Consider the following 115,343-nt stretch of genomic DNA (forward strand, 5'->3'; position numbering starts at 1 on the left):
TCTATTAGCTTGGCTAAAAAGTGAAATTCCAAATACAGAAGCCACACCTACAGGGGTAAGTAGGCATACTAATGGCGCTGATTATTACAATTATATGTTAAAAGTTAGTACAACTACAGATTTAAATGCAGAAGACATTCATAAGAAAGGATTAGAAGAAGTTGCTCGAATAAGAAAAGAAATGTTAGCAATTAAAGACCAAGTGGGTTTTGAAGGTGATTTAAAAGCGTTTTTTAAATTTGTAGATAGCGATCCACAGTTTTATTTCCCTAATACAGATGAAGGGCGACAAGCCTATATCGATGAAACTAAGAAGTATTTAGATACTATAACCAACCTATTACCTAATTATTTTGGAATTCTACCTAAGGCTAAATTAATTGTAAAACGAGTAGAAGCCTTTAGAGAGCAAGATGGTGCGCCACAACATTATCATGCAGGAACTCCAGATGGTTCACGTCCAGGAGTGTATTATGTTCATCTTTCAGATATGACTTCTATGGATAAAACCACCATGGAAGGTGTAGCTTATCATGAAGGAAATCCGGGGCATCATATGCAAATTTCAATAATGCAAGAGTTGGAATCTGTCCCTAAGTTTAGAACGCAATTGTGGTTTACAGCCTATACTGAAGGTTGGGCCTTATATGCCGAAGCTTTAGCTAAAGAAATGGGTGGTTACAAAAATCCGTATTATGATTTTGGTCGTTTGGTTAATGAAATATGGAGAGCCATAAGATTAGTAGTAGATACCGGATTACATTCAAAAGGTTGGACGGAAGCCGATGCTTTTAAATATTTTAAAGAAAACTCTTCGGTTTCTGAGGGGGCAATTACTGCAGAAGTACAACGTTATATGGTGATTCCCGGCCAGGCTACAGCTTATAAAATAGGTATGTTAAAAATTCAAGAATTAAGACAAAAGGCAGAATCAGAATTAGGAAGTAAATTCGATATTAAAGCTTTTCATGATACCGTTCTTGGAGGTGGGGCGTTACCTTTAGATCTATTAGAACGAAGAGTTGATAATTGGATAGCATCACAAAAGTCAAGTAATTTATAAAGGCCTAGTGTATGTCATACTCAATGTACGCTAGGCATTTTTTATTAGGCAAAATTTCGCATTAAAACGATACATCCCACTGCAATCTAAAACGAGCACCATCGGCAAAACCATCGCCTTGATGTTCGAAATCAAAATAGGTGAGTTCTGCTGTTAATTTATTTCTGTGACCGCCTTTAAAAAACCAATTACAGGCAATTACAAATTCTTCTTCGCCTGCATTAATATTTTCGATGTTTGGCTTATAATAGGAATATCTCCCGGCGATTTCCAAGGGTTTAGGAAACTTTTTCCAAATGCTGTGAAAAAAGTATCCTGCCTGAAAATAAGCACCCTTTAGTTTCGTAGTTTGTTGGTTAACATGGTCGAAAATTTCTTTAGCATGAAATTCGTTCTGCCAAGATAAACCACGATACATAAAGGCGGTTTCTATAAGTTGTTGGTTAACGCGATATTGTCCGTCTACGCCCTCTTCGAATCCATAAAGTTGACCACCACCAGCTTGAGAGAATCGGGTGTAAGGACTTCGGTTTGTAGCGGCAGCAACAGCAATAATTCCTGTAAATTCATCGTGATTATCAAGATCTGATCCCGAAAAACCTAATTCTCGTCCAAACAAATTATATTGTAATCGCCCTACATACATTAAATGATCGTCGTCGTTTTGGGTAGCCCCTCGGCCCATTCCTGTTAGCACGGAAAAATTATAAGTAAAATCTGCATATTTGTGCAGAGGTAGTCTTCCAAAAAACTCAACCCCTTGTTGTCTGTCTATAGTAAAGGGACGTGTTAATATAGAACGATCTACTGTTTGTTGTTTCCCAGAAGAAATAACACGTTCTCTGTTGTAATAGGTTTTCCATTGTCCCGCTTTAATCTTGAAGAATGAATATTTTTCAAGCATTATTCTAAAATCCAATAAATTACCTTGAGCCAATTCATATTCCCAATAGTATTTTAACCACGATTTATAAGCGTGTCCTCCAACCTTTAAACGGGCTCGGTTTATTTTAAAAACGGTTTCGTTTTCATCGTAAACCTCATCGTAAGTCACCGGACTTTGATCGCTAGGCGTGGCAAATCGGAATTGAAATCGGGATTCAATATGTATTAAATAATTATTATCTGCGGTGCTAAAAGCAAATCCTTTATCGGTATATTTTATATTGACTTTAAGCCCTTTAACAGAATCTGCATTTTTAGTTGAAATGGTGTCTTGTTGTGCATAACCAAAAGAGGTCGACAAAAGCGAACATAAAAAAGCCAGAAATAATAGGTGGTTGGTTTGTTGTTTCATAAATGGACGAATAGACAACACGAATTTACGTAACTCTTTTTTATTTGAAAGTATTTATGTTTTTGAAATTAAAAAGTAACCTAATATTAATTTAGAAATCAAATACAAAAAACAATTTTACAAGCTTGTTAAGGCTATATTATTGGTATTGGTTTATAGGTGTAAGTTGTTGTAGATAATGATATTAGACTGAATTAATGAAAATCAATAGTTTAAATTTTTATTTTTCAGAAAACTTTAATCTTAAGGCTTTGTTATGCGCCGTTTTGTACCAAATAAAGAACACATTAGCACTCAAGGTACAACCAAACATGGCTATGGCAATTGGCATTAAATCGTTGGTATGAAATAGAGCGATTAAGGTACCTAACGCAAATCCTAATAAAAATCTAGTGATACCAATAGCAGCATTGGCAGAACCACTTAACTCTGGACGTAAACCTAAAATTAGTGCTGCTCCGTTACCGAAAATTAAACCAAGACTACCTATAAACAATACTATAAGTACAAACACATTCCAAAGGTTTGCCATATTAAACTGCACGATAAGGTATAGCAAGAATCCTGCAATACATTGAATAATTAAACCTGTTTGTAAAAGTGTTTGTGCGTGGTATCTTTTCAATAAAAACGTATTGGAAAAAGAAAAGATGATATTAAGGACAATATTTGCTCCAAAAAAGATGGAGAAATAGGATGCTTTTACCTTAAAATATTCCAAATAAATAAATGAGGCACTGGTTATAAATACGAATAAACCAGAAAAAGATAAGCTAACAGCCAATAATAATAAAACAGAAGTTTTATCTAAAAAGAATAATTTATACTTTTCAAAAAATTGATTTAAGGTAATTTTTTTCGTGATATATTCGGGTTTACGCGACTCTGGTATGCATAAACTAAAACTTGTAAAAAGCACCAGTGCAAACAGGGCCATAAAATAAAATACTGTGGTCCAATTCCCGTAATGTATTAATACCGAACCTAAAATAGGAGCAATTAAAGGTGCTAACATGGTAATCATAGAAGTAATGGTAATTAGTCGTGCCACTTGTTCTTCTTTATACCAGTCTTTAATAAACAAGTTAGAAGTTACAGTTGCAAATCCACCACCAAAAGCTTGTGTAAATCGCAATAACAAAATTAAATCTATAGAGGAACAAAACGGAATACTTAAAGCCGATAGGCCATATAATACAACTCCTAACATGGCGATATATTTTCTACCAAAGGCATCAGATAAAGGTCCTCCAAAAAAGTTCCCAACAGCAAACCCTAAAAAGTATAGCGTTACGGTGAGTTCGACCACGTGGATACTGATTCCAAAATAAGTAGCCATATCGGGCATGGCAGCCAAATAAGAATCTGTGGCAAAAGGGGATAAGGTGCTTAATGCAGCCAAAAATAAACTAACAATACCTATTTTATTAATATTGACGTGAAGCGTCTTCATATTCTTTTTTGTGCAAAGGTAGGAGAGGCAAACGGACATTTAACAATTAAAAATAAAGTAAAAATGATACTTTTTAAGGTTGTTTTCTGTAGGCTAGAGGGGTTTGGTTTTCGTTATTTTTAAAGAATTTTATAAAATTAGTGGCTTCATCAAATCCCATTTGATGCGCAATGGCTTCGACAGATAACGAAGTTTGAATTAATAGGGATTTAGCTCTCAGCATTTGATAATTCGAAAGTATTTTTTTAGCCGTTAAACCAGTAGCACGCTTTACGCATTCCGATAAATATATGGGGCTAATATTTAATTGATTAGCGTATTCTGAAATAGAATTATACCCCTCGTCTTCTTGAAGAATTAACTCTTCAAATCTAATCGTGATTTCTTCGTAACGCTTTAATCTTAAATTGGCTGAATTGTCTTTTAAAATCCGTTTCAGATAATTTAAAAGAATGATGAGATAGCCTTGAATAATTTCGAAACTTTGTGCGTCGTGATGTTCATGTTCCGTATAAATATGTTCTAAAATAGACTTTACATAAGCCTGCTCATTGACATTTAATTTATAGGCAGGTTGAGACTTTAACTTAAAAAATGAAAATTCGTGCTGTATGTTATACTGATGTTTTTGAGGCGAAAAAAAATTGGAATCAAACAGAATAGATACACCTATGGGCTGAGTTTTCCTATTTATGGAAAGCGATTGCATTGGCGATGTAAAGGTTATTGTATTATTTAAATCCTGTATAGTAGTATGTCCAATTTGAACTTTATTGCTATTTTCTTCAAAGAACGAGATTTCGAAAAACCGTTTAAAATGAGGAAAAGTAGCTTGGTGTATTCCGTAATTAATCTCGTCGAATTTGAATATAAAAAAGTCAGGGAAGACCATTTTACGCGATATCTTTAAAGCCGCTAAAAGTTCTTCTATAGAATTAAATACATTCATTTAAGCATGTGTATTACAAATGTTTAATCGCTGTCGATAACGCTTAAGGCTAGCCGGATTTTAAAATAATCTAACTGCTCGTCAAAATACTCATAAAAGGCTTTTAAGGAGGTAGATCCTTCAATTTGTTTTTTGGCTTGTTTAACGTCTTCAACTTCGCGTTTAGATACAAAATCGTAAATATTTATATCTTTTCCGTCACTGTAAAGCTTGGCTATATGCGAGTAAATAGTCGTGTCGCGAAGTTTTCTTTGCATAGATATTTCTTCTACAGACAAGCCTTTTTTATACAAATCGTAAGTCACTAAATGGGTAGCGCGTTTTTTCTCCTTTTTTAGTTTGGCACCTAAGAAATTTAAAATTTCTTCAATAAACTCATCGCCATACGTTTCTGCTTTATGTTGTCCTACACCGCTAACATCCATCATTTCCATAATGCTCATAGGTCGTACACGTTCCATTTCAATTAATGTTTTATCACTAAAAATTAAATACGCCGGAATGTTCTCTTCTTTAGATATTTTATAACGTAATTGGCGCAAGCGTTCAAATAAACTATCGGGAGTAGCTTTGGTTTTTCCGCGTTTCGTTTTGGTTCGTTTTGGTTTCTCAACCGTTTTAGGCTCGGCAATATGTACGGGTCGTGTTAAAGATACTTTAGCACCCTTAAACAACACGTTGTTAGAAAATTCGGTAAGTTGTAGGGCGTTGTTTTTATGAAAAGCAATCTCGCAATACCCTTGATTAATAAGTTGAATTACAAAATGCTGCCAATCTTTCCAGGCAATATCTTTACCAATACCAAAGGTTTTTAGTTTATCGTAACCTTTTTCTAAGACATTGGCATTATGAGAACCTCGAAGCACATCTAAAATGGTACCTATAGCTTCTTGTTCTTTTAAGCGATATACCGCCGATAGTATTTTTTGGGCAATAATTGTCCCATCGAAAATTTGTGGCGGATTTTTACACACATCGCAATTCCCACAATTTTCTTCTAAAAGTTCACCAAAATAGCTCAATAGAATTTTACGGCGACAAGTTGTTGCTTCACTAAATTGTTTCATACGCTCCAATTTAGCAATCTGAACTTCTTCATTTGACGCTCCAGAAGCAAACCGGCGTAATTGAATAACATCTGCATAACTGTGAAACAGTAGGGCATGGGCTTGTAATCCATCACGACCACCACGACCAATTTCTTGATAGTAGCCCTCAATATTTTTTGGCATGTTATGGTGAATCACCCAACGTACATTCGACTTGTCAATACCCATTCCAAAGGCCACAGTAGCACAAACCACTTGCGTAGTATCGTACACAAAATCTTCTTGAACTTTATTGCGCTCATTAAAATTTAATCCCGCATGATACGCCGTTGCGGGTACGCCATTGCTATTTAATTTCTTAGCTAGCTCTTCTGTATTTTTTCTACTTAAACAATAAATAATTCCAGATTGGTTAGGGCGTTTTTTAACAAAGCTGATGATTTGCTTCACTTTCTCTGTTCCCGAACGCACTTCTAAAGAAATGTTCTGTCTGTCGAAAGACGAAATAAATTGTTGGGCATACGGAATTTCTAACTGATCTAGAATATCTTGACGTGTGGCTTTATCGGCTGTTGCTGTTAAAGCTATAATAGGAATACTTGGCAACGATTTTTTTAAAAACCCGAGTTGCTGATATGAGGGTCTAAAATCGTGACCCCAAGACGAAATGCAATGAGCTTCATCTATAGCGATACAACTAATATATCGCGCATTTAGGATGTTAGATAAGCCCGATAGACTTTCGGGTGCCACGTAAAGCAATTTCAATTTATGGTTAACTACTTGTTCTAAAATAGCGGTTTGCTCTTCGCTAGACTGACTACTATTAAAAAAATGAGCAGGAATACCATTTGCTCGTAACCCATCTACCTGATCTTTCATTAAAGCAATTAAGGGCGAAACTACTAGAGTAACGCCTTCAAAAATTAAAGCAGGAATCTGAAAACAAATCGATTTACCTCCTCCGGTTGGCATAATCACTAAAGCATCATTACCATTTAAAACATGAGTTATAATATCGTGTTGTTGGGCACGAAATCCGTCATAACCAAAGTGTCTTTTTAATGCAGGAAGTAATTTATCTTTAAAATCGGGTAGTGGCATGCTTTAATTTTATGAAGCTGCAAAATTAAGGGAAAGCATTTATAAAATGGCATTTCTTTATTTTAATTTCTTTTTAAGATCATGATGTTATTCTATAAAAATTATTATAAGTTTGTAATAATTAAAATAAACTTTAGGAGTAACTACATTGTAGTTTGAGAAATATCCTTTGAACCTGACGCTGTTCATACAGCCGGAGGAAAAAGTTAAGTCTTTTCAAAATTATCTCAAATAATCGTTAATTATCTTTAGCGGTTAGTCCCTTAAAAGTTTATGGTAAAATATCTAAAATTATGATATCTATACGCGTAAACGATTCTGAACAACAACTTGCCAAACACAGCAGTTTAGCAACACTAATGCATCACATTAATCCGACAGCCTCAGGCATGGCTGTAGCGGTAAATAATCAAGTCGTTCCAAAAACAAATTGGGAGCAAACCGAATTGTTTGAAAACGATGCGGTGCTTATTATTACAGCTACACAAGGCGGATAAATCAGAATATTACACTTATAGACTCTAATTGAAGGAATCCATTAACCTTGGCAAAGTCGCTATGATTTTGTCGAACAAACTGATGTAATACAATGAAAAAGAAAGACACAGCCCCACAGCAAGGCGTTACCCGACAACCATTTCCAAATTCAAAAAAAGTGTATGTACAAGGGTCGTTATTTCCAGAACTAAAAGTGGCTATGCGTGAAATTGCGCTTAGTGATACGGTAGATTCTATGACGAAACAAAAAACACCAAACCCACCTGTTACGGTGTATGATACTTCTGGGCCATATTCCGATTTAGACATAGACATTAACGTACATAAAGGTATAGAACGCATTCGGGAGCCTTGGGTGTTAAAACGTGGTGATGTTGAACAATTAGATGCCTTTTCGTCGCAATATTGTAACGAACGTTTAGCCGATAAGAGCTTAGACCATTTGAGATTCTCTGAACTTAAAAAACCTTTACGCGCTAAACCTGGTAAAAATGTATCTCAAATGCATTATGCCAGACAAGGTATTATTACTCCAGAAATGGAATATGTAGCCATTCGTGAAAACCAAAAAATAGACGAAGCTATTCGTTTGTCCGAACAACATAAAGGTCAGGATTTTGGGGCGTCTATTCCTCAAAAAATTACAGCAGAATTCGTGCGCGAAGAAATTGCTCGTGGCCGCGCGGTGTTGCCTTCAAACATCAATCATCCAGAAAGCGAACCCATGATTATTGGACGTAATTTTCTAGTAAAAATTAATGCAAACATCGGGAATTCTGCAACCACGTCTAGCATAGAAGAAGAAGTAGAAAAAGCCGTGTGGGCATGCCGTTGGGGTGCCGATAATATTATGGATTTATCTACCGGTGAAAATATTCATGAAACTCGCGAGTGGATTATCAGAAACTCACCAGTACCTATCGGAACTGTACCAATCTATCAAGCGTTAGAAAAGGTAAACGGTAAAGCCGAAGACTTAACTTGGGAGATTTTCCGTGATACATTAATCGAGCAAGCCGAGCAAGGTGTCGATTATTTTACCATTCATGCCGGAGTACGTTTACGCTATGTGCCTATGACGGCAAAACGCATTACAGGAATTGTATCTCGTGGTGGCTCGATTATGGCAAAATGGTGTTTAGCACATCATAAAGAGAGTTTTTTATATACCCATTTTGAAGAGATTTGCGAGATTATGAAAACCTACGATGTGGCCTTCTCTTTAGGCGATGGGTTACGTCCAGGTTGTATTGCCGATGCGAATGACGAAGCTCAATTTGCAGAATTAGAAACGCTTGGTGAACTTACAAAAATAGCTTGGAAACACGATGTGCAAACCTTTATTGAAGGCCCTGGACACGTACCAATGCATATGATAAAAGCTAATATGGACAAGCAATTAGAAGCTTGCGAAGAAGCACCATTTTACACCTTAGGCCCATTAACCACCGATATTGCACCGGGTTACGACCACATTACCTCGGGCATTGGAGCCGCTATGATTGGTTGGTTTGGTTGCGCCATGTTGTGCTACGTAACACCTAAGGAACATTTAGGTTTACCTAATAAAGACGATGTGCGTACCGGCGTAGTCACCTATAAATTAGCAGCACATGCGGCCGATTTAGCTAAAGGACATCCAGGCGCTCAGCACCGCGACGACGCCTTAAGTAAAGCACGATTTGAATTCCGTTGGGAAGACCAATTTAATTTGGCTTTAGACCCAGAATTAGCACGCGAATATCACGATGAAACATTGCCTGCCGAAGGCGCTAAAATTGCTCATTTCTGTTCGATGTGCGGACCAAAATTCTGCTCGATGAAAATTTCTCAAGAAGTTCGTGATTTTGCTGCCGTAAACGAAATTAAAGACGACGAAGTTTTTGCCAAAGGCATGCAAGAAAAATCAGAAGAATTTAAAAATAAAGGTAGCGAAGTATATCTTTAAAACAGGATTTTGGGGGTTACCGCGCTAACAAGCGCGGTCGGGCCTTCCGCTATATCTTTTGCAAAAAAGCAAAAGGATGCCGCTGCAGTCCCTAACCCAGAATTCTGTTTAATTGTACAGAAGTAATTTCAAACAAAAACATCTAACATTACTAAAGATAGCCTTATATGATTGTTCTAATAGCCCCTGAAACTGACATCCCACAAGAAATTGAAATTTTACATCAGTTGTTTAATGCAGGCTTACAGTATTATCATTTAAGAAAACCAGAAAAGAGCTTCGATGCACATGCCGAGTATCTTAATCAAATCGATACCGCATTTCATAATAGAATTGTGGTGCATGATCATCATGACTTAATAAATAGCTATAATTTAAAAGGCATTCATTTTCAAGAACAAAAGCGCAAAGACCACATTGAAAATCCCGGACAATACTTTAAAACCCTTAATATGTTTGGAAAAACGATAAGTTCTTCTTTTCACGAACCAGAAGACTTGGCTGCTTGTTATTTTGAATTTGATTATCATTTATTAAGTCCAGTGTTTTCATCCATTTCTAAACAAGGTTATGAAGGTCGGGGTTTTGATGTTAACCATATCGATAAAACCATAATTGGTATGGGTGGTGTAACAGCAGATAATATAGACCGTTTTAAAGCTTTAGGATACAAAGGTGTAGGTGTTTTAGGAGGTATTTGGAATAGTGAAAATCCGGTGGAGGTGTTTATAGAAATGCAGAAACAGTTTTGAAATTAAATTCCAAAATAATGAGACCCTGAACAAATTTCAGGGTGACGGTAAATTCAACTTTTAGAAATAGATAGATGTTTGTTACGTCATGCTGAACTAGTTTCAGCATCACATTACAAGTATAAATATGGTTAGGATTATAATTAAATCGTGGAAATAAATGATGAGTCCCTGAACTAAATTTAGGGTGACGATATATTGAACTTTTAGAAATAGAGAGATGTTGGTCACGTCATGCTGAACCCGTTTCAGCATCACATTACAATATGGTTAGGACTAAAAATAAATCGTGGAAATAAATAATGAGACCCTGAACTAAATTCAGGGTGATGATATATTGAACTTTTAGAAATAGAGAGATGTTGGTTACGTCATGCTGAACTGGTTTCAGCATCACAAAGCGAGAATACATATGATTTAAGAAATACAAAATGAGCACCAAAACACACATACTTACCATTGCCGGATTGGACCCCTCAAGTGGCGCAGGAATCACTTCAGATATTAAAACGTTTGAGGCACACGGTCTCTATGGGTTGTCGGTTTGTACTGCGGTAACTGTTCAAAACGATATCGATTTTAAAGATTGTATTTGGATAGAAGAATCTGTAATCATTAATCAAATTAAAATCTTATTTGAGCGTTTTACTATTTCTGTGGTAAAAATTGGAATTATAGAATCCTGGGACGTCTTGTTAAAGGTTACCAATGCTCTTTTACAATTAAACCCAAACATTAAAATTATTTTAGATCCTATTTTAAAAGCGAGTAGTGGCTATGATTTTCATGATAAAATGAACATGGAATTATTCGATTCAGTTTTAAAGAATTGTTATTTTATCACACCAAATTATGATGAAATTCAAGCCTTTTTTTCCAATAAAACCATTTCGGAAACCATAGAATATATTTCAAGCAAAACTAATATCTATTTAAAAGGAGGTCATCGTAACGACAAAAAAGGTTGGGATGAAATTTATTACAGTGGCATTGTGCAAGTTAATTTACAGCCAGGTTTAGACCACATACATGAAAAACATGGAAGCGGTTGTGTATTAGCTTCAGCCTTAGCATCTAATATTTCAAAAAACATGGAATTAGAAGATGCGTGCCGACTGGCAAAACAATATACGGAACACTTTTTAAATTCGAATGAATCTTTATTAGGAACACATACTAGAATTCAGAATGAAGAATTTAAGACATTAGAAAACCAATAAAATTCTTATCAATTATGAACATAAGCAAACTACATTATATAACACAAGGTGAAACACCAGAACAACATTTAGACTATATCCAGAAAGCCTGTACTTCGGGATCTGATTGGATACAGTTGCGAATGAAAAATGTCGATGAAGCCATTGTGTTAAAAACGGCCGAAAAAGCCAGAGAAATTACATCGCATTTTCAAACCCGATTAATTATAAACGATTATTATAAAATTGCAAAAACTGTAAATGCCGATGGTGTGCATTTAGGAAAATCTGATGCTTGTCCGTTAGAAGTTCGGGAGTATTTAGGAAAATGGTATAGCATAGGAGGAACAGCCAATACTTTAGAAGATTGTAAAAATCTATTAGAAAAAAAAGTCGATTATATTGGCCTAGGACCTTTTCGCTTTACAACGACCAAATCTAATTTAAGTCCGATTCTGGGTCTAGATGGCTATAAAAACATTATTACAGCCTTGCAAACAACATGTCCGATAATAGCTATTGGGGGTATTACTTTAGAGGATCTACCAGAATTAATGGATACCGGAATTTACGGCGTAGCATTATCGGGGGCCATTACCCAAAATTTTAATAGTATTAATACGGTAAACAAATTACTTAAAACCCCTGCCACACAGGAGCAAAAGTATACGTTTGATAAAGACTAAAAACTTATGACCGATATTTTAAACATAGCAGATAAATCATTTTCAAGTAGACTTTTTACAGGAACAGGAAAGTTTAGTTCGTCTACTATAATGAAGGATGCCATTTTAGCTTCAGAAAGTGAATTGGTAACCGTTGCCTTGAAACGTGTAGATGTACATAATGAACACGACGATTTATTAACGCATTTAAATCATGACAGCATTCATTTGTTACCTAATACGTCTGGGGTAAGAACGGCGGAAGAAGCAGTGTTCGCTGCTCAATTATCGCGTGAAGCACTTCAAACCAATTGGGTGAAATTAGAAATTCATCCCGACCCAAAATATTTATTACCAGATCCTATAGAAACACTTAAAGCAGCCGAAATACTAGTTAAAGCGGGTTTTGTGGTGATGCCTTATATTCATGCAGACCCCGTTTTATGCAAGCGTTTAGAAGATGTTGGTGTACAATGTGTGATGCCTTTAGGAGCGCCTATTGGAAGTAATAAAGGTTTAAAAACCTTAGAATTTTTAGAAATTATTATAGCTCAAAGTACCGTTCCTGTTATTGTAGATGCAGGTATTGGAAGTCCGTCGCATGCGGCTCATGCCATGGAATTAGGAGCAGATGCGGTTTTGGTAAATACAGCTATTGCGGTGTCTCAAAATCCAGTTGCCATGGGGCGTGCATTTAAGTTAGCCGTAGAAGCAGGGCGTATGGCGTATCTGGCTAAATTGGCTTCTGTAAAACCTATAGCCGAAGCTAGTAGTCCATTAACCAGTTTTTTAAATCTTTAAAATATGAGTCATTTTAAAACGGTTTTAGATACTTATAATTGGGACGACACGCTTCAAAGTATTTACAATAAAACAGCAGATGATGTTGTACAGGCATTGGGTAAAGATAAGCGCGATTTAGAGGATTTTAAAGCGTTAATTTCCCCTGCAGCATCTTCTTATTTAGAAGAAATGGCACAACTGAGTCAGCAGCTTACTAAAAAGCGTTTTGGGAACACCATACAAATGTATGCCCCAATGTATTTAAGTAACGAGTGCCAAAATATTTGTACCTATTGTGGTTTTAGTATGACTAATAAAATTCCGCGTAGAACCTTAACCGATGCCGAAATTTTAAAAGAAACGGCCTATTTAAAATCGAAAGGTTACGACCATATTTTATTGGTTACTGGAGAAGCCAATAAAACCGTAGGCGTACAGTATCTTAAACATGCCATAGAGCTTATTCGTTCTCAATTTTCAAACATCACGATAGAAGTACAGCCATTAGACCAAGACGAATACGAGCTTCTTATCGAGCAAGGTTTGTATGCTGTTTTAGTGTATCAGGAAACGTATCATCGCGATGAGTATAAAAAGCATCACCCAAAAGGAAAAAAATCTAATTTCGATTACCGATTAGATACTCCAGACCGCCTAGGTAAAGCGGGCATTCATAAAATAGGTTTAGGAAGTTTATACGGCTTAGAGGACTGGCGTGCCGATAGTTTTTTTACAGCACTTCATTTTAAATATCTTCAAAAAACCTATTGGAAAACAAAATATTCCATGTCTTTTCCACGATTACGACCATTTTCTGGAGGGTTAGAACCCAAAGTAGAAATGACCGATCGCGATTTGGTACAGCTTATTTGTGCCTATAGATTGTTGGATGAAGATTTAGAATTATCGATGTCCACAAGAGAAAGTGAAATCTTTCGCGATCATATCGTTAACCTAGGAATTACCTCTATAAGTGCAGAATCGAAAACTAATCCTGGAGGCTACGTCGTAGAAAAACAATCTTTAGAACAATTTGAAATATCCGATGAACGCCCAACAGAAGTGATTGCAGACATGCTAAAATCGAAAGGTCTAGAAGTTGTTTGGAAAGATTGGGAAAACAATTGGCAATAATTTGTATTTTTATAGCATGCTAAATAAGGAAGAACTTTTACAATATAGACGCCATTTGACTTTGGAAGACATTGGCGATAAAGGACAAAATAAATTAAAAAGCGCTAAAGTTTTAGTGGTTGGTGCTGGCGGTTTAGGTTGCCCAATTTTACAATATTTAACAGCAGCGGGGGTAGGAACTATCGGTATTATCGATCATGATACTGTAGATCAGTCTAACCTGCAACGTCAAATTTTATATAGTTTTGATGATATTGGCAAATTTAAGGTATCGTGTGCTATTTCAAAATTAGAACGTCTTAATAGGTTTGTGAAATTTAAGGCCTATATAGAGCGTTTAACTAAAGCAAACGCTTTAAAAATTTTTAAGTCTTATGATATTATTGTAGACGGGACCGATAATTTTAATACCCGTTATTTGGTAAACGATGCTGCGGTTTTAAGCGAAAAACCAGTGGTTTTCGGGTCGATTTTTAAATTCGAAGGGCAGGTTTCTGTTTACAATTATAAAAATGGACCCACTTATAGATGTTTATTTCCTAAGCCACCAGAAGATGCTTTAAATTGTGAAGAAGCTGGTGTACTAGGTGTATTACCGGGAATTATTGGTTGTTTACAAGCAAATGAAGTTATTAAAATGATTTGTGAGATAGGAGAGGTGCTATCTGGTAAATTGTTAGTGCTTAATACCCTAACCATGAATCAAAATATTTTAGCTTACGATAAAACAGTACATGCACATGTTACCTATATTGCCGATGTAAATGAAGCTTGTGACATTAATGAACCTTTAAAATATTTAACTTTCGATGAGTATTTGAAACATAAAGAAGATTTCTTTTTGTTAGATGTACGCACCTTGAAAGAGCACAATATGTTTCATTTATCTCACGATTATCATATTCCGCTTAAGGAGTTACACGAGCGATATTTTGAATTAAAAACAGAAAAGCCAATTTTGGTATATTGCCAATCGGGCAGACGTAGCGCTCAAGCAATTAAATTATTAAAAAAATTAAACGTAAATAATAAGTTGTATAATTTAAAGAACGGACTGCAACATCCTATAGCTTAAGTCCACCATACTACAAAACATTTTTTAGTAATACCATTGGGGTATTTAATCCAGCATAAAGGAGCTATTTGTTTTGCAATGAGAGGCTCTAAACGTAATAAAAAATTAGAAAAGCTTAGCCAAGGTATTTGTGTTTCTATGTCGCATAACCAATTGACTTTTTTGGGTATAAAAAATTTACAAGTGCTTAAAAGATGCACCTCAGAATAAGAAATATAAAACCCTGTAACACAATCAGGGTTTAGCTCTTTAAAAACATCTTTTAAAGCCGTAAGTGGTAAAAATAATTGAGCTTTAAACAAAACGCGTTGTTGAAGTTGTTTAGTTGAAATTCCTAAGGCTTCTAATTGATTTTGGGTTTCCTGTTTGTAGAGAAGTGGTAATTGCTTGTGTTTTAGTTTGTTAATTTTTTCAATAAAGCTGTCTTTTCTATTGGGACCAATCCAATGCTCAAACTCAGTTTGTCCAACTTTTGGATCGTATAAATAAAACTTATAAACTATTTCTATATGGTAAAGGGTGTTGTGGTGCCTTAAAATACAATCTATTTCACCTAAAGTTGTTTTATCTTTCTGAATTTGAAGGTTTTCGGCTAAAAAGTCGATGTTTTTACACTGGTTTAATTCGAAAAACACAAATTGTTCTACAAGTTTACCTAAACGAAGGCCTTCTTCAACCCGAATATTTAGATTTGAAAAGTTAGAATTAGGTATTTTAAATTGCTCTAATTCTAAACTGTTTTTCCCCGTCCATAGCAGTGGTGTATTGAAATACCCGTGATATTGTTTTTCATTTTCTGTCATGGATTTGTCCGTTTTAAAACAGGCTAAAAGGTCGTAAAAATAATTTCCTTAGATACATTCTAAATTCTTACAAAAGTGTTAAATTTTCATAATTTTTCTTTATTTTTACATAAGCAAAAACAATAGTATTTTGGCAAATCACTTTCTTCCGGATAAAAATTCTAAATGGCTACCAATATCCATCGTAATTTTAGGTAGTATTGTTGGGCTTGGATTGTTTCTAGCTAAAGAATCGGAAATTGTCTCTTACATGACAGACGACCCTAAAGCTTGTGTTAATTGCCACGTTATGACTTCTGAATATAATAGTTGGATGCATAGTTCGCATAGAGAGATGGCATCATGTAACGATTGCCATGTCCCTCACGATAATATTGCAAATACCTACTATTTTAAAGCGAAAGATGGTTTGTATCATGCCTCGGTGTTTACCATGCGTATGGAGCCTCAAGTCATTACAATGAAAGAAGCTTCGGCAGAGGTGGTTCAACAAAATTGTGTACGCTGCCACGAACAACAAATTACAGACCCTAAATTATCGAGTTGGGTTGAATCTCATAAGACCAACAGAACAGAGCGCCAATGTTGGAGCTGTCATCAAGAAGTTCCACACGGAAAAGTTCACGGATTAAATAGTACAAGATATACCATAGCACCTATTCCAACCGATCAAGAGAAAGATGTTGTTCCTGAATGGTTGAAAAAAGAAATTAAAAATAATTAAATTGTAATCACATGAAAAATTGGATCTTATTTGTCATAACCGCAATAGTAGTTTTTCTACTAGGTATGCTAGCTTCAAGTGTAATTAACAGGAAGAGTGAGGCTAAATTTGCTTATGTTCCACAGGTTAAAATTTCGGAAAATGAACCTAGGAATGAAATTTGGGGTAAAAATTTCCCAAAAGAATACCAGTCTTACATTCAAACTTTAGATACGTCTTTTGCTTCGTTTCAAGGAGGAAGTAAAACGATCGATATGTTAGAGGAAGATCCTAGATTAGTGGTGTTATGGGCTGGTTACGCATTCTCTAAAGATTACAACCAAGGTCGGGGGCACTACTATGCTGTTGATGATGTAAGAAATATTTTAAGAACCGGTGCACCTAAAGGGGAAGGCGATGGCCCTATGCCTGCAACGTGTTGGACTTGTAAAAGTCCAGATGTACCGCGTTTAATGAACGAAAAAGGTGTTGCCGAATTTTATAGCGGAAAATGGGCCGATAAAGGTAGTGAAATTGTAAACCCTATTGGTTGTGCCGATTGTCATGACTCTAAAGATATGAGCTTACAGATTACAAGACCGGCTTTAGTTGAAGCTTTCGAGAGTATGGGGAAAGACATCAACCAAGCCACTCATAACGAAATGCGTTCTTTGGTTTGTGCGCAATGTCACGTAGAGTATTACTTCAATAAAAATTTACCAGGAAAAGAAGGTGTACCCTATTTAGTATTTCCATGGAAAAATGGAATGTCAGCTGAAAATATGGAAGAATATTACGACGAAATAGAATTTAGCGATTGGACACACGAACTAAGTAAAGCACCAATGTTAAAGGCACAACACCCTGGTTACGAAACGTATTTAACAGGTGTACATGCCGACAGAGGAGTGTCTTGTGCGGATTGCCATATGCCATATAAAACAGAAGGAGGTCAAAAATTTACAGATCACCATATCCAATCACCTTTAAATAATGTAGCCAATTCGTGCCAAGTGTGTCACCGTCAGGAAGCAGATAAGTTAATCGAGAATGTTTATTCTAGACAAACTAAATCTATGGAGTCGCGTTTAAAACTTGAAGATGCTTTAGTAAAAGCGCATCTAGAAGCTAAAAAAGCGTGGGATTTAGGTGCTACCGAAGAGCAAATGAAACCTATCTTAATGGATATTCGCCATGCACAATGGCGTTGGGATTATGCAGCAGCATCTCATGGTGCATCATTCCATGCCCCTGTAGAAATAGGGCGTGTTATTACTTCAGGATTAAATGTCGCTGCAGATGCGCGTATTAAATTGGCTAGGCTGTTAGCTTCTTTAGGTTTCGAAGGAGAGTTTGATTACCCAGATATTTCTACTAAGCATAAAGCACAACAATTTATTGGTATCGATTTAGAGAAATTAAAAGCTGAAAAAGAAGAATTCAAGAAAAATGTCATTCCAGTTTGGTTAGAAACCGCTAAAGAACGCGAAGCTAAAATGGGCGTTGAACAAGTGACAATGAATCATTAAAATACACAAGTTACTACTACTAAACCTCATGACGATTTGATATTTTCATGAGGTTTCTCATATATACAAACTATGAATAAATTACTCCGAATTCTTTTTTCACCTGCAATAGCCTTAGTTTTATTACTCATTTTTGCTGTTTCCATGGCAGCAGCTACATTTATAGAAAACGATTTTAGCACGCAAACCGCAAGAACATTAATTTATAATGCTTGGTGGTTCGAAATGGTCATGCTGTTACTATCTCTAAATTTTATTGCAAATATTTTCAAATATAAATTATACCGTAAAGGTAAAATTCCGGTATTACTATTTCATATCGCTTTTGTTATTATCATTATTGGTGCAGCAATTACCCGTTTTACTGCTTACGAGGGGATCATGAGGATTAGAGAAGGAGCAACATCTAACACCATTGTTTCCGATAGAAATTTTATTCAATTGCATGCAAGCACAGATAGTACAGTCGCATTAAATGCCAAAAAAGAAATCTATTTTTCGCCGTTAAAGGATAATAGTTTCACGCTTGAAGAAAGTCTTCAAGACCATGACATTGAAGTGTCGTTTAAAGATTTTATTGCCGATGCTAAATTAGATTTAAAAGAAGTTGAAACCGGTGGTGAAAATATTTTACAAATTGTAGTCTCTGAAGGTGAAGGTAGAGAAAATCGTTTACTAAAGAAAGGGGATGTTACACGAGTAGGGATGCACCGTCATGAAATTACATTTGATAATGAATTACCTGAAGCCTTAAACATTAGGGAAGGTGTAAATGGCTTAGAAATTAAAGCACCTCACGACTTAAGCTTTTTTATTATGGCCGAAGAGAAAGCTGGAAGTTTAACTCCAAACGTTTGGCATCCTATGACGCTAAGAACGCTTTATCGTATGGGAGATATAGCTGTTGTTCCTATGGTGCATCATAAAAGTGCTGCTATGGGTTGGGTAACAGGTTCTGAAAAACCAAAAGATAATAAGGATAATATTGATGACATTGTTGTGCTAGATGTAACGGTCGATGGGAAAACCGAAGAAATGGAATTGTTATATCGCCATGGTTTTCTACCCATTGCAGAAACAAAAACTATTAATGGAGTTAACGTTACTGTGTCTTACGGTGCAACTCCAATCCTAACGCCTTTTACCATAAAGTTAGATGATTTTGAATTAGAACGTTATCCAGGTTCTACCAGTCCGTCATCATATTCCAGTGATATTACAGTTGAAAACAAAGCTAAAAACGAAGCCTTTTCGTATAAAATTTATATGAATAACGTTTTAGATTATGGTGGTTACAGGTTTTTTCAAGCGTCTTATGATACCGATGAGAAAGGAACTGTTTTAGCTGTAAATCATGATATGCCAGGTACTATAGTAACGTATATCGGTTATTTTTTAATGAGTCTTGGGATGCTTTGGACATTATTCGGAAAAGGGTCGCGTTTTGCCTTAATTCAGCGAAAATTGAAGAAATTGAAAAAACAAAAGGTAATAACAGCCTTGCTTTTATTGTGTACATTAAGTGTAATGCAAGCTAATAATATCGATAAAAAAACAGATAGTCTTGCAAAAACACAAATTATAGATAAACACCATGCCTCGTTATTTGGTCGATTAATGGTACAGGATTTAGACGGACGGATAAAGCCTATTAATTCTTTAGCTTCAGAATTTTTAAGAAAAATTTCACGACGCCCGTATTATAAATCAGAAAGTGTACGATTAGATGCCAATCAAACATTCTTAGCTTTACATGCTAATCCCGAGGTTTGGTCACTAATTCCATTAATAAAAATAGACCCAGAAAAGGGTGGGACGATCTATAAAGATCTGGAACAAACTTCCGATCATTTAGTGGCTTTTAGTCAGTTTATTAAAAATGATGGCGACTATTTATTAGAACAAGCTGTTGCCGAAGCGAATACTAAAAAACCAGCCGAGCGCAGTGAATTCGATAAAGAAATGCTTAAAGTAGACGAGCGATTCAATATTTTATACAATGTGTTTTCTGGTAACTATTTAAAAATTTTTCCGCTTAAAGACGATCCTACAAAAACATGGTATAGTTATTCGCACGATTTTAAAAATTTCTCTGCTGAAGATGCCGATTTTGCAAAAGGCATTTTACCGATATATTTTAGAGATATTTATAATGCGAAATCAAGTGGAGATTGGGTACCTGCAGAAAACGATTTAGCTTATATCAAGAAATATCAAGAAGTGCTTGCCCCAGAAATAATGCCAAGTAGTCAACACCTAGAAGCAGAATTATGGTATAACGAGCTAAATGCTTATTTCTGGTTGTTTCAAGCCTATTGGACTCTTGGATTTGTTTTACTTGTAATAGCCATTTCTCGAATTTTTTCAACAAAAAAATACATCAATACCATATTTAATGTGTTGGTTGTTATTACGCTGGTCGCCTTTATTATACATACCGGAAACTTGGCTTTACGTTGGTATGTGGCCCAACATGCGCCTTGGAGTAACGGTTACGAAATGATTACGTTTGTGGCGTGGTCCATTATGTTATTTGGTATTATTTTTTATAAAAAATCTGATTTTGCTTTACCCTTAGCTACACTATTTGCGGGAACCTTATTATTTGTAAGTTATTTAGATTGGCTTAGTCCAGAAATCACCAATTTAATGCCTGTACTTAAATCGTATTGGTTAAAAATTCATGTAGCCACAATTATTAGTAGTTATGCGCCTTTAGCATTATCGGCCTTATTAGGATTTATGGCCATGTTACTTATAATTTTTAAAACTAAAAAGAATGCAGAACAAATAGATATTAGAATAAAAGAATTGACTTATATCAATGAGCTTTCCATGACCATAGGATTATTTGTTTTATCTATAGGAACCTTTTTAGGAGGTGTTTGGGCAAATGAATCTTGGGGACGCTATTGGGCTTGGGATCCAAAGGAAACTTGGGCGTTAATAAGTATAATCGTGTATGCCATCGTTTTACACTTACATTTTGTTCCAAAACTTAATAACCGCTATGTTTTAAATATGGTGAGTGTTTTTGCCTTTTTCTCGATTATAATGACCTCATTTGGAGTAAATTATTATTTATCGGGTTTACATTCTTATGCGACCGGAGATCCTGTACCAATTCCAAAATTTGTATATGTTTTAGTAGCCATAGTTTGTATTATTAGTGTTGTGGCTTATTTTAAATACAATAGTTTTAGAGCCAAATCTAAAAGTAAAAACTAGTCTGAAACTTAAAATATAAATAAGTTAGAACGCTCATAATTAGCAAGTTATTTTTGCTGATTAGGTTTGTATAAAAATGATTTTCAACCAATTAAAGGTCTAATTAAATCTATTCTGATAATTTATTAGGAAATATGCACAAAAACCCTAGAAAAGGCCTTATTTTTGCATTCCTTAAATGTTATTATCAATGTCAGTTACAGCTACAGAATTAGCAGAAAGAAACGCCGGAAAAGATTTATATAGTTACCAACGTGGAGCCATAAACAAAATATTTAAATGTTTTGAAGAAGCACCAGAAGACTATCATTTATTATATCAATTACCAACCGGAGGTGGGAAAACTGTAATCTTTTCTGAAATTGTTAGACAATACCTAAAACATCATAATAAAAAGGTGCTTGTAATGACGCACCGTATCGAATTATGTAAACAAACTTCGGGAATGTTAACCGAGTTTGGAGTGTCTAATAAAGTGATTCACAGTAAAGCAAACCTCGACGACCAAGCCGATTACAGTTGCTTTGTTGCCATGGTTGAAACCTTAAATAACAGGTTAAATGATGACAAACTAGATATTTCTGATATCGGTTTAGTTATTATTGATGAGGCCCACTATAACTCCTTTACTAAACTGTTTAAATTTTTTGAAAAATCATTCATTTTAGGGGTTACAGCGACGCCTTTAAGTTCGAATATTAAATTACCAATGAATGATAACTACAACGAATTAATCGTTGGAGAATCTATTCAATCCTTAATAGAAAACGAATTTTTGGCACGCGCAGAAGTTTACTCTTACAATGTAGGGTTAACCTCTTTAGTTGTTGGAGCCAATGGTGATTATACCGTAAAATCGTCTGAAGATTTATATACCAATAGCGATATGCTTGGTAAATTAATTCAGGCTTACGAAGAGCGTTCAAAAGGTAAGAAAACCTTAATCTTTAATAATGGTATTAATACCTCGCTTCATGTGTACGATACCTTTAGGGCGGCAGGATATCCTGTGGCACACCTGGACAATACAAATACCAAAAAAGAGCGTAAAAAAATATTAAAATGGTTTAAAGAAACTCCAGATGCGATCCTTACTTCTGTAAGTATTTTAACGACAGGTTTCGATGAGCCAACGGTAGATTCTATTATTCTTAACCGTGCCACAAAATCACTAACATTATATTACCAAATGATTGGTCGTGGATCTCGTATTTTAAAAAATAAATCGACATTTAATGTAATTGATTTAGGAAATAACTTCCATCGTTTTGGCCCTTGGGGAGCAGATTTAGATTGGCAAAAAATATTTAGATCTCCAAACTTCTATTTGGATGGTATTTTAAGTGATGACGAATTAGAAGAGAATTTTAGATATGAAATGCCTGACGATTTACGTGCAGAATTTAAAAAATCTAATTCGGTGTACTTCGATGTTAAAAAGACCTATATAGATTCTATAAGAAAAGGAGAATCGTCAAAAGTGGTTTTAGAACGTTCTATCCGTCATCATGCTTATATCTGTACAGAAAATAGTGAAGATATGTATGATGCCTTGGCATTGGCGAAATTATTGGGCGATGATATAGATTACAGAATTCAACGTTATACCAAATGCATAAGTAAAAGTACATTCAATTTTGTAGAATGGTTACGCGACGATTACCGAAAAAAATTAAGAGCTTATATTCGTGAGAATTTTGATGAGTTGTTTGAAGAAATTAACGGATTTCCACCAGAAGATTAGAATTAGATTTTAGATTGTTGCGCTCTTTTAAGATAACTATTAGATTTCTTATAATGTGCACAATGTTACTCTGAATTTATTCCCGAATGATGCGAAATTTAAAACATAAAAAAAAACGGCTATTCAATTTAAAACTGAATAGCCGTTTTTAGTTACTTCCTTTTTTTTATTCTGTAGCTTCAGGGAACGTCCAAGCCAAAATTCTACTCTTTTTATTTCCTTGCTCCATAGATATTGTTTTATGGGTCGCTTTTAGCTTATCTAGTTGCTTCTTTAGTTTACTTAGATTTTCTTGTTTAGACACTAAAGTTGTAAACCATTTCACCTGACCTTTAAAAGCAACACTTTGCTTAATCATACGTTTTATAAATAAAGCTTCACCACCGTTACACCACAATTCATGTGCTTGACCGCTAAAATTTAATTCTACAGGCCCCGCTTTTTTAAGGTTCTTTAATTTTGTTTTGGTTGTACGTGTCGCTTCTTCTTCCGAAGCAAAAAATGGAGGATTACACATGGTAAATGTAAACTGCTCATCAGGTTTGATTATACCTTCAAAAATATTTGCAGGTGTAGACTGATGTCTTATATCTATTTTTTTAAGCAATTCAGGAGTTAAACTCACATTGTGTTTAGCACTTTCCACAGCATCTTTACTAGTATCGCAACCCACCATGTTCCAATCGTAAATTTGTACTCCTAAAATAGGGTAGATGGTATTAGCACCCACACCAACATCTAATCCTTTAACCTGTTCGGAAAGGTTTTCAACATGCAATATATCATGAATATGATGAATATAATCGGCACGACCAGGAATAGGAGGACACAAATAGCCTTTAGGAATTCTCCAATCGCGTAGCCCATAATCGGCTAAAAAAATAGCTTTATTAAGATGAAAAACAGATTCACTTTTAGCAAAGTCGATGGTTCTTTTTTGTGTCAACGGACTAGTAAAAACGAAAGAATTTAACTTTGGATGAGCAAGAATTAACGCATCAAAATCGTACGATTTTTTATGCTTATTTTTAGAATGCATAGTTTTTATTTGTCGCAAAGATAGACTAAAATACAGCAACAATTCAGAAAACCATTTTTGTGTTAAAACACGCTTTAAATACTTTACCTTTGCAAGCAGAAATATATATTATGGCAACATTTAAACATTTAGGCGTTAAGCCCGAATTTGTAAAGTCTTTAAAGGAATTAAACATTAAATTCCCTACAGAAATTCAAGAAAAAGCAATTCCTGTTTTATTACAATCTCAAACCGATTTTATCGGATTGGCACAAACAGGTACTGGAAAAACCGCAGCTTTTGGATTGCCAATGCTTCAAAACATAAAGTCAGATTCAAATCATGTTCAAGCTTTAATTTTAGCGCCAACTCGAGAGTTAGTACAACAAATAAAAAAGCAACTCTTTAAATTCACAAAGTATTGCGACAATAAGATTTTTGTTGAAGGTGTTTATGGTGGCGAAAAAATAGATATTCAAATTAAGAACTTAAAGCGTACAACTCATGTTATAGTAGCAACTCCTGGGCGATTAAACGATTTGTTAGACAGAAAAGTCATTGATATCCGTAAGGTGAACACCGTAATTTTAGATGAGGCCGACGAAATGTTAAGCATGGGGTTTAAAGATGCCTTAACCAAAATTCTTACACATACACCAGGGTCTAAGCAAACTTGGCTGTTTTCTGCAACCATCCCTTCGGGAATTCAACAAATTATAGAGCAATACATGTCGCCAAAAGCGGTTCGTGTTGTGGTAAATAAAAATGAATTGGTGAATGCGAACATTTCACATAGCTATATTACGACGACTATAGAACAAAAGCAAAATGCCATTGAGAGTATTTTGGAAGCTAGACCAGACGATCGAGGGATTATTTTTTGCAGAACAAAAGCAGGAACACAAAGTTTAACAGAAGCTTTAAAAGACGAAGGTTTTTCGGTGGAAGCTCTAGAAGGGGATATGCAACAACGCGATCGTGAAAAGGTAATGCGTGCTTTTAAGAAAGGAAATTTACAAGTTTTAATTTCTACCGATGTTTCTGCCCGAGGTATAGATGTTAACGATTTAGCCTTTGTTATACATCATCAGTTACCAGAACATTTAGAATATTATACCCATAGAAGCGGAAGAACAGCACGTGCAGGAAAAACAGGTCAATCTATAGCTTTAATTCTGGGGGGTGAGTTAAAACGCATTCATGAAATAAACAAAGCCTTAGGTATTAAATTTAAAGAGATTTCAATTTAATACACTAATTATAATAAATAAAGTGGCCGACTAGCATGTGTTAAACGTATTATTTTAACTTTCTAGTGGGCCACTTTTTTGGTTATATTTTATATTTAAAACTACCTATTAATTTAAAAGACTTAGTAATTTTTTGGCTGCCAATTCTGACGAGGCAGGATTTTGTCCGGTAATTAAATTTCCATCGGTAACCACATATTCAGACCAGTCTTCGCCTTTACTATACGTACCACCATTGCTTTTTAGCATATCTTCCACAAGAAACGGAACTACCTTTGTTAACTGAACAGCTTCTTCCTCAGAATTTGAAAATCCAGTTACTCGTTTTCCAGAAACTATAGCCGTACCATCGGTATTTTCAACTTCTTTTAATACGGCTGGAGCATGACAAACAAATCCGATAGGTTTATTAGCGGCGTTAAAATCCTCTATCAATTCAATAGAGTCGTTATCGTTAGCTAAATCCCAAAGCGGACCGTGACCACCTGGATAAAATACGGCATCAAAATCGTTCGAATTAATATGAGACAAAACCTCTGTATTGTTAATTTTATCTTGGGTAATTTTATCGGTTTTAAAACGCTCAGTAGCTTCTGTACTAGCGTCTGGTGTATCGCTACTTGGGTCTATTGGCGCTTTTCCTCCTTTAGGCGTAGCGATGGTAATAGTCGCCCCTTTATCTAATAACGTGTAATACGGACTGGCAAATTCTTCGATCCAAAATCCCGTTTTTTTACCTGTATTTCCTAAAGTATCATGCGATGTTAATACAAATAATATATTCATAATCTTAATTTTTAATGTTGGTAATAAATGATAGCTTAATAAGCCATTTGCACAATATGTTCTACGTCTTCGGGTTTTAGACTTTGATGTTCGCCTAAACCTACCCAACCACGTTCTGTAAATCGTTTTGAAATTACTTCTGCAGTACCGTCAAAATTTTCTGTGTATTTCGATAATTTGGTATCTATACCCATTTGGTTGAAAAATTGCTCAGTTCGTTCAATAGCATCATAGGCTTTATCTTCAAGCGACCCTTCGGTTATATTCCAAATGCGTTCAGCATATTGGGCTAATTTTTCCTTTTTAGTGTCAAAATTATATTGATAATGACTTGGAGCAATTATGGCTAAAGTTCGGGCGTGATCGATACCGTACAAAGCGGTTAATTCGTGGCCCATAGCGTGAACAGCCCAATCTGTTGGTACACCTTTTTGGATTAATCCATTTAATGCCATGGTACAGCTCCACATGAAATTTGAAGCCGCTTCATAATCTGTAGGGTCTTTTAATATTTTTGGAGCCACTTCGATCAGGGTTTGCATAATGCTTTCAGCAAAACGATCTTGAAGTAAAGCACCTGCAGGATACGTCATATATTGTTCTAAAACATGTGTAAAGGCATCTGTAATACCGTTTACCAACTGACGCTTAGGGATCGATTTTATAACTTGCGGGTCTAATATAGAAAACTGAGGAAATAAACCAGCCCCGCCCATACCTAACTTTTCTTTGGTTTCTGCACGCGTAATTACAGCTCCAGAATTCATCTCAGATCCTGTAGCAGGCAAGGTTAATACCGTCCCAAAAGGCATGCCTTTTAAAGTCGGTTTTCTATTGGATAATATATCCCAAGGGGTATCGCCTTCAAATAAAGCAGCGGCCGATAAAAATTTTGTACCATCGATAACAGAACCACCACCAACAGCTAATAAATAGCTTATATTTTCATTTTTAATAACTTGAAGCGCTTCTAATAAAACGGTATATTCTGGATTGGCAGGGATACCGCCAAACTCTACATAATCTATATCTTTTAAAGCGGATTGAACTTGCTCATAAATTCCATTTTTTTTGATGCTTCCACCACCATAAAGGACTAACACTTTAGCATCTGTTGGAATTTCTTTAGCGAGTTTCGCTATAGTATCTTTTCCGAAAATTATTTTTGTTGGATTTTTAAACTCAAAATTGTTCATAATCTTTATATATTTATGCTACTTCGTTTTTGTTGTGTGATGCTTAATTATACGTTAAAACAGCTTCTTTAAGGCTTCAATAATATCGCTAGGTTCAGCACGTGTTCTATAATCTACATCTACATATCTCCATTTTACTATACCATCGCGACCTAATACAAAGGTTGCAGGTATAGGTAACATACTAGCATTACCATTATTGATTTGTTCTAAATCTAACCCGCGATCTACGCGCATATGTTCAGTTAAAAATTCTGGTACTTCCCAAGCCACGCCATATTGAAAAGCGACTTTTGCATCCTGGTCTGACAATACACCGAAATCCATTTTACTAATTTCATCTTCTGTTAAACTACCATCTGGTACTTGAGGACTAATAGCAACTAAGTTTGCACCCAACGCATTAATCTCGCTTAAATGCTCTTTTAATGCTCTAAGTTGTAAGTTACAATACGGACACCAATCCCCGCGATAAAATGTAATGACTACGGGACCATTTTCTAGTAAATTGTCTAAGGACACATTTTTACCTCTAGCGTTAGGTAACTTAAATGCTGGTGCTTTTTCCCCAACTCTAATGGCATTATCTCCTTGTTCAAAGCTCTTCGCTTCTGCAATAGCCGCATCGACACCTTTCATAAAATCAGGATTTTTTAATCGGCCTTCTGCTATTTTAGCTTCAGTTTGTTCTTTTAAAGTTTTCATTTTTAATAGGTCGGTATTAGATTTTTACGATCATTTTTCCTTTATTTTTTCCACTGAATAAATCCAGGAAAGCTTGAGGTGTATTTTCGAATCCTTCTACGATCGTTTCTGTATATGTTAATTGGTCTTTACTTAACCATTGCGAAAGTTGTTTGATAGCTTCCGGAAATTTTTCAGCATAATTAGAAACAATAAAGCCTTGCATTAGGGCACTATTTTTTACTAAAAACGGTTGTACACTTAATCCGGTAGGTAATTCGGTTTTGTTATATACCGAAATAGCTCCGCAAATAATGATACGTGCAAACCGGTTTATACTGAATAAAGCTGCATCAGAAATGGGGCCGCCTACATTATCGAAATACACATCTACACCGTCTGGGCAAGTGTCTTGTATTGCTTTGGCCATATCTGGAGTTGTGTTATAATTTATAACCTCGTCGAATCCAAAATCATTCTTTAAGAGTGCGACTTTTTCATCTGTTCCGGCAATACCAACTACGCGAAGCCCTAATATTTTACCAAGCTGTCCAACAACACTTCCTACGGCTCCGGCAGCACCAGATACCAATAAGGTTTCGCCTGCTTTAGGTTTTCCTATTTCTTGAAGGCCTAAAAATGCAGTTAATCCTGTCATTCCTAAAACCCCCAAATAGGCACTAAGAGGAGCTAAATCTGCACTAACTTTTGTTAATCCTTGACCGTTAGAAATTTGTTCAGTTTTCCAGTTTAATAATCCGGATACGAAATCACCCTCTTTAAAATCGTTGTTTTTAGAGGCTTTTACTTGAGCAACAATTCCAGATGAAATAGGCTCGTTTAAATTAAAAGGAGGTACATACGATTTGGCATCGCTCATGCGTCCTCTTAAGTATGGATCTACCGAGATATATTTTGTTTCTAAAAGAATTTCACCGTCTGTTATTTCTAAATTTTCAGCCTCTTTTTGAAACTCGAAATCTGATAATTGAGGTGTTCCTTGTGGTCTACTTTTTAATAAAATGGTCTGATTCATAATTCAAAATTTAGTCTAAAACGGTTATTAAATCTTCTGTACTTTTTCTTACTTTAACTTGGTTTATTAACCAATCACTCTCTTGGTCTCTGTAGCCTAGAGGTAATAAAATGGCACTACGTAAACCTTTTTCTTTTAAACCTAAAATGTTATCTACCGCATCCGGATCGAAACCTTCCATTGGCGTAGCATCTACACCTTCGTAGGCCGCGGCTGCAATAGCTAATCCAAAAGCAATGTAAGCTTGTTTAGCAGCGTGTGTAAAATTCTCGTCTGCATCTTTTTGTGGATAGGTGTTCAATAACATTTGTCTGTATGCTTCAAAACCTTCATTTTCGTAACCACGAATTTTATTTGTCATATCGAACACTTTATTAATTCGATCTGCTGTATAAGTATCCCAAGCAGCAAAAACTAATAAATGAGAACAGTCTGTTACTACAGATTGGTTCCAAGCCACGGGCTTAATTTGTTCTTTTAATTCTTTATTTGTCACTACAATAATTTCAAAAGGTTGCAATCCGCTAGAAGTTGGCGCTAATCGCGCAGCTTCTAAAATACGGTCTATTTTGTCTTGAGATACAGTTTCGCCATTCATAGCTTTGGTTGCATATCTCCAGTTTAATTTATCTAATAATTCCATGTAACTAATATTTTTGATGTTATTATATTGTTGTTATTTTTTTATACTATCCCAAGCCGCTTGGTAAGCATGATTTAAATGATCTTTTGTGATTTTGAAATCGCCTCTTTTTTGAGCGTTTAATAAAAAGGCTAACGGATAAATACTATACGCATAAAGCACATAATGCGATAAATCTTTAATGCTATTTTCGGTGATTCCTCGATTCCATAAATCGAGTAGGGGAGCCAAGTTTTTTATGCCTTCCTGTCTGCTTGCTTCATCAATCATTGGGGTATTTTCACATTGCGAAAGGAAAAAGCCCTTCTCGATATCCTTTAATTTATAGTCGGCCATACGTCTCCAAACCATTTCAAAACCAGATTCTACCGATAAATCATCGGTGTAAGTTTCAAAGGCATACACCATATATTCTTGTTTCACTTCTTTGTAAACTTGGTTTATAAGATCTTGTTTATTTTCGAAATACAAATAAATGGTAGCAGGCGATACATTAGCCAGTTTAGCTATTTTAGCCATAGGAGCGGCATGAAACCCTTGATTGTTCACCAAATAAATGGTGGCTTTTACAAGTGCTGCACGCTTAATTTCACTCTTTTTTAAACCTGTCATAACGTTCTATTTAGAGTACAAAGGTATAAAAAAAGAATAAACGTTCATTTTTTTTAGTATAACTTTAACCTTACTAAAAAAAGGGCCAGATTCAGTATTGAAAAACAATAGAATTGTGTAACCTTACATTTGTAGATTTGCATCATGATACTAACCTTAATTTAATAATGCCTGCATGAAAACAGTAACTGATTTATATAATATTAAAATTAATAGTTTAAAGGGGACACCTATAGATTTAGAAGAATTTAGAGGTAAACGGCTATTGTTTGTAAATACCGCTTCGAAATGTGGTTTTACCAAGCAGTACGACCATTTACAAACTTTAGCAGACACTTATAAGGATACGTTGCAGGTAATTGGTGTGCCATGCAATCAGTTTGGAGGTCAAGAACCAGGAACAGCTCTAGAAATTGAATCGTTTTGTGAAGTGAATTATGGCGTAACATTTGTCATCACCGAAAAGGTACATGTAAAAGGGGAGCAACAACATCCGTTATATGCATGGCTTACTAAAAAAGAGCTTAATGGCGTTAAAAATTCGAGTGTAAAATGGAATTTTCAGAAGTATTTAATTGATGAAAAAGGTGAATTAATTGATTATTTCTATTCGATTACCAAACCTTTAAGTTCCCGTATTACAAAACATTTAAAATGAAATCCGATTAAAATGTAACCGTATTAGTTCGTAAACAGATAAATCTTGGGTAACAACACTTGGCTCATGGTAAGTTTTATATCACATAAAAAAAGCTGTCTAAAACTTAAAAGGTCTTCAGCTTGAATCTATTTCAAAATCTCATAGGGATTGGTTTACAATGTAATGAGATTCTAAAAAAGCAATCAAAATAGACAACTTTTAAATACTTTTAAACAGCCTTTTATATTTTTAAAAACGTAATATTACGCTTGAATATCTACAACTTCAATATCGAATACCACATCTTTTCCTGCTAGTGGATGATTGGCATCAAGTACAATACTGTCGTCTTTTACCGCTACAATAGTTAAATTGTGTTCTGTACCATCTGGAGCTTTAGAAATAAGTCCCATTCCAACTTCTGGTTGAATTTCTGGTGGTAATTGCGATTTTTGTACCTCTTGAATTAGTTCTGGATTGGCTTCTCCAAAAGCTTCATCTTTAGATAATGAAATGGTTTTTTTCTCATTTAATTTCATGTCGATTAGCCCTTTTTCAAAACCTGGAATCATTTGTCCTTGTCCTAAAGTAAACTCTAAAGGTTCACGTCCTTCTGAACTATCAAATACCTGACCATCTGATAATTTTCCAGTGTAATGTACCTTTACTGTGTTATTCTCTTTAACTTGACTCATAAATTATTTTTTAATATTTATAAAATAGCTACTTCATAACTTTTATGATTAATCTATTTTATTTTTTCAAGTATGCCGCGAAAACCAAGCCAAAGCCGTAAATCGGTAATAATGGCAGAAAACAAGACTATACTACCGATTTTTAAAGGTAGTATTCATTTTTTATTGGTTGAAAAAGAACACGCCAATTAAATACGGTCGTTTTAATTGGCGTGCAAAGGTTTCAAAAGGGTATATTATTTTTTATTCTAATCCGTTTATAACCCGTAATAAATTCGTTTTACTTGTAAATAAATTATACTCGGTATCAATTTTTTTAAGCTGATTTTCTATAAGTTTTACCTCGCGATAGTTTACCAAAAAGATGGAACCTTCACCTAAAGAAAACTTACGTTCCTCGCTATAAACCAATGCTTTGTAATCTTTTACAAGTTGAAATAAAATCTCATCTTGAGTACCATAAGATTCAATTTCTTTTAAGGTACTTTCAACTTTGTTTTTTAACGTAACTGTAGTTGCCGAAATATCAAAATCGATATCTTGTAATTTAATTTTAGCTAGCCTTAGGTCTGCACGTTCTTTTCGTAAAAATAGTGGCATACTAATGTTTAATCCGCTTTTATAATTAGAGGTACTAAAGGAATTTATATGCTTATAATCTGAGGACAAGAAATTATATTGTAAATCGATTTTTGGCAGTAAATTGTTTAAGGCTAATTTCTTTTCAATATCCAGACTTTCTCGTTTAAATTGTAATTCCTGAATTTTAGGATGATTTTGTAACGATTCTTCGGTTACATTTAAAATAGAACTATTTAAAACGGCATCGACATTAAATTTGGTTTCTAGGTCTGGTACAATCCCAGACTCTAATTCTAGAGGTAAATTTTCGCTTAACCATAAGAAATTCGACAACTCTAATTTTGATTTGATATAACCAATCTTAGCCTTTTCAAGGTCTAAAAACCGACTTTTTAAATTTATACTCGCTTCTAAAGTATCTATCGCGGGTTTATCGCCACCATAAAAACTAGTTTTTACATTATCTAACCGCGTTTGGGCATTTAAAACGTAATCTTTATAAACCGTTTCGGTTTGATAGTTTTTTAACCAATTAAAATAGGTTGTAATGGCTTGGTATAAAATCTCATTAATCAAAATTCTTTGTTTAGCCTCTGCCTGTTGCGCATATAATTTAGCTTGTTTTAACGTGGCCATACGGTCGTTAATCAATAAGCCTTTTGCAAGCGACATCGATACACCGGCACTATATAATCCGTCCTCGGGAGTAGTGCCTTCAGGGTTTAAATAATAACCATCGTTATTTTCGTAATTTGCTTTTAGCTCAATACCATACCAAGTGGGTATTTTAAAAGCTGAATTTAGCTTATCGTAATAGGTGGTATTCTCAAACTTTTTTCTGTTATAATTAACCTCTAATTTAGGATCGAATGCACCTCGCGATTTTAATAACTTGGCTTCACCTTCGCTAGTTGTAAGCTGTGCTTGTTTTACTATAGGATGGTACTTTTTTACAAAACCTAAATATTCTTCTAGTGTTAATATAGAATCTTTTTCTTGTGAAAATCCCGTAAAAAAAGTTAAAACACATCCAATAAGGATTAGTTTTTTCATCATAATTATTTCTTTTTTGAATCGGTTGATTTAGATGATGGCTGATAAAAATTAGGAGGGAAGCTGTTAATCTGTCTCCAAATCTCGAAGTAAATCGGAACATTATCTAATAAGGCAATGGTTCTTGCTCCCGATCCTACACGAATAGCATCTGGCCATTTTACATCATCTTTATCTGGTGCTAATAACACGCGGTACATCCCATTATCGCTAATAAAGTTTTCTATAGCAACTACTTTTGCGCCATAAGTTCCGTAAGACACGTTAGGCCATCCACTAAATACTATAGCCGGCCACCCATCGAATTGTGCACGAACATTTTCTCCGATATGAATTAATGGTAAATCTATTGGGCGTACATACATTTCTATAGCCAACTCATAATTAGACGGCATAATGCTTACCAATTGCTCACCTTCTTTAAAAGTTTCTCCAATCCCCGATTTTATGGCTTTATTGATATAACCATTCTGTGGGGCAGTAACAAACATTAAACTGTTACGCTTTTTATAATTGGCTAAACTGGTTTCTAATTTTGAAACTTGGGCTTGCGTATCGAAACCACTAGATTGCGCCGTATATAAATCGCTTTGGGCTTTTGCTAGCTTATCGTTATACGTGGCGGTGATGGTAGAAATGGCAAGCTCACTATTAAGCAATTCGTTTTTGGTACTTAATAATTTGTTTTCCTGAGAAATTAATTTCGCTGAAACTTCTTGAAGTTTAGACTGCTTTTCCTCAATATCTTTTACCGCTTTTATACCTTCTTTCTCCAAAGCTACAGTACGTTCATACTGTGTTTTGGCAATATCGGCATGAATTTTAACTGCTTCTAAATCGATACTATCGCTAGTAACTTTAAAGTGGGCTTGTTTTAATTTATTTCTAGCCTGTTCTAGTTTAAGATCACGCTCTTGTTTTAAGGCTTGAATTTGATTTTCTAAAGCCAATCCCTTGTTTTTATAAGCTTCTACCGATGAGGCTTTGGCATGAATTTGATCGTCTGTTCTCTGGGTTAATTGCTCGTCAAAATACTCACTTTTCACTTCCGAAATTCGTAAAATGGTATCGCCTTTCTTTACGAAATCCCCTTCTTGTACAAACCATTCTTCTATTCGACCTGGGATTTGAGACTGTAAGGTTTGCGGACGCTGATTTGGTTTTAATGTGGTAACCTGGCCATTACTGGTAATGTTCTGAGTCCACGGTAAAAACATGATGATTAAAAGTAGAATAGAGAATATCAATAAAAACTTTTTAAACCCTTTATGATATTCTTTATTAAATATATGTTTTCCAGATTTAAATGACTTTATGTCAATATACTCTGAAACTTTATTGCTCGAAATATTTAACATCTTTAGTGATTATTAAGTTTAACAATACTTCCATTTTTTATCTGAATGTGCTTATTACAGCGCTCTATCCAACGCTCTCTGTTACTCACAACAACCACACTCCAAGGTTGTGCTTCATCGGTTAAATAATCGATAATCTGAGTAGATTCATCAACATGAAACTGATCTAATGGATTCTCAAGTATTAATACCTTTGGTTGTTTTAATAAAGCTCTAGCCAATACAATTTTTTTAGCAATGGTATAGGCAATTTGCTTTCCTTCGGGTTTTAAAATGGTATTTAAACCGTTAGGTTGTTGCTTTAAGAATTCTGTTAATCTTATATGTTCAAAAATCTCATAAATAGAATCGTCGGATATGTCTTTATTACCAAAAGTTACATTCTCGCGAATACTACCTTCAAAAGGAGTTTCTTCAGATAAAGACAGCCCTAAATGAGCACGATATTCATTAATAAATAAACTTTGTATAGATAAATCGTTTATAAATAAGTACCCCGAAGTTGGCATAATAACACCGGCAATAAGTTGTAATAAACTCGATTTTCCCGCACCACTTTCTCCTTTAACTAGCACACGATCTTTGGGTTCTATTTTAAAAGAGACCCCACTTAAAATAGGAAGATGCCGTTCTTTAACTTCGTAAGCCAAATCTTTTAATTCTATAGTAATCGGTTTATTAGGGGACAAAGTTTCTCCATGTTGTGCTTCGATAGGTTTATCGACCACTTGTCCTAATTTTTCTATAGAAGTTAATACATCGTAGAAAGACTCTAAGGCAAGGATTAGTTTTTCTACCGAATTTATAATCAATAAAATGATGATTTCAGCAGCTACAAACTGTCCGATATTCATACGCTGATCTAAAACTAAGAATCCACCAATGGTTAATAATCCCGCAGTGACTAAGACTTTAAACCCAATCATTTGAATAAACTGAAGCATTAAAACTTTAAAATGGCGTTCTCTAGATATTAAATAATCGTCTACCAAGTCGTCACTTTTTTGTAAGGCTAATTTGGTTCTACCAGACAATTTAAAACTAATAACGGCTCTAGAAATTTCTTGTAACCAGTGGGCCACTTTATACTTATTTTTCGATTCGGTAAGACTCGTTTCTAATCCTTTTTCTGCTGTATATTTAAAAATAACATATATAAGTAAAAGCAGAAGTAAACCGAATATTATAAAAAACGGATGGTAAAAAGACAGTAGAATTAAAGCAAATATAATTTGAAGCAGGGCAGAAGGGGCATCGATTAATATTTTCGATAATCCCTTTTGAATCGTTAAAGTATCAAAAAATCGATTGGCTAATTCTGGAAGGTAATAATTCCTTAATTCGCTCATCTTAATTTTTGGCAGTCTATAGCTTAATTCTATTGAAGCCCGTGTAAAAATACGTTGTTGAATGGTTTCAATAATACGAATTTGCATGAGTTTTAAAATCCCGGCAAAGGCCACCCCAAGGGTAACTAAAATAATTAAAACGATCCAAGAGGCAGAAATTTCGGCACCTTGTAATAAATTTATAATCGCTTGAATTCCTAGCGGCAAAGACAAGGCGACCAAACCCTCGAAAATGGCATAATACCCAATTTGAAAAATATCTTTACGTTCTAGTTGTAATAATCCCATAAATCGTTTCCATGGGGTTAATGTTTTATCTGGCATATGATAGTGTTTTTAAGGTAACATCAGTAAAAAAGTCTGATGGCGTGGTATTAGCGTTACAATTGGTAATCGATTTAAAATGAATTTTTATAAACTGTTGGTGCAATCCACCTTCTATAATCGTACTCGATAAACTTAAGGCATAGCTGTAAGATGCATTGTATTCCGAAATCATTTCGGCTAAACGGTAAACCACACGTTTATAAGCGATAAAATAACCGTCTTCATTCTCTATATCCACATCTTTTGTGAGGTACGATTTAGAGTTTTCATTTATTACAATTCTGTTAAGCATCACTTCGTTAATGTGACTAAAAGTGGTGTCTTCCTTCGTGGTTCGTGTAACAACTTTTATGGCCTTCTTTAGTTTTTCTTCTGGCTGAGTAATACTATAGGTTTCTAAAACCAACTGATATTCAATCCATCCCCAATACCAAGAGGTAAGATAAATGAGTAATTTGTGTTTGCTCTCAAAATATCTGTAGATGGAACTTTCATTAGAGCCTAATGCTAAACCTAATTTTTTAAAATTAAAATTTTCGAAACCTTGGGCTTCAATAAGCTGAATACTTTGCGTTATAATACGCTTTCCTAGAGTAGAAGACTCCGGATTCTTTATATAAATCCCAGGTGGAACCTCAATTTTTATGTTTGAAAGTAAATTTTTCATAATTAATATTAAAGAGCCCAAAAGTAATAGTAATACTATTATTTTGTAATAGCTCCAGTGTTAAATTAATGTAAAGTTTCGTAAAATTATAATCTCCAGCAAGTTAAATCAATAGAAGATAATTAGGTCTTAAATTGATAAAATTTAGAAACTGCGATATATAGAATTTCAGTGTTAATTTTTATGCTTATTTTATATTATTAATAACAATAGTATTGCATAATAAACATTACTTTTATGTTTTGAAACCATTAAGTAAGTTGATTTTTATGAGTAAAATAGTAACTTTTGGTGAAGTTTTAATGAGACTTTCTCCTTTAGGAAATAAAAAATTTAAGCAAACCAATGTATTAGAATATTATTTTGGAGGTACAGAAGTTAATGTGTCGATATCCTTAGCCAATTTTGGGCATAAGGTAAAGCACATTTCTTGTATATCAGACGATTTTATAGGAGATACTGCCATTGCATATTTAAGAAGTTACAATGTAGATACCAGAAATATATATAGATCGCACAGACCATTAGGTTTATATTATTTAGAAGTAGGAGCAGTAATGCGCCCAAGCACCATATCTTATAACCGTTCAAGCTCTGCATTTTCTGGAGTTACACCAGAAAAAGTAGACTGGGAAAGTGCTTTAAAAGGTTGTAATTGGATGCATTGGACCGGAATTACACCGGGATTATCTCAAGGGGCTTACGACACACTTAAAGAAGGATTAATACAAGCTAAAGCTAAAGGAATTACAATTTCTTCGGACCCAACTTATCGTGGCGGATTATGGAAATATGGTGTTGAACCTCAAGATGCCATTCGGGATTTAATGCAATATGTTACCATTTTTATGGGTGGAATTGATGAGATTAATGAAATCTTAGGAACTGATTATGGGTATGGGAATGAGGATTTTATTACGGCTAGTAAACAATTAATTGAAGCTTATCCGAATGTTGAAAAGGTATTCGATAAAATTAGAATTGCTATTAACGCATCTTGGCAAAAGATTAAAGGAAGAATGTGGAATGGCATAGAGTTTAAAGAAACTGAAGCTATAGAAATTACTCATATTGTAGATCGTATTGGTACTGGTGATGCTTTTGCTGCAGGACTTATTTACGGACTTTTAAACTACGACGATTTTAAAGCTATGGAATTTGCCAGTGCAGCTTGTGCCTTAAAGCATACATTTCCTGGAGATATAAATTATGCCACAGTTACAGATGTGGAGCATTTATTATCTGGAAACACAGGAGGCCGTGTGTTAAGATAACAAAAGAGTGCGAGAGCATTCTTAATTTTCTATTTTACATAATATAAATTATAGTGCAATTATAACAATTAACGTAATAGCGCATTTCAGCGCTATTTGACATAATTTCAGATATAACAACACCTAAGTGTTTTATATCGTTAGAAATTATGTACAAGTTAATTGTGGTTTCGTAATTGTATTTATTATTTAGAACTAAAAAATAAACATTCTATCTGCTGTCTGTATCTGTAATCAGCCGTTATATAAAATAGCCACATGCCAATGCGCTCGATTGTTTTGTAACACAAATGCGAAGTATTCAAGAGCTACAAAATATTATATTTAAATAACGCGAGTAATTATCCAACCGCTTTGCTTGCGCCAAAATAAATGTACGTCATAAAAAATTTTAGACGATTCTCGTAAGCTTGCCACAAGAGTATAAAATTACTCTGCTAGATAATTTCTATGCACTTGTTATATGTAGAATTTCAATTAACTCTTTTTTCTTGTTTCATTATCTTTTGTCTTGAAACAAAAGAAACAAAAATTCAAGGCTGCATATAATTTTGGAAACAATTAACGGCTCATTCGCTATATTTTAGGAAACATTCGAACTCGTTAACAATGCTTTGAAATCCGTTGTATAATTAAATCTCTTAAGAAACTGTAATACTAAACCCCTAAAATATGGACGCTCATTTCTCCTATTGTTTTGACCAAAATTTTATAAGGCCAAGAGAAACATCTAGATTCTATTTTACATAATAACTTCCAGGAAGTTCTATTATAGTCTTCAAAACAAAAATTCTTAATCAGCTGCAACTTCTTTAATTATGCTCTTAGATTCTCTGTTAGTGGTAATAATGTCAAATCAATACTGCTTGCATTCAAATCATATAACAGGCTGTAACTTAAACCACTTACTGATAGTAATTAGGTCAAGCAAATAGTAGTTTCGATAAACAAATTTAGTTGTATCTTAATTTATTTGAATATGGCATTAACTGTAGTACCAACTCTACGATTTGGACCGTATAATGTAATCGTTTTTTCTGCTTTAGGTTTTCCAAAATAAGAAGGAAATAAATATCCATAATCTAAGGTAACGGTTAACTTTGTTTTTTCATTATTTACAGTTAGGTCATAATTGTTAGAGTTCTGAATAATAAAAACAGACCCATTTGAGGGAATAGAAATTGTACTGGGTAAATTCTCGCCAGTGATAATTAATATATCATTTTTAACGTATAGTTCTTGATTTAATGACGTAATAACAGGCACATTATCTGCTAGAACATCAATATTAAAGGTTGATACGGTTTTTACTTCTCCATCTATCAAATATTTAAGTTTGTAATTTGTAGCTGTAGCTATGTTATCTGGAAAACTAAAACTAAAAGCATTAAAAGGCATTCCGTCTGTATAAATATCATTGCTCATAATATTTGTATCTTGTAGCGTATAAGAATTTTGTTCATTCTCTAACACAACAGATGAATTTGGTACCGACAGATCAATACCTGTTCCTGATGTAATTGCGGTTGCATTGCTATAAAATACCTTATAATTATAATCGAAAAATTTAAATGCTTTGGCAGTAAGTGTGTATGTAACGGTTGTACCATTTTCTGCAGTTACTATATATTCAACCGGTAAATAGAAGTTTTGTGGACCTTCTTTAACCGGGACAATTGACGCCCCCTCAGGTAAAGAAAATACGATATCAGCCATATCTAATGTATTATCGGTTTCGACATATAACGTTTTAGAATCATTATCTACTGCACCTTCATAACTTTTGGTATCAATTAATAATTGAAAACTGAGAATATCTTTGTTGGAACTTACATTGTTTACAACAACTCGATATATACTAGATTCTCCGTTCTCTGCTATAACCGTATATGCAACCTCATTGTTAAAATTTTGAACCTCGTTTACTGCAGGAGATATGGTTGATTTTTCAGAATACTCTATTTTCGGAACTAGTGAATTTAAATTGGCATCTTCCGTATCTAATGTAATAAGTTTTTCATTCTGATCTATTGTGCCAACAACAGATACGCCTTCAATAGTTAATTCAAAAGATGTAATTTCATGTTTATCACTTAAAACAACAGGAGGTGTTTCTTCAGCATCGTCTTTATCACAGGAAGTGAAAATTCCACAAAATAACACCAGAATAAAAATCGTATTTTTCATTGTCATAATTTAATTTTTCAATCCGCTAACACTTGGGTAAATGATATTTTTTCCCGCTCCAACAACAATTGTCGGGGATTTAAATATTACTTCTTCAGTTTTTATTTTCCAATTAAGCTGTCCTGTTTCAGCATTTACAGCATACATATTTTTGTTCCAATCTCCTATGTAAACAATATCCTCAAATACTATGGGAGAAGATGTTGTGTTGTTTTCTAAGGCATAACTCCAAATTACAGATCCATTACTTGCATTTAGGCATAATAATTCACCACTTCCATTCTTTGATATTCCAATGTATACCTTGTCGTTATAGATAAACGGAGATGTTTTTATTGTACCACCGGTTGGCACATATTGCCATATAATGGCACCCGAATTTAAATTATAAGCATAGAGCGTACTATACGTACCCGTAATAACTGATTCGTTAAATTGTGTTGGGGAAGAATAAAATGAATTAAATCGACCAGCGTCAACACTCCAGTTTTTAGTTCCTGTATTTTTATTAAAAGAATAAAACCTGCCAATATTATCACCAAAAAAAATATCATTATTAACTATCAACGGATTCGTTTCTATTTTCGGGGCAGCACCTGTACTATTACTCAGTTCATAGCTCCAATCTGCCACGCCTGTTACTTTATTAATGGCATATAAATGATCATCATTCCTACTACTCACAAATATTCTATCTGAATCTATAGCCAAGGGAGCGTAATTATCAAGAAAGCTTCGTTGCCATAACTTTCCTCCAGTAACTTTATCTATACAATACAAAGAAGAATTAGAACCAAAGGCATAGATATGAGTTTCGTCTAAAATGATGTTTCTATAATCGCCATTACTGTTAGTATTCGGTGTGCTCGTCCATTTAATTTCTCCTGAAAGAATATCTAAACCATTAACACCCCCTAAACCCGAATAAATAAGGCTATCGGATATCATATGGCTTTCGATAAATGAAGTTTTAGCATTCCACATCGGCGTTGATGTATAAAGATCTAATGCATGAAGAGTATTAAAACCATCTAAATATAATAGTAGTTTACTATCAGAACTTGAAAACTCAAAACTGACCTCAGTAGTACCACCCTTTTTATCTGTACCAATTATTCTTCCAGAATAATTTTCATTATATGCTAAAGTTGTAGAACTTATTGATTCCGTAGTTTCTGAAATAAGTATTGAATTTATATATAATTTATAAAATATTTGATCCCCGTCTTTATCTATTGCATCACTCCAGTCAATAGTAATTGTTGGGCCATCTAAAATAATATCATCAATTCTTATAGATTCTGGTTCAGAGTTGGGTGTAGCAGTAGAATTATCATCATCAGACGAACAAGATAAACATACTATAAGTAGTATCACTAAAGTGATGTATTTCATTAAAATTATTTTAATATAAACGAAATTTAAACAATATTATTTACAGCTTTTCATTAAAAATGATAGTACGCTAATATAGCAAATTTGGCAAAGGTATTTGTAATAAAAACTAGTAAAAGCAGGAGCTATATTTAATTTATATCAATCCACACACATTACACTTCCCTCCTCCTACTTGATCGTGTAAAAAGTGTTCCTTTAGGAGTGATAAATTAATGTATTAGAAGAATTTTTTTCAAAGAAAATTGAGTTTTACAAAAAAAAGGAATAGTGCATTTCATGCTATTTGACATAATTTCCGATATTAAGGCTACCAGACTTATATGGATAGTAAAAAACAGATTGTTGGATACCTGTTATAAAATGAGATTAATAATACAATCTAAAGTCTAATAATTTGCATATGGCGTAATATCTTTGGTGTAGTTCTTCAACCACATCAACCAAATTATCATCTTCATTAAATAAATTAAAAAAGGCTTTATCTAAATTTGTACTGGAAATACCATTATATGTATTTCCATAGCCAGAGATCGCTTTAGCTCCGGTAATATCTAAAAAATATTGTGCTTCTTCCTCGTCTAAATCTAAGATTTTAGCATTTGAAAAGTGTAGAATCTTTCCAATTAATCGGCCTTCAAAACGTTCGGCAATCTCTTGTAAACTATAGTAATAATCGTTTAAACAAATACTGTTAGCTTCACCGGGCATAACCAGATAAATAATTTCATAATCCTTAAAATTATGGTCGTCTAATACCAAACTATTTAAACAGTCTTCCAACCCTTCAATCGTATCGCAGGTGTTATAGATACTTGCAATACCAAAATTTAAAACCAAATGTTCCAAACTTTCTTGGGTTTCGGTAATGATATTGGTTTCTACGTCCTGAACAGCTTCTAAGCAATAAATGAAATATTCAGAATCCGTTAATTGATTTTGGGGATATTGCGATTGTTTTTCTAACAAGATTTTTAGTTTAATTTATTAGACAAATGTAATTAGAGTTTCTTTAATGAATTGAGTTGTTGTAGTAAAATTTTTTAATCTTTTGATTAGAGTAACCGCATTGTTTCTTAATTTTAAATTATAGTAATAAGTTCTCGACAAACTTTAACTGCTTCCTTCGTCAGAAGTTTACTATTCTTTCTCACTAATGCTAGAAGACTATTAGTATAATATTTCGTTCTATATGGTGTTCGAGCAGCAGTACTGAGCGAAGTATAAGTATAGTTGAGATCAATTATACCTTCTAAATATTTTCAAAAGGGCAATTATTTATACCAAAAAAAAGCCTACCTAACGGTAAGCTTTTTAATGTTTTAGTGTATGAAAATTTATTCGTCCTCGTCTATTAATAAGTTTAAAGTCACTGTAATATTATCGCGAGTCGCTTTACTAAACGGACACATTTCATGAGCTTTTTCTATTAAGTCTTCTCCCGTTTTTAAATCTACTCCGGGAATATACGAATCTAAAGTTGCTTCAAGGAAAAAGCCTTCTTTATCTTTACAGAACCCAATAATGGCAGTTACACTTAAAGCCTCTTCATCTATGTCGATACCTTCACTTTTTGCAACAGCTTGAAGTGCTCCTCCAAAACAAGCAGCATATGCGGCACCAAATAATTGTTCTGGGTTCGCTCCTGCTCCACCGTCGCCTCCCATAGATTCTGGCACTGATAAATTAAAATCTATCGGACTATCCTCAGATACGACATGACCTTTTCTTCCTCCTGTTGCAACCGTAGTTGCTTCATATAATGTTTTCATTGTTTACGTTATTATGGTTTATAGTTTTAAAGATAATATCATATTCATATATAATAAAGAGAATTACCTTAAAATTGTATTAAATATATAAGACTAAGAATATTCTGTGCAATTCATTTTTGTTGTTTCCTCGATAGTTTTTTAAAACTTAAGTTGTTCTCATAATTTTAGTATACTGTACTAGGATTCAAAAAAAATTAAATACGCGATTCTCAGCGAGGTTGATTTTTCTGAAAAATTACGTGATAAGCAAAATCATTTTTAATTTTCCATCAAGGCTTTTACGCGATTTATATTTTCTTTACTGGCTAAATTTGTTCCTCCAGTCATAGTGGTAGCGACTCCGCAAATAACGCCCCATTTTAAAATGTCTTCTGATGATAATCCGTGTTGGATACCATAAACCAATCCTGCGACCATACTATCACCCGCCCCAATGGTACTCTTTACTTTTACCGAAGGTGTGTTTCTGTAAAATATACCTTCCGTTGATGCTAAAAATGCACCTCGTGCTCCTAAAGACACTACAACATATTGTGCTCTTCCGGTGTTTACAAGCTCCATGGCAAAATGTTCTTGTTCATCTTTAGATAGAAAAGATTTTCCTGCTAATTGAGCCAATTCTTTCTGATTGGGTTTCATTAAAAAAACAGGTTCGCTAAGGGTCACTTCAAGTGCTTTTCCCGAGGTATCTACAATTATCTTTACTTGCTTATCGGCTAAAAGATGCATCAATTGTACATATAAATCGGTTGGCATATGTTCCGATAAACTTCCACTCATTATAAAAATAGAGTTGTCTGTTACTTGGGTTGAAATAATAGTTTTTATGTGTTCTATTTCTTCTGCAGTTAAACGAGTTCCAGGCATACCAAAACGATATTGTTGCTCCGTTTTTTCATCTACAACAGCTAAATTTTCTCTGGTCCAAGCTTCGGTTTCTACTGGAATAACAGCTATATCTTCTTCATTTAAAAGAAGTTTTAACGATAAACCAGTATCTCCTCCTGCAGTAAACACACATTTGTTTTGCACTTCTAGCGTATGTAAAACGCGCGAAATATTAATACCTCCGCCACCAGCTTGATATTCTATATCGGTACAATTTAATTTTTGCTCAGGCATGAGCTGATCTATTTTTGCACTTTTATCTAAGGCCGGGTTAACGGTTAATGTAATGATATTCATGTGAATTGTAGTTTTTGTGTCTTAAAGATTTAAAACAGTAATTTATGTAAAATTTTATTGTGAACTAAGACTCTTTAAAAGAAATTTAGAATTCCTTTTCACGCGTTAAAAGCCAAAAATATTAGGCTGTTTGATTTCAATAAAACCATATTACATTTAAAGACACATGTTTTTGTGAGTTTTAACTCGTGTTAACGACCAAAGTTTAAGTTTAACAAAAATTATAAATCGTATATGAAAATTTACTCCGCTCTTTTAATTGGTATCACTACAATAACCCTCATTAGCTGTAATCAAAAAAAGAGCATACTAGCGTTTCCAAATCGTCCGACCAAGACCTGATATCGGAAGAAAAGTCACCATCAAAAGCAGAATCACTTTTGAATAATACGATTGCTGCACATGGTGGCGATTTGTATGATACCGCACATTATTCGTTTATATTTAGAGGAAAAACCTATCAGTTTAAAAATGATGGCTACAATTATGAATACACGAAAACATTTCAAAAACAGGATTCTTTAATTATAGATCGCCTTAAAAATGGAACCTTTACTAGAACCGTAAATGGCGATGCGATTTCGCTATCTCCAAAAGCTATCGCCAGTGGTTTTGGAGCCATCAATTCTGTGATTTATTTTGCCACCTTACCGCATAAACTAAAAGATAAAGCAGTTATTAAATCCGATTTGGGCAATACGAGTGTTAACGGTGAAAACTACGCTGTTTTAGGAGTTACATTTCAACAAGAAGGTGGTGGTGAAGATCATGATGATGCCTACGTTTATTGGATTAATACAACAAGCAATAAAATAGATTACCTAGCCTATAATTACCATGTAAATAAGGGAGGTGTGCGATTTAGAAGTGCATATAACAGTCGGGTAATAGACGGTATAACCTTTCAGAATTATGTGAATTACGAAGCTGAAGTTGGAACACCTTTAACAGATTTACCAGCGTTATACGAAGCAGGTAAGCTTAAAGAATTATCTAAGATTGAAACCGAAAATGTAATGCATATTGTCGATTAAACTAAGCTAGTTAATCAACTTAAATAACCGAAAATTTGCAACCAAACACCTCCTGAAAATTCCATTTTTAACCATAGCGATTTCTTGTGTTTAATAAGGGTTTTATGCAATACTTTTCAAATCTTCTTTTTAAAAGCATCAATAGTTTAATGGTTTAAGTCAATATTCAGCTACGCTAATAGCTAACTTTGAAATACCTAAAAACAAGAACGATGTCATTACTCACAATAATTTTAAGCATTTTATTACCACCACTAGCTGTATTTTTAGAACACGGCATAGGAACCGCCTTATTAATAAGCATATTATTGACGCTTTTAGGATGGTTGCCCGGGGTAATACACGCCTTTTATGTAAACAGTAAAAACTAAATATTATGAAAAAAGAAGATAAAAACACAAAATATAATCCAGAAATTACAGAAGAAGATAAAAAGATTCTTGGTGATAAATCTGGTAATTTAAGAAACGATTATGGCGATGACCAATTGATTAAAAAACGTAAAAACGAACCCGATTTTGCGGCAGAAAATTTAGATATTCCAGGGGCTAGCCCAGCTAGACCTTTATCGAATGGAAAACCTAAAACTAAAGATGAAGAAAACGAACATCACAGTTTAGGGAGCGATCATAATGAAAATCTAGAAAACAATATTAGATATAGAAATGATAATTAGACGATTGTAGTCTATTTTAATTATTAATAGAGAGGCTGTCTAGAAAGAATTACAATCGGTTATACTAAATTCAGAATCCTGTTATGGCGATTATTCATCGCTATAAGTATAGGATTCACAATACTACCAAAAGGTAGAAATTTAGGACATCGGTAATTTTAGGTCTAAACAGCCTCTTTTACTTGTGTACAATTCTAATTTTTTGCCTTCAGAATAAAATAGTTTTTGAGCGTCTTTCTTTCTGAAAGATTCTTAGCTCACCTCTTCACTATTCTTTTAATACGTACTACCTTTTTTAAAAATTTATAAAATCTTATGTTTTATTTAGTGGCTTTTGGGTAATCTGTATATCCCTTTTTTCCTGGAGTATAAAAGGTGTCTTCATCCCATTCCGCTAAGTTTACATCCTGCTCGAACCGTTCTACTAAATCTGGATTCGAGATATACAACTTGGCGTAAGCTACTAAATCGGCATCGCCATCCTCTAAAATTTTATTTCCTTTTTCCTGATCGAAACCCCCATTAATAATCAACGTTCCATTATATAACTGACGGAAATGTTTGGCGATATTGGTTACAGCAAAAGGTACGTTTGTAACATCTGTAAATGGTTCAGATAAATGGATATATGCCAAATTGTAATCATTTAATTTTTTTACGATATATTCAAATGTAGGAATTGTGCTTTCATCTAGCGTTATTCCGAATAAACCATTTAAAGACGGATTAAAGCGAGCCCCAATACGTTCTTCAGGAATGACTTCTTTAATGGCATCTAAAACTTCAAAAAAGAAACGGGTTCTATTTTCTATAGAGCCACCATAATCATCGGTTCTTGTATTTGAACACGCATTAAAAAACTGTTGAAATAAATACCCGTTAGACGAATGAATTTCTACGCCGTCAAAGCCTGCTTTTACAGCATTGGCAGCCGCTTTTTGAAAATCTTTAACGGTAGATTTAATTTCTGAAACCGTCATTTCCTTAGGAGTTACGGTGTCTTTAAATCCTTCGGGAGTAAACGATTTGGCATTAGGGTTTATAGCAGAAGCAGAAACCGGTAGTGCACCATCATGAAAATCGGGATGAGAAATGCGGCCCACATGCCACAATTGTATAAAGATAGTTCCGCCTTGTTCGTGCACCCGTTGTGTGACTTTTTTCCAACCTTCAACTTGCGCATCTGTATGGATTCCGGGAGTGTTAATATATCCTACGGCTTGTTCAGAAACTTGAGAGCCTTCAGTAATTATTAAACCTGCCGATGCTCTTTGTTCGTAATACAAACCATGCAAGTCATCTGTTGGCACTTTTTCTTGGTTATTAGCGCGACTTCGTGTCATAGGCGCCATAACAATTCTATTTCTTAGTTTTATATTTTTGTTATACGGTGTTAATAAAGGTTGCTGACTCATAAAAATTGGATTTAAAATTAGGCTTTACTCAAATTTACAAAACCATAGTTATAATGTCGAATCCCCTTATGACTTTAAAATAGATTTAACTTTGTTGTTTATTTGTCAACTAAAAACAACCGTTTCAGTTAAAATAATTCCAGATAAAGCACGTCTAATAAATCAGTTTAAGTATAACGCCTTATAATGTCTTTTTCTTGGTTTTCATGTCTTGAAATAATGTTTTAAACAAGCCACGAGCAATTAATAATTTCATGATTTCATTGGTTCCAGCATAAATTCGTGCGACCCTATTATCGGCGTACATTTTTGCAATAGGATAATCCCACATATAACCATACCCACCAAATAATTGCAAACATTCGTCCACTACTTTTCCATGCATTTCTGTAGCCGAATATTTTGCTATTGAAGCACTTTCGGTGGTGAGTTTATCATTAGCTAACAGTACGGTACAGCGGTCTAAAAAGGCTTGATGTATTTGTAATTGTGCTGCGCATTCGGCGAGTTTAAATTGGGTATTTTGAAACCCAGCAATGGGTTTTTTAAATGCGGTTCTGGTAGATGTATAAGCTATGGTTTGTTCAATGGCTCCTTCTGCTCCACCTATCGCATTTAATGCTACAGTTATTCGCTCTCTGGCTAATTCGGTCATCATGATTTTGAATCCCATACCTTCTTCACCTAACCTATTTTCTTTAGGAATTTTTACATTATCAAAAAACAATTCGCAAGTATCTTGAGATTTCATTCCAATTTTTTTAAAAGGAATGCCTTTCTCAAAACCATCTGTAGAAGCTTCAATGAGTAATAAAGATATACCTTCATTCGCTGTGCCGACTTGTGTTTTTACGGCAACAATCGACAAATCACACATATATCCATTAGTGATAAATGTTTTCTGGCCGTTAACAAGATAATAGTCACCTTTATCTTCGGCATGCGTGGTTATAGCTTTTAAGTCACTTCCGCAATTGGGTTCGGTCATTCCTAAGGAGGTGATGAGTTCCCCGGAAGCCATTTTAGGAAGGTAGTTTTGCTTCTGCGCTTCGGTACCATATTTTAAAAGATATGGCGCGACAATATCTGAATGCAAAGAGAATCCCGGTCCAGAAATTCCTTGTTTTCCTAATTCTTCAATAAAAAGGGCATTAAAACTAAAATCTAATCCGCTTCCTCCATATTTTTCAGGCATATCCATACAAAGCAAACCTAAATCCCCTGCCCGCTTCCATATATCTCGGCTAACCATACCATTTTGCTCCCATTCATCAAGATGATCTATGATATCGTTTTTAATAAAATCTTGAATCATGTGTTGCATCATCTTATGCTCTTCCGATGCGTATATATCACGCTCTAATAAAACATCTTGTAACATAATACGGAGGTTTTTATTTAAATTAAACTTTAGACAACAATACTTGGACACTCGAAATAATGACAATAATAGACGAACTACCCTGAAATTCTTAAGTTAAATATGAAAACAGTACAATCCAGTTATAAAATGGTTTACCTACTCATTATCCCTATGCTTAGTCTTTTTCCAATAGAAATACAATACAACAGCTACTATAGGTAAAATGATAAATACTATAATATTAAAAGGATCGGAAAAGTCTATAGGCGAATTATTATCGGGACTAGGTGTACCAATTGGTAATTGCATTAATAATATGTTAATCGTGTTTTTCATAGCTAAAATTATCTTGTTATAAGTTACAACTTTAAAAATGTTTATACTAATTCCCATCAATTTACTGTAAAAAAAGGAAACATACTACCCTTTAAAGCATCTGCGTTAACATCTTTAATATTAGAGCAAATAGTAGGCACTCCTCTGGTTTACCTTTACAAGACGAAGCAGTAAAACACTGCTAAATACTTTTAAAAATAATTGCACTATGGAAACGAAAACATCAAATAATACATTTAAAACATTAAACCCTACCAATACGAAATCCTTGTCTACATACACCTATATGAGTGATGATGACGTCAATTCTAAGATTGAAAAGGCGCATCAAGCTTTTCTTAAATGGCGATTAAAGCCAATTAAAGAACGGGCTAAAGTGATAACAGCTATTGGTGAAGAATTACAGAATTATAAATCGGAATTAGCAGAACTTATGACCGATGAAATGGGAAAACTTTTAACCCACAGTTTGCAGGAAATCGATACATGTACGGCCATTTGTAACTTTAGTGCCGAGCATGCCGCTCAAGTTTTAAAGAATGAAGAACGCCAATTATCTAATGGCGGAAAAGGAATAATTACCTATTCGCCTATCGGAATTATATACGGGATTCAACCTTGGAATTATCCAGCGTATCAAGTCATTCGTTATGCTATTGCTAATTTAATGGCTGGAAATAGTGTGCTATTAAAACATGCCTCGAATGTTACGGGAACTGCCCTGTTGTTAGAATCTATATTTAAAGCCGCTGGATTAGAGGACGGATTATTTACAGCTTTAGTAATTAATCACGATCAATCTGATGCTATAATTAAACACAAATTGGTACGAGGTGTTACTCTAACCGGAAGTCCGGAAGCAGGAAAAGATATCGGTGCAAAGGCTGCAGCCGAATTAAAAAAATCGGTTTTAGAATTGGGAAGTAACGACGCTTATTTAGTACTTCATGATGCCGATATTGAAAACGCGGTAGAACAATCTGTTATTGGTAGAATTTATAATAATGGTGAAACCTGTATTGCGGCAAAACGATTTATTGTGGTAGAATCTGTTTACGACACCTTTAAAGAGGCTTTTGTAAAAGCCATGTCTGAATTAAAGTTAGGCGATCCAAAAGATAAGGATACAGATTTAGGGCCGATGGCAAGAAAAGATTTAAGAGAAAAATTACACGAGCAAGTTACCGAAAGTATAAACAAAGGTGCCAAACTACTTTGTGGTGGTGAGCTAAAATCGGGTAACGGATTTTATTATCCAGCAACAGTATTAGATGATGTAAAACTAGGACAGCCGGCCTACGATGACGAGTTATTTGGTCCGGTAGCTGCATTAATAAAAGCGAAAGATGAAACCGATGCCATGCGCATTGCTAACGATAGCCGTTTCGGACTTGGAGGTGGTATTTTTTCTAAAGATATAGATCGCGCAATCTCCTTAGCAGAAACCCATTTCGATACGGGGATGGTGTTTATAAATTCATTTGGCTTAGCCGATCCGCAAATGCCGTTCGGAGGTGTTAAAAACTCTGGATTTGGCAGAGAACACGGTGGTTTCGGGATGAAAGCATTTGTAAATGCAAAATCGATAATACTTAATAAATAAAAGGAAATAGGTTAAATTTATTTTTTCTTTTAAAATGCTTCTTAGCGCTTAGTTAAGAAGCATTTTTCCGTTTATATAATCTATAAAACATCGCAATTAAAACATGAATGTTATAATATAAAGTCGATTTAAGTTTTTGAATAATTTACAACTTAGAATTTTTTCAAATTTAATTATAAAAACTAAGTATATTGAAGCATGATTTTCTTTCAATTATAAACAAAGACATTCCAATTTTTTAAAAACTAATAAAAACATAAGGTCTAGTTATGGCAACTTTAATACAGAAAACTGAAATTAATATGAAATTGGTGCTTGTTGGCCTCATTGGATTTTTTAGTATGATTACTTTTGTAGACCTACAACCAGGGCAGCCAGAAGTTACCTATACCGCAGCCATTGCGGTGTTAATGGCGTTTTGGTGGGTAACCGAAGCTTTGCCGATTGGGGTAACCTCGTTTCTTCCTATTATTTTATTTCCCGTATTGGGTGTTTTAGACGGAAAATCGATTTCTGATGCCTATATCAATTATGTGATTTTTCTCTTTATAGGCGGATTTATTATGGCTTTGGCCATGGAAAAATGGGACCTTCATAAACGAATTGCTTTAAAAATATTAGCGCTTATTGGAGGTAGCCCGTTCTTAATTATGCTTGGGTTTATGTTGGCAGCTTCATTTTTATCTATGTGGATGTCGAATACTGCGACTGCCATGATGATGCTACCCATTGCCTTCTCTGTAACCACTGCTTTAGAAGATGTTTACGGTATAAATAACATGCGATCGTTTGCAGCGGGTTTACTTCTTTGTATTGCGCACGCTTGTTCTATTGGCGGAATAGCAACCTTAGTGGGGACTCCTCCAAATTTATCTTTTTTAAGAATTTTTGAAATTATTTATCCTAATGCCCCAAACATTTCATTTGGACAATGGATAGCGTTTGCCTTTCCTATTACCGTGATTATTTTTATAGCGTCATTAGTTATTATTTACTTTGGATTTAAGCCTAAAGTTCCCATAGAAAATTTAGATAAATCATTCTTTAAATCGAAATACGAAGCACTAGGAAAGGTGACAATAGAGCAAAAACGAGTCTTTATATTATTCGTTTTTTTAGCCCTATTATGGGTGTTTAGAGCCGAATTACGCTTAGGGTTTATAACACTTCAAGGATGGAGTTCTGTTTTTAAACAACCAAAATTTTTAAATGATGGTACGGTAGCCATGTTTATAGCCTTTTTATTATTTGTGATTCCTTCTTCAAAGAAAAAAGAAAGTTTAGTAAGTTGGAACATTATGAACAAAATTCCGTGGCATATTGTTTTCCTTTTTGGTGGCGGATTTGCCCTAGCTAAAGGCTTTATCGATTCTGGATTGTCTACTTATATTGGTAGTCTATTAAGCGGAACTAAAGATATGTCTGCAGTAATGCTAGTAACAACGTTAACTGCTTTAATGTCTACTTTAACCGAATTCACATCGAACACCGCGACCACCGAAATGATTTTACCCATCATGTCTGGCTTAGCTTCAGAAATAAGAGTTAATCCTTTATTAATCATGATTCCGGTAACTTTAGCGGCTTCTATGGCATTTATGCTTCCTATAGCAACACCTCCAAATGCCATTGTGTTTGGAACCGGGAAATTAAAAATGATACAATTGGTAAAAACAGGATTTATTGTTAATGTTATTGCAATCGTTATTATTGTTGCTGTAACCCTACTTTGGGGAACTATTATTTTTGATATAAATCCGACAGAATTCCCCGATTGGGCAGAAATCGGTTCAAAACCTGTAAAGCATTAATTAGGTATTAAAAAAGAACCAAACAAATCAAGTATTTTAAAAAATAGTCCGATTTTTAGTTTTTAGCTAAGGTCATTTCAGAATCCGAATTTTTAATGGTATTTGGTAGTGTTTTTGGCTGGTTCTTGTTGTAATAAAACCAAATAGCACCTATGGCTAGTACTTGGGCAATCACCGAGAAAATAGAACCTTCGAAACCAAAATCTCCTCCGTTAATCATATTATTATCCGTGATTTTAAATTCAATTAATGAATAAAAGTCTTGTCCGCTAACATTAAATCCGAATAACGTTTGAAACAAATTCCAGCTAAAATGCAGAGCTATCGGGAACCATAAATTCTTGGTGTAAGTATACGTTATCCCTAATAAAATTCCAGCTAAAAATAAATTTAAGAAACTAAACCAATCCATGTTGGGATTTGCAATATGCATAATAGCAAATAAAAAGACGATACGATAAGTGAAATAAACGGATTAAATTCGGCCAAAAGATTACGCAACACATACCCTCTAAACAGCATTTCTTCGGAGACGGAAACTAAGAAAAACACCAAAATAGCATAGAAAATATCTGTAATATTAAATGAGATATTTGAATACTGAATTTCATTTAAACCCCATAAAACAAGGTAACCCAAGCCCATAATTACAAGGCCGAGTAACACACCTACATTAATATCTTTAGCACGGTTTTTCAGTTGAAAACCTAAATTTACAAAGCGTTCTTTATCGATATATTTCATAAATATCCAAAGCACTACTGCTGTCCCTATACAGGTGAACAGCATAATAATAAATTCCTGTTTTGAAGTTTTTATGGCATCCAAATCCATATAATCTACTCCACAAATGGCCATACCAGTTAACTGAAAAATTCCAACAATTATAAAATATGGTATAATGAGTAATAAAATTCGTCCTATGGCATTCATATTTATAGTTTTAAGGAATGACTTAATGCTTTCGTAGAATTTTAAAAGTATTAAAAGTTAGTTACATACCAAAGTGAAAAAATATAAAACAAAACAGCACTTAAAACAAAATTGTTCTAAGTGCTGTTTTTTATATGAAACTGAAGTAAGACCTAAAATTTTCTAGGCTTCACCACGTGCTGGGTAATCTTTATCTAAAACAAACTTGATAGATTTTAGTAAGGCTACGATTTCTGGTCTTGCAAACGGCATGGTCTGGATAGATGATGCATAAAGTGTTATATCCGGACGAATTAAAAATACGCCAGGTTCTATAAATTGTTCTGGTTCATCTTTAATCCCTTTAGAAATATAAAGGCCCCAATTTCTAGCTTCTTCAATAGGAAACTCATAACCTACCGGAACATCAGAAATATCCCAATCCTTAAACGTAGCTTCCGCAACCTCTTTAGTGTCTGAACTAATGGCTACAATATTTACACCGATGTCTTTAAAATCTTTAAGATGTTCTTGAATAGTTTCTAAATATTTTTTACACACTGGGCAGTGTTTTCCTCTGTAAACCACAACCATATTAAAATGTTCTGGTTTTTCTTCACTTAGGGTCCATGTGTTTCCGTCTAATAATTTTATGGATAAATCCGGTGTTTTTGTTCTTGGCTTAATATGATTCATAATACTCTGTTTTTAAAATTTAACTTTAATTTTTACTATATAAATATGTCCTACGACATAGATTTGAATGCTTCTGGAATAGCCGTGTCTCCTTCTAAAATTTCAAAAGTGCTGGTGTTAGATTGTTCATTATCTAAGGCATACACCAACGTTTTTGCAACATCATCTCGACTAATTTCTCCTGAATTTGAAAGGGATTTTCCTAATTGAATATGCCCTTGCCCAGGATGATTATTTAATCGGCCTGGTCGTACAATCGTATAATTCAAATGAGAAGACGTTAGGTATTGATCAGCTTTTTGTTTGGCTGTAAGATAATCTTGAAGCCTCTCGCTTTGCTCTGGCTTATCGGCTCCCATAGAACTCAGCATCACAAATTTCTTAATGTTAGCATCTTCAGAGGCTTTTATCATTTTAATAGCACCATCTCGATCTACAGCTTCTACCTTTTTTCCGCCAGATCCTGCAGCAAAAATCACCTTATCTGCACCAGTAACGGTTTTAGAAACATCCTGCTCTAAATCGCCAAAAACAGTTTTAATATTTTTGGTTTTAAATTCAGATTCCTGTGCTTCGTTTCTTACCATTGCTATGGGTTCGAAAAGCTCTGATGATTTTAAAAGTTCAACTATTTTATGTCCCGTGGTACCCGTTGCACCAACTACTAGTATTTTTTCCATGTCTTTTATTTAAAGACGAAGTTCCGAATTTCTTATAGGTCGCACTGCCGTAAATGCTTGAATTATTGACGTAAATACATTCTCAGGGTAATCTCAAGGTTGCTTGTAGTTAAACACCGTATATTCTACTTTATAATTTATATTTTTACGATAAGAAAAAACAACTCTAAAATGTCCATGAAAAAATACTACGTCCTTTTATTTTTTATGGTTTTGTTTAGCAGTATCGCCTTTGCAAATCCGTTTATTCGTTTAGATTCTTTGGAATTGCTGCAAACAAAACAAAAGCTTAAAAACGGAACAGCATCACCAGAAACGCTTGCGGCCTATCAAAAATTAATTAAAGATGCTAATAAGACACTGACATTAGAAAATCCATCTGTAATGGATAAAACCTTACTTCCACCTTCAAAAAATAAGCATGACTATTTAAGTTTAAGTCGATATTGGTGGCCTAATCCAGAATCAGCCGATGGTTTACCTTGGATTCGTCACGATGGAAAAACCAATCCAGACTCTCAAACCGATGCCGTAGACAGAAAGCGTTTAGCTTTATTGGGACGAAGTGTTTGGAACCTAAGTTTAGCTTATTATTTTACACAAGATGAAACCTATTCAAAGAAGGCCATTAGCATGATTGAAACCTGGTTTATTAATCCAGAAACCTTTATGCATCCACATTTAAAATATGGACAAAGTATACCGGGATATCCTAATACTCGACCTTTTGGAATTTTAGATGGGCGCTCTATAGTCGAGTTTATACCCGATGCTGTAACTCTATTGACGCCTTCTAAGTATTGGGATGCTACACACCAAGTAAAAATGAATACTTGGTTTTCTGACTATTTACAGTGGTTAACAACAAGTCCTTTAGGTATGCAAGCAAGTAAATTAGAAAATAATCACGGTTCTTGGTATACTTTTCAGGTTGCTGGATTGGCATTGTATTTAGGAGACACCGCTTTGGTACAACAGATGGTAAAACATGCCGAGCAAAACTTGGAAACTATGCTAAATGAAGACGGCGGACAAATTCATGAATTGGAGCGTTCTAGATCCTTTTTTTACAGTTGTTTTAATTTAGATGCATTAACAGAATTAGCAAATTTGGGAGATAAGGTTCATGAGAATATGTGGGATTACGAGTCTGAAAACAAAAAAGGTTTAGGTTTAGCCTTGCACTATTTAACAGCGGTTGTCGACGGAAAAGTATGGCCACACGACACGCTAAAAGCTATTAATTTCTCTTATTTGATACCGATACTTTCTAAATTTTATAAAAAATATGACGATAAAATTTACAAAGATTTCTTGGTTAAAATCCTTAACGACATCGATTCAAATTCGCAACATAATAGAACGCTTCAAGAATTTTGGTTGTTTCCTCCAGATCAATTTTAAAACATAAAGTAGCATAAAAACAAAGAAGCTGTCTTTAAAGTTGAGAATTCGTCAATCTGAAAGGATACAGATTAACGGATTTTAAAACTTTTTTGGACAGCTTCTTTTATAAATGGGTATTGTAATTTACAAAACCTAAATAGCTTAATTCACTTTTAAAAGTGATATATCGAACAATACCACAGCGCCGCTAGGAATATCGTTACTTCCGTATTTTCCATAGGCTAAAGACGACGGAATTATTAGTATGCCTTTACCTCCTTCTTTAAAAAGAGGTAAACCTATTTGCCAACCTTTAATTAAATTTTTTAAATCAAATGTAGCACCGGCATCACTACTTTGGTCAAATACTTTACCATCGGTTAAATAACCGGTATAAGCCACAGTTACGTTAGAATTTACTGTAGGGTTTTCGCCTGTACCTTCTTCTTCCATAACATAATACAAACCAGATTCCGTAGCCATAGCATTTAATCCATTTGCAGCGATATAATCAAGAATTTCTGCCTTATTTTCTGCTTCGTGATCTATAATTTCAATTTCGAAAATTAAAACCGATCCCCCTTTTATACCATTATAATCGTTACTTCCGTAGGCTAAATGGGCAGGAATTAATAACATTCCACTTCCCCCTTCGTTAAAAAACTTTAGGCCTTCTTGCCAACCAGAAATAACGGTACTAAGGTTAAAAACAGCACCCGTTTCGTTACTTTCTCCAAATACTTTACCATCTGTTGTATAGCCTTTATAATGAACAGCAATATCCGATTTTGAAGTAATTTCACTTCCAGCTCCTACTTCATCAATAACATAATATAAACCCGATTCTGTGCGCGTGGCATCTAAATTATTGGCTTCTACATAAGCAGCAATTTCTTGCTCATTTTCTAAAGAATAATCTTTATTAGAGAAATTATCGTCTGAAGTACAAGAGACGAAAAGAATAACACATAAAGCGATACAAACTGATTTCATTTTCTATTTTTTTAATTAGGACTGCAAAAATAGACAAATACCCGTTGAAGGAGCCCGAAAACCTGTTAAAATACAAGGTGAATTTAAAGGAAAACAGCTGTTAAATTTTGAATAATTATCAATAAAATAAAAGGAAAACAGAGGTTTTTAAAGTCCAACAAGCTTTAATCCTTTATATCTTCAAAAATCCAAACCATTCTGTCCAAAAACCACATTTTTGCCATGTACACTAAAATGGCTCCAAGACAAGTGAGTTTTAGGTCTAAATGCCATAACCCATAGCCTAAAATGATAACCCCAATAATTTGTAAGATTGTAAGAATTTGGATTGGTAAGTGATGATGTTTAGGCACAGGATTAGATTTACGTTCGGCCCAATATTTTTCTCCTAGAACAGATTTAGAACCCCAAGACTTAAAATGTTTTGGTTTTTTAAATAAAGTGGGATTAATTTTTAACCAAACAACAAGTAATAGAATAGGAATTACACAATACCAACCTATCCAAACTCGCGACCAAATGGCTAAAATTATAAATGGTAAGGTAGCAAATCGTGTCCAAATAGACCAAGGATTTGCGTGTTTCATCCATGTATCACCATCCAGATTAAAAGATTTTGCAATTTGTTTTTCGATTGACATTCTATTTTGGTTTGAGCAAGATAAAATTACAAAAACTAATTTTTAAGCGGTGATAAAATGTAGGATATGTATCAAGGAATGGTTGTAATCATCCTTTCAAATAAAATTAAAAATTTATTCACATAAAACAAAAGCTTAACATTTTCTAAAAAACTATATTTGCCGCCATGTGGATGTATTTGGGCCTGCTATCGGCTTTATTTTTAGGATTACATAATTTATGTAAAAAACATGCGGTACAAGGAAATGAAGTTTTTCCGGTACTTTTAGGAACCATTTCTTCGGGATTTTTGTTGTTACTTCCCTTTTATTTAGGCTCTCATTTTGCGCCAGAATATACCAAATCTTTAGGCTTTTTTGTTGAAGGTATTCCGTGGCAAAAACACGGTTTTATTTTTATAAAATCTGCAATTATGGCTGCTTCTTGGGTATTAGCTTATCAGGCATTAAAGCATTTACCTATTACCATTGTTACGCCTATTAGGTCTGCTGGACCATTTTTTACATTTATAGGAGCCATTTTTATTTATCAAGAACGTCCAAATGCTTTACAGTGGATTGGTTTCTTTTTAATTATTGGATCTGTGATTTTATATTCAAAAATAGGAAAAAAAGAAGGCATACATTTTAAACGAAACAAATGGATTTTTGCCATAGTTGCAGCCACCTTTTTAGGGGCTTCAAGTGGTTTATACGATAAGTTTTTAATTCAGAATTTAGAATTGAATCCCCAAACGCTTCAATTCTGGTTTTGTTGGTATACCGTACTAATTTTACTTGTTATTCTTGCTATTACTTGGTTTCCTAAGGCCGAAAAGAGACGGGCGTTTACATGGCGTTGGTCTATTCCGGCTGTTGGTATTTTATTACAGACCGCCGATTACTTTTACTTTAGAGCTTTGCAAGATCCGGAAGCTTTGATAATGATACTTTCTGCTATAAAACGGAGCCAGATTATAATTGCCGTAGTTATTGGTGGACTTATTTTTAAAGAACAAAATAAACGAAAAAAATTAGTGCCTCTAGCGGGAATTATGTTGGGTGTGTTTTTAATTTTGTATTCCTAAATCGTATGATAATTGTATAATTTGATTGATTTTACAATTGAATTTGTACACCATTCAAATACAACTAATTCCCTTTTATCCGCTCCCAAAGATCCCGCATGAGGCGTTTAGCATCAACCGCTTCTTTGGGCAATTCTTTAAATGATATTTCGCCATTTCCATCCTTCATAATTTCATACTGAAATACAAAATTTTGGGCATTTGGTTGCATGCTTAAGGTCCCGAAACGAAGATCGTTAAAATATAAATCGTCCTCTTTTTGTGAAATGGTGTACCAACCTTTTGAAATATGAATCATACGCTTCATTTTTTCGTTAGCTTTTAATTCGGCTATCAATTCATGTTGCTTAGGATACCTGGTAAATGAGATGGGTTGCGTATCGAAAAAAGAATAATTCCCTACCAAATAGGCATCTTTAGTATCTACATTCGCTGTCCATAAAATTGTGTTTAAAGGTGCTGGTCGTGTATCTAAATCGGAATACGCGATATTTTGATACTTTAATGCAGCCTCAAATTTCGTAAAGGCTATTCCTTTTAAAATTAAACTCAACACCAAATACGAAGAACTTAAAATAAGTCCGATATTATTATACTTCCGGCGTTTTCGAGAGCTTCGGTTCTGAAACATCGCCAAAATTAAAAACACCAAAAACGGCAGCGTATAAAGCGGATCGATGACAAAAATATTTTTGTAAGCCAATCTTAAATCTAACGGCCAAAGTAATTGCGTGCCCCAAGTGGTGTGCGCATCTAATAGCGGATGGGTAATAAATGCCAAAAAAAATAACCAAGACCAATCTTTAATATTTTTATAAGACTCGTACCGTGTAACAATCCAAGCGCAGACGGGTGCAAATACTACAGAAAACACTATGGAATGCGTGAATCCTCTATGGATTTCGAGAGCAGTAACCGTGTCGGTAACATGAGAGGCCAATACATCTAAATCTGGAATAGTACCAGCAATAGCACCGTAAAGCATGGCTTTATTACCAATTTTCCGGCCTAAAATAGCCTCGCCAACAGCGGCTCCTAAAACGATTTGTGTGAGTGAATCCATATGTGTATACAAACATAATAGATGTTTTGCATATCACCTCAAGGAATTCAATGAAAACAGCTTACATATGCGCTTCAAACCAAAAGTCGATGCCCTGAGGTGCTTTTTCCGAATCTCCACCTGGTCTTTGTCCGCCACCACGAGACCCTTCTCTTCCACCTCCTCGACCTCCAGGGCCGCCACCTTGTGGTCTATTACCTCCTCCAGGTCGCATATCGCTTTCCATACCTTCTGGACGATCTTCCTTAGCCGATTTATCTGGTTTAGCTGTTTGTACACCAATCAGTAATTTAGAAAGGTCATTTTTAGCTTTAGCTTTAATTTTTTCTTTCGGAATTGTAAGCTTATAAGTTAATAGATTATCGTTTTCATTGTAAGCATATTGCGCAGAAACTCCTATACTGTTTAGCAGTACATTAAATTGTTGTTTGGAATCGTGAAACTGAAATAATGCCTCTTCCGGAAAATCTTGGGTTACCAAAGTATTTATATCAGATTTTACTTGATTCATTTCAGCCTCTGATTGAAACTGATCTTCCCTGCTAGCTCCTCGCTCACCCTCCATTCTCATGGGCATTCTAATCGGTGCTATGGGGTAGATTATTGCAACATCTTCTTTCTCTTTTCCCTTTAAATCGAACCAAATGGTTACGCCTCGGCGCAGCATAGACATTATGGTTTTAGTGTCTTTAGAGCTTAATTGTATGATAATATTAGCATTATTTTGTGTGACTTTATAATCGACAAGTTCGTGAGAACCAGAAATGGTATCTGTTTTTGTTAGACCATTTTCGGTATGGGCTGCTACAGAAAAGGTATAAAAACCTAGGACAAATAAGCATATAAGCGATTTCATAGTATTAAAATTTAAGATTGAAAAGTATAAAAGTATAGGGATTCCTGCGTGTGTTAAAATACAATAGACAAACCTTGTAAATCTACCTACGAATGTGGTGAATGTAATGATGAAACTCTACTTAAATACGACCTTTTAGAAACATATTAATGTAATTCTTTCTCTAAACTGTTAATGAGTAATTTTGTTTTACCACGTAATTCCTTGGCATTTTCTAGCTGAATTCTTGTTTGAAGCAACCGATCTATTAAACTATTTTGATAATCTCTATCCGCTAAAAGTGCACCGTAATTAGATGTTTTTCCATAGGTTTTTATTTGTGAGAATTGTGCAGGTAACTTATCAATTAAAGAAATATGCGATTCTAAAACTGGCTTTAATTTGTGCTCTATAATCAATTTAATCTTTTCATCTTGTTCTTTAAATTTTTCAATCTTATTAGGAAACATTATAATAAGATCTTTTAAACTCGCATTTTCCATAAACTCGAATTTATTCGTATTTACTATAGAATTTATAACACCGTCTAACAGACTTACCTTCTTATCTGCCAGATTAATAATCGTGTCTTTTGCCCCAACGGTAAGAGTTTTTGGGTCTTGGCCAACATATTTTAATGTGCTTTCTAAATAGGAAATGGTTTGTGGATATTCGTCGATTACACCACACAAAATACCATAATTTGTATGTAATTCTTCGTTTAAATTCGCATATATTTTATGCTCGGAAATGCTATTTTTTCTTATGTCATTTAATTCGTTAATTTTCCAGGCAATAGAAATACCAATAACTATAAGTACAATTTCTCCTAAGGCATAAATGAGATAAGATTTTATTTTTCCAGAGGCCACTAATTGCTGTCTTAACTTTCGGAATAATTTCATATTCTAAATTTTTAATCTTGTTAATTTTAAATATGAATGAAATGTAAGGCTCTTTAAATTAGATAAGAAAATAGATATACCAAACCGGTTATCCTATCTACAATTACACAGATTATAAGGATTCGAATTGAAGAAAATTATGAGAATTACAAAGAATTAGAATTGATAAACTCCAAAAATTTGGGCTTATATTGTTCGGAAACCGTGATGCGCTGATTGTTGATAATAATTTGGCTACGCTCTACCACATCTATATTTTTTAACGACACAATAAAAGAGCGATGCACACGCATAAAATCTGATTTTGGTAATTCTTCCTCTAAAGATTTTAAACTCATTAGGGTTAAAATGGCTTTGGGGTTGTCCTTTAACCAAATTTTTATATAATCTTTTAAGCCTTCAAAATACAAGACATCGGCTAATTTTATACGTACTTGTTTATACTCCGATTTTACAAAAAGAAATTCCTTTTCTTCCGAAACAGCAGCTGCAGCCTCCGTTTTGCTTCCTTTTACCATCTCGAACCAAGTTCGCGCTTTATTGGCGGCGGTTAAAAATTCGGCATAATCAAAAGGTTTTAATAAATAGTCTAAAGCTTCTACCTTAAAACCTTCTAACGCATAGTGATCGAAGGCTGTTGTAAAAATTACTCGGGTACTTTTGGGCAACATTTTAGAAAATTCTAAACCCGATAAATCTGGCATTTGTATATCTAAAAATAGCAGATCTACCGTCTCTGTTTGCAGAAACTCCATAGCCTCAATCGCACTACTACACTTTTTTTGAAGTGCTAAAAAGGGTGTTTTTTCAACATAACTTTCTACCAAATTTAGAGCCATGGGCTCGTCGTCAACTATAACACAACTCAGTTTTAAAGATTCCATAAGGCTTAAGTTTCTATTTGTAAATCTACTAAAAATCGGCCATCTAAAACCTCGGTTTTAAAGGTATGCTTGTTAGGGTATAATAAATTCAAGCGTTTTTTTAGGTTTTGTAAGCCAATACCAGAGCCACTTTTATCATCGGTTTGCTTTGGGAAATTGGCATTTTCTATATGAAAACATACTTTATTTCCTTCGGTAGTCATTGCAATGTAAATGTTACTTTCTTTATGTGCCGAGACCCCGTGTTTAAAGGCATTTTCTATTAATGAAATAAATAATAAAGGGGCTACTTTAAGGGGTGAAATGTCTGAAGGAAACTTGGAAACCACCTGAGTTTTATCGGAAATACGCAGTTTCATAAGTTCTAAATACTTTTTCATAAAATCGATTTCTTTAGATAAAGGCACCTCTTCAATATTGGTTTCGTACAACAAATACCGCATCAATTTACTTAAACTGTGAATGGTCGATTTGGCTTGTTCTGGCGAAATATCGACCAAAGAATAAATGTTGTTTAACGAATTAAAAAAGAAATGCGGCTGTAACTGATAGCGTAAATGTTGTAATTCGGAATGCAGTTTTACATTTGCGGCTTCTCTACGCTCGGTTTCGGTAGTTTGCCAGCGTTTTGTAGTTTTTAACGCAATAGAAAATAATAACGGAACCACGTACGATAGCATTTGCATATAAACAAACATTTCGAATGGTGGTTTCTCGTTAGCTTTTCTAGGATCATTTTTCATTAAATCCTCGAAAAAATGAATTTCAATTTGTTCTCTTAAATATAAAAACAACGCAATAAGTCCGAGGTTTATAGAGATGAATACAAATGTCTTTTTTGTAAACAAATAGCGATCAATAAGAATTAAATAATTGATATAGAAAATTATAGCATAAAACCCTATCGGAATCCAAAAATGTGCGATAATACGATTTAGGTCCTGCTCTTGCCCGTACGATAAAAAATAAGGCATGCTAAATAACACCAACCATACCAATATATGCGAAGCAATTACTATATATTTATTCTTGTGCATTTCATTGTTGTTTTAAATTTTACCATAAATAGTTATATCACATTTAGTGAGTATCAATTATAGAATTATGGATTTAGTCTGTCTAAATCTTAAAAACCAACCAGCTAAACCTCGATTGCATTTGTAAATGTTAAACTTTAAATGGCTACCACAAATGTAAAAACAATACTTTTCTTTTCTTTACAAAATAGATGATTAGATGTGTTTACTATATGAATCTAAAGATTTTATAGATGGCTTTATTTCTAAAAATTAATTTCAATAGTAATGCTTTATAGAAACGATTCAAAAACCATACTTCCCAAAAAAGACCTCATTCTATAAAGTAAGATTTGTTTTTAACTCATATTCAATAATACAATAACATATACAAAACAGCTAGTTTACCTTTACTTTCAATACATGGGTCATAATTTATAGGATTTGAATTTTGATTTATATAGAGTTCTTCTAAGTATAGATATTTTTAACACATAGATTCATTTTAAGGAGATTAAATCTTGATTAAATACTAAAACTACTATTTTAAGTAAGAATCAGGCTTTAATTATGCCTTAGGAATCTTTATTTATTTAAATCAAATACTAACTAATTATGACTTATTTAAAAAAACTAAAATGGTTAACCACATTAATGGTGGTTTTAATGTCTTACTATTCTAAAGGTTATTCCCAAACACAAGTAGTAGTTAACTCCTTATCAGAGTTTCATTCTGTTGTACAAAACAGTGATCAAGAAATAATTCTAGCACCTGGCGATTATGAATTAGATGATTTACCAAGTGATTCAAGAGTAATTAATTGTTCAGGTTCTAACAATACTATTGATATGACAGGAGTACGAATTAAGACTTTAGTTGGCTCTATTAGAGAAAGCTACTTTATTATATCTGGAAATGATAATATCGTTAAAAATGGAGCAATTGAAGATTATTATTCTAGTGGTCTTACAGAAGTTACAGACTATAGTGCTTATAATAACGACCCTGCGCTTGCATATGGATTAAAAGGAGCAGCAGTTATGCGTATTTCTGGAAATAACAATCAGTTACTAGATTTTGAATTAATTATTAGAGGTTCTTACCCTTACGGTTATGGAAGTATTTATGGAATAGGATCAGACCGCACATTTAACCATAGTAAACGTTGTGGTATAGTGATTAATGGTCTTGAGGGTGGTGGAAATGGAAACACTTTAGATGGTATAACCATGTATCATTATGCTTTTGGGCATGGTATTTTTATACAAAATGGAGCAGGTAACAATCTAATTAAAAACTGTTATGTTGAAGGAAGAATGAGACCTAGTGCAGATCTTTATAATGACACTGAAACATACGATTATCCGTACCGTAGCAATTATGAAATTGCTGCACCGGGTACTCCTTTTGCAATGCCTTTTGAGTCTCCTATTCCAATTCCTATGGATGTTATGTACCCACTTTCTGAGGATGGTATCCGTTCCTATGGTGGTACCGGCGCTGTAACTGTAGAAAACTGTACAGTAAAAAATATGCGAGGGGGTGTTCGTACCTATTTAGCCTCTAGTGCTACAGTAACAAACTGTACCTCTATAGGCAATGGTTTAACTAATTTTAATGTTAATAGTGGAGGTCAAGTTAGTGAATCAACAGGAGATTTTACTTATGCTCCTATAATGGACGTTCCATTAGATCGTTCAGGTCAAAATATAGAATTGACTATTATGCCATCACCTGATGCTATAGGTCCACACAATATTGCAGATATTGATGGAAATAATCATAAAATTACTTTTCATCGTACAGAAGGGCCTTTAGATAGTGATGAAGAACGCGCAATTGTAATAACAGGAAATAATTCCACTATTGTAAACGAAACGGAATACAAAATTATCCTTGAATCCACTGCAAGTGGAAATACCATTATAAGCTGTGGTGGTGGTGAAATTATAGATAATGGTTCTCTAAACACTATTACTGAAAGTGAAAATTGTAAACTTCCTGTTAACCTAGCAACTAAGTATGGGACAGCAACCCAATCTACAGATTATGAAAGTCATGGTTCTGCGTCAAATGCCATTGATGGGAACACAAATAGTACTTGGGGTGGTCGTTCACTATCTCATACCAGTGGTAACGCAACACTAGATCCAGAACCTTGGTGGCAAGTAGATTTAAGTGCGAATTACCAAATAGAAACCATAAAAATATATAATAGAACAGATTGCTGTTCAGATAGACTTAATAATTTTACAGTAGAAGTAATTGATTCAAATGGTGCCGTAGCTTTTAGTCAATTTTATGAAACAGCACCAAGTAATGCTTTTACCATAACTACAGGAGATGCTATTGGAGGTATTGTAAAAATATCTAAAACAACTTCTGATGCTTTAGCATTAGCCGAAGTCGAAATTTTTGGTGAAGATGCTGAAGTTACCTTATCGGACAAGACATTTGAACTCAGTCAAATCAAACTATACCCAAACCCAGCCAACGATATACTTAACATAGCAAATGCAAAAGGAGAAATGGTGTCAGTTTATAGTATTCTTGGTAAACAGGTTTTAACAACAAAACTAGAACACGCCAATGAAACTATAGATATTAGTGGTTTAAATACAGGTATATATTTTGCTGAATTTAAGATTGGAACAACTAGAAAAATAATAAAACTAATTAAAAAATAACCCTAATAATAATAATAATAATTTCTAGAAAACTAGAACATTCGACATAAAATCGAATCTAGTATCATAAAAAATAAACCTATGAGAACCTTAATGCTAAGTTGTGCAGTGATTATGCTTATGATGAATCCTGTACATTCACAATCTACTAATAACGCTATTGACCCCTATGCCAATGAAACCGAGGCTGAACGCGATGCCCGTATGGAATGGTTTCGTATCGCAAGATTTGGAATGTTTATACATTGGGGCGTTTATGCTGTTCCTGCAGGAATATACAAAGGTGAAGATGCGGGAAAATATGGTGAATGGATTATGTCGGACGCAAGCATACCCATGGCCACCTACCAAAATTACGCCAAGGAATTTAACCCTGTTAAATACGATCCAGAAGCTTGGGTAAAGCTCGCTAAAGATGCAGGCATGAAATATATTGTTATTACCTCTAAACATCATGATGGTTTTGCAATGTTCGGCTCTAAAGTTTCTGAATGGGATATTATGGATGCTTCTCCTTACGGAAAAGACCTTATTGCCCCTTTGGCCGAGGCATGTAAAAAACATGGCATTAAGCTAGGACTGTACTATTCGCAAGCTCAAGACTGGAACCAAGGCGGATCTGCTCGAGGTAAGGATAAAAAAGGCAAGTGGGATCCAGCTCAGGAACATGATATGGACGATTATATTAAAAATATTGCCGTGCCTCAAGTAAAGGAAATTTTAACGCAATACCAACCTGCAATATTATGGTGGGATACACCACGAGGCATGACAAAAGAACGTGCCGAACAATTTTTACCACTTTTAAAACTTTCTCCGGGCGTTATTCATAATAACAGACTTGGTGGCGATTATGAAGGAGACATCAGTACGCCTGAACAGTTTATTCCTGGTACAGGTCTTCCTGGCGATTGGGAATCGTGTATGACCATGAACAATACTTGGGGATATAAAAGTAACGATCACAACTGGAAGTCTACTGAAACCCTGATCCAAAATTTAGTTGATATTGCTAGTAAAGGTGGAAATTTCCTCCTAAATGTAGGACCAACAGCCGAAGGTCTAATCCCTGAACCTAGTGTTGAACGGTTAAAAAATATTGGAACATGGATGGATAAAAATAGTGAATCTATTTATGGTACCAGTGCAAGTCCGTGTCGTACACCTACATGGGGGCGAATCACTACACGTACAACTGGAAAAAATACGACGCTTTATCTTAATGTTTTTGACTGGCCAGAAAACGGAGAGCTATTTATACCTATTACCAACACCGTGCAATCTTGTAATTTACTGGTTAATAAATCTCAAAAATACAAAACAAAAACCGATGATCAGGGTACCACAATATCTTTAGTAGGTAAAGCTCCAGATGCTATTAGTTCTGTAATTGTATTAGAAATAATAGGGAAACCTATAGTAAGCGATGCCGACATAATTAAGCAAAATGAAGATGGCACTGTTTTATTAACCGCACAACAATCCATAATAAATAATGTGATAGGCACTCATGTTGCTTATAATAAAGAGATGGATTGCATAGAACAATGGTCAGCTCAAAAAGTAACAGTGGATTGGGACTTTAACGTTGATACAGCAGGTACATACGCTATTATGATGGACATAGCCTCTGAAGAAGAAAGTGAAATAGAACTTACTGTGGCAGAACAAACTATTAAGAATAAACTACCTGCAACCGGAGGTTTTACAACTTATAAAACAGTAAATGTTGGTGAAGTGGTTATTGATAAAGCAGGTAATTATAGTATTCATCTTAAACCAAACGATAAAGCATGGAACACAATAAACTTACATAAAGTACAATTGTTACCGAAGCGGTAAACTACCCATTTTAACGCAGATAATACCCTTAGCTTCTCCTTATGTTAATAATGTAATGCGATGCTAATGTATGTGTCTCAATAAAAACGAGGCTGTCCTTAAGTGTTTAAATCTTCATTCTGAATATATTTCAGAATCTCATCATATTTAGTACCAAGTATGTGAGAACCTGAATCAAGTTCAGGTTGACGAAATTTCAACTTTTTAGACAGCCTCGTTTTTTTGTTCCATAACCCGTATGGATTATTGGCCTTGTTCTATACCTGAATGTCCTAATTAATAGAAGATAAAAGCTTTCCTATATCAAGAGTAAAAGTATAATTAATAACTTAATCAGTTATAACTTAGAAAACAAATGAGCTGGTATCTCATCTTTAACAATGACGTTTTTCGGCCCCCCTGCATTTTCACTTCTATTAAATGATAATAAAATGTTACCTACTTTTTGATAATTATCCCACGCTCTTATAAATCGTGGTTTTTCATCTTTATAATTTCCAAAGAACGCCCATTGTTTAACTAAATGATCGGTTTGATCGATATAAATATGATATTTATTATCCGGTGTAACTCCTACATTTATAAATGTCATTTCTAGCACGTCAGCTAAATTTCCGTTTGGTAGTTGCGCTGTCTGTACATAAGTAATTTGAACTCCATCATCTTTTAATTTCCAAGGCATAGTTAACCAATACGAATCATTAATCCACCATTTTTTCCCTTGTTCAAGGACTTTACTAAGTGCTTCGGGGGCGGAAATTAATTTACCATCTTGTGACGCTTTTCCTTCCCCTGAATTAATATTGACAATAAGCAATAGGTTTTCAGTAGAATTTTCTATTCTAACATCTCCAGTCCATTTATCCCAATACAGTGTTCTTTTTCCAAAATCCCATTGAACGAAATGCGTATTATTCCAATTTTCCAGGCCTCCCATGGCGTCGAAAGATTGTTGTATGAGTTGATTGATTTTCTGTGTGTCTTCTTGAGCTTGAACATGTATCGCTCCCAAAAGCATAAGGATAATTACTTTAAATTGTTTCATGAATGTGATTGTGTTTTAGTGATTTATAAATATAATTAAAGGGTGGACTAATTTAACCCATCCTTTATTATATAAAGTTTTCTTTACTAATCCCAAGTATTCGATTTAGACACCGCATAGTTTCCTGGCCCCGTAAAAAACAATGCTAATGCACCAAAGGCATACAATAAAATCATTTCTATGGCTAGTCCTCCTGTTTTAGATAAGGCGAACAAATTTTCGGAATGTGCTAAAAATAAGGCAAAGAACATTCCAAAAGTAAAAACTAAAGCTGCTAATCGCGTTCTAAAACCGATAATAATAAGCAAGGGTGCAAGCAATTCTGTAATATACACGCCATAGGCCATGAATTCTGGTAAACCGTGGTTTGATAACATATGCATTACGGCGTCTATATGACCTAGTTTTGCCACCCCATGAAACAGCATCAAGCCACCAGTGGTAAGTCTTAAAATTAATAATCCGATGTTACTATTTGTTTTCATTATAATTCGATTTATAGGTTTGTAATCCGATTACATGATGTTTTTATGTGCTTTATTCGGATTGATTTTAGTTTCGATGTATACCAATTGTTTAAGCTGGTTATCCTCTTTTTGTCTTATTACTTTAGAACTCATATACTTAAAAGTAAAAAGTCCTATACTTAATATGATCATTGAAATTGTCATGGTTTTATAATTTAATTTATTCGTAACGTAAAGCTGTAATAGGGTCTAATGCTGATGCTTTTCTTGCCGGATACCAGCCAAAGAAAATTCCTGTAATGGCACAAACAGCAAAGGAAATTACTATAGAATATAAAGCCACACTGGTAGGCCAATGCAGGAATTTCTCAATAAATACCGTAGCCCCTAAACCTAAGATGACGCCTAACACACCACCTGTTATACTAATTAAAATAGCTTCGATTAAGAATTGCATTAAAATATCCGATCCTTTACCACCAACCGCCATTCGTAAGCCAATTTCTTTGGTTCGTTCTTTTACCGATACATACATAATATTCATAATTCCAATACCTCCAATAAGTAGTGAAATACCTGCTACTGCCACAAGTAAGATGGTTAACATTTCGCTAGTAGAACTAAAGGTTGAAATAAGTTCTTCCATAGATCGTACAGTAAAATCATCGTCTTCGCTATCTAATAATTTATGTTGTGTTCTTAAAAGTTCGGTTACTTGCTCAACGGCGGCAGGAGCATCGTCTTCACTAATAGCAGAAGCCATTATTTGATTTAAATAGTCGATAGCCAAAATACGTTTTTGTACCGTTGTAAATGGCGCAACTACTATATCGTCTTGATCTTGTCCGAAAGTATTCTCCCCTTTTTCTTCTAAAACGCCAATGACTTTAAACGGAATGTTATTAAAACGAATCATTTTACCAACTGGATCTTCGCCATTAGGAAAAACATTGTCTACTACGGTTTGACCAATTAATGCGACTTTTGAAGCTGATTTTACTTCGGCATCGGTAAACATACTTCCACTTTGTAAACCAACCACTTTAATATTTAAAAAGTCTGGATACACCCCATAAATGGTGGTAGGCCAGTTGTTATTACCGTTAATTGCTTGTCCGCCACTATTAACCACGGGCGTGATATAGCTTAACAACGGACTGTTTTCCTTAATCACCTCGAAATCTTTAAGTGTTAAAGTTTGGACATTCCCTCCGCTTCCTCTCGCCGGACTTCGGTCGTCTGCTCCAGGACGGATGGTTACCATATTGGAACCCATACTAGAAATAGTGGTTCTAATACTTTCTTTAGAACCTTCACCAATGGCAAGCATGGCGATTACAGAGGCAACACCAATTATAATTCCGAGCATCGTTAACAAGGTTCTTACTTTATTAAGCACGATGGCTTTATAAGCAATTTTAAATAGATTTAATAGTCTCATAATTAATGGTCTTCTTTAGGTAATTTGGCTAATTCTTCTGCTGCCGATAATATGTTTGTATTCTCATCATCTTTTATAACATGGCCATCTTTTAAAACAATGGTTCTGCTACTAAACATGGCGATATCGGACTCGTGGGTAACAAAAGTGATGGTAATACCTTGCGTTTTGTTTAGCTCCTGAAACAAGGACATAATCTCGTACGAGGTTCTTGTATCTAGGTTTCCTGTGGCCTCATCGGCAAGTATCATTACGGGGTTGTTTACCAGGGCTCTGGCAATAGCCACACGCTGTTGTTGTCCTCCCGAAAGTTGCGAAGGTGTATGATGTAATCGTTCACCCAAACCCACCATTTCTAGAGCTTTAACAGCACGTTCACGACGTTCGGTATGAGACACTTTACTATTGTATAACAAGGGTAATTCTACATTTTCTATAGCCGATGTACGTGCTAATAGATTATATGACTGAAAAATAAATCCGATTTTTTCGTTACGTATCGTGGCCAATTCATTTTTAGATAGGTTTTTTACTTTTAAACTATCTATTTCGTACCCACCAGAAGTGGGCTGATCTAAACAGCCCAAAATATTAAGCATGGTACTTTTTCCAGATCCACTAGATCCCATGATGGTAACAAATTCTCCTTCTTTAATGCTAAACGAAATCCCTTTTAAAGCATGAACCGTTTCTGTTCCCATTGTAAACTCACGCTTTAAATCTTCAATTTTTATGATATCTTTTTTCATGATCGTTTACTTTATATTATTTCTTTCCTGGTGGTTTAGGCATAAATGGACTATCTCCAGGGCCTTGCTGTCCTTCCGGCATTTTAGTTGGGGTTTCAGCTTTTAAGCTATACACGATTTTTTCGCCAGCTTTAATACCACTTAGTATCTGAACATTTACACCATCGCTAGCTCCTAAAGTAACTTGTCTTGGTGATATCATGCCATTCTTTTGCATCACCCAAACTAGGCTTTTGGATTCATCTATATCCATACCTTCTGGCCCAGGCCCTGTGTGGTCATCATCTTCTGGGTGCACCATAACGATATCTTGTTGTGCATCGTAAGCCTCCATAACAGATGGTGTAGGTTTAAAATTAATAGCCTTTGCTTCGGTTGTTAATACATCATTCAATTCTAAAGTATAAATTGAAATAGTAGCAGTTAAACCCGGTTTAAGTTTAAAATCTGGATTATCGGCTTTTATAACTACGGTATAGGTTACTACATTAGAAGTAATTGTAGGGGCTAAACGCACTTGGGTAACAACACCTTCAAAGGTTTCACCTATATAAGCATCTACTGTAAATGTTACACGTTGTCCTTCTTTCACTTCTCCTATATCGGCCTCATCTACATCGGCTTCAACTTGCATTTCTCTTAAATCTTTAGCGATAGTAAATAATGTTGGTGTACTTAAACTAGCCGCTACCGTTTGACCTTCATCTATATCTTTGGATAACACAACACCATCTATTGGTGAATAAATATTGGCGTATCCTAAGTTGGTTTTAGACTTTTGAAGATCAGATAAGCGTTGTATAGCGGTACTTTTAGCAGTTTCGTAATTGTAAACCGCATCGTCGTAATCAGATTTACTAATCACTTGTTTAGAATACAAGGTGTTTTGTCTGTCGAAAATAGTTTTCATGTAATTGCGCTGCGTTACGGCATTGTCGTAAGCTGCTTGAGCTTGCGTTGTTTCTGCTCTCAAATTGGTTTTATCTAATTCGGCGATAAGCTGCCCTTCTTTAACTACGCTGTTATAATCCACATAAATTTTTTCTACAACTCCAGAAACCTGAGTCCCTACTTCTACCTGTGTAATAGGTTCTATAGTTCCGGTTGCAGTAACCATAGTGGTAACATTACCCGATTTAACAGCAATGGTTTGAGCGATTATACGGTTTGTATCTTTTTTTGAGATAAAACTATATCCCACAGCAGCAAGGACTAATACGGCAATACTGCTTATTATAATATTTCTTTTAGTTTTCATGTTGATTATAATTTAATGTCGTTTCCTTGATAAAATTGAAGTAATTGGTGGTATAAAATGTTTAAGTATTTGGCTTGAATATAATTTTGTTGTGCAGCGGTATACGTATTCTGATTGATGATTAAATCGGTAGTACTTAATTCACCCAACTCGTATTTGGTTTTAGCCAAAGTGTACGATTGTAAGGCCGCTTCTTGTGAAGCTTCTGCGGCTATAAGTTGTTCTTGCGCAGAAAGTGCATTTTGATATGCCGTTTCTACTTTTTTATAGATTTCTTTTTCTGTAGTTTGCTTCTGAATTTGAGCCCGTTCAATATTAATTTTGGCTGTTTTTACTGCATTTTTAGTTTCATTTCTATTAAAAATGGGAATGGTAAGACTCACCCCTACTTTTTGATTGAAGTTGATGTTTAATTGCTCTGCAAAATCGATATCTGCAATACTGGTATATCCAGAACCTACACTTCCTACCAACGATAATGTTGGTAAATATCCGCCTTTGGCTATATCTAATTCCTTTTCATTAATGGCAATATTTAAATCGCTAGCATCCATTTCTGGAAGAATATTTAAAGCTTTATAATAGATGGTCATTTTATCCATTTCAAGATTAATGAGGTCCATATTATCGGAAATGTCTTCAACCTCTATGTTGTCTAAAGGATCTAATTCTAACAATTGTTTTAAAGCAATAATGTATTGCTGATAGTTGTTTTTTGCTGCAATAACACTGTATTTATTGGTAGCTGCTTGCGACTGAGCTTCTGTATAATCGTTAAGCGCAATACTTCCTGCATCTAGTCTAGCCTTAGCGCGAAGGACTTCTTTTTCTGAAGCTTCTAAATTATTTTCTGCAATAGTAATGTCTTCTTTGGCATATAAAATTTGAAGATAATTTTCTAAAATGCTTACTATAATACTGTTTTTAGCTTCTTCAACTAAAAATTCACTTTGGTCTACAATGAGTTTATTTTGTTTTACCTGATTATTTAATTGTCCTCCTTGATATAAAGTCATAGACGAACTAACTCCAATATTTGAGGAGTAAATCTGGTCGGTAACATACTCGCTCGTAATAGGGTCGATAGAGTTCCCATTAGAAAAATTTTGAGATAAACTACCAAACAAATTTGGCAATTTTTGTGATTTTGCTCGGTCGTAATCGACCTCAGAAATTTCTTTACTTAAATCGGCATCTTTAACCGTAATATTATTAGCAATTGCGTAATTGATACAATCGTCTAAAGACCAAATTTCAGGTTTAGGTATAGAATCTGTGGTTTGTGCCGCAGCGATTATAACAAAGAAAAAGCAATAGAGTTGAGAAATAATTTTCATTGTTTTGAATGTGTTTATCATTTAACACTTCAAAATTGAGACTATATACGCATTATATAAAAGACAATAGAAGTTTGCCCCTTTTCTCTATACGAAAACGGTGTTTTAATCGATGGGATTTTTAGTTAATGCCTAAAATATAAAAAGCTCTAGTTGGTCTAGAGCTTTTTATATTTTTGAATTGTTAGGAAGCGTATTAAAACTCAATCACAGTTTTTCCTATACTTTTACCAGATTCTTGTAAGCGATGCGCTTCTTTAAGATTTTCTACTGTAAAACCTTGTAACGTGGTTGTTAGCGTTGGTTTAATGGTACCTGCATCTAATAAATCGGCCAACTGATTTAAAATCTGATGTTGTTTGTCCATATCCTCGGTAGTAAACATAGAACGTGTGTACATAAATTCCCAAGAAAAAGTGACACTTTTGTTTTTAAGGACATTTAAATTTAAAGGGGTATTACTTCCCGTTATAGAAACAATATGGCCCTGTGGTTTTATAAGTTCTGCTGCAAGATCCCAATAGCCTTCTAAATCGACAAAATCTAAAATATAATCCACCTCCGGGTGACCAATTTTTTCTAAGTCAGCTTTCAAATGATGATGATTCACCACAAAATCTGCTCCTAAATCTTTACACCATTGTATAGAATCTTCTCGCGATGCCGTCGCAATGACTGTTAAATTTCCTAATTTTTTAGCCAGTTGAATTGCTATAGACCCTACACCTCCCGCTCCGGCAAGAATTAAAACCGTTTTACCTTTATCGGTTTCGGGATTAATTTTTATTCTATCAAACAAGGTTTCGTAAGCGGTTAAACTTGTTAGAGGCATGGCTGCGGCCTCGGCATTGCTTAAGCTTTTAGGCTTTTTACCAACAATACGTTCGTCTATTAATTGGTATTCGGCATTACTTCCTGGTCTGGTAATATCGCCGGCATAGTACACTTGGTCACCCACTTTAAATTTAGAAGTGCTTTCACCTACCGCTTCTACTGTGCCCACGGCATCCCAACCAATAATTTTTGGAGTTTCAAGAGGTGCTTCTTTAGCGGCACTTTGACGCACTTTAAAATCGACAGGGTTAACAGAAATAGCTGCAATTTTTACTAACAAATCGTGTCCGGTTGGATTTGGTTTTATTGTTTCGAAAGCGATAAAACTTTCCGCTGCTGTAATGGGTAATGATTGTTTAAATCCGATAGCTTTCATATTGATAAATTTTTGAATTTTTAGTTATAAAATTGATTAAATAAGTTTGATGTTATTGAATTTTACTGATTAGAATTAAATAATACTTATCATTTCTCGGGCTTCAAATTCTTCTAAAGTACCTTCAGTTAATTTCATAAAATTAACCATATAATTACTTTTCATATGAAGTTGCCATAATTCTGGATTTCCCCATTTTTCGTATAACATGAAAATTTTAGGTTCAGAAATATCTTGATGTAAATAATAGGCAATACAACCTTGTTCTGTTTTTGCAAACGGTATTAACTTTAATAGTTCTGTTTTTACGAATTCTAGATGTTCTTCTTTTGTAACTATACGTGTAACGATTGTTAATTGATTAGAGGTCATAATTTTCCTTTTAATTCCTGTATTCAGTTTTGTTTTACAAAGATACCCTAGAATCCATACAATTATTGGTAACTAAAAAGGGTAATGTTGTACTTTTAAAGGTTAATACATCCTAAATACATAAAATTTCATTCGTTTTCATTAAATTTACATTGAAAATGATATAAAATGGAAGTTTTACACACCTACAAACCTTTTGAAATACAAGAATTAGAATTAACAAGCTGGGAACAGCGTCCTGTTAAAAATAATTTTTTCGAGTTGGTCCTTATTAAAGAAGGTGAAGGTACGCAGTGTATAAATTATAATGAGTATCCTTTTAAAAGCGGAAGTATTTTTTTATTACCGCCTTTAAAATGCCATTCGTATACGTTAATAAAGCCAACAAAATTTGTCTTTTTAAAGTTCACCGATGCTTTTTTTAAAACCACAAACCGCTTTGCAATAGATAGAAATGCATGGTTTAAGGAGGCAGCTTATATTCTATCTAATTACAATCAGTTACCCGGAGATATTATAAAGCATGAAACCGACAGGCAATATTTAAATAGTCTTATAGATATGATTCTTATGGAAACTAGAAATTATGGCGAAGAATCTATGTCGCTAATTACAAGTTTTCTAACGAGTATTATGGAGATTTTAATTCGGAATATTAAAAAAAGTGCGTTTTCGAATGTTTCTAACAACCATCAAGACGAAAGAATTTCCGCTATGCTTAGATATATTAATGAACATTTAGATACTCCAGAACGATTAAAAGTAGATCATTTGGCCGATGTCTTTTTAATGTCTCCCACCTATGTGAGCGAGTTTTTTAAAAAGCAAGTGAATATGCCTTTACGGGAATATATAATTAAAGCGAAATTAAAATTGGTAGAAATTCGCTTATTAAATTCCGATTTTACTCTAACAGAAATTGCAGACGATCTCGGATTTACCGACGTGAGTCATCTCTCTAAAACCTTTAAACGGTATGTCGGGATGTCTATGAAAGCATTTAAATCTAAGGGCGAATATATCCTTTTAAAACGTCCTGCTTAATTAAATAAAAAGCACAATATCTATTGCAATATTGTGCTTTTATAGGTGTAGAAACTCTATAGAAAATGCTTATTCAGCAGTTTCAAGAATACGTTTCGATTTTCTGTAAATGTAATTCGGATAAATGTTACGTTTTGCAAAACGATTCACTTTATCGCTATTTATCATTTTAATATAGATAGGTTTTGTAACCCCGAAGTATTCGTAGATTGCCCCATCCTGAAAGGTAATTTCTAAAACTAAATTTTTCCACTGAAAATCGGCCACACCAGAATTAATAGTTTCTGCATACACCTCTTTATTGGCTTCTTTAGTTTCTGGAGCAATACTTACAAGAAAATGGTAACCATCTGTAATTTTACGGGTTTTAGCTTCAGCTTCTTCCACTAACGGATCTCCTGCCTGAAATTTATCTGGATGCCATTCTTTAGCAAGATTGCGATACTGTTTTTTTAAAGTCTTTAAATCGGCATCTTTATCAACTTCAAAAAGTTTTCTGTATTCCGTTATGCGTTTCATAATAATTATTTTTTTGAAGCGGCAAAAGTACGTCTTAATATTCGAGTTTACATCATCTTTTTAAAATAAAAAAAGTACTAAAAATCAATACGTTAGATTAATATTATTTTGTGATTAAATTTTGTGATTAGTTTACGGGGATTATATTGGGTTTAAGGTTTATCGAGCGGAGTCGAGATACAGTTGAAAAGGCTTTCGACTCCGCTCAAGCACCCTAATATTATGAATACTTATACTATTTGTGTGATACTGAAACGAGTTCAGTATGACGTACACTTCATCTAAATATCACTCTGAATTTAGTTCAGCGCCTTATTATCTTTATAAACATTTATAAATCTAACCTACAATATATAAATCCGTACTTTTTTCTTTTTAAGTCGGGAATTATTTAAACGATCAGCCAATTCATTTGCCATGGTTTTAGGTACGGCGACAAAAGCGCAATCTTGTTTTAATTCTATAATACCTAATTGGTCTTTTGTTAATCCGCCTTGTTTTAAAAACAGTCCGGCAATATCCCCTTTCGAGATTTTATCTTTTCGCCCACCAGAAATAAATAAGGTATCCCAAAACGGAGCTTTAAAAGCTGCTTTTTTAGAAATATCAATCGGATTGTCTTGGTCTATAAACTCTGGTAATTCTTCCTGGCTTCCTTTTAATACATAAGCGGTTCCTTTGGCGTTTACACGAGCCGTTCGGCCGTTTCTATGCGTGAATTCTTCTTTAGCATGTGGTAATTCGTAATGGATAATAAAGTTTAATTCCGGGATATCTATTCCTCTCGCCGCTAAATCGGTCGCTAATAGAACTTGACTACTTCCATTTCTAAACGTAATTAAAGCGCGCTCTCTATCTTTTTGTTCCATCCCGCCAGAAAAACAAGCATGGCTAATGTTTTTATGACGAAGAATGTCGCTAACACTTTCAATACTGTCACGAAAATTACAAAAAACAATACCTTGTTTTGGGCCAATATGATGCAATAAATCAACAAGGGTATTTGCTTTGTCTAACGAAGGAGAAATTACCGTTTTAATGGCTAACTTCGATTTTACAGCAACATCTAAATAATTTAGAATAAGTGGCTGATGTAACTTTACAAAATGAGGAATGTTTACTCCTTGGGTGGACGAGGTTAATACGCGCTTTTCTAAATTGGGTAACTGATTTAAAATACCACGCATTTCTTCTTCGAAACCTTGCTCTAAAGACTTGTCGAATTCATCTAGAATTAAAAATTTAATGGCATCTCTGGTAAATCTATTATTGCTAAAATGATCTAAAATTCGTCCCGGAGTCCCTATTAAAATTGCCGGTACATGTTTAATTTCAATTTTATCTTTAGACATCGGGCGACCGCCATACACTGCGTTTACTTTAAAACCAGTACCCATTTCGCGAAGTACTTGTTCTATTTGAATTGCTAATTCCCGGGTTGGTACAACAATTAAGGCCTGAACATCCTGAACTTCTGGTTCTAATAGTTTTAACATAGGCAATAAAAAAGCCAAAGTTTTTCCTGTACCTGTTGGCGAAAGAATAACAGTATTCGGTGTATGTTCTATGGCCAAAAGCGCTTCTTCCTGCATAGGATTTAAGGCTTGGATATTTAGTTTATTTAAAATATCCTGCTGTTCTTTTAATAGGTTCGCCATGGCAACTATTTATTTTTTTTCTTTTTATAGGGTTCAGATTTTGAACTAACGGCAGTATTCTGAAGTAGGTATTGTGCCAAAATTTTATCGATCAATTCGTCTTTGGTTAAATGATGAAAGGTGGTATGTATTTTATTTCTGAAACTTTCGGACACCTCACGATTAGGTTTCGTTTTAAATATTTTATTCGCCCAAATCAAGGCATTATTTTCTGCTATACTTTCGGCATTGGCTTTCTTTAACTCCGAAAACCTAATGTCTAATTCAGCTTCAAAATCGGCTATATCTGGAACTTCTTCTTCTTGGAGAATCGTTATAGACATACCCTTTGCTCCTGCCCTTGCAGTTCGTCCGCTTCGGTGCACATAAGCTTCATAGGTATCTGGCAAATGATAATTTATAACATAAGCTACCTCTTTCACATCTATACCACGAGCAGCTAAATCTGTTGCCACCAAAATATCGATATAGCCTTCACGAAACTGTCCCATAATACGGTCGCGAATCCCTTGTGTTAAACTTCCATGAATGGCACCCGACGAAAATTTATTTATAGCTAAGTTTTTGGCTAATTTATTAACGGCCGCTTTAGTTTTACAAAAGATAATACCGCGTTGCCCTTCCTTAGATTTTAAAATATGAAGTAAAATCTCTAGTTTTTCAATAGGTTCTACAACAATATATTGATGGTCGATGCCTTGATGCCCTTTGGTTTCCATATGGGCTTCTACCTGAACCACATGTTTAGACATGTAATTCTGAATAAGTTGCTTAATCGCTCCAGGCATAGTCGCTGTAAACAATAAGGTGCGTCGCGATTTTGGAAGTATTTTGATAATTTCGTCTAAATCTACTTTAAGGGCACTTACCATTTCATCGGCTTCATCTAAAACTAGAGTCGACACGTTTTGAATGTCTATAGCCTGACGTTTTACCAAATCGACCAATCTACCCGGTGTTGCAATAACTAGGTGTGTTGGCGATTTTAAGCGTTCGATTTGAGGTTTTATAGGAATACCTCCGCAAACAGAAGCTATAGAAATTTCGGAACTATGTGATGCAAAGGCCGTTAAATTGGCAAATATTTGCTGACCTAATTCACGTGTGGGCGCTAAAATTAGAGTTTGAATAGACGTATTTTCAACATCAATATGTTGTAATAAAGGCAATCCAAAAGCCGCCGTTTTACCAGATCCTGTTTGAGCCAAAGCCACCACATCTTTAGTATCCTTTAAAATTAAAGGAATGGTTTTAGTTTGAATATCTGTAGGAACAGTAAGTTTTAAATCGGCTAAACTTTGAAGCAAGTCTTCGTTTAACCCTAATTCTGAAAAGGAATGCGACATGGTGTATTTTTTTGCAAAGATAAACACACTTTTCTCGGGAATGGTCGCAATTCTAATATAATCGGTTATTTAAGTAGAATTGTATGCTATAAAAGTCCATAGTTAAATATTTTAGACAGTAGCTAAGTTTATTCCAATTTCAAGACCTTATTCAGCGATTCGTATTTCGAAACCGTAATAAGCATAGTATTCTAATTTTCTTGAGCTTTTAAATTTCGTTTAAAACGAGAAAAGATCACCATTTTTTTCTTCGAATTGATAAAGTAAACCCCGGTTAATAAAATACCAGCAGCTATCATAGATTGTAAAGTTATTTGTTCGTCCAACACATACCACCCCAACAACAATGCGATAACCGGATTTACATAAGCAGAGGTAGATACCTTTTCTGTAGATACTTCTTTCAATAAATAATTAAAGGCTGTAAAGGCCACAATACTACCAAAAATTATTAGTAAAACCATGGCAATTTGTGCGTTATGGCTCCATAGTAACGGACTAGTCCATGGTTCTCCAAAGGCTAAACTTCCAATCGCTAAAATGGTTCCTGCCGATATCATTTGATAGCCAGTACTCACAAAAAAATGCGAAGGCAAATTCGCTTTCGATACAAATATACTAGCCGAACTCCAACATAAAACACAGCTAAACAACATGCCAATGCCTATAATACTTTCTGGGGTTAATTGTAAGGTGTCCTGGCTTATTAATAAATACATCCCGAACATGCCCAACCCTACGCCAATCAAGGATTTGGTTTTAATGGTGTTTCCGTGAAAAATACGCATTAAAAAAATAACAAATAAGGGTTGCGTGGCAGCTATTAATGCGGCAAATCCGCTATCTACATATTTTAAAGCCCACACGAAAACGCCATTTCCATAAACTAAAAATAAAAATCCGGCAATAATACAGTTTATTAGTTGCGGTCTTGAAACGCGAAGGGGAAGCTTCAATAGTTTAGAAATAATCATAATTAATACGCCTGCAGTTAAAAAACGTATGGCCGCTAATAAAAATGGAGGAACTTCTGTAACTACAATTTTATTCATTAAATAGGTAGATCCCCAAATAACATATATGGCGAAAAACGAAAGAATAATTAGTAAGCCTTTTTTAGGTTTTCCCATATTTGGTCGTGTTGTGGTTAAAAAATAATTGGCCGGTAATATTATGAAATTAAAACAAGCTAGAGTCCTTAATCATATTAAAAAAATCATATTAATAAATTATTTGGTACATTATAATTTCAACAAAAATAATGGGCTAATAATTGTGTAAATTTATAACAAATACTAAAGTTTATGAATAGTACCGAACATGCTTTAAAAGAACGGATAAAAGAATTAACCTGTTTATACGAGGTATCGTCTATCCTTACCCATGCCAATTATGAGCAGATAGACGATACCTTTCAAGCCATTTGTTATAGTTTAAAGAAAGCATTTCAGTATCCTAAACACACGCAAATTACAATTGAACATAAAGGAGTTTATGTTGAAACCGATAAAACAACAATACAATCGCCCAGCATTATCGCGCCTATAAAACTATTTAATATAGAAAATGGCTTTATAAAAGCGTGTTATACTTCGGAAAATTTAAAGGAACATTCTTTTTTAAACGAAGAGCAATTATTACTTAATAACGTTGCTTTAAAATTAGGCACATTACTAGAACGTATAGAAATTATTAAAAATGAAGCTGCTTTAAAACGTAAAATGGAGCGCAATGATCGTCTTAACATTTTGGGTGAAATTACTGCAGGAATCGCGCACGAACTTAATACTCCTCTTGCTAATATTTTAGGTTTTGCCGAATTACTACAAGCCAAACTTACAACAAAAGAAGAATTAGAAGACCTTGATAAAATTTTAAACAGTGCCATTTATTCTCGCGAGGTGGTTAAAAAGCTCATGTTTTTTGCTTGTGAAATGCCACATCAAATGAGTACGGTTAATATTGTTCCGCTATTAAAAAATGCGGTAGCGTTATTAGAGCCTAGTTTTAGAAAACATGACGTAAAACACCTCGTAAAAATTAATAATGAAACTATAAAATTAAAGGCAGATACCATTCAGCTGACTCAGATTATTTTTAACCTTATTATAAATGCCATATATTTTTCTAAACCAAACGATTTAGTTACTATTGAAATTTCGGAAAAACAAGACATCGTGTGTTTAAAAATATCTGATGAAGGCGATGGTGTTACAGAAGAGCTTGCAGATAAAATTTTTCAACCATTTTTCACCACAAAACCAGTTGGCGAAGGTTCTGGCTTAGGTTTAAGTGTCGTTCATGGCATAGTAACAAGTCATAAGGGTACGATTTCTGTTGAAAAAAACCATCCTAAAGGAGCCGTATTTATTGTTAAACTACCAAAAGATTAAGCATGTCTGTACTAAAAGAAAATATTTTACTTGTAGATGATGATATTCATATTTTAGAATTATTACAGCGCCATTTACAAGCCTTAAACTACCATACGTTTAAAGCCATTTCTGTTCGCGAAGCTGTAAGCATTTTAAAAGATACCAAAATAGATGCGCTTATTACCGATTTAAAAATGCCCGAAATTGACGGTTTTGAACTCTTAAAATTCACGTCAGAGCACTACCCTAATATGCCTAAATTGGTAATAACAGGCTTCCCTTCTATTCAAGATTCTTTGGCGGTTATTAAATCTGGTGTAGTAGAATATCTCACAAAACCTTTCACTAAAAATGAATTGATTGAAGCGTTAGATAAAACACTTAAAAATAATAAAACTCAATCGAAGATTAAAAATACTACAACCTTTACGGATTCAAAATACGGTGAAATTACAGGAAATTCTGAAGGCATTCGGCGTGTTATTGAGCGAATAGAACGCGTTAAAAATAATAAAGCAACGGTTTTTATTTCAGGAGAAAGTGGTACAGGAAAAGAACTTGTTGCACGATCTATTCATTATCAGGGGCAGTTTGCTAGAGGACCATTTATAGCTGTAAATTGTGGCGGAATTCCAGAAAATCTGTTAGAAGCGGAATTGTTTGGATACGTAAAAGGAGCATTTACCGGTGCCGATAGTAATCGAAATGGCTTTTTCCAAGCCGCACAAGGCGGAACTATATTTTTAGACGAAATTGGTAATGCCTCCTTAGCTGTGCAATCCCGACTGCTTCGCGTACTTCAAGAAAAAGAAGTTGTAAAAATAGGGTCCCAAAAAGCCGAAACCGTCGATTTAAGAATTATTACGGCCACCAACAGTAACCTAAAAGATATGATTGCAAATAAAACTTTTAGGGAAGATTTATATTACCGGTTAACCGTTGTTGAGATAGATGTGCCTCCACTTCGAAATAGAAAAGAAGATATACCGCTATTAGTCGATAAATTTTTGCTTAAATATGGTGTAGAATACAAAGATCGGTTTGCAAAACTAGATCCCGAAGTCCTTCCCATTTTATTGCGGTATAACTGGCCAGGGAATATAAGAGAATTAGAAAATATTATTCAGCGTGCTGTAATCCTTAGCGACAATCTAGTTACGGTTTCAGCACTTCCTGAATCCTTGAAATATACTATCGATTTTCCTCAAGACAGTTTAATGCCTTTAAAAGATATGGAAAAGCAATATATTTTAAAAGTACTTCGGGCCTGTGATAATAACAAAACAAAGGCTTCAGAAATTCTTCAAATTAATAGAAAAACCTTACGCGAAAAACTTAAAGACTAAACACTTCAATGTCGGGCATAAAGTACCCAGATGGGTAAATTTGTACCACTTCAAAAAATAACAAAAAAATTTATTTCAGTAATAATCCCTTTAAAATTAAGTGTTTTAAAGGGAATATTGGTTTTGGCAAAGACTATAAAATGCCTTGGTATAACACTTGCCTATTACATAATGTAAATAAAAATATAGGTTATGAAATCACCCGGTTTTAATATTTGTCCAGAGTGTTTGCATGCAAATACTTGTGCGCTAACCACACAAAAAAGTAAGGTATGGTCCTGTAGTGAGTTTGAAAACATCCACCTTTTTCAGTTAGCAAATAAGCAACGTCAATTAGGAATCAAATAAATTTTGGTCTACAAATAATACTATTTTAAACAGTGTAATATGATCACAAAAGATATTCAATTACCAGTAAAGAAAAACGAAAAAGGCATGGTTGCCAATGTGCTAGAACAGTTTAATAAAGCTGCAGATCACATAAATTTAAATCCGAATATTCGAAGAATTTTAAATGTTACTAATAATGAAATCATTATTCATTTTCCTGTAAAAATGGACAATGGCGATGTTGAAATTTTTACCGGATATCGTGTACAACACAATAATGCTTTAGGCCCTTATAAAGGAGGTTTACGCTATCATGAAACGGTAGATATAGATGCCGCAAAAGCTTTAGCCATGTGGATGACCTGGAAAACATCGTTGGCCGGACTGCCTTATGGTGGTGCTAAAGGTGGTATACAAATCAATCCAAAATTATATTCTCAATCAGAATTAGAACGTATCACACGACGATTCACCTACGCTTTAGGCGATAATATCGGACCAGAGCACGATATTCCTGCGCCCGATGTTAACACCAATGCACAAACCATGGCATGGATTGCAGATACTTATATGTCTACAAAAGGTCCTTCGGAACGGTCGACTTACCAACATGTTGTTACTGGAAAACCTGTAGGTTCTGGAGGTATTGAAGGTCGTGATCGCTCTACAGGATATGGAGTGTTTTTAACCATAAAATTATGGGCCGAAAAACGAAACGTAAATTTAAAAGGTAAAACATTTATCGTTCAAGGTTTCGGAAATGTTGGCTATTGGGCATCACATTTTATGGAACAAGAAGGTGCCATTTTGGTTGGAGTACAAGATGCATTTTCTAGTATTTATAAATCGGAAGGAATAGAAGTAAAACAATTACAAGCATATGTAACAAACAATGAAGGCAGTATAAAAAACTTCGCAAACTCTGAAGCTATAGAAAAAGAGGAGTTCTTTGCACTCGCATGTGATATTATTATTCCTGCTGCTTTAGGAAATCAGATTACCGAACACAATGCAGCTTCTATTAAAGCAAATTTAATTGCTGAAGGCGCTAATGGTCCTACCAACGTAGAAGGTGAAGCTATTTTATTAGCAAATGGTATAGAAATTATACCAGATATTCTGTGTAATTCAGGAGGCGTTATTGGTAGTTACTTTGAGTGGTTGCAAAATAGAAACGGAGAATTATGGCACATGGATGAAGTGATTTTAAAACTTGAAAAAGTATTAAAAGAATCCTTTAATAAGGTTTACGATTATAGTATTTCGGAAGGCGTAGACATGCGTACAGCTGCGTTTAGCATTGCCATTCAGCGTATAGAAAAAGCATATATACAACGTGGAATTTTTCCATAAATAAATGATAAGAAATGAAATACGGACAGCTTATACTAGAAAAAAAAGAGTTTGTGTATTTAAAGCGCATCTTAAATCTTTCGGGATATTCTAAGGATATAGAAACTAAAAAGTCATTGCAAAAACTGACTCAAGAATTACATGATGCAGAAATTGTAGATCACGAACGGATGCCAGAGGATGTGGTTCGTTTTAATAGCCATGTGACTGTTGCTCAAGATGAATGGCAAAAAACGATTCAAGTGGTTGTTCCACAGCATAAGAACTTTAAAGAAAATAAAATATCAATTTTAACGCCTATGGGTTCTGCACTTATCGGCTATGCTTTAGGCGACAGTATAATTTGGGAATTCCCTAATGGGACAAAAGAATTAAGAATTGTAAATGTAGAACAGGAACATAATTATAGCGGTTTAGATATTGTAATATAAGAAGCATATGAAACTATTTAATTTAGATATAGAGATGGATTATTCGCACCACAAAGGCTCTGGTGAGATACATTGTTGGATTAATCATTTACAACAAATCGATATCGAATTAAAACAGATTTATGCTAAACAAAACTTGGCAGAGCATGCCTTAATTAGGAATGCTCTGCATTTAAAAATAAAGCATAATCTTTCTATTTTAAACTCCTTGAAAGACTATAAAAGTTTTAGAGATTATTGGTCGGTTTGCAACAGTTCTCAAATAGAAATGGCTTTTTTACAACAGCACAACACCTATAAATATCAATATTTAGCACATATAAAAACGTGTCAATCGCTTAAATCTAAATTAACCAATTAATTTCTAAACCATGTTACAATCTAACTCAATACTAAACCAAATGCATTTTAAAACAGATGAAAATAGACGTTTGTTTATTAAAAAAGATATCGTAGAAACTGCACAATGGACAGACTATCTAGAATTTATGAATACCGAACTAAATGCTTTTAGTAGTATTAATAGACAACTTGTAAAGAGTGAAAAAATTCAACATGCTATACAAGATTTTAGAAGAAAAAATATGCTAAACATGGCAGATTTATGTCGTTACGATCAAGTGCTAAGGCAAGAGTTAGATTATGGAAAAACAGAATATGATACCCAACGTGCTAAACTTCACGAAAAAAAGCGAGACGAATATTTAATTTTAGTAAGAGAGTTTAGGGCACTAAAAACAGAAGTATATAATCAATTAACCAAATTCACCAGAACTTAAATCTTTACAACCGACTACTTTTTAGGGTTGTTAAGCGCTAATTCTTTAGTCTTTTTGTCTTTATAAATAATGTTAGCAATTAAAGATACAATGATTAGTAAAATACCAAATAAAGACCAAAACGGATAAAATTCGCCAAAGATCGTTACCCCTAGAATTAGAGTAAATATAACTTCAACATACTTAATAGGAGCAACTTGATTGGTTTGTGCATTTTGAAAAGCTTTAGTCATTAACAACTGCCCGAAATATCCAAAAACACCTAAACTAGCTAGAAATACCCATTGTAATCCGACAGGTGTTACCCATGAATTTATGGACGCTAAACCTCCTACTAAAGCAGATATTACCATAAAATAATTTACTACAACAACAGGATGTTCAGATTTACCCATTTTACTGATAATAATATAAACCAAACCACTAAATAAGGCTGAAATAAGAATTATTATTAAGCCGTAGGTGTCTAAATTAGAGTCGAATCCTTTTAATATTACGACTCCTAAAAATGCTAAAATAAAGAATACCCATTGTAGTGGAAAAATCTTTTCTTTTAATATTAATATCGCAAAAATGGCAGCGAAAATCGGAGCTAAATATCTTAAGGATACGGCAGTACCTATAGGTAAATATTTAGTAGACATAAAAAATAATGCCATAGAGGTTAGTCCAACTACACCTCTTAAAATAAGTAGTTTCTGATTATTCCCTATAATAGAAATTTTGTTTTTCAGTAAAAAAGGAAAGGTAAAAAATAGCGATCCTAACGATCTAAAAAATACAATTTGAAACGCACCAATATTATCTAAATACTTTACTGCTCCATTCATACAAGCAAAGGCTAGTGTACTTAGAAGCATTAATTTAATAGCTTGTTTTAATTGCATACGCTAATGTATTTTAATTATAATTGGTTGCTTTCAGAAATTTTGAAGCCGCAAAAGTATACATTTATACGTATTTATTAGTTTAATCTGAAAGGATTTATATCTGAAATTTTAAAATTAAGGTTACTCCCACCAGCGTTCTGAAGGTTGTGTGGTTGCATTTACTAAAATAGGCTCTCCTATTTTGGGTATAACCATATTTAAATGTTCAAGTTTAGCGACTTTCTCTAAGCGTTCCACAGGTTCGTTCCAACCATGCATTGCCAATTTAAAAGCGCCCCAATGAATGGGCATCATGCGTTTGGCTTTAACATCTAGAGCGGCTTGTGCAGTTTCTTCTGGATACATGTGTATTTCATGCCATAACGTATTGTATTGCCCACACTCCATCATAGCAAAGTCAAACGGACCAAATTTTTCTCCAATGTCTTTAAAATGTGGACCATAACCACTATCTCCACTAAAGAAAATAGTTTCGGTATCTGACTTAATAACCCAAGAACTCCACAATGTTTTTCCTTTATCGGTTAGACCTCGACCAGAAAAATGTTGTGCTGGTGTGCATACAAATTGTAAGTCGGAAAACATACGGTGTTCCCACCAGTCTAATTCTATAATTTTTTCGGCCTTTACACCCCAAGATTCTAAATGCGCACCCACACCTAATGGAGTATAAAACCGGTTTACTTTGCCTTTAAGTTTTATAATGCTACCATAATCTAAATGATCGTAGTGGTCGTGTGAAATTAATACAGCATCAATAGTTGGAAGACTATCAATATCTATAGGTAAATGGTCACTAAAACGTTTTGTACCCAAGAATTCTATGGGAGAAGGAACATCGCCAAACATGGGATCAATCAATATATTTTTCGATTGAATTTGAAGTAAAAATGTTGAATGTCCGAACCAAAATAATCGCGTTTCCCCTGAATAATTTTCTAAATCTGATTTTGAAATAGATTCAGTTAAAATAGGTTTATTGGGGACAGCCCCTTTTGGAGGGTTAAAATAACCAAGCAAACTTTTTCCATAATCTTTTAAACCTATTTTCATATCTACATTCCCGAGGTTTATAAATCGTCCCTCCTTATAATGTTTGGTTAATGCAAATTTTTTCTCGTTTTCGGCAGGTTGTTTACCTCCAAACTCCGGACTTGTATTTACGAATATTATGGTTCCTAAAACCAATGTTAATAGGACTAGCCCAAATATAATTGCCATTCTTTTAAGTATTACTTTAAACATTTTATTTTATCGAATATTTATTCGTTTATAATTCTAAAAAAAATTAGTTTTTTATTGCATCCCAAACTAAATCAAACATAATTTCTGTATCTGTTTTATTTAATTGTAGCGTTTTCGCGTCAATTAACTTCACCGTCTCTGTCATAAAGGATTCTAATAAGGCCGATAATATGACATTATCGATAGGTTTAATTAATCCTTCAGCCTTACCTTCATTTAATAAATCTAGTGCTAAAGCCGTTTTTAATTCACGAACATCTTTCGGAATCATTTCAAAGTACGGAGATTGCTTTACCTGATGAATAAAGCTCATTTCCTTACGGTTGTTTATCCAAAAATTAATAAAGAACAACCAAAGTGCCTTAAATTTCAATTTAAAAGGTAATTCATTATGTAACTCTTTTTGACTTGTAGTAGTCATAGATTTTAGTAAATCTGTAGCTATAGAAGTAATTAAATCGTCTTTACTTTTATAATACACATACAAGGTAGAAGGCGAAATATCAACTTTTTTAGCAATTTGTGCCATTTTAACTCCAGCAAAACCTTTACTGTAAACTATAGCTATAGTTTCATTAATAATGGCTTGTCTTTTTAATTCGTCCTTTGGTTTCACACTACAAAGATAGTTATTTAATCGAATAAATATTCGTTTATGAGAAAAATAAAAACTCGAGATAATAGTCCCGAGTTTTTTTATAATATTATACCATTTTAAAGTCTAAAAGCAACTCACCTTCTATAGAAGCTTGTAAATGATCGCCTTTATGAATTTGACCCGTACCATAAGCTGGTGTTCCTGTAAAAATTAAATCGCCTGGATTTAAAGTCATATACTTAGAAACAAAAGCTATAATTTCTGCAAAATTATAAATAATTAAACCCGTGTTTCCTTCTTGAACAGTATCTCCGTTTATTTTTAAATCGAAATTAATATTGGTTACATCTGGGAAATTTGAAATTGCTTTAACTGCCGAAATTGGGGCCGCACCGTCGAACCCTTTAGCAAGTTCCCATGGTCCTTTACCTTCTCTTACATCGTTTAAAACATCTTTAGCTGTATAGTCTATTGCTACTGCAATTCCAGAAATGTATGAAGTAGCATCTTGTTCTGAAATATTTTTACCCGATTTTCCAATTTCTACAACCAATTCTACTTCGTAAACTAAATTATCTGTGAAAGCTGGAAATTCAACATCTTTATTATCTTTTACTAAACTCGAGTCTGGCTTAGAGAATATAAGTTGTTTTCCGTTCTTTGTAACTGTTTTTAATTCTTCTGCATTAAGAACATAATTCTTACCTATTGCAAGTATTTTCATGGGTTATGTGTGTTTAAATATTTGTTATTTAATTTGTATCTGTTGGTTTTTATGAAAATTTTATAAAACACCTATTTAGATATTTTATACTTTTGATTGTGTTTTAGACATAATCTATAAATAAATGTTTAAAATCGTTTCCAAATGTTCAATGTAAATAAACTGTTGTTAGTGAAAAGGTTATTAAAATTCTATTTAAAATTGAGTTATCAAAGATAATTAAATTTAAGAGCTTTCATGACGTCGAACATTTCATATTTAACATATTATTAGGAAAAATTGAAATATTTTGTAAATTGTAATTAATAAAAAACTTTAAATATTAACTAAAATGAATTTAATTAAAAAACATCTTGTGGTAGCCTGTGTTGTTCTCGCAGGAACATCCACTCTATTCGCACAAGATACAGCGAGAGAATTAAAAAGCTTAGTGGATATGCGTGCTAGTTCACTAGACGGGGAAATGAGAGATCATGGGTACTCTTTACATGACACTAATAAAAGTGGATATGATAGTTACCAAAATTGGTGGAATAGCAGTCTTAACAAATGTGTTACCACTCGCGTAAGTGATGGTCGTGTTAAGTCAATAGTAAATACCTTACCTGCAGATTGTGGTAAAAATAGCAACAGCAATAGTCATCATAACAATCATAACAATAGCCATAATAATTCATCATATAACCGTAATGCGCAATATAGCGATTTAAACGGTTGGGTTTCTACTTCTGCGTATTCAGAATTAGAATCTAGAGGATTTCGTCAAGTAAAAGAGCATCAAGATAGTGGGAAAACCTATCGCTTATGGAAAAACAACAGATCTAAACAGTGTGTAAAAACGACTAGTATTAATAAGAGAATTAGTTCGATTGTAGACTCAAATAATTGTGATGAATCTTCTTCATCTCATAACAGTTATAAAGATTCAGAATACAAAGATTTAAAAGGTTGGCCAGCAACGTCGGCTTACTCTGAATTAGAATCTAGAGGTTTCCGTCAGACCAAAGAACATCAAGACAATGGTAAAACGTATAGAATTTGGTCTAAACATAGTAGCCATCAATGTGTTAAAACGTTAAGTGAAAATAAAAGAATTACAGAAATCTATGCAACAGACAAATGCGACTAGAAGGCCTTAGTATTTTTTTATATTAATTTAATTATATGAAAACTCAGGGTTATTATTTTAATCCTGAGTTTTTTATTTGGAGTAATCTTTAGGTTCAATTTAATGAATTTGACTCCGTTTTCTTAATATTTTTAACAAAAGTCAATTTTGTTAAAATTTTAATTTATTAATTATCAGTCAATTATTTTATGTGATTAAAGATAATATGTTAATTTTAACATGGTATATCTAATTATTTATGACCTTTGATATAATTAACTTAAACAGTATTATTTATAACACTGAAGTATCGTTATTATTTAAATCTTAAAAATTATGAAAAAAAACAGTAAACATCTATTAATCGCTGCATCCCTTTTTATAGGGTCTTTGGGTGCAGTTGCACAAACACCTAGCGATTTAAAAGATTTGGTTGATATGAGAGCAAGCTCTCTAGACGGAGAAATGAGTGACCGTGGTTATACTTTTGAAAATTCTAGTAAAAGCGGATCCGATATTTACCAAAATTGGTGGAATAGCAACAAAAGTAAATGTGTTTCTACACGAGTAAGCGATGGACGTGTACAATCTATTATTGGTACGATGGCTTACGATTGCGGTAAATCTACTTCTTCTTCTCATAGTAAAGGTAGTAAGGATTCAAACAGTTCATACCACCATGGTGGAGATATTAACAATATAGTAGGAATGAATGTAAGTAATATCACTTCAGAAATGAGTCACCGTGGTTATACGTTACATAATTCAGACCAAAGCGGAAATACGTATTACCAAAACTGGTGGAATAATAACGAAAAGAAATGTATTTCTATGCGTATTGAAAACCGTGAAGTAAAATCTGTAATGAGTACTATGCCTATAGATTGTGGAAGTAATGATACAAGCCACAACAACAATTATAGTAACTACGAATCTAACAAACAGCATTACACAGGAAAAATAGAATATAAAGATTTACATGGTTGGAAATCGACTTCTGCGTATTCTGAATTAGAATCTAGAGGATTTCACCAAACTAAAGAACACCAAGCTGATGGTAAAACGTACAGACTGTGGAAAGACAATGATACAAATCAATGTATTAAAACAGTTAGTATCAACAAAAAAATCGATCAAATTTTTGCTTCAGATAGATGCTACTAAGATTTTGAGTTAATTATAAAAAAATCCCGATTCTAATAGAGTCGGGATTTTTTATTGCAGTTATTTTTTCGAAGAGGTCTCTCCTATTTATTAAAAACTTTTTGCATTTAAGATTAATAAAGGCACACTAGAATGGTTACTAATAGATTTACTATACGACTGATTGAGGATACGTTTTAAAAAATCTTTTTCTTTAGTTACTACACACAACATATCTACTTTTCTACTTTGAACAAAAGCACGAACTCCAGATGAAACCCCAATATCGGTTAAGGTAAAGTAATCGCTTTTATAATCTTTTAAGATGGTATTTAATTTTTCGTGTTTAGCTTTCTGGCTTTTAGTTAATTCTTTAACCCGGTCCATGATATGAAGCACAGAAATGAAAGAATCGCTAACTTTGGCTATTTCAAGTAATGGTGCTAGTCCTTTTTTACTAAACGAAAGATTGTAATCTGTAGAAAAGGCTATTTCGTTAATCGCCTTGTACGTTACATTTTTAGGAATTGCAACAATAGGACATTTTACTAAACCTATTAAGCCCGCTGTATTACTACCAACAGTAATTTCCTTTAAACCATCGGCACCTTCGGTTCCCATAATTATGACATCTATTTTCTGATCTTCAACAATTTTCTTTACTGCAGAAGGGAATAAATCATATACCGATAACTTTACAAATTCATGATTTGGGTTTTCAAAATTAGAATGGATTTGGTCAAAAACCTCTTTTAATCCATCCTTGCTATTTTCAACTTGTGCTTTATATATAGATTCTCTAGCCATTCCAGATGTTATTCCAGTATATGGTCCAGATGTTGGTTGACAATAGGAATGAAGTACATAAAATTTACAAGATTCATCTTTAAACATTTTTAAAGCGTATTCAATAGCATTCCAAGCGTTTTCCGAAAAATCCGTTGGCAAAAGTATATTTCTCATGTCATTTAATTTATTTAACTAAATTACTAACAAAAACTCACTAATACAATGATTTTTATCAGCTAAGATTTAAAATTTAAGAAAATTGAATTGCAAAGTTTAAATCTGTTTTATTTTAAACTTTTTTTAATATGATATGTAATTCAAGCAACGTACATTTACTATAATTTTAAGCATTACCCTATAACATGATACATAATATTTTAATTGTTGAAGATGAATATAACGTAGCAACATTTATAAAAAAAGGATTAGAGGAAGTGGGTTATAATTCGTTTATAGCTTACGATGGACAAACCGCAATCGATCTTTTAATTCAGAAAGATATAGATTTAATCTTGTTAGATGTTATCTTACCAGGGATGAGTGGTTACGAAATTGCCGAAAAAGTTAAAAGTTTAGGGTTCGAAACAGTGCCTATAATTTTCTTATCTGCCCTTGGAAGCACAGAAAATATTATAAAAGGACTTGATATAGGTGCAGACGATTATTTGTCTAAACCATTTAAATTTAAAGAGCTCTTAGCTAGAATTAGAGCTGTTGCTCGTCGAAAAAATAAAGCGGTTCCCGATACCTCTCTTTTAAAAATTGCCGATTTAGTATTAAATAACGACACCAAAATAGTTAAACGAAATAATACAGAAATTAAATTAACGTCTACAGAATATAGACTGTTAGAATATTTACTTAAAAATAAGAATAAGGTATTATCTAGGGTAGATATTTTAGAACATGTTTGGGATATTAACTTTAATATGGGTACCAATGTTGTAGACGTTTATGTAAATTATTTAAGAAACAAAATAGACAAATCGTATTCGCCTAAACTAATTCAAACCGTAGTTGGAATGGGATATATTTTAAAAAATCCCGATAATGAAAATTAAAAACAAAATAACATTAATTTTTGTATTACTTGTTGCTACCATGCAACTTGTAATATTCTCTGTTATCTATGTTTTTGCTTGTGATTATAGAAACGATGAGTTTTTTGGAAAATTAAAAAAACGTACACTCATTGCCGAACAGTCTAATTTTGAAAAAGATGGTTTAAGTTCTGAAATTTATGAAGAATTACGCCGAAAACATCTTCAAACCTTACCAAACGAGCAAGAGTACATTTTTAGATCGAATGCCCAATTAAGTAAGATAATTGCAGAAATTAAAGTAAATCTTACTAAAGAGTTTCATTCGGAATTACTTCGGAATAGTTATGCAGAAATTAAAGTAGGAAAAGCCTTTGTGTCTGGTATACAATATAAAGACCAAGATTCATCTTACTTGGTTATACTTACAGCAAATGATGATGATGGTATAAATGAACTTTCCAACCTTAGAAATTTACTCATCTTTATTTTTCTTTTATGCATTTTAGTGTTGTTACTTTTAGGGCGCTTTTTTGCAAAAAGAACTTTAGAGCCATTATCTAAAATTATAGAAAAAGTAAATAATATTCGTGTTACCAATTTACATGAACGTTTATATACTACTAATAATAAAGACGAATTGAGCCAATTAGCAAGTACCTTTAATGGTATGTTGGACCGTTTAGAAACGTCTTTCGAAATACAAAGTAATTTTATTAACAACGCCTCTCACGAATTAAAAAACCCGTTAACAGCCATACTTGGTCAAACAGAAATTGCCTTACTAAAAGACCGTTCTACTAAGGAGTATACCAAGGTTTTACGAGGTGTAGAAACCGAAGCCTTGCGATTGGATGCTTTAATTAATAGTTTACTAAAATTCGCTCAAACCGAAAGTGATGAAAAAGGTTTGCTCATTACCCCTATTCGTCTAGATGAATTAATTTTAGAAGTGAAGGGAAATATCGATTTAATAAATCCGGATAATCAAATAGAAATTGATTTTTCAGATTTCCCAGAAGATCCAGATTATTTAATTATCGAAGGTAATTACGGATTAATCAATATTGCCTTAAACAATGTGTTAGATAATGCTTCTAAATTTTCCGACAATAAAAAGGTAATTGTAAAAATTATTGCAACAAATCAAGTAATTAAAATAGTTGTTACAGATCAAGGTGTTGGTATTCCACCAGACGAAATAAAAAATATTTATCAGCCTTTTTATAGAGCTGCAAATGTAAGAAATGTTAAAGGGTATGGTTTTGGATTACCTTTAACTTATAAAATTATGAAATTACATAGTGGTACCATAGAAGTGTTTTCTGAACCCAACAAAGGCACTATTGTAACCTTAATTTTTCCTAATAGACTTCAAAAACTTTCCGTTTCTAGATAAGAAAAGATTTAAAATTTTCTTAAACCCTTTAGTGCAAAACACTTAAAATACTGTTATACAAGACATTAAGAGTGTATTTAATTCTAATCTCATTCTAATGTCTTTCTTATATCTCTCTAATACCGCCATGGTATGTTTGCTACAAGAAAAATTAGAATTTATGAAAACAGTATTAATACCGACTGACTTTAGCGAGAAATCATTACAGCTCATAAAGAACGCTGTACTTCATTTTCCTAATGAGTCTTTTAAACTGGTAATAGCTTCTGGATATGAAATGTCTTTAAACAATTATAATCCTATAAGTTATTCCAGACCCAAATTAATTCGAGAATTAGCAGACAAGTCTTTTTATAACACGTTATCTAATGTCATACAAGACCATAAAAATAAAATAGAAAACGTAAAAATTGAATTATATACTGGAAATACCAATGAAGCATTTAAAGATTTTATAAAGAATAATGCTGTAGATGATGCTATTATTCCTGAAAATCAATTGACACAATTTCCTAATAAAAGATGTTTCGATATTTCAAATTTAATTGAAAAATTTTCTCCAGATGCATCACGCGTAGCGTATCAAGAAGAGGCCGTTGACCGAAAAGCAGGTCGATTTTCTCTATACAATTTAAAACAACAATTCAGTTTAAAATAATTATAACCAACACTCATTCATAAACTTTAAAATTAAAATAAACCATGAAAAAATTAAGTACAGAATATTTAAAATCCGATTTAAAGGCAGGTTTAGTTGTCTTTTTAGTAGCGCTTCCTCTGTGTTTAGGAATTGCACTTGCCAGTGGAGCTCCACTATTTTCAGGAATTATCGCTGGTATTATTGGAGGTATTGTTATTGGATTCTTTAGTGGATCTAATTTAAGTGTATCTGGTCCTGCTGCCGGACTTACCGCAATTGTGTTAACTGCAATAGCAACTTTAGGTTCGTTTCAAGCCTTTTTATTAGCAGGTTTAATTGCTGGTGTTTTTCAATTAATTTTAGGGTTTTTAAAAGCAGGTATCATTTCAAACTACCTGCCTTCTAATGTTATTGAAGGTATGTTAGCAGCCATTGGTATCATTATTATTTTAACACAAATTCCTCATGCTGTTGGATATGATGTTATAAATGAAGGTGATTTCTTTCATTATAATAGTGAAGGAAAAAACGATATGTTTGCTACAGTAATTGAGAGTATTAATTATATGCACTTAGGAGCTATAATTGTTGTATTAGCATCTTTAGCCGTAATTATAGCTTTCAATAAAGTTCCAGCTTTAAAGAAAATTAAATCTATACCAAGCTCTTTAGTAGCAGTAATATTGGGTGTAGCCATTAACGAAACATTTATTGCTACAGGATCGTCTTTAGCAATTACACCTGCACACTTAGTGAGCTTACCAGTTCCAGAATCTTTTGAAGCTTTTAAAACACAGTTTAGTTTACCAGATTTCTCTCAAATTGGAAATGTAAATGTTTGGATAGTTGCTCTAACTATTGCTGCTGTAGCAAGTATAGAAACTCTATTATGTATTGAGGCAGCAGATAAATTAGACCCTTTAAAAAGATATTCTAATACCAACACAGAATTAAAAGCACAAGGTATTGGTAACATTGTTAGTAGTTTAATTGGAGGTTTACCAATGACGTCTGTAATTGTACGTTCTTCTGCAAACGTAAACTCTGGTGGACGAACTAAATTATCTGCCATCTTCCACGGTATATTCTTACTTATTGCAGTATTAGCTATTCCAACCATCTTAAATAAAATACCTCTAGCTACTTTAGCCGCTGTATTAATTGCTGTTGGATATAAATTAGCTAGCCCGAAAGTATTTATTCACATGTGGAATAACAGTAAAAAATTCCAGTTTATACCTTTCGTTGTAACTGTAATTGCAGTTGTAGCTACCGATTTACTTAAAGGTGTTGGAATAGGTATGGCAGTGAGTGTATTTTTCATCTTAAGAGGTAACTTAAAACTTGCTTATTTCTTTAAAAGAGAAAATCACACAACAGGAAAAAAGATCGAAATGGAGCTTGCACAAGAGGTTTCTTTCTTAAATAAAGCCGCAATTAAGCAAACGTTTGCACACTTACCTGCTAATAGCAGCATCATTGTAAACGCCTCAAACACAGTATATATAGACCACGATGTTTTGCAGCTAATTAAAGACTTTGTCAATTATGGTTGTAAAGAAAAAAATATTGACGTATCTTTGGTAGGATTTCGAAAAGAGTATAAAATCGAAAATTCTATTAACCATGTAAGGACAATTTTATCCGATAATGAAGATAAAGTTGCATTACACGAAATTGAAGAAGGCTATAAAATTCCTTCGAATGTTTTAAAGGTGAAAGAATTGCCTAAAGCAGGATAATGTCATAAAACTAATTATAAAAAAAGTCTATAGTCATCAAGTTTTGATAACTATAGGCTTTTTTTATTATATACATTTATTTAATAAAATTACCCCATGAAAAAGAAATTTAATCATCTACTCGTTAGACCCATTGCAAAATTTGTGCAAGTAGAAAGTTTTGGAGGAATCCTTTTATTCTCAGCTGCTGTAATCGCCTTAATTTGGGCCAATTCCCCCTTTTCGGAGTCTTATACAGCTGTATGGAATTATCACGTTGGAGTCGAATTTGGAGACTTCCATCTAAGCAAAAGTTTATTGCACTGGATAAACGATGGTTTAATGGTTATTTTCTTCTTTTTAATAGGATTAGAAATTAAACGTGAAATCCTCCTCGGTGAATTAAACAGTATGAAAAAGGCAGCCCTCCCCATATTTGCAGCCTTAGGTGGTGTATTTGTACCCATTGGTATATTTTTACTGTTAAACTCAAACCCTGAAACAACTTCTGGTTGGGGGATTCCAATGGCAACAGACATTGCGTTTTCGCTTGCTATAATTCAGCTATTAGGAAAACGTGTTCCTTTAGCTTTAAAAATATTTTTAACGGCATTCGCCATTGTAGACGATTTAGTAGCCGTATTAGCCATCGCCTTATTTTATAGTAATAATATAGATTGGGCTCTAATTTTATATTCTTTTATACCTCTAGGTATTTTAGCCTTTTTAGGTTGGAAAGGGTTTTATCATAAAATCATCTATTTTGTTTTAGCTATAGTAATTTGGTTCTTATTCTTAAAATCTGGTATACACCCAACTATTGCAGGTATTTTAATTGCTTTAACAATTCCTATTCAACAAAAACAAGAGTTAACCTCTAGCTTTAGTCAGTTAGAATCTATCATAACGCGTTTGTTTAGTAAACCAAATACAAGCAGTCCAATATTATCGCATTCACAGATCAATTTAATTGATGATATTCAGGCATGGACAAGCCGTGTACAATCGCCTTTACAACACCTAGAACATATTTTCCACGGTTGGGTTGCATATTTTATTATGCCAATATTTGCCTTAGCCAACGCAGGAATTATCTTTAACGCTACAGATCATTTAGACTTTTCGTTATCGTTTAATATTGCTACAGCGCTAGTTATAGGAAAATGTGTTGGAGTGGTTTCCTTTTCTTATTTAGCGGTGAAATTAGGTATTGCATCCTTCCCTAATAGAATTAAATTTATGCATATTCTAGGTACTGGATTTTTAGCTGGGGTTGGATTCACCATGTCCATTTTCGTATCTAATTTAGCATTCCACGACAGTTTATTATTCCAAGATGCTGCTAAAGTTGGTATTTTAGTTGGATCGACAACCGCTGGTTTAATTGGTTATTTCATTTTAAAATCGATTAAGCCTAAAATTGTAAGTTCAGATGAGGAGGAAGAATAATTAATCTTTCTACTTAAAACAGTATACAAAAAAAGCGATCCAAAATGGATCGCTTTTTCTATATATAATATCTGTTATCTATTTAAGCAGGTATTTGCTGACTTAAGCAATGTAACGTACCAAAACCCCAAATAAGGTCTATTGCACTTATCCCAATAACCTCTCGGTCTGGAAAACAATCTGCAATAATATTAAGTGCAACCCGGTCATTACTATCATTAAAGGTAGGTACTAAAACCGTTTTATTTAAAATTAGAAAATTAGCATAACTTGCTGGAATTTGAATACCATCGAAAAACAAAGGTTTAGGCATTGGTAGGGTTACAATATTAGGCGATTTACCTGTTTCCAATTTAGCATCCTGTAAACGCTTTAAATTGTCTTGTAAGGCCTTGTAATTAGAATCTTCCGGATTGTGTTCTACTACTGTAATTATGGTGTCTTCATTTACAAAACGACATAAATCATCAATATGCCCGTGGGTATCATCTCCCACAATCCCATCTCCTAGCCAAATTACGTTTGTAATCCCTAGATATTCTTTAAAAACCGCTTCGTAATCAGCTTTTGAAAAATTTTCATTTCTCACCTGAATTGAAGGGTGTAATAAGCATTCTTCAGAAGTTAATAGTGTTCCTTTACCATTAGTATCTATAGCACCGCCTTCTAATACAACAGGTTTCCCTTTATATTGAACTTGAATTAAATTGGCCTTTAAATAATCGGAAACAACTTTTGGTACGCCGCGATCTAATTTATGATTTGTGTATTTGGCCCACCCATTAAAATTAAAATTTAAGGCGACACGCTCCTCTCCTCTTTTAACAATAATCGGTCCCGAATCACGCATCCAACTTCGATTAGTTTTATGAATTATAATATTGATACTTTGAATGTTAACATGAGCCATATCAAGCATGGCATTAACTTTATTTTTTGAGATTCACTCTCAAGAACCAAGAAAACAGTTTCTACTTGGGCTACTTTTTTAATGAATTCAACAAAGGCCCATTGAATAGCCTGGTATTTTCCAGGCCAATCGTTTCCGTTATACGGAAAGCACAACAATACTCCTTCTTGATGTTCCCATTCTGCTGGAAATCGAATTTCTGATGATGCCATAATTAATCTATTGCACGCTTAGTAATATCGCCAAAAGCATCTATACGACGGTCTCTAAAAAACGGCCAATTCTGACGCACATTTTCTTGTAAATCTAAGTCCACTTCTGCAATCAAAATTTCCTCTTTATCGTGAGAAGCCTGAGCTAAAATTTCACCTTGAGGTCCAGCAATAAATGAAGATCCCCAAAACTGAATTCCTGCAGTATCTGGTAAATATTGTTCTAAGCCAACCCGGTTTGCTGCAGCCACAAAAACACCATTAGCCACAGCATGACCTTTCATTACATTCATCCAAGCACCGTGCTGATTTTCACCAAACTCTTCTTTTTCCTGAGGGTGCCAACCTATCGCTGTTGGATAAAACAACACTTCTGCCCCTTTAAGTGAGGTTAAACGGGCCGCTTCAGGATACCATTGATCCCAACAAATTAATGTGCCCACCTTTCCTTTCTTAGTTTGTATGGCTTGAAAACCTAAATCGCCCGGTGTAAAATAGAATTTTTCATAAAAATGCGGATCGTCTGGGATATGCATTTTACGATATAATCCAGCTTCGGTTCCATCTGTATCTATAATATAAGCACTATTATGATAAATACCTGCCATACGTTTTTCAAAGAAAGGCACAATAATTACCACGCCTAATTCTTTTGCTAAAGCACTAAAGGCTATAAACGATGTGCCGTATAAAGGTTCTGCAAGTGCAAAATTATCGACATCTTCACTCTGACAAAAATAATGACTACTATATAATTCAGGTAAAAGAATAACTTCGGCGCCTTTATTTGCGGCATCTCTTACCCAACTTAAACATTTTTTTAAATTGTTTTCGGCAACGTCGTTCAGGTTTAATTGAATAACGGCAATTTTATATTTTTTTGCTGACATGGCTATTAATTTATAATGTAAAAGTAAATATTTTATAAAAGTGAACAGATAAAGTTTTTATAAATAATCTAAGAATTTACTTTAACAGCACCCGAGGTATTAAAATATTTTTTTCGTAACCAAAAAGATACTCTTACTAATAAAATTAATGCAGGAACTTCTACTAATGGTCCTATAACCCCCGTAAAGGCTTGCCCCGAGTTTAATCCGAATACGGCAATAGCAACGGCAATCGCTAATTCAAAGTTATTACCTGCAGCTGTAAATGCAATGGCAGCTGTTTTGTCGTAAGTGGCTCCCACCGCTTTACTCATAAAGAATCCAATTAAGAACATTATGGTAAAATAAACCAATAACGGAACTGCAATAATTAGAACATCCATTGGAATTTCTACAATAAGCTCACCTTTTAAAGAGAACATAACAACTATAGTAAACAATAATGCGACAAGCGTCATTGGGGAAATGGCTGGAATAAATTTATTATTATACCAATCTTCTCCTTTTAATTTTACTAAAATATAGCGGCTTAAAAAGCCTAATACAAATGGAATCCCTAAATAAATAGCTACACTTTCTGCAATAGTGGCTATAGAAATATCTACAATAGCCCCTTCGAATCCAAAATATGGTGGTAACACAGTAATAAAAATCCAGGCGTAAAAACTATACCCAAAAACTTGAAAAATACTGTTTAAAGCCACTAAACCTGCACCATACTCATTACTTCCTTCGGCTAAGTCATTCCACACTAACACCATGGCAATACATCTAGCTAAACCAATTAATATTAACCCCACCATATATTCCGGATAGTCTTTTAAAAAGATAATTGCTAAAAAGAACATTAAAAACGGACCAATAATCCAATTTAAAATTAAGGATATAGATAAGACTTTTACATCTTTAAACACCTTTGGCAATAGTGCATAATTTACTTTTGCCAATGGCGGATACATCATTAAAATTAAACCAATGGCGATTGGAATATTTGTCGTGCCTTGATTAAAGGAATTTATAAGTTCTGGAAATTTTGGAAATGCATAACCTAGGCCTACCCCTATTAACATGGCTAGAAAAATCCATAAGGTCAAATAATTGTCTAAAAAGCTTAATTTTTTTGTTGTTGCCATGACTAGTTTATTTTTGAAAATACATAAGATAATTCTTGTGCAATTTGAAGACTGCGTTCATTGTATTTTTCTGCTTGAAGCGGAGTATTATCAAATGCTTTAGGGTCTTCAAACATAATAGGTAATCGTTTTTCTGCACCAGCTATAAATGGACAGCCTTGATCGGCGTTAGAACACGTCATAATTGCTGCAAACCCAGATTCTGGATTAAACGGATTGTCAAATCGTTTAGAAAAACCAATAACAGGATTTTCATTAGTATCGAATTTTACGGCATATACCGGATTCTCTTCCTGTGATAATTTTTCAATATCGAAACCTGTATTCGCTAAAGTTTCTGCAACCATAGGAAACATAGCCGTAGCTTCTGTCCCACCCGAATAACAAAACACATTATTTATATTGTAATAATGTGCAGCAGCTTGTGCCCATATTTGAGACAAATGACTACGTCTTGAATTGTGAGTACAAATAAAATTCAGTCTAATGGTAGCTTGATTAGAATGCTTATCTTGTATATAATCGATTAAAGGCTGTAAGGTTTGTTTACGTTCTTCAGTTAGCTCTGAAAAATTAAACGCTTCAATTTGATTGGAAATTTTTGAATTCATAAGATTAAAATTTTAGCAACAACCAGAGTTTGGATTGCAACTGTTTACGGGTTTAATTAGTTCTGAAAGTTTTACTTTTGGTTTTTCTTGAGGTATACCACAATTATCTTTTGCTAAACAATCGGTGAATTTAGACGTTAATACAAACGTATCATTTTCAATATCTAAAGCATATTTTTGTATTGTTTCACCTTGATATTCCACTTCGATTTCCGATTGAATATCAAGTCCTAATACATCTTCAGACAAAGAAATAATTTTTAGCAATTTTTCTGGGTGTAACCTATGGTCGTAATCGTCTGCTTCCCATAATTGAAAGTTAATAACGGACTCCGTTCTAACGGTTCCGCCACAATCAATAAAGTGTTTATCTATTTTACCTACTTCGGTAACATGAAAATGGTTTGGTACTAAAGTTCCATTTGGTAATTGAAACGCAATACGATTTAAGCGTTCTAAATGATTTTTAATTTGAGTTAGTGTCATAATACTGATTTAATTGTAATATTACGATGAATGAGTTTAAATTTTTTTAACAACAATCTGTTTTGCTACAAGAAATATCTTGAGTAAAAAACATATTCAATTTGTCTTGAATAGCGTTCCATTTTTCGGCATCAATACAATAACATACACTAGTGCCTTCTATGGTCCCTTTAATAATACCCGCATTTTTTAATTCTTTTAAATGCTGAGAAATTGTAGGTTGTGCTAATCCTATTTCTTCTACTAAATCGCCACAAACACAAGTAGTCGATTTAATTAAATATTCTAAAATACTGATACGCGCTGGATGCCCTAATACTTTAGCAATACGTGCTATTTCGTTTTGTCTATCCGAAAATATTTCAGTTTTAGTAATTCCCATATCTACTTTATTTATTCATTGCAATATTACGATTAAATAGATTAACTACAAAAAAAAGATGGTTTTTTAACCATCTCTTAATATTGTACAATATAAAATAAAACTACCAATCGATAGGAAAATAATCTTTTAAAAACTTTCCACACCAGTGTTTTCCCGTGTTTATCCCATCGAATAAAGGATCCATAACACGAGCAGCACCATCTACAATGTCCAATGGTGGTTGAAAATCATGCTCGTCAATTTTACGTTTAGATAATTCTGCAGGATCTTCATCGGTTACCCAGCCGGTATCTACAGCATTCATAAAAATACCATCTTTAGCCAAAGTTGCAGATGATGTATGCGTCATCATATTTAAGGCTGCCTTCGCCATATTAGTATGTGGGTGGCGATCTTCTTTATGGAAACGATGAAATTTACCCTCCATAGCAGATACATTAATAATATGTTTCTGTCCGGTATTTTCCTTTTGCATGATGGGCGTTAAACGGTTACATAATACAAATGGCGCCACTGCATTTACCAATTGAACTTCGACCATCTCAGTAGTTTCAATTTCGCCTAATTTTAAGCGCCAACTGTTAGTTTTTCGTAAATCGACTTGTTGCAAATCGACATCTAACTCCCCTTCGGGAAAGACTTCACTCGTTTGTAACGAATTATCGAAACTATATGGTATTTGCGATAATTTAGCCGAAGCTCTTAAGCCTATCCCTGGTTCTGGCCCATGCCATGTTACCGGCATATTTTGATTGCTTGATGCCGTTTTTGTTAATACTCGCAGTTCGTTTACACACGCGGTATGATCTTTTAAAACACCTTGTGCAAATTTTGGCAAAGCTTCAATAGGCAATTCTTCATTGGCCATTAAATGCTTATAAAACCCAGCCGGACGTCTTACTGTTTGAGCGGCATTATTTATTAAAATATCTAACCTGTCGTATTTTTGTTCAATATAATTACAGAAAATCTCTACACTTGGAATATGTCTTAAATCTAAACCATGAACGTGTAAACGGTGTCCCCATGTAGTAAAATCACTTTCTTTAGAAAAGCGTAAAGCAGAATCTGCTGGGAAACGTGTGGTTGCAACCACAGTGGCACCTGCCCGTAACAACATTAATGTAATATGGTACCCTATTTTTAAACGCGACCCTGTAACAACAGCTACTTGATTTTTTAAATCGGCAGTTTGAAAACGTTTAGCATAATTAAAATCGCCACATTCGGTACACATAGTATCGTAAAAATGATGCAATTTAGTATAGACCTTTTTACAGACATAACAATTTCTTGCCGATTCTAATTCTAGATTTAAATCCGCTTTTTGAGTTAAATCTATTAGTTTAGGTGCTACAAATATTGGATTTTCACGTGCCGAGCGAATTCCAGTTTCTTTTCTAGCATGCTTATCGCGCTCAATCATTTTACGTTTTGCCGCTTTTTTAGCGTCTTTACGTCTTCGACTAAACTCATCGCGATTCGGACGTGTAATTTGTCCGGCAGCTTTCATTAAAGCAATACGTTTTGCTTCTGGAAGTTCAAACAATTGATTGGTATCGTCTACCAATTGCTCTAACATAGCGATACATAAATCTATTTGATCTGGATTTAAAGCTTTGTTTTGTTCCTCTTTATTATTATTCATTTTACTACACCTTAAGCGCGCAAATATAGTTTTAATTTTAGTTGAAAAATGAAATAATTATCGTCTAAATTTCAATTTAAAAACATAAAAAATAGACTATCTCAAAATTTAAATTTTGTCAACCTAAATTTGATTTAGATTCTCATAATGATTAGTTATCAATTTGATGAGATTCTGAAATCAATTCAGAATGACGGGAATTTATATTTCTAAGATAGCCTATCTATTAAACAGCTCGTTTAAATTAGAATCTAAAATTTATTTTTAAGATTATGGATTAGTAGACCATATACTCGATTCCTTAATTATAACACGTCTATTTAATTTCAGTTGTGCGATAACTAATTCGGCAATATCTTCTGGTTGCATAACACTTTCTGGATTACCATCGGTTAAATTTAAATCTAAAGCTAAAGGTGTCGCAACTGTACTTGGTGTTAATGCGGTTACACGAATATTGTGTTTTCTTACTTCTTGCATTAAAGATTCTGTTAAACCTAAAACAGCAAATTTAGACGCACTATACGCACTAGTTAAGGCATTTCCTTTCAATCCTGCTGTAGAAGAAATATTAATAATATCGCCAGATGTATTAGTTATCATATCTAGTAGAAAGGCACGAGTAACATAATACATCCCCATAAGGTTCACTTTAATAATTTGCTCCCATTCCTTTGGTTCAAGCTCCATAAACGACCCGAACTTAGCAATCCCAGCATTATTAATTAAAATATCGATAGTTTTAAATTTAGATTTAATGTAATCCGCCGCTGCATTTACTTCGTCTAACGACGAAACATCGGCAGTTACCGTGATCGCTTCAACGCCTAACGTTTTAATTTCGGCAGCAACCGATTCGATATCTGCAGCTGTACGGGCCAATAAGCCTATATTTACACCTTCTTTAGCCAACGCTAATGCTAATGCTTTTCCTATACCCTTTCCTGCTCCAGTAATTACTGAGTATTGTCCTTTTAATGATCTCATAGTTTTCATTTTTTAATACTCAAATTTACTTATAATTAGCCTTTACCAAAAGAATTAAATGATTAGAGTTAAAAAAATAATAGATTGAATTCATCACTACCAATATGCCATTATACATTTGTTATAGACATCATTCAAAACGCATTTTATCGAGTTTTAAAGATTTTTATCTGATTTTTTACAAATTATTTTAAGGGTTATCCTACAACAAATCAAATAATTACACTTTAAATGTTAAAATAATGATATTTTAAAGCATCTAGAATTCGCTTTTAAGCGTAGATATAATAAACCAATTAAATATAATTATGAGAAAAATTTCAATCGGAGTAATCGCTTTAATGTTAATGGCATCTTGTGTGTCAAAAAAGAAATATGTTGCATTAGAGCATGAAAATGGAGAAATTAAAAGTCAGTTAACAAAAACAACAGTTGAAAAAGAAGAATTGGAAGCCAAGTTTAGTGAAATTCAAGCACGTGTTGACGCTTATAATTCTAAAATAAATTCGTTAACAGAAGAAAATGACTCCAAGTTAGTTGCTGTTGGTGACGTAGCTGTAATTTCAAACGATACTAAAAAGAGTATGCGTGAAACTTTAAAACATGTAGATCCAGCAAAATTAAGCGAAGCCAAAACATTAAAAGATTCTATGAATCTGGCTGTGAGTTACAACCTTCAGAAGTCTTTAGACTCGAGTTCTCTTAATGAAGATGAGGATATTGCCATCGATATTAATGAAACTGTTGTTATGATTTCTATTTCAGACAAAATGTTATTTAATACAGCTAGTTATAGAGTAAGTAGTAAAGCTAACGGTATTCTTCAAAAATTAGCAGACGTTATTAATTCTGAACCTAGTATAGAAGTTATGGTAGAAGGCCATACAGATTCTAGAAGTATTAGTACGGTTAACATAAAAGACAACTGGGATTTAAGTGTTTTAAGAGCAACTTCTGTGGTACGTAAATTACAAGATGATTATAATGTAGCTCCAGAGAAAATGATTGCAGCTGGACGTAGTAGCTATCACCCATTAGCTGAAAATGACTCTAACGAAAACAGAGCAAAAAACAGAAGAACACGTATAGTAATTCTTCCAAATATTAATAAATTCTTTGCATTAATGAGTTCTAATGAATAATAATTAATGCATTATCATAAATGAAAAGGACTGCCTTCGGGCGGTCCTTTTTTGTATTATAAAGTTTCAAAACTTACTTCTTATTCTCTTAGATAAATAATTTTAACAAACCTAGCTTTAGTATATTTGCAAAAAATTTAATCTTATGAATTCAGTTTTAAAAACGCTCCGTATTGTTGGCTTTCTAGAAGGTATTTCTTATATCTTATTATTATTTATAGCAGTCCCTATTAAATACACCATGGGAGACCCACAATATGTAAAATTATTAGGTATGCCTCATGGCTTATTATTTGTGGCTTATGTTGTTTTAGCTATACTAGTTGGTGTAGAATTAAAATGGAGTAAGAAAACCTTAGGATTTGTGTTATTAGCTTCTATTTTACCATTTGGAACTTTTATTGCCGACAAAAATATTTTAAACCTGCTTCTTAAATGGAACAAATTAATCATTTTTTTTACGATTATTTTATCAATTTCGGTTTTTCTAAAGGTCAAGCAACTTTTATTAATATGCTTTGTTTGCTGACTGTGCTGGTGGTTATAGTAATGATTGCCGATTTTATTACACGTCGTGTATTAGTACAGGCTTTTAATAGCATTTCAGAAAAAACAAAAACAAAATTTGACGATTATTTGGTAAAATATAAAACGCCTAAACTAATTGCGCATATTATTCCTTTGCTTATTACTTTAGAAAGTTTTCCAATAGTTTTTGTTGATTATCCAAATTTTGAAATCTTCGGAGAAAAGGCATTGAAAATTTATGCTGTTTTACTTATAATTTGGGTATTTAAAAGTGTATTTCATGCTTTAGAGACCTTATTAAAAACCATTCCACGTTTAAAGAACAAACCTATAGACAGCTATATTCAAGTTGTAATGATTGTTATTTGGATTATAGGTATTGCCTTTATTTTTGTGATTTTTACAGATGTTTCAATCGTTAAATTCTTTACTACATTAGGAGCTGCTTCTGCTATTTTGCTTTTACTTTTTAAGGATACCATAATGGGATTTGTTGCTAGTATTCAGGTGGCTGTAAATGATACCATTCGCATAGGCGATTGGATTACTATGGATAAATATAATGCCGATGGTACTGTTATTGAGATAAATCTTAATACCGTTCAGGTTCAAAATTTCGATAATACGATAACCTATATTCCTACCTACGCTCTAATGTCTGATGCCTTTACAAACTGGAGAGGTATGTCTAACTCTGGTGGAAGACGTATAAAACGTGCCTTACTTATAAAGCCAAGTAGTATAAAGTATTTAGATGCTGAAACGATTGCTGGCATGAAAAATATCGCTTTAATTAAGGATTATATTGATACCAGGCAAAACGATATTACTGATTATAACACCAAAAATAACATCGATAAGTCGCTTTTAATTAACGGAAGAAATTTAACCAACTTAGGACTTTTTAGAAAATATTTACAAACCTATGTTGAGAATCATTCTGCTATAAATAAGGAAATGACTATAATGATTCGTCAATTGGCTCCATCTTCTCAAGGTATCCCTTTAGAGATTTATGCCTTTAGTAAAGATCAACGTTGGGTAAACTACGAATATATTATGGCCGATATTTTTGACCATTCTATAGCTGCTGTTCCTTATTTTGAATTGGAACTTTTCGAGTTATCAAACTTTGATCCTAAATTGTCATAAAATTTTGTAAATAAAAAGTCGAGCATATTGCTCGACTTTTTTATTACTTTATGTTTCTTAGATTTTAATTTGCTTGAGCTTTCGCATCTTCAATCATATCTTCGTTTGCCGAAACTCCAATCTCCACACGTCTATTTTTAGAACGTCCATCTGAAGTAGAATTATCAAATCTTGGTCTAGTTTCTCCATATGCTGTCACATCAAAACGGTTCCCAGCAACACCTTTACTTTCTAAATAAGAAACCACAGATTGTGCTCTTTTTTTAGATAATGTCATGTTATAATCTGCATTACCTGTATCGTCTGTATGACCTTCAATTAGTAAATTAGTATCTGGAAACTCTAAAAATACTTCTGCAATAGCATCTAAATTCTTTTCAGCTGTATCAGTTAAATCAGCTTTATTGGTCGCAAAGGTTACACCACTTTTATCATCAAAAATAACTTGAATACCTTCTCCAACACGCTTTACTTCTGCTCCAGGTAAAACTTCCTCTATTTTATCGGCTTGTTTATCCATGCTGTTTCCAATAATTCCCCCAGCTGCACCACCTACAGCTGCACCAATAAGTGCCCCTGTAATATTACCTCCAATTAGTCCACCAATTAAAGCACCACCTGCAACACCAATTCCGGCGCCCTTTTGAGTGCTATTCGCGTTATTTATAGCATCACAACTTACAAAAGTTAGTGAAAACATTAACGCTATGGCTAATAATATACTTGTTGATTTTTTCATGTTATGTTTATTTAATTTTTATAATTTAATGTTATCAGATGTTTTATTAAATGTCATAATAACATCAAACTCATTGCCTTCGTATTCAGAAGGTACTTTAAGAATCATCATATTATCTGAAATCTCTTGAATGGTTCCGCTATATCCCGATTTTACATTCTTAGCCTTAACATCGTCACCTACATACTTAAATTGAAACTGTGTATAACCGTCTCCCGTTTCTAAAAAGGACCAGTGAATACTATTGGTATACGTGTCGCAAATTGAACTGTTGGCGCTAGTAGAAAATTTTCCAGATCCGTTATTAGGAATAAATATCCATTCTCCTCCTTTAAAACAAGACGAATCTGCTAAATCAAATAAAAAGGCTTTATATAGTCCTTTATCTCCAACAAATTTAATGTTAGTTACCTCCCAAGTCCCTTTTAGCATTTTTTTGCTTGGTTGTTTTGCTGTTGTCGACTTCGATCCTGAGCATGAAAGCACCAAGACAGCCAAAGTCATGTAAATAAATTTTTTCATATTATTTCGATGGTTAATTATTAATTTTCTTACTAAGTTAAGAATTATTGTTTATTCTTTTACATTAATGTAATAAAAAGATTACGTATTAAACTTGATTGCTTAAACGGTCTTTTACATATTCTATTTCTGTTTTTCCGTGCTTTTTTGGTTTTCCATTTTCGTCCAGGTTCACCATAATAATATTCTCTACACTAATTATAGTTTCTCTAGTCATTTTATTTCTAACCTCACATTTTAATGTTATTGAAGAGCCGCCAAAATTAACTACATCTATTCCTATCTCTACAATATCACCTTGTCTGGCAGAACTTAAAAAATTGATTTCGGACATATATTTAGTTACTACTCTACTGTTTTCTAATTGAATAATAGAATACAATGCAGCTTCCTCGTCTATCCAAGCTAGTAATCGACCACCAAATAATGTTCCGTTGGCATTTAAATCTTCGGGCTTAACCCATTTTCTTGTGTGAAATCTCATTCTCGTTTTTTTTTATAAAGATAAAATTTTAATTGTTCATAACAAGGTTAACAAGTAATAGCGGTAATAAATTTTTCGTTACAGATAATTAATAATTTTAAGGAAAATGTTTAAAATTATGACAACAAGACACAACAATCTTAAAGCTATTCGTCCTAAAAATCAATTTGGAACTTTTAGCGAAAACATGAGTAGTGACGAACGTTTTCAAAACGAAACATTACGCCCAATCATTAAACTACAAGAACAATTATTTATTGAAGTATTGAAAAACTACATTAATAAATATAAAAGTATGTTTTACGATTTAACAACTTCTAAAAAAATTATCTACATCGAAAACGCCATTCAAAAAGACATTAAATTTAGAAACTCTATTAAAGGTATGATTATTGGCCAATTTACTGTTGAAGAATACCTTTGCTATATAGAAAATTCTTCGGCATTAAATAAACGCATGATGAATATTGTTAAAGATCAACTTATTGATAACATACAATTATTTGACATACAGCTCAGTAAGGTGGTTTAACCAAAATCTTACTTTAAAAGATTATATGAGCGATTCACCATTAATATTGGTGGTTAACACGTCGCTCATATAATTAAAATAGGGTCTTATAATCTTAAAATCTGCATCTACTTGATTTAAAAAATCGGGAGATGTCACTTCGTTATCTGTATAATTCTTTGTGAAAATAAATTGCTTTTTTCTTATAAGATCGATATCGGGATGATTTTTATCGAAACCTTTCGGAGCTGTTTTTAACTCATCGCCCACTAAAGATCCCCAGGTAGATTTAAATGTAGTATCCTCCAAAATAGCTCTCATTTCTTGAGCATCTACTTCGAATTCTTTCCGGATTCTGAGTAAATCTTCTTTATTTGGTTCCCAAAATCCTGTTGCTATAAAAGACTGATTATTAGGTTGGATTTGTAAATAATACCCACCTCTTAATTTTGGCTTTACTCGACTAATAGATCCTCCAAAATGGGTTTTGTATGGCTGCTTATTTTTAGAAAACCTTACATCTCTATAAATTCTATAAATTTTAAACGCATCGACTTCATCATGTGTTTTCAATAACGAAAATAAGGTTTGATATGCGGCTTTAACTTCGGTTTCTACAGCTCTAAACTCCGATTTATGGTCTTTAAACCATTCTCTATCATTATTTTTTTCTAAAGCAATTAAAAAATCTAGTACGTTTTGAGAGATCATATTTTTATAATTAAGTGTGATAAAGATATAAAAAAGCCCCAGTTTCCCGAGGCTTAAGTATTAATTAAATAACATACACTTTATTCTACTAGTGTATAGGTTTTAGATACTATTTTATTTGAGTTTTTATCAAATTGTTGTACAACAAAGTTTCCGTTATCATCAAAATATCCAATTCCGGTTTCGCCTTTATCATTTACAACAAATTGAGATGAATCTCCTTCAGATTGCTCTACTTTCATGGTACTAGAATTTGTAGGGTCTGTAATTAAAAACCCTTCTTCATCCATAGTAAACGTACACGTTTTTCCATCTACACGGTAGTTAATTACCTTTTTATCAGTTGTAAACGGACTGTTATCTGTAATTTTTACGGTTTCTGTAACTTCAGAAGGTGTGTGAACTCGACTTTGATTTACTTTGTTTTTATCTTCATCGGCCAGTTTTACATCTTGTTCTACACGTGTGTTAACTTCAACTTTTTTCTCTGTAACTCCCTTACCATCATCTACTTTAGTGGTAACCGTTTTTGTCTCTTCTAAAACTTCCTTCGGTGTTGTTTGTGCAATTGCTCCGCTAAAACATAGCAAAGCCATTACAATATATATTGTTTTCATAATCTTAATTTTTATTGATTAAACTTGGTTTCTATTTTAATCGCTTATTTTAATGCGCCTCTAGCAAGAGAGACTACGAAAAGTATTAAACAAACGAAAAATAAAATTTTAGCAATTCCGGCTGATGCTCCTGCAATTCCACTGAATCCTAAAATACCAGCTATAACTGCTATTATAATAAATGTGATTGTCCAACGTAACATAATATTTGATTTTAAATGAATACTTGTGATCCTAGGATACACTTGTTTAGAAATTAATCTATTTATGTGTGGAGTTGGTTAAAACTTTTAATCTAGAATAACACTGTTTAAATGTTCTGATGTTTTTTTCGACCAAGAATCTAACATCCAACTCGATTTTTCTAATGCTCGAATATAACCTCCTATTAAATCGATGGTACCTTCATCTGAAGCGAGTTCAGCTTTATTAATAACAACACGCATTTGATTTAATAATAATTTATGGTCGGAGATAAGTTCTGCCACCATTTCTCTATCCGATTTTAATGGGGACACTTCTTCTAATGATGAAATTTCTAAATAATCTGAAAATTTACTCATAGGATGATAACGCAAAGTTAAAATACGCTCGGCAATTTCATCAATTTTAGATCTGGCATCAATATATAATTCTTCAAATTTATTATGTAAATCGAAGAAATTTTCTCCTAAAATATTCCAATGAAAATTTCTAAGTTTTTGGTAATAAATATGGTAATCTGCTAATAAGGTATTAAGTTCGACAACTACAGGGAGTAGTTTTTCGTCTTGCATATTTAGGTAATTCATAATTTTTGGTTTTTGGTTAAACGTATTATTAAGTTACAACCTCTAACCAAGACAAACCAACTAATTAACTGTATTTAACCGTTTTAAGTTTGTATTAACTAAAATTATGTTAATAAACATAGTTAATTCTTAAAAAAATTAACATGGATTTTAGGAATTCCCCTACTTCATCAAAGCCCTCTTCTAAGGGATTTATTACTATTAAATAACTAATCGAATTCTACAGCATGAAGTATTAAGCCCGATGCTGGCGCGATGTAGTCCATAACCTCGGTACTTTCTGGTTTTAAACTGTCTTGAATGTAATTTAAAGTAATTTCGTTTTTGCCCAATTTAATAAGCGCTCCCATCATTAATCGAATTTGGTTTCGCATAAATCCTTTGCCTCTTACTTTTAAAATATACGATTTTTCGGGAAAGAAATTTGCTGTAAACAACGTGTTTTCTATAATCTCGCAGGTGTCTATTTCTCTATTAAAAACACCTGTTTCCGAAGGTTTATAGCAATAGGTTTTAAAATTATGAGCACCTTCAAATAGCTTTG

General features: G+C 33.7%; 110 protein-coding genes, 2 pseudogenes and 1 riboswitch (2 of these 113 running past the window's edge). Of the genes and pseudogenes, 43 read left to right on the forward strand and 69 right to left on the reverse strand.

What is annotated here, in order from left to right:
* Positions 1–1,063, forward strand: the 3' portion of a protein-coding gene (locus A9D35_RS01645; protein ID WP_066225690.1) for a DUF885 domain-containing protein. Its footprint begins 764 nt before the window's first position; the window shows 1,063 of its 1,827 coding nt (coding positions 765–1,827); its start codon lies beyond the left edge, outside the window; its stop codon occupies positions 1,061–1,063.
* A gap of 61 nt (positions 1,064–1,124) precedes the next feature.
* Here A9D35_RS01645 and A9D35_RS01650 read toward each other — a convergent pair whose 3' ends face one another.
* From A9D35_RS01650 to recQ, 4 genes are all read right to left on the reverse strand, one after another.
* Positions 1,125–2,360, reverse strand: a complete 1,236-nt coding sequence (locus A9D35_RS01650; protein WP_066218118.1) for a porin — start codon at positions 2,358–2,360, stop codon at positions 1,125–1,127.
* A gap of 220 nt (positions 2,361–2,580) precedes the next feature.
* Positions 2,581–3,813, reverse strand: coding sequence for a multidrug effflux MFS transporter (locus tag A9D35_RS01655; protein ID WP_066218119.1), 1,233 nt, complete (start codon positions 3,811–3,813; stop codon positions 2,581–2,583).
* 73 nt (positions 3,814–3,886) lie between these two features.
* Positions 3,887–4,762, reverse strand: a complete 876-nt coding sequence (locus tag A9D35_RS01660) for a helix-turn-helix domain-containing protein (protein ID WP_066218121.1) — start codon at positions 4,760–4,762, stop codon at positions 3,887–3,889.
* Positions 4,763–4,785: 23 nt separating this feature from the next.
* The gene (gene recQ / locus A9D35_RS01665) at positions 4,786–6,915 is read right to left on the reverse strand and encodes a DNA helicase RecQ (RefSeq protein WP_066218124.1); all 2,130 of its coding nucleotides are present in this window, start codon (positions 6,913–6,915) and stop codon (positions 4,786–4,788) included.
* Between the two features lie 125 nt (positions 6,916–7,040).
* A riboswitch (TPP riboswitch) is annotated at positions 7,041–7,134 on the forward strand.
* Between the two features lie 74 nt (positions 7,135–7,208).
* Between recQ and thiS the strand changes: the two genes are divergently transcribed.
* The 8 genes from thiS to moeB all read left to right on the forward strand — a co-directional run bounded on the left by thiS (position 7,209) and on the right by moeB (position 14,969).
* On the forward strand, positions 7,209–7,412 hold the full coding sequence (gene thiS / locus A9D35_RS01670; protein WP_066218127.1) for a sulfur carrier protein ThiS: 204 nt from the start codon (positions 7,209–7,211) through the stop codon (positions 7,410–7,412).
* A 92-nt stretch (positions 7,413–7,504) separates the two neighbouring features.
* Positions 7,505–9,361 (forward strand): phosphomethylpyrimidine synthase ThiC, encoded by a 1,857-nt coding sequence (thiC, locus tag A9D35_RS01675; RefSeq protein WP_066218130.1) that lies wholly within the window; start codon positions 7,505–7,507, stop codon positions 9,359–9,361.
* Between the two features lie 167 nt (positions 9,362–9,528).
* The gene (locus tag A9D35_RS01680; RefSeq protein WP_066218134.1) at positions 9,529–10,113 is read left to right on the forward strand and encodes a thiamine phosphate synthase; all 585 of its coding nucleotides are present in this window, start codon (positions 9,529–9,531) and stop codon (positions 10,111–10,113) included.
* Positions 10,114–10,544: 431 nt separating this feature from the next.
* On the forward strand, positions 10,545–11,333 hold the full coding sequence (locus tag A9D35_RS01685) for a hydroxymethylpyrimidine/phosphomethylpyrimidine kinase (RefSeq protein WP_066218137.1): 789 nt from the start codon (positions 10,545–10,547) through the stop codon (positions 11,331–11,333).
* A 14-nt stretch (positions 11,334–11,347) separates the two neighbouring features.
* On the forward strand, positions 11,348–11,998 hold the full coding sequence (locus A9D35_RS01690) for a thiamine phosphate synthase (protein WP_066218139.1): 651 nt from the start codon (positions 11,348–11,350) through the stop codon (positions 11,996–11,998).
* 6 nt (positions 11,999–12,004) lie between these two features.
* Complete coding sequence (locus A9D35_RS01695; protein ID WP_066218143.1) at positions 12,005–12,778, forward strand: thiazole synthase; 774 nt, start codon at positions 12,005–12,007, stop codon at positions 12,776–12,778.
* 3 nt (positions 12,779–12,781) lie between these two features.
* Positions 12,782–13,894, forward strand: coding sequence for a 2-iminoacetate synthase ThiH (gene thiH, locus A9D35_RS01700; protein ID WP_066218148.1), 1,113 nt, complete (start codon positions 12,782–12,784; stop codon positions 13,892–13,894).
* A gap of 16 nt (positions 13,895–13,910) precedes the next feature.
* A complete protein-coding gene (moeB, locus tag A9D35_RS01705; protein WP_066225692.1) occupies positions 13,911–14,969 on the forward strand; it encodes a HesA/MoeB/ThiF family protein in 1,059 nt (352 codons plus the stop codon).
* Here moeB and A9D35_RS01710 read toward each other — a convergent pair.
* Positions 14,966–15,772, reverse strand: a complete 807-nt coding sequence (locus A9D35_RS01710; protein WP_066218151.1) for a DUF1853 family protein — start codon at positions 15,770–15,772, stop codon at positions 14,966–14,968. The genes moeB and A9D35_RS01710 overlap by 4 nt on opposite strands.
* A gap of 130 nt (positions 15,773–15,902) precedes the next feature.
* On the opposite strand from A9D35_RS01710, the gene nrfH reads away from it, so the two are divergent.
* The 4 genes from nrfH (at position 15,903) to A9D35_RS01730 (ending at position 22,976) form a co-directional block, all read left to right on the forward strand.
* Positions 15,903–16,496, forward strand: a complete 594-nt coding sequence (gene nrfH / locus A9D35_RS01715; RefSeq protein WP_083191582.1) for a cytochrome c nitrite reductase small subunit — start codon at positions 15,903–15,905, stop codon at positions 16,494–16,496.
* A gap of 11 nt (positions 16,497–16,507) precedes the next feature.
* Positions 16,508–18,004, forward strand: coding sequence for an ammonia-forming cytochrome c nitrite reductase (gene nrfA / locus A9D35_RS01720; protein ID WP_066218155.1), 1,497 nt, complete (start codon positions 16,508–16,510; stop codon positions 18,002–18,004).
* 72 nt (positions 18,005–18,076) lie between these two features.
* On the forward strand, positions 18,077–21,232 hold the full coding sequence (locus A9D35_RS01725; protein ID WP_066218157.1) for a cytochrome c biogenesis protein CcsA: 3,156 nt from the start codon (positions 18,077–18,079) through the stop codon (positions 21,230–21,232).
* A gap of 190 nt (positions 21,233–21,422) precedes the next feature.
* The gene (locus tag A9D35_RS01730; protein ID WP_066218160.1) at positions 21,423–22,976 is read left to right on the forward strand and encodes a DEAD/DEAH box helicase; all 1,554 of its coding nucleotides are present in this window, start codon (positions 21,423–21,425) and stop codon (positions 22,974–22,976) included.
* Positions 22,977–23,142: 166 nt separating this feature from the next.
* Here the strand turns inward: A9D35_RS01730 and rlmF are convergent, their stop codons facing one another.
* Positions 23,143–24,015 carry a 23S rRNA (adenine(1618)-N(6))-methyltransferase RlmF gene (gene rlmF, locus A9D35_RS01735; RefSeq protein ID WP_066218163.1) on the reverse strand — a complete coding sequence of 291 codons (873 nt, stop codon included), beginning with the start codon at positions 24,013–24,015 and terminating at the stop codon, positions 23,143–23,145.
* Between the two features lie 110 nt (positions 24,016–24,125).
* Between rlmF and A9D35_RS01740 the strand changes: the two genes are divergently transcribed.
* Positions 24,126–25,244: a DEAD/DEAH box helicase gene (locus A9D35_RS01740; protein WP_066225694.1), complete on the forward strand. Its 1,119-nt coding sequence runs from the start codon at positions 24,126–24,128 to the stop codon at positions 25,242–25,244.
* Between the two features lie 108 nt (positions 25,245–25,352).
* Here A9D35_RS01740 and A9D35_RS01745 read toward each other — a convergent pair whose 3' ends face one another.
* From A9D35_RS01745 to A9D35_RS01770, 6 genes are read right to left on the reverse strand one after another with little or no spacing between them, the layout of a single operon-like run.
* The gene (locus A9D35_RS01745) at positions 25,353–26,030 is read right to left on the reverse strand and encodes a type 1 glutamine amidotransferase domain-containing protein (RefSeq protein WP_066218165.1); all 678 of its coding nucleotides are present in this window, start codon (positions 26,028–26,030) and stop codon (positions 25,353–25,355) included.
* Between the two features lie 35 nt (positions 26,031–26,065).
* Positions 26,066–27,226, reverse strand: coding sequence for an iron-containing alcohol dehydrogenase (locus A9D35_RS01750; RefSeq protein ID WP_066218168.1), 1,161 nt, complete (start codon positions 27,224–27,226; stop codon positions 26,066–26,068).
* A 54-nt stretch (positions 27,227–27,280) separates the two neighbouring features.
* A complete protein-coding gene (locus A9D35_RS01755) occupies positions 27,281–27,931 on the reverse strand; it encodes a peroxiredoxin-like family protein (protein WP_066218171.1) in 651 nt (216 codons plus the stop codon).
* Between the two features lie 16 nt (positions 27,932–27,947).
* A complete protein-coding gene (locus A9D35_RS01760) occupies positions 27,948–28,946 on the reverse strand; it encodes an NADP-dependent oxidoreductase (protein ID WP_066218174.1) in 999 nt (332 codons plus the stop codon).
* A gap of 10 nt (positions 28,947–28,956) precedes the next feature.
* Entirely contained in the window at positions 28,957–29,589 is a 633-nt protein-coding gene (locus A9D35_RS01765; RefSeq protein ID WP_066218179.1) for an NAD(P)H-dependent oxidoreductase, read from the reverse strand.
* A gap of 33 nt (positions 29,590–29,622) precedes the next feature.
* Positions 29,623–30,201 (reverse strand): TetR/AcrR family transcriptional regulator, encoded by a 579-nt coding sequence (locus A9D35_RS01770; RefSeq protein WP_066218181.1) that lies wholly within the window; start codon positions 30,199–30,201, stop codon positions 29,623–29,625.
* Positions 30,202–30,376: 175 nt separating this feature from the next.
* On the opposite strand from A9D35_RS01770, the gene A9D35_RS01775 reads away from it, so the two are divergent.
* Entirely contained in the window at positions 30,377–30,859 is a 483-nt protein-coding gene (locus A9D35_RS01775) for a glutathione peroxidase (protein ID WP_066218184.1), read from the forward strand.
* A 245-nt stretch (positions 30,860–31,104) separates the two neighbouring features.
* Here the strand turns inward: A9D35_RS01775 and A9D35_RS01780 are convergent, their stop codons facing one another.
* From A9D35_RS01780 to A9D35_RS01800, 5 genes are all read right to left on the reverse strand, one after another.
* Positions 31,105–31,536, reverse strand: coding sequence for an FKBP-type peptidyl-prolyl cis-trans isomerase (locus A9D35_RS01780; protein WP_066218187.1), 432 nt, complete (start codon positions 31,534–31,536; stop codon positions 31,105–31,107).
* Positions 31,537–31,779: 243 nt separating this feature from the next.
* Positions 31,780–33,174, reverse strand: coding sequence for a TolC family protein (locus A9D35_RS01785; RefSeq protein WP_369692138.1), 1,395 nt, complete (start codon positions 33,172–33,174; stop codon positions 31,780–31,782).
* 2 nt (positions 33,175–33,176) lie between these two features.
* A complete protein-coding gene (locus A9D35_RS01790) occupies positions 33,177–34,529 on the reverse strand; it encodes an HlyD family secretion protein (RefSeq protein WP_066218190.1) in 1,353 nt (450 codons plus the stop codon).
* Between the two features lie 2 nt (positions 34,530–34,531).
* Positions 34,532–36,202 carry a peptidase domain-containing ABC transporter gene (locus A9D35_RS01795; RefSeq protein ID WP_066218192.1) on the reverse strand — a complete coding sequence of 557 codons (1,671 nt, stop codon included), beginning with the start codon at positions 36,200–36,202 and terminating at the stop codon, positions 34,532–34,534.
* Positions 36,192–36,872, reverse strand: coding sequence for a TetR/AcrR family transcriptional regulator (locus A9D35_RS01800; RefSeq protein WP_066218194.1), 681 nt, complete (start codon positions 36,870–36,872; stop codon positions 36,192–36,194). The genes A9D35_RS01795 and A9D35_RS01800 overlap by 11 nt, the downstream gene beginning before the upstream one ends.
* Before the next feature lie 269 nt (positions 36,873–37,141).
* On the opposite strand from A9D35_RS01800, the gene A9D35_RS01805 reads away from it, so the two are divergent.
* The gene (locus tag A9D35_RS01805) at positions 37,142–38,146 is read left to right on the forward strand and encodes a sugar kinase (RefSeq protein ID WP_066218196.1); all 1,005 of its coding nucleotides are present in this window, start codon (positions 37,142–37,144) and stop codon (positions 38,144–38,146) included.
* Positions 38,147–39,115: 969 nt separating this feature from the next.
* Here A9D35_RS01805 and A9D35_RS01810 read toward each other — a convergent pair.
* From A9D35_RS01810 to A9D35_RS01830, 5 genes are all read right to left on the reverse strand, one after another.
* Positions 39,116–40,333, reverse strand: a complete 1,218-nt coding sequence (locus A9D35_RS01810; RefSeq protein WP_066218199.1) for an SGBP N-terminal domain-containing protein — start codon at positions 40,331–40,333, stop codon at positions 39,116–39,118.
* 9 nt (positions 40,334–40,342) lie between these two features.
* Positions 40,343–41,728, reverse strand: coding sequence for a PQQ-binding-like beta-propeller repeat protein (locus A9D35_RS01815; RefSeq protein ID WP_066218201.1), 1,386 nt, complete (start codon positions 41,726–41,728; stop codon positions 40,343–40,345).
* A gap of 369 nt (positions 41,729–42,097) precedes the next feature.
* Positions 42,098–42,697, reverse strand: a complete 600-nt coding sequence (locus A9D35_RS01820; RefSeq protein ID WP_066218203.1) for a DUF6642 family protein — start codon at positions 42,695–42,697, stop codon at positions 42,098–42,100.
* Positions 42,698–43,065: 368 nt separating this feature from the next.
* Positions 43,066–43,500, reverse strand: coding sequence for an organic hydroperoxide resistance protein (locus A9D35_RS01825; protein WP_066218206.1), 435 nt, complete (start codon positions 43,498–43,500; stop codon positions 43,066–43,068).
* 261 nt (positions 43,501–43,761) lie between these two features.
* Positions 43,762–44,688: a 1-phosphofructokinase family hexose kinase gene (locus tag A9D35_RS01830; protein ID WP_066218209.1), complete on the reverse strand. Its 927-nt coding sequence runs from the start codon at positions 44,686–44,688 to the stop codon at positions 43,762–43,764.
* Between the two features lie 380 nt (positions 44,689–45,068).
* On the opposite strand from A9D35_RS01830, the gene A9D35_RS01835 reads away from it, so the two are divergent.
* The 3 genes from A9D35_RS01835 to A9D35_RS01840 all read left to right on the forward strand — a co-directional run bounded on the left by A9D35_RS01835 (position 45,069) and on the right by A9D35_RS01840 (position 46,398).
* Positions 45,069–45,722: a DUF6503 family protein gene (locus tag A9D35_RS01835; RefSeq protein ID WP_235817830.1), complete on the forward strand. Its 654-nt coding sequence runs from the start codon at positions 45,069–45,071 to the stop codon at positions 45,720–45,722.
* A gap of 212 nt (positions 45,723–45,934) precedes the next feature.
* Positions 45,935–46,093 carry a YqaE/Pmp3 family membrane protein gene (locus A9D35_RS18265; RefSeq protein ID WP_083191584.1) on the forward strand — a complete coding sequence of 53 codons (159 nt, stop codon included), beginning with the start codon at positions 45,935–45,937 and terminating at the stop codon, positions 46,091–46,093.
* Positions 46,094–46,098: 5 nt separating this feature from the next.
* On the forward strand, positions 46,099–46,398 hold the full coding sequence (locus A9D35_RS01840) for a hypothetical protein (RefSeq protein WP_066218212.1): 300 nt from the start codon (positions 46,099–46,101) through the stop codon (positions 46,396–46,398).
* 320 nt (positions 46,399–46,718) lie between these two features.
* On the opposite strand, the gene A9D35_RS01845 is transcribed toward A9D35_RS01840, so the two are convergent.
* From A9D35_RS01845 to A9D35_RS01855, 3 genes are all read right to left on the reverse strand, one after another.
* Positions 46,719–47,813, reverse strand: coding sequence for an alkene reductase (locus tag A9D35_RS01845; RefSeq protein ID WP_066218215.1), 1,095 nt, complete (start codon positions 47,811–47,813; stop codon positions 46,719–46,721).
* Between the two features lie 181 nt (positions 47,814–47,994).
* Positions 47,995–49,194 (reverse strand): acyl-CoA dehydrogenase family protein, encoded by a 1,200-nt coding sequence (locus tag A9D35_RS01850; protein WP_066218218.1) that lies wholly within the window; start codon positions 49,192–49,194, stop codon positions 47,995–47,997.
* Positions 49,195–49,332: 138 nt separating this feature from the next.
* Positions 49,333–49,512 carry an adenylosuccinate synthetase gene (locus A9D35_RS01855; protein ID WP_066225699.1) on the reverse strand — a complete coding sequence of 60 codons (180 nt, stop codon included), beginning with the start codon at positions 49,510–49,512 and terminating at the stop codon, positions 49,333–49,335.
* A 208-nt stretch (positions 49,513–49,720) separates the two neighbouring features.
* Here A9D35_RS01855 and A9D35_RS01860 point away from each other — a divergent pair, with 208 nt between their 5' ends.
* Both A9D35_RS01860 and A9D35_RS01865 read left to right on the forward strand, forming a co-directional pair.
* Positions 49,721–51,115, forward strand: a complete 1,395-nt coding sequence (locus A9D35_RS01860; protein WP_066218221.1) for an NAD-dependent succinate-semialdehyde dehydrogenase — start codon at positions 49,721–49,723, stop codon at positions 51,113–51,115.
* A 269-nt stretch (positions 51,116–51,384) separates the two neighbouring features.
* Entirely contained in the window at positions 51,385–52,926 is a 1,542-nt protein-coding gene (locus A9D35_RS01865) for an SLC13 family permease (protein ID WP_066218224.1), read from the forward strand.
* A gap of 55 nt (positions 52,927–52,981) precedes the next feature.
* On the opposite strand, the pseudogene A9D35_RS19600 reads toward A9D35_RS01865, so the two are convergent.
* The 3 genes and pseudogenes from A9D35_RS19600 to A9D35_RS01880 all read right to left on the reverse strand — a co-directional run bounded on the left by A9D35_RS19600 (position 52,982) and on the right by A9D35_RS01880 (position 55,214).
* A pseudogene (locus A9D35_RS19600) lies at positions 52,982–53,859 on the reverse strand (CPBP family intramembrane glutamic endopeptidase).
* A gap of 162 nt (positions 53,860–54,021) precedes the next feature.
* Entirely contained in the window at positions 54,022–54,534 is a 513-nt protein-coding gene (locus A9D35_RS01875; protein ID WP_066218227.1) for a peroxiredoxin-like family protein, read from the reverse strand.
* A 50-nt stretch (positions 54,535–54,584) separates the two neighbouring features.
* Positions 54,585–55,214, reverse strand: a complete 630-nt coding sequence (locus A9D35_RS01880) for an SDR family oxidoreductase (protein ID WP_066218230.1) — start codon at positions 55,212–55,214, stop codon at positions 54,585–54,587.
* Between the two features lie 177 nt (positions 55,215–55,391).
* Between A9D35_RS01880 and A9D35_RS01885 the strand changes: the two genes are divergently transcribed.
* Positions 55,392–56,618: an alginate lyase family protein gene (locus tag A9D35_RS01885; protein WP_159427032.1), complete on the forward strand. Its 1,227-nt coding sequence runs from the start codon at positions 55,392–55,394 to the stop codon at positions 56,616–56,618.
* Positions 56,619–56,762: 144 nt separating this feature from the next.
* On the opposite strand, the gene A9D35_RS19605 is transcribed toward A9D35_RS01885, so the two are convergent.
* Together A9D35_RS19605 and A9D35_RS01895 are read right to left on the reverse strand one after the other, a co-directional pair.
* On the reverse strand, positions 56,763–57,593 hold the full coding sequence (locus A9D35_RS19605) for an FKBP-type peptidyl-prolyl cis-trans isomerase (RefSeq protein WP_066218236.1): 831 nt from the start codon (positions 57,591–57,593) through the stop codon (positions 56,763–56,765).
* 164 nt (positions 57,594–57,757) lie between these two features.
* Complete coding sequence (locus A9D35_RS01895; protein WP_066218238.1) at positions 57,758–58,234, reverse strand: DUF6653 family protein; 477 nt, start codon at positions 58,232–58,234, stop codon at positions 57,758–57,760.
* Between the two features lie 167 nt (positions 58,235–58,401).
* On the opposite strand from A9D35_RS01895, the gene A9D35_RS01900 reads away from it, so the two are divergent.
* Complete coding sequence (locus A9D35_RS01900) at positions 58,402–59,301, forward strand: DMT family transporter (protein ID WP_066218241.1); 900 nt, start codon at positions 58,402–58,404, stop codon at positions 59,299–59,301.
* Between the two features lie 64 nt (positions 59,302–59,365).
* Here A9D35_RS01900 and A9D35_RS01905 read toward each other — a convergent pair whose 3' ends face one another.
* From A9D35_RS01905 to A9D35_RS01925, 5 genes are all read right to left on the reverse strand, one after another.
* Entirely contained in the window at positions 59,366–60,364 is a 999-nt protein-coding gene (locus tag A9D35_RS01905; RefSeq protein WP_066218244.1) for a metal-dependent hydrolase, read from the reverse strand.
* A 61-nt stretch (positions 60,365–60,425) separates the two neighbouring features.
* Positions 60,426–61,220 carry a hypothetical protein gene (locus A9D35_RS01910; RefSeq protein WP_066218247.1) on the reverse strand — a complete coding sequence of 265 codons (795 nt, stop codon included), beginning with the start codon at positions 61,218–61,220 and terminating at the stop codon, positions 60,426–60,428.
* A gap of 146 nt (positions 61,221–61,366) precedes the next feature.
* Positions 61,367–62,104: a hypothetical protein gene (locus tag A9D35_RS01915; RefSeq protein ID WP_066218250.1), complete on the reverse strand. Its 738-nt coding sequence runs from the start codon at positions 62,102–62,104 to the stop codon at positions 61,367–61,369.
* Positions 62,105–62,250: 146 nt separating this feature from the next.
* The gene (locus A9D35_RS01920; RefSeq protein WP_066218252.1) at positions 62,251–62,988 is read right to left on the reverse strand and encodes a LytR/AlgR family response regulator transcription factor; all 738 of its coding nucleotides are present in this window, start codon (positions 62,986–62,988) and stop codon (positions 62,251–62,253) included.
* A gap of 5 nt (positions 62,989–62,993) precedes the next feature.
* On the reverse strand, positions 62,994–64,025 hold the full coding sequence (locus A9D35_RS01925) for a sensor histidine kinase (RefSeq protein WP_066218255.1): 1,032 nt from the start codon (positions 64,023–64,025) through the stop codon (positions 62,994–62,996).
* A gap of 594 nt (positions 64,026–64,619) precedes the next feature.
* Here A9D35_RS01925 and A9D35_RS01930 point away from each other — a divergent pair.
* Both A9D35_RS01930 and A9D35_RS01935 read left to right on the forward strand, forming a co-directional pair.
* Entirely contained in the window at positions 64,620–66,692 is a 2,073-nt protein-coding gene (locus tag A9D35_RS01930; protein ID WP_066218257.1) for a T9SS type A sorting domain-containing protein, read from the forward strand.
* 81 nt (positions 66,693–66,773) lie between these two features.
* A complete protein-coding gene (locus A9D35_RS01935; RefSeq protein WP_066218262.1) occupies positions 66,774–68,534 on the forward strand; it encodes an alpha-L-fucosidase in 1,761 nt (586 codons plus the stop codon).
* Between the two features lie 337 nt (positions 68,535–68,871).
* Here A9D35_RS01935 and A9D35_RS01940 read toward each other — a convergent pair whose 3' ends face one another.
* The 9 genes from A9D35_RS01940 to A9D35_RS01975 form a co-directional block, all read right to left on the reverse strand.
* Positions 68,872–69,552, reverse strand: coding sequence for a hypothetical protein (locus A9D35_RS01940; RefSeq protein ID WP_235817833.1), 681 nt, complete (start codon positions 69,550–69,552; stop codon positions 68,872–68,874).
* A gap of 113 nt (positions 69,553–69,665) precedes the next feature.
* Entirely contained in the window at positions 69,666–70,064 is a 399-nt protein-coding gene (locus A9D35_RS01945) for a DoxX family protein (protein ID WP_066218268.1), read from the reverse strand.
* A gap of 30 nt (positions 70,065–70,094) precedes the next feature.
* Positions 70,095–70,250 (reverse strand): hypothetical protein, encoded by a 156-nt coding sequence (locus A9D35_RS18640; RefSeq protein ID WP_159427033.1) that lies wholly within the window; start codon positions 70,248–70,250, stop codon positions 70,095–70,097.
* Positions 70,251–70,266: 16 nt separating this feature from the next.
* On the reverse strand, positions 70,267–71,487 hold the full coding sequence (locus A9D35_RS01950) for an ABC transporter permease (RefSeq protein WP_066218270.1): 1,221 nt from the start codon (positions 71,485–71,487) through the stop codon (positions 70,267–70,269).
* A gap of 2 nt (positions 71,488–71,489) precedes the next feature.
* Positions 71,490–72,236: an ABC transporter ATP-binding protein gene (locus A9D35_RS01955; RefSeq protein ID WP_066218273.1), complete on the reverse strand. Its 747-nt coding sequence runs from the start codon at positions 72,234–72,236 to the stop codon at positions 71,490–71,492.
* Between the two features lie 16 nt (positions 72,237–72,252).
* Positions 72,253–73,494, reverse strand: a complete 1,242-nt coding sequence (locus A9D35_RS01960) for an efflux RND transporter periplasmic adaptor subunit (protein ID WP_066218277.1) — start codon at positions 73,492–73,494, stop codon at positions 72,253–72,255.
* Positions 73,495–73,499: 5 nt separating this feature from the next.
* On the reverse strand, positions 73,500–74,831 hold the full coding sequence (locus tag A9D35_RS01965) for a TolC family protein (protein ID WP_066218280.1): 1,332 nt from the start codon (positions 74,829–74,831) through the stop codon (positions 73,500–73,502).
* A 196-nt stretch (positions 74,832–75,027) separates the two neighbouring features.
* On the reverse strand, positions 75,028–76,041 hold the full coding sequence (locus A9D35_RS01970; RefSeq protein WP_066218282.1) for a zinc-binding alcohol dehydrogenase family protein: 1,014 nt from the start codon (positions 76,039–76,041) through the stop codon (positions 75,028–75,030).
* Positions 76,042–76,116: 75 nt separating this feature from the next.
* Positions 76,117–76,413, reverse strand: coding sequence for a putative quinol monooxygenase (locus tag A9D35_RS01975; protein ID WP_066218285.1), 297 nt, complete (start codon positions 76,411–76,413; stop codon positions 76,117–76,119).
* 168 nt (positions 76,414–76,581) lie between these two features.
* Between A9D35_RS01975 and A9D35_RS01980 the strand changes: the two genes are divergently transcribed.
* Complete coding sequence (locus A9D35_RS01980) at positions 76,582–77,457, forward strand: AraC family transcriptional regulator (protein ID WP_066218288.1); 876 nt, start codon at positions 76,582–76,584, stop codon at positions 77,455–77,457.
* A 69-nt stretch (positions 77,458–77,526) separates the two neighbouring features.
* Here A9D35_RS01980 and A9D35_RS01985 read toward each other — a convergent pair whose 3' ends face one another.
* The 4 genes from A9D35_RS01985 to A9D35_RS02000 form a co-directional block, all read right to left on the reverse strand.
* Positions 77,527–77,976, reverse strand: coding sequence for a KTSC domain-containing protein (locus tag A9D35_RS01985; protein ID WP_066218291.1), 450 nt, complete (start codon positions 77,974–77,976; stop codon positions 77,527–77,529).
* 344 nt (positions 77,977–78,320) lie between these two features.
* Entirely contained in the window at positions 78,321–79,634 is a 1,314-nt protein-coding gene (locus A9D35_RS01990) for a DEAD/DEAH box helicase (protein ID WP_066218295.1), read from the reverse strand.
* A 5-nt stretch (positions 79,635–79,639) separates the two neighbouring features.
* Positions 79,640–80,980, reverse strand: a complete 1,341-nt coding sequence (locus A9D35_RS01995; RefSeq protein WP_066218298.1) for a DEAD/DEAH box helicase — start codon at positions 80,978–80,980, stop codon at positions 79,640–79,642.
* Between the two features lie 191 nt (positions 80,981–81,171).
* On the reverse strand, positions 81,172–82,110 hold the full coding sequence (locus tag A9D35_RS02000; protein WP_066218301.1) for an EamA family transporter: 939 nt from the start codon (positions 82,108–82,110) through the stop codon (positions 81,172–81,174).
* Positions 82,111–82,284: 174 nt separating this feature from the next.
* Here A9D35_RS02000 and A9D35_RS02005 point away from each other — a divergent pair, with 174 nt between their 5' ends.
* The 6 genes from A9D35_RS02005 (at position 82,285) to A9D35_RS02030 (ending at position 87,594) form a co-directional block, all read left to right on the forward strand.
* Positions 82,285–83,373, forward strand: a complete 1,089-nt coding sequence (locus A9D35_RS02005; RefSeq protein WP_066218304.1) for a sensor histidine kinase — start codon at positions 82,285–82,287, stop codon at positions 83,371–83,373.
* A 2-nt stretch (positions 83,374–83,375) separates the two neighbouring features.
* Positions 83,376–84,701, forward strand: a complete 1,326-nt coding sequence (locus tag A9D35_RS02010; RefSeq protein WP_066218307.1) for a sigma-54-dependent transcriptional regulator — start codon at positions 83,376–83,378, stop codon at positions 84,699–84,701.
* Positions 84,702–85,088: 387 nt separating this feature from the next.
* Positions 85,089–86,384, forward strand: a complete 1,296-nt coding sequence (locus A9D35_RS02015; protein ID WP_066218310.1) for a Glu/Leu/Phe/Val family dehydrogenase — start codon at positions 85,089–85,091, stop codon at positions 86,382–86,384.
* 14 nt (positions 86,385–86,398) lie between these two features.
* Positions 86,399–86,815, forward strand: coding sequence for a GreA/GreB family elongation factor (locus A9D35_RS02020; protein ID WP_066218313.1), 417 nt, complete (start codon positions 86,399–86,401; stop codon positions 86,813–86,815).
* A 7-nt stretch (positions 86,816–86,822) separates the two neighbouring features.
* Entirely contained in the window at positions 86,823–87,176 is a 354-nt protein-coding gene (locus A9D35_RS02025) for a hypothetical protein (RefSeq protein WP_066218316.1), read from the forward strand.
* Positions 87,177–87,216: 40 nt separating this feature from the next.
* Positions 87,217–87,594: a hypothetical protein gene (locus A9D35_RS02030; RefSeq protein WP_141675456.1), complete on the forward strand. Its 378-nt coding sequence runs from the start codon at positions 87,217–87,219 to the stop codon at positions 87,592–87,594.
* A gap of 14 nt (positions 87,595–87,608) precedes the next feature.
* On the opposite strand, the gene A9D35_RS02035 is transcribed toward A9D35_RS02030, so the two are convergent.
* The 4 genes from A9D35_RS02035 to A9D35_RS02050 form a co-directional block, all read right to left on the reverse strand.
* A complete protein-coding gene (locus A9D35_RS02035; RefSeq protein ID WP_066218322.1) occupies positions 87,609–88,481 on the reverse strand; it encodes a DMT family transporter in 873 nt (290 codons plus the stop codon).
* A gap of 123 nt (positions 88,482–88,604) precedes the next feature.
* A complete protein-coding gene (locus A9D35_RS02040; protein ID WP_066218324.1) occupies positions 88,605–89,705 on the reverse strand; it encodes an MBL fold metallo-hydrolase in 1,101 nt (366 codons plus the stop codon).
* 67 nt (positions 89,706–89,772) lie between these two features.
* Complete coding sequence (locus A9D35_RS02045; protein ID WP_066218328.1) at positions 89,773–90,345, reverse strand: TetR/AcrR family transcriptional regulator; 573 nt, start codon at positions 90,343–90,345, stop codon at positions 89,773–89,775.
* Between the two features lie 88 nt (positions 90,346–90,433).
* Positions 90,434–91,051 (reverse strand): fumarylacetoacetate hydrolase family protein, encoded by a 618-nt coding sequence (locus tag A9D35_RS02050; protein ID WP_066218331.1) that lies wholly within the window; start codon positions 91,049–91,051, stop codon positions 90,434–90,436.
* 331 nt (positions 91,052–91,382) lie between these two features.
* Here A9D35_RS02050 and A9D35_RS02055 point away from each other — a divergent pair, with 331 nt between their 5' ends.
* Together A9D35_RS02055 and A9D35_RS02060 are read left to right on the forward strand one after the other, a co-directional pair.
* On the forward strand, positions 91,383–92,180 hold the full coding sequence (locus A9D35_RS02055) for a hypothetical protein (protein WP_066218334.1): 798 nt from the start codon (positions 91,383–91,385) through the stop codon (positions 92,178–92,180).
* Positions 92,181–92,495: 315 nt separating this feature from the next.
* Complete coding sequence (locus A9D35_RS02060; protein ID WP_066218337.1) at positions 92,496–93,323, forward strand: hypothetical protein; 828 nt, start codon at positions 92,496–92,498, stop codon at positions 93,321–93,323.
* Positions 93,324–93,413: 90 nt separating this feature from the next.
* Here A9D35_RS02060 and A9D35_RS02065 read toward each other — a convergent pair whose 3' ends face one another.
* Positions 93,414–94,265: a universal stress protein gene (locus A9D35_RS02065; protein ID WP_066218339.1), complete on the reverse strand. Its 852-nt coding sequence runs from the start codon at positions 94,263–94,265 to the stop codon at positions 93,414–93,416.
* 188 nt (positions 94,266–94,453) lie between these two features.
* On the opposite strand from A9D35_RS02065, the gene A9D35_RS02070 reads away from it, so the two are divergent.
* The 5 genes from A9D35_RS02070 to nhaA all read left to right on the forward strand — a co-directional run bounded on the left by A9D35_RS02070 (position 94,454) and on the right by nhaA (position 100,340).
* On the forward strand, positions 94,454–95,152 hold the full coding sequence (locus A9D35_RS02070) for a response regulator transcription factor (RefSeq protein ID WP_066218342.1): 699 nt from the start codon (positions 94,454–94,456) through the stop codon (positions 95,150–95,152).
* Positions 95,142–96,530 carry a sensor histidine kinase gene (locus A9D35_RS02075; protein ID WP_066218344.1) on the forward strand — a complete coding sequence of 463 codons (1,389 nt, stop codon included), beginning with the start codon at positions 95,142–95,144 and terminating at the stop codon, positions 96,528–96,530. Before A9D35_RS02070 ends, A9D35_RS02075 begins: the two co-directional genes overlap by 11 nt.
* 160 nt (positions 96,531–96,690) lie before the next feature.
* Positions 96,691–97,188, forward strand: coding sequence for an adenine nucleotide alpha hydrolase family protein (locus A9D35_RS02080; RefSeq protein ID WP_066218346.1), 498 nt, complete (start codon positions 96,691–96,693; stop codon positions 97,186–97,188).
* 44 nt (positions 97,189–97,232) lie between these two features.
* Positions 97,233–98,912, forward strand: a complete 1,680-nt coding sequence (locus A9D35_RS02085; RefSeq protein WP_066218348.1) for a SulP family inorganic anion transporter — start codon at positions 97,233–97,235, stop codon at positions 98,910–98,912.
* Positions 98,913–99,008: 96 nt separating this feature from the next.
* The gene (nhaA, locus tag A9D35_RS02090; protein WP_066218350.1) at positions 99,009–100,340 is read left to right on the forward strand and encodes a Na+/H+ antiporter NhaA; all 1,332 of its coding nucleotides are present in this window, start codon (positions 99,009–99,011) and stop codon (positions 100,338–100,340) included.
* Between the two features lie 82 nt (positions 100,341–100,422).
* Here the strand turns inward: nhaA and A9D35_RS02095 are convergent.
* The 8 genes and pseudogenes from A9D35_RS02095 to A9D35_RS02130 all read right to left on the reverse strand — a co-directional run bounded on the left by A9D35_RS02095 (position 100,423) and on the right by A9D35_RS02130 (position 107,602).
* A pseudogene (locus A9D35_RS02095) lies at positions 100,423–101,462 on the reverse strand (agmatine deiminase family protein).
* A gap of 2 nt (positions 101,463–101,464) precedes the next feature.
* On the reverse strand, positions 101,465–102,352 hold the full coding sequence (locus tag A9D35_RS02100; RefSeq protein WP_066218353.1) for a carbon-nitrogen hydrolase: 888 nt from the start codon (positions 102,350–102,352) through the stop codon (positions 101,465–101,467).
* 68 nt (positions 102,353–102,420) lie between these two features.
* Positions 102,421–103,485: an ACR3 family arsenite efflux transporter gene (gene arsB / locus A9D35_RS02105; RefSeq protein WP_066218355.1), complete on the reverse strand. Its 1,065-nt coding sequence runs from the start codon at positions 103,483–103,485 to the stop codon at positions 102,421–102,423.
* A gap of 2 nt (positions 103,486–103,487) precedes the next feature.
* On the reverse strand, positions 103,488–104,096 hold the full coding sequence (locus tag A9D35_RS02110) for an arsenate-mycothiol transferase ArsC (protein ID WP_066218358.1): 609 nt from the start codon (positions 104,094–104,096) through the stop codon (positions 103,488–103,490).
* A 12-nt stretch (positions 104,097–104,108) separates the two neighbouring features.
* Complete coding sequence (locus A9D35_RS02115) at positions 104,109–104,582, reverse strand: DUF6428 family protein (protein ID WP_066218360.1); 474 nt, start codon at positions 104,580–104,582, stop codon at positions 104,109–104,111.
* Positions 104,583–104,628: 46 nt separating this feature from the next.
* A complete protein-coding gene (locus tag A9D35_RS02120; protein WP_066218362.1) occupies positions 104,629–104,964 on the reverse strand; it encodes an ArsR/SmtB family transcription factor in 336 nt (111 codons plus the stop codon).
* 103 nt (positions 104,965–105,067) lie between these two features.
* The gene (locus tag A9D35_RS02125) at positions 105,068–106,615 is read right to left on the reverse strand and encodes an SDR family NAD(P)-dependent oxidoreductase (protein WP_066218365.1); all 1,548 of its coding nucleotides are present in this window, start codon (positions 106,613–106,615) and stop codon (positions 105,068–105,070) included.
* 270 nt (positions 106,616–106,885) lie between these two features.
* Complete coding sequence (locus tag A9D35_RS02130) at positions 106,886–107,602, reverse strand: 3-ketoacyl-ACP reductase (protein ID WP_066218368.1); 717 nt, start codon at positions 107,600–107,602, stop codon at positions 106,886–106,888.
* A gap of 308 nt (positions 107,603–107,910) precedes the next feature.
* Here A9D35_RS02130 and A9D35_RS02135 point away from each other — a divergent pair, with 308 nt between their 5' ends.
* The 3 genes from A9D35_RS02135 to A9D35_RS02145 all read left to right on the forward strand — a co-directional run bounded on the left by A9D35_RS02135 (position 107,911) and on the right by A9D35_RS02145 (position 110,424).
* The gene (locus A9D35_RS02135; RefSeq protein WP_066218371.1) at positions 107,911–108,744 is read left to right on the forward strand and encodes an OmpA/MotB family protein; all 834 of its coding nucleotides are present in this window, start codon (positions 107,911–107,913) and stop codon (positions 108,742–108,744) included.
* A 145-nt stretch (positions 108,745–108,889) separates the two neighbouring features.
* A complete protein-coding gene (locus tag A9D35_RS02140; RefSeq protein WP_083191586.1) occupies positions 108,890–109,273 on the forward strand; it encodes a DUF3817 domain-containing protein in 384 nt (127 codons plus the stop codon).
* Entirely contained in the window at positions 109,180–110,424 is a 1,245-nt protein-coding gene (locus A9D35_RS02145) for a mechanosensitive ion channel family protein (protein WP_066218374.1), read from the forward strand. The genes A9D35_RS02140 and A9D35_RS02145 overlap by 94 nt, the downstream gene beginning before the upstream one ends.
* 64 nt (positions 110,425–110,488) lie before the next feature.
* On the opposite strand, the gene A9D35_RS02150 is transcribed toward A9D35_RS02145, so the two are convergent.
* The 3 genes from A9D35_RS02150 to A9D35_RS02160 all read right to left on the reverse strand — a co-directional run bounded on the left by A9D35_RS02150 (position 110,489) and on the right by A9D35_RS02160 (position 112,169).
* Positions 110,489–111,163: a YiaD family glycine zipper/OmpA-like lipoprotein gene (locus A9D35_RS02150; protein WP_066218377.1), complete on the reverse strand. Its 675-nt coding sequence runs from the start codon at positions 111,161–111,163 to the stop codon at positions 110,489–110,491.
* A gap of 18 nt (positions 111,164–111,181) precedes the next feature.
* Positions 111,182–111,685, reverse strand: a complete 504-nt coding sequence (locus A9D35_RS02155; RefSeq protein WP_066218380.1) for a lipocalin family protein — start codon at positions 111,683–111,685, stop codon at positions 111,182–111,184.
* 88 nt (positions 111,686–111,773) lie between these two features.
* Positions 111,774–112,169 carry an acyl-CoA thioesterase gene (locus A9D35_RS02160; RefSeq protein ID WP_066218383.1) on the reverse strand — a complete coding sequence of 132 codons (396 nt, stop codon included), beginning with the start codon at positions 112,167–112,169 and terminating at the stop codon, positions 111,774–111,776.
* 118 nt (positions 112,170–112,287) lie between these two features.
* Here A9D35_RS02160 and A9D35_RS02165 point away from each other — a divergent pair, with 118 nt between their 5' ends.
* The gene (locus tag A9D35_RS02165) at positions 112,288–112,701 is read left to right on the forward strand and encodes a glyoxalase (RefSeq protein ID WP_066218386.1); all 414 of its coding nucleotides are present in this window, start codon (positions 112,288–112,290) and stop codon (positions 112,699–112,701) included.
* A 21-nt stretch (positions 112,702–112,722) separates the two neighbouring features.
* Here A9D35_RS02165 and A9D35_RS02170 read toward each other — a convergent pair whose 3' ends face one another.
* The 5 genes from A9D35_RS02170 to A9D35_RS02190 all read right to left on the reverse strand — a co-directional run.
* Entirely contained in the window at positions 112,723–113,391 is a 669-nt protein-coding gene (locus A9D35_RS02170) for a DUF2461 domain-containing protein (protein ID WP_066218389.1), read from the reverse strand.
* An 80-nt stretch (positions 113,392–113,471) separates the two neighbouring features.
* Positions 113,472–114,008: a hypothetical protein gene (locus A9D35_RS02175; RefSeq protein WP_066218392.1), complete on the reverse strand. Its 537-nt coding sequence runs from the start codon at positions 114,006–114,008 to the stop codon at positions 113,472–113,474.
* Positions 114,009–114,052: 44 nt separating this feature from the next.
* Positions 114,053–114,211, reverse strand: a complete 159-nt coding sequence (locus A9D35_RS18270) for a DUF1328 domain-containing protein (RefSeq protein WP_083191587.1) — start codon at positions 114,209–114,211, stop codon at positions 114,053–114,055.
* Positions 114,212–114,298: 87 nt separating this feature from the next.
* Entirely contained in the window at positions 114,299–114,799 is a 501-nt protein-coding gene (locus tag A9D35_RS02185) for a Dps family protein (protein ID WP_066218397.1), read from the reverse strand.
* Positions 114,800–115,008: 209 nt separating this feature from the next.
* On the reverse strand, positions 115,009–115,343 hold the end of the coding sequence (locus tag A9D35_RS02190) for a tRNA pseudouridine synthase A (RefSeq protein ID WP_066218401.1). The gene runs 445 nt beyond the window's last position; 335 of the gene's 780 nt are visible here — the last part of the coding sequence; its start codon lies beyond the right edge, outside the window — the gene reads right to left on this strand; the stop codon is at positions 115,009–115,011.

Origin of the sequence: Formosa haliotis, from assembly GCF_001685485.1 — a bacterium.
Taxonomy (GTDB): Bacteria; Bacteroidota; Bacteroidia; order Flavobacteriales; family Flavobacteriaceae; genus Formosa; species Formosa haliotis.

Excerpts from the sequence above, each read along its gene's own strand:
- A9D35_RS01650 (WP_066218118.1), bottom strand. The coding sequence starts at position 2,360 with ATGAAACAACAAACCAACCACCTATTATTTCTGGCTTTTTTATGTTCG.
- A9D35_RS01655 (WP_066218119.1), bottom strand. The coding sequence starts at position 3,813 with ATGAAGACGCTTCACGTCAATATTAATAAAATAGGTATTGTTAGTTTA.
- A9D35_RS01660 (WP_066218121.1), bottom strand. The coding sequence starts at position 4,762 with ATGAATGTATTTAATTCTATAGAAGAACTTTTAGCGGCTTTAAAGATA.
- recQ (WP_066218124.1), bottom strand. The coding sequence starts at position 6,915 with ATGCCACTACCCGATTTTAAAGATAAATTACTTCCTGCATTAAAAAGA.
- thiS (WP_066218127.1), top strand. The coding sequence starts at position 7,209 with ATGATATCTATACGCGTAAACGATTCTGAACAACAACTTGCCAAACAC.
- thiC (WP_066218130.1), top strand. The coding sequence starts at position 7,505 with ATGAAAAAGAAAGACACAGCCCCACAGCAAGGCGTTACCCGACAACCA.
- A9D35_RS01680 (WP_066218134.1), top strand. The coding sequence starts at position 9,529 with ATGATTGTTCTAATAGCCCCTGAAACTGACATCCCACAAGAAATTGAA.
- A9D35_RS01685 (WP_066218137.1), top strand. The coding sequence starts at position 10,545 with ATGAGCACCAAAACACACATACTTACCATTGCCGGATTGGACCCCTCA.
- A9D35_RS01690 (WP_066218139.1), top strand. The coding sequence starts at position 11,348 with ATGAACATAAGCAAACTACATTATATAACACAAGGTGAAACACCAGAA.
- A9D35_RS01695 (WP_066218143.1), top strand. The coding sequence starts at position 12,005 with ATGACCGATATTTTAAACATAGCAGATAAATCATTTTCAAGTAGACTT.
- thiH (WP_066218148.1), top strand. The coding sequence starts at position 12,782 with ATGAGTCATTTTAAAACGGTTTTAGATACTTATAATTGGGACGACACG.
- moeB (WP_066225692.1), top strand. The coding sequence starts at position 13,911 with ATGCTAAATAAGGAAGAACTTTTACAATATAGACGCCATTTGACTTTG.
- A9D35_RS01710 (WP_066218151.1), bottom strand. The coding sequence starts at position 15,772 with ATGACAGAAAATGAAAAACAATATCACGGGTATTTCAATACACCACTG.
- nrfA (WP_066218155.1), top strand. The coding sequence starts at position 16,508 with ATGAAAAATTGGATCTTATTTGTCATAACCGCAATAGTAGTTTTTCTA.
- A9D35_RS01725 (WP_066218157.1), top strand. The coding sequence starts at position 18,077 with ATGAATAAATTACTCCGAATTCTTTTTTCACCTGCAATAGCCTTAGTT.
- A9D35_RS01730 (WP_066218160.1), top strand. The coding sequence starts at position 21,423 with ATGTCAGTTACAGCTACAGAATTAGCAGAAAGAAACGCCGGAAAAGAT.
- rlmF (WP_066218163.1), bottom strand. The coding sequence starts at position 24,015 with ATGCATTCTAAAAATAAGCATAAAAAATCGTACGATTTTGATGCGTTA.
- A9D35_RS01740 (WP_066225694.1), top strand. The coding sequence starts at position 24,126 with ATGGCAACATTTAAACATTTAGGCGTTAAGCCCGAATTTGTAAAGTCT.
- A9D35_RS01745 (WP_066218165.1), bottom strand. The coding sequence starts at position 26,030 with ATGAATATATTATTTGTATTAACATCGCATGATACTTTAGGAAATACA.
- A9D35_RS01750 (WP_066218168.1), bottom strand. The coding sequence starts at position 27,226 with ATGAACAATTTTGAGTTTAAAAATCCAACAAAAATAATTTTCGGAAAA.
- A9D35_RS01755 (WP_066218171.1), bottom strand. The coding sequence starts at position 27,931 with ATGAAAACTTTAAAAGAACAAACTGAAGCTAAAATAGCAGAAGGCCGA.
- A9D35_RS01760 (WP_066218174.1), bottom strand. The coding sequence starts at position 28,946 with ATGAATCAGACCATTTTATTAAAAAGTAGACCACAAGGAACACCTCAA.
- A9D35_RS01765 (WP_066218179.1), bottom strand. The coding sequence starts at position 29,589 with ATGGAATTATTAGATAAATTAAACTGGAGATATGCAACCAAAGCTATG.
- A9D35_RS01770 (WP_066218181.1), bottom strand. The coding sequence starts at position 30,201 with ATGACAGGTTTAAAAAAGAGTGAAATTAAGCGTGCAGCACTTGTAAAA.
- A9D35_RS01775 (WP_066218184.1), top strand. The coding sequence starts at position 30,377 with ATGAAAACAGTAACTGATTTATATAATATTAAAATTAATAGTTTAAAG.
- A9D35_RS01780 (WP_066218187.1), bottom strand. The coding sequence starts at position 31,536 with ATGAGTCAAGTTAAAGAGAATAACACAGTAAAGGTACATTACACTGGA.
- A9D35_RS01785 (WP_369692138.1), bottom strand. The coding sequence starts at position 33,174 with ATGATGAAAAAACTAATCCTTATTGGATGTGTTTTAACTTTTTTTACG.
- A9D35_RS01790 (WP_066218190.1), bottom strand. The coding sequence starts at position 34,529 with ATGTTAAATATTTCGAGCAATAAAGTTTCAGAGTATATTGACATAAAG.
- A9D35_RS01795 (WP_066218192.1), bottom strand. The coding sequence starts at position 36,202 with ATGCCAGATAAAACATTAACCCCATGGAAACGATTTATGGGATTATTA.
- A9D35_RS01800 (WP_066218194.1), bottom strand. The coding sequence starts at position 36,872 with ATGAAAAATTTACTTTCAAACATAAAAATTGAGGTTCCACCTGGGATT.
- A9D35_RS01805 (WP_066218196.1), top strand. The coding sequence starts at position 37,142 with ATGAGTAAAATAGTAACTTTTGGTGAAGTTTTAATGAGACTTTCTCCT.
- A9D35_RS01810 (WP_066218199.1), bottom strand. The coding sequence starts at position 40,333 with ATGAAAAATACGATTTTTATTCTGGTGTTATTTTGTGGAATTTTCACT.
- A9D35_RS01815 (WP_066218201.1), bottom strand. The coding sequence starts at position 41,728 with ATGAAATACATCACTTTAGTGATACTACTTATAGTATGTTTATCTTGT.
- A9D35_RS01825 (WP_066218206.1), bottom strand. The coding sequence starts at position 43,500 with ATGAAAACATTATATGAAGCAACTACGGTTGCAACAGGAGGAAGAAAA.
- A9D35_RS01830 (WP_066218209.1), bottom strand. The coding sequence starts at position 44,688 with ATGAATATCATTACATTAACCGTTAACCCGGCCTTAGATAAAAGTGCA.
- A9D35_RS18265 (WP_083191584.1), top strand. The coding sequence starts at position 45,935 with ATGTCATTACTCACAATAATTTTAAGCATTTTATTACCACCACTAGCT.
- A9D35_RS01840 (WP_066218212.1), top strand. The coding sequence starts at position 46,099 with ATGAAAAAAGAAGATAAAAACACAAAATATAATCCAGAAATTACAGAA.
- A9D35_RS01845 (WP_066218215.1), bottom strand. The coding sequence starts at position 47,813 with ATGAGTCAGCAACCTTTATTAACACCGTATAACAAAAATATAAAACTA.
- A9D35_RS01850 (WP_066218218.1), bottom strand. The coding sequence starts at position 49,194 with ATGTTACAAGATGTTTTATTAGAGCGTGATATATACGCATCGGAAGAG.
- A9D35_RS01855 (WP_066225699.1), bottom strand. The coding sequence starts at position 49,512 with ATGAAAAACACGATTAACATATTATTAATGCAATTACCAATTGGTACA.
- A9D35_RS01860 (WP_066218221.1), top strand. The coding sequence starts at position 49,721 with ATGGAAACGAAAACATCAAATAATACATTTAAAACATTAAACCCTACC.
- A9D35_RS01865 (WP_066218224.1), top strand. The coding sequence starts at position 51,385 with ATGGCAACTTTAATACAGAAAACTGAAATTAATATGAAATTGGTGCTT.
- A9D35_RS01875 (WP_066218227.1), bottom strand. The coding sequence starts at position 54,534 with ATGAATCATATTAAGCCAAGAACAAAAACACCGGATTTATCCATAAAA.
- A9D35_RS01880 (WP_066218230.1), bottom strand. The coding sequence starts at position 55,214 with ATGGAAAAAATACTAGTAGTTGGTGCAACGGGTACCACGGGACATAAA.
- A9D35_RS01885 (WP_159427032.1), top strand. The coding sequence starts at position 55,392 with ATGAAAAAATACTACGTCCTTTTATTTTTTATGGTTTTGTTTAGCAGT.
- A9D35_RS19605 (WP_066218236.1), bottom strand. The coding sequence starts at position 57,593 with ATGAAATCAGTTTGTATCGCTTTATGTGTTATTCTTTTCGTCTCTTGT.
- A9D35_RS01895 (WP_066218238.1), bottom strand. The coding sequence starts at position 58,234 with ATGTCAATCGAAAAACAAATTGCAAAATCTTTTAATCTGGATGGTGAT.
- A9D35_RS01900 (WP_066218241.1), top strand. The coding sequence starts at position 58,402 with ATGTGGATGTATTTGGGCCTGCTATCGGCTTTATTTTTAGGATTACAT.
- A9D35_RS01905 (WP_066218244.1), bottom strand. The coding sequence starts at position 60,364 with ATGGATTCACTCACACAAATCGTTTTAGGAGCCGCTGTTGGCGAGGCT.
- A9D35_RS01910 (WP_066218247.1), bottom strand. The coding sequence starts at position 61,220 with ATGAAATCGCTTATATGCTTATTTGTCCTAGGTTTTTATACCTTTTCT.
- A9D35_RS01915 (WP_066218250.1), bottom strand. The coding sequence starts at position 62,104 with ATGAAATTATTCCGAAAGTTAAGACAGCAATTAGTGGCCTCTGGAAAA.
- A9D35_RS01920 (WP_066218252.1), bottom strand. The coding sequence starts at position 62,988 with ATGGAATCTTTAAAACTGAGTTGTGTTATAGTTGACGACGAGCCCATG.
- A9D35_RS01925 (WP_066218255.1), bottom strand. The coding sequence starts at position 64,025 with ATGCACAAGAATAAATATATAGTAATTGCTTCGCATATATTGGTATGG.
- A9D35_RS01930 (WP_066218257.1), top strand. The coding sequence starts at position 64,620 with ATGACTTATTTAAAAAAACTAAAATGGTTAACCACATTAATGGTGGTT.
- A9D35_RS01935 (WP_066218262.1), top strand. The coding sequence starts at position 66,774 with ATGAGAACCTTAATGCTAAGTTGTGCAGTGATTATGCTTATGATGAAT.
- A9D35_RS01940 (WP_235817833.1), bottom strand. The coding sequence starts at position 69,552 with ATGCTTTTGGGAGCGATACATGTTCAAGCTCAAGAAGACACACAGAAA.
- A9D35_RS01945 (WP_066218268.1), bottom strand. The coding sequence starts at position 70,064 with ATGAAAACAAATAGTAACATCGGATTATTAATTTTAAGACTTACCACT.
- A9D35_RS18640 (WP_159427033.1), bottom strand. The coding sequence starts at position 70,250 with ATGACAATTTCAATGATCATATTAAGTATAGGACTTTTTACTTTTAAG.
- A9D35_RS01950 (WP_066218270.1), bottom strand. The coding sequence starts at position 71,487 with ATGAGACTATTAAATCTATTTAAAATTGCTTATAAAGCCATCGTGCTT.
- A9D35_RS01955 (WP_066218273.1), bottom strand. The coding sequence starts at position 72,236 with ATGAAAAAAGATATCATAAAAATTGAAGATTTAAAGCGTGAGTTTACA.
- A9D35_RS01960 (WP_066218277.1), bottom strand. The coding sequence starts at position 73,494 with ATGAAAACTAAAAGAAATATTATAATAAGCAGTATTGCCGTATTAGTC.
- A9D35_RS01965 (WP_066218280.1), bottom strand. The coding sequence starts at position 74,831 with ATGAAAATTATTTCTCAACTCTATTGCTTTTTCTTTGTTATAATCGCT.
- A9D35_RS01970 (WP_066218282.1), bottom strand. The coding sequence starts at position 76,041 with ATGAAAGCTATCGGATTTAAACAATCATTACCCATTACAGCAGCGGAA.
- A9D35_RS01975 (WP_066218285.1), bottom strand. The coding sequence starts at position 76,413 with ATGACCTCTAATCAATTAACAATCGTTACACGTATAGTTACAAAAGAA.
- A9D35_RS01980 (WP_066218288.1), top strand. The coding sequence starts at position 76,582 with ATGGAAGTTTTACACACCTACAAACCTTTTGAAATACAAGAATTAGAA.
- A9D35_RS01985 (WP_066218291.1), bottom strand. The coding sequence starts at position 77,976 with ATGAAACGCATAACGGAATACAGAAAACTTTTTGAAGTTGATAAAGAT.
- A9D35_RS01990 (WP_066218295.1), bottom strand. The coding sequence starts at position 79,634 with ATGGCGAACCTATTAAAAGAACAGCAGGATATTTTAAATAAACTAAAT.
- A9D35_RS01995 (WP_066218298.1), bottom strand. The coding sequence starts at position 80,980 with ATGTCGCATTCCTTTTCAGAATTAGGGTTAAACGAAGACTTGCTTCAA.
- A9D35_RS02000 (WP_066218301.1), bottom strand. The coding sequence starts at position 82,110 with ATGGGAAAACCTAAAAAAGGCTTACTAATTATTCTTTCGTTTTTCGCC.
- A9D35_RS02005 (WP_066218304.1), top strand. The coding sequence starts at position 82,285 with ATGAATAGTACCGAACATGCTTTAAAAGAACGGATAAAAGAATTAACC.
- A9D35_RS02010 (WP_066218307.1), top strand. The coding sequence starts at position 83,376 with ATGTCTGTACTAAAAGAAAATATTTTACTTGTAGATGATGATATTCAT.
- A9D35_RS02015 (WP_066218310.1), top strand. The coding sequence starts at position 85,089 with ATGATCACAAAAGATATTCAATTACCAGTAAAGAAAAACGAAAAAGGC.
- A9D35_RS02020 (WP_066218313.1), top strand. The coding sequence starts at position 86,399 with ATGAAATACGGACAGCTTATACTAGAAAAAAAAGAGTTTGTGTATTTA.
- A9D35_RS02025 (WP_066218316.1), top strand. The coding sequence starts at position 86,823 with ATGAAACTATTTAATTTAGATATAGAGATGGATTATTCGCACCACAAA.
- A9D35_RS02030 (WP_141675456.1), top strand. The coding sequence starts at position 87,217 with ATGCATTTTAAAACAGATGAAAATAGACGTTTGTTTATTAAAAAAGAT.
- A9D35_RS02035 (WP_066218322.1), bottom strand. The coding sequence starts at position 88,481 with ATGCAATTAAAACAAGCTATTAAATTAATGCTTCTAAGTACACTAGCC.
- A9D35_RS02040 (WP_066218324.1), bottom strand. The coding sequence starts at position 89,705 with ATGGCAATTATATTTGGGCTAGTCCTATTAACATTGGTTTTAGGAACC.
- A9D35_RS02050 (WP_066218331.1), bottom strand. The coding sequence starts at position 91,051 with ATGAAAATACTTGCAATAGGTAAGAATTATGTTCTTAATGCAGAAGAA.
- A9D35_RS02055 (WP_066218334.1), top strand. The coding sequence starts at position 91,383 with ATGAATTTAATTAAAAAACATCTTGTGGTAGCCTGTGTTGTTCTCGCA.
- A9D35_RS02060 (WP_066218337.1), top strand. The coding sequence starts at position 92,496 with ATGAAAAAAAACAGTAAACATCTATTAATCGCTGCATCCCTTTTTATA.
- A9D35_RS02065 (WP_066218339.1), bottom strand. The coding sequence starts at position 94,265 with ATGAGAAATATACTTTTGCCAACGGATTTTTCGGAAAACGCTTGGAAT.
- A9D35_RS02070 (WP_066218342.1), top strand. The coding sequence starts at position 94,454 with ATGATACATAATATTTTAATTGTTGAAGATGAATATAACGTAGCAACA.
- A9D35_RS02075 (WP_066218344.1), top strand. The coding sequence starts at position 95,142 with ATGAAAATTAAAAACAAAATAACATTAATTTTTGTATTACTTGTTGCT.
- A9D35_RS02080 (WP_066218346.1), top strand. The coding sequence starts at position 96,691 with ATGAAAACAGTATTAATACCGACTGACTTTAGCGAGAAATCATTACAG.
- A9D35_RS02085 (WP_066218348.1), top strand. The coding sequence starts at position 97,233 with ATGAAAAAATTAAGTACAGAATATTTAAAATCCGATTTAAAGGCAGGT.
- nhaA (WP_066218350.1), top strand. The coding sequence starts at position 99,009 with ATGAAAAAGAAATTTAATCATCTACTCGTTAGACCCATTGCAAAATTT.
- A9D35_RS02100 (WP_066218353.1), bottom strand. The coding sequence starts at position 102,352 with ATGTCAGCAAAAAAATATAAAATTGCCGTTATTCAATTAAACCTGAAC.
- arsB (WP_066218355.1), bottom strand. The coding sequence starts at position 103,485 with ATGGCAACAACAAAAAAATTAAGCTTTTTAGACAATTATTTGACCTTA.
- A9D35_RS02110 (WP_066218358.1), bottom strand. The coding sequence starts at position 104,096 with ATGAATTCAAAAATTTCCAATCAAATTGAAGCGTTTAATTTTTCAGAG.
- A9D35_RS02115 (WP_066218360.1), bottom strand. The coding sequence starts at position 104,582 with ATGACACTAACTCAAATTAAAAATCATTTAGAACGCTTAAATCGTATT.
- A9D35_RS02120 (WP_066218362.1), bottom strand. The coding sequence starts at position 104,964 with ATGGGAATTACTAAAACTGAAATATTTTCGGATAGACAAAACGAAATA.
- A9D35_RS02125 (WP_066218365.1), bottom strand. The coding sequence starts at position 106,615 with ATGAATAATAATAAAGAGGAACAAAACAAAGCTTTAAATCCAGATCAA.
- A9D35_RS02130 (WP_066218368.1), bottom strand. The coding sequence starts at position 107,602 with ATGAGATCATTAAAAGGACAATACTCAGTAATTACTGGAGCAGGAAAG.
- A9D35_RS02135 (WP_066218371.1), top strand. The coding sequence starts at position 107,911 with ATGAGAAAAATTTCAATCGGAGTAATCGCTTTAATGTTAATGGCATCT.
- A9D35_RS02140 (WP_083191586.1), top strand. The coding sequence starts at position 108,890 with ATGAATTCAGTTTTAAAAACGCTCCGTATTGTTGGCTTTCTAGAAGGT.
- A9D35_RS02145 (WP_066218374.1), top strand. The coding sequence starts at position 109,180 with ATGGAACAAATTAATCATTTTTTTTACGATTATTTTATCAATTTCGGT.
- A9D35_RS02150 (WP_066218377.1), bottom strand. The coding sequence starts at position 111,163 with ATGAAAAAATCAACAAGTATATTATTAGCCATAGCGTTAATGTTTTCA.
- A9D35_RS02155 (WP_066218380.1), bottom strand. The coding sequence starts at position 111,685 with ATGAAAAAATTTATTTACATGACTTTGGCTGTCTTGGTGCTTTCATGC.
- A9D35_RS02160 (WP_066218383.1), bottom strand. The coding sequence starts at position 112,169 with ATGAGATTTCACACAAGAAAATGGGTTAAGCCCGAAGATTTAAATGCC.
- A9D35_RS02165 (WP_066218386.1), top strand. The coding sequence starts at position 112,288 with ATGACAACAAGACACAACAATCTTAAAGCTATTCGTCCTAAAAATCAA.
- A9D35_RS02170 (WP_066218389.1), bottom strand. The coding sequence starts at position 113,391 with ATGATCTCTCAAAACGTACTAGATTTTTTAATTGCTTTAGAAAAAAAT.
- A9D35_RS02175 (WP_066218392.1), bottom strand. The coding sequence starts at position 114,008 with ATGAAAACAATATATATTGTAATGGCTTTGCTATGTTTTAGCGGAGCA.
- A9D35_RS18270 (WP_083191587.1), bottom strand. The coding sequence starts at position 114,211 with ATGTTACGTTGGACAATCACATTTATTATAATAGCAGTTATAGCTGGT.
- A9D35_RS02185 (WP_066218397.1), bottom strand. The coding sequence starts at position 114,799 with ATGAATTACCTAAATATGCAAGACGAAAAACTACTCCCTGTAGTTGTC.